Origin of the sequence: Histophilus somni (assembly GCF_014202395.1) — a bacterium.
Classification (GTDB): Bacteria; Pseudomonadota; Gammaproteobacteria; order Enterobacterales; family Pasteurellaceae; genus Histophilus; species Histophilus somni.
In genome coordinates this window covers 1-115,343 of sequence record NZ_JACHGQ010000001.1, presented here as the reverse complement: position 1 = coordinate 115,343, position 115,343 = coordinate 1, and the positions used below count along the sequence as shown (strand labels likewise).

The 115,343-nt window shown below is 36.8% G+C and carries 104 protein-coding genes, 1 other RNA gene and 1 pseudogene (1 of these 106 running past the window's edge); 41 read left to right on the top strand and 65 right to left on the bottom strand.

Annotated elements, in window-relative coordinates; all coding sequences use genetic code 11:
- Positions 1-119, top strand: partial view of a response regulator gene (locus tag HNR69_RS00530; RefSeq protein ID WP_075293891.1) — the 3' portion only. 472 nt of this gene lie to the left of the window's left edge; only the last 119 of its 591 coding nucleotides appear in the window; its start codon lies off the left edge, out of view; it ends in the stop codon at positions 117-119.
- Positions 120-158: 39 nt separating this feature from the next.
- Here HNR69_RS00530 and thiI read toward each other — a convergent pair whose 3' ends face one another.
- A complete protein-coding gene (gene thiI / locus HNR69_RS00525) occupies positions 159-1,613 on the bottom strand; it encodes a tRNA uracil 4-sulfurtransferase ThiI (protein ID WP_075293892.1) in 1,455 nt (484 codons plus the stop codon).
- Between the two features lie 189 nt (positions 1,614-1,802).
- On the opposite strand from thiI, the gene xseB reads away from it, so the two are divergent.
- The 5 genes from xseB (at position 1,803) to fabA (ending at position 6,716) form a co-directional block, all read left to right on the top strand.
- Positions 1,803-2,054, top strand: coding sequence for an exodeoxyribonuclease VII small subunit (xseB, locus tag HNR69_RS00520; RefSeq protein WP_012340532.1), 252 nt, complete (start codon positions 1,803-1,805; stop codon positions 2,052-2,054).
- Positions 2,055-2,069: 15 nt separating this feature from the next.
- Positions 2,070-2,960 carry a (2E,6E)-farnesyl diphosphate synthase gene (ispA, locus tag HNR69_RS00515; RefSeq protein ID WP_012340533.1) on the top strand — a complete coding sequence of 297 codons (891 nt, stop codon included), beginning with the start codon at positions 2,070-2,072 and terminating at the stop codon, positions 2,958-2,960.
- Between the two features lie 32 nt (positions 2,961-2,992).
- Positions 2,993-4,846, top strand: a complete 1,854-nt coding sequence (gene dxs / locus HNR69_RS00510) for a 1-deoxy-D-xylulose-5-phosphate synthase (RefSeq protein ID WP_075293893.1) — start codon at positions 2,993-2,995, stop codon at positions 4,844-4,846.
- A gap of 257 nt (positions 4,847-5,103) precedes the next feature.
- Positions 5,104-6,012 (top strand): LysO family transporter, encoded by a 909-nt coding sequence (locus HNR69_RS00505; RefSeq protein ID WP_075293894.1) that lies wholly within the window; start codon positions 5,104-5,106, stop codon positions 6,010-6,012.
- Between the two features lie 185 nt (positions 6,013-6,197).
- Positions 6,198-6,716, top strand: coding sequence for a bifunctional 3-hydroxydecanoyl-ACP dehydratase/trans-2-decenoyl-ACP isomerase (gene fabA, locus HNR69_RS00500; protein WP_075290622.1), 519 nt, complete (start codon positions 6,198-6,200; stop codon positions 6,714-6,716).
- Positions 6,717-6,830: 114 nt separating this feature from the next.
- On the opposite strand, the gene sppA is transcribed toward fabA, so the two are convergent.
- Positions 6,831-8,696 carry a signal peptide peptidase SppA gene (gene sppA / locus HNR69_RS00495; protein WP_012340536.1) on the bottom strand — a complete coding sequence of 622 codons (1,866 nt, stop codon included), beginning with the start codon at positions 8,694-8,696 and terminating at the stop codon, positions 6,831-6,833.
- A gap of 127 nt (positions 8,697-8,823) precedes the next feature.
- On the opposite strand from sppA, the gene HNR69_RS00490 reads away from it, so the two are divergent.
- Complete coding sequence (locus HNR69_RS00490) at positions 8,824-9,378, top strand: NAD(P)H nitroreductase (protein ID WP_075293895.1); 555 nt, start codon at positions 8,824-8,826, stop codon at positions 9,376-9,378.
- Positions 9,379-9,443: 65 nt separating this feature from the next.
- Here HNR69_RS00490 and folE read toward each other — a convergent pair whose 3' ends face one another.
- On the bottom strand, positions 9,444-10,100 hold the full coding sequence (gene folE, locus HNR69_RS00485) for a GTP cyclohydrolase I FolE (RefSeq protein WP_075293896.1): 657 nt from the start codon (positions 10,098-10,100) through the stop codon (positions 9,444-9,446).
- 145 nt (positions 10,101-10,245) lie between these two features.
- On the opposite strand from folE, the gene moeA reads away from it, so the two are divergent.
- Both moeA and moeB read left to right on the top strand, forming a co-directional pair.
- Positions 10,246-11,460, top strand: a complete 1,215-nt coding sequence (moeA, locus tag HNR69_RS00480; protein WP_075293897.1) for a molybdopterin molybdotransferase MoeA — start codon at positions 10,246-10,248, stop codon at positions 11,458-11,460.
- A 7-nt stretch (positions 11,461-11,467) separates the two neighbouring features.
- Entirely contained in the window at positions 11,468-12,196 is a 729-nt protein-coding gene (gene moeB / locus HNR69_RS00475; protein ID WP_011609065.1) for a molybdopterin-synthase adenylyltransferase MoeB, read from the top strand.
- A gap of 72 nt (positions 12,197-12,268) precedes the next feature.
- Here moeB and purN read toward each other — a convergent pair whose 3' ends face one another.
- The 6 genes from purN to rnpB form a co-directional block, all read right to left on the bottom strand.
- Entirely contained in the window at positions 12,269-12,901 is a 633-nt protein-coding gene (gene purN / locus HNR69_RS00470) for a phosphoribosylglycinamide formyltransferase (protein ID WP_075293898.1), read from the bottom strand.
- A gap of 198 nt (positions 12,902-13,099) precedes the next feature.
- Positions 13,100-15,706: a type I DNA topoisomerase gene (topA, locus tag HNR69_RS00465; RefSeq protein ID WP_075293899.1), complete on the bottom strand. Its 2,607-nt coding sequence runs from the start codon at positions 15,704-15,706 to the stop codon at positions 13,100-13,102.
- A 280-nt stretch (positions 15,707-15,986) separates the two neighbouring features.
- Positions 15,987-16,574, bottom strand: a complete 588-nt coding sequence (locus HNR69_RS00460; RefSeq protein WP_041604193.1) for a UbiX family flavin prenyltransferase — start codon at positions 16,572-16,574, stop codon at positions 15,987-15,989.
- Complete coding sequence (gene purF, locus HNR69_RS00455; RefSeq protein ID WP_011609069.1) at positions 16,564-18,078, bottom strand: amidophosphoribosyltransferase; 1,515 nt, start codon at positions 18,076-18,078, stop codon at positions 16,564-16,566. Before purF ends, HNR69_RS00460 begins: the two co-directional genes overlap by 11 nt.
- 12 nt (positions 18,079-18,090) lie before the next feature.
- The gene (locus tag HNR69_RS00450; RefSeq protein WP_012340543.1) at positions 18,091-18,591 is read right to left on the bottom strand and encodes a CvpA family protein; all 501 of its coding nucleotides are present in this window, start codon (positions 18,589-18,591) and stop codon (positions 18,091-18,093) included.
- Between the two features lie 216 nt (positions 18,592-18,807).
- An RNA gene (gene rnpB / locus HNR69_RS00445) (RNase P RNA component class A) lies at positions 18,808-19,195 on the bottom strand.
- A gap of 90 nt (positions 19,196-19,285) precedes the next feature.
- On the opposite strand from rnpB, the gene HNR69_RS00440 reads away from it, so the two are divergent.
- From HNR69_RS00440 to ftnA (HNR69_RS00425), 4 genes are all read left to right on the top strand, one after another.
- Positions 19,286-20,221, top strand: a complete 936-nt coding sequence (locus HNR69_RS00440; RefSeq protein WP_041604195.1) for a KpsF/GutQ family sugar isomerase — start codon at positions 19,286-19,288, stop codon at positions 20,219-20,221.
- A 4-nt stretch (positions 20,222-20,225) separates the two neighbouring features.
- On the top strand, positions 20,226-20,777 hold the full coding sequence (locus HNR69_RS00435; RefSeq protein ID WP_075293900.1) for a KdsC family phosphatase: 552 nt from the start codon (positions 20,226-20,228) through the stop codon (positions 20,775-20,777).
- 336 nt (positions 20,778-21,113) lie between these two features.
- A complete protein-coding gene (gene ftnA / locus HNR69_RS00430; RefSeq protein ID WP_011609074.1) occupies positions 21,114-21,599 on the top strand; it encodes a non-heme ferritin in 486 nt (161 codons plus the stop codon).
- 16 nt (positions 21,600-21,615) lie between these two features.
- Positions 21,616-22,113, top strand: a complete 498-nt coding sequence (gene ftnA / locus HNR69_RS00425; RefSeq protein ID WP_012340546.1) for a non-heme ferritin — start codon at positions 21,616-21,618, stop codon at positions 22,111-22,113.
- Positions 22,114-22,342: 229 nt separating this feature from the next.
- Here the strand turns inward: ftnA (HNR69_RS00425) and HNR69_RS00420 are convergent, their stop codons facing one another.
- Both HNR69_RS00420 and HNR69_RS00415 read right to left on the bottom strand, forming a co-directional pair.
- Positions 22,343-23,098, bottom strand: a complete 756-nt coding sequence (locus tag HNR69_RS00420) for a DeoR/GlpR family DNA-binding transcription regulator (protein ID WP_132994454.1) — start codon at positions 23,096-23,098, stop codon at positions 22,343-22,345.
- A gap of 103 nt (positions 23,099-23,201) precedes the next feature.
- Positions 23,202-23,966 carry a nucleotide-binding domain containing protein gene (locus tag HNR69_RS00415; RefSeq protein ID WP_232451469.1) on the bottom strand — a complete coding sequence of 255 codons (765 nt, stop codon included), beginning with the start codon at positions 23,964-23,966 and terminating at the stop codon, positions 23,202-23,204.
- Between the two features lie 340 nt (positions 23,967-24,306).
- Between HNR69_RS00415 and HNR69_RS00410 the strand changes: the two genes are divergently transcribed.
- Both HNR69_RS00410 and ddc read left to right on the top strand, forming a co-directional pair.
- A complete protein-coding gene (locus tag HNR69_RS00410) occupies positions 24,307-25,671 on the top strand; it encodes a diaminobutyrate--2-oxoglutarate transaminase (RefSeq protein WP_075293902.1) in 1,365 nt (454 codons plus the stop codon).
- A gap of 89 nt (positions 25,672-25,760) precedes the next feature.
- The gene (ddc, locus tag HNR69_RS00405) at positions 25,761-27,296 is read left to right on the top strand and encodes an L-2,4-diaminobutyrate decarboxylase (RefSeq protein WP_012340553.1); all 1,536 of its coding nucleotides are present in this window, start codon (positions 25,761-25,763) and stop codon (positions 27,294-27,296) included.
- Positions 27,297-27,411: 115 nt separating this feature from the next.
- On the opposite strand, the gene recD is transcribed toward ddc, so the two are convergent.
- From recD to dinB, 4 genes are all read right to left on the bottom strand, one after another.
- Positions 27,412-29,436, bottom strand: a complete 2,025-nt coding sequence (recD, locus tag HNR69_RS00400; protein ID WP_075293903.1) for an exodeoxyribonuclease V subunit alpha — start codon at positions 29,434-29,436, stop codon at positions 27,412-27,414.
- Positions 29,436-33,086: an exodeoxyribonuclease V subunit beta gene (gene recB, locus HNR69_RS00395; protein WP_075293904.1), complete on the bottom strand. Its 3,651-nt coding sequence runs from the start codon at positions 33,084-33,086 to the stop codon at positions 29,436-29,438. Before recB ends, recD begins: the two co-directional genes overlap by 1 nt.
- 110 nt (positions 33,087-33,196) lie before the next feature.
- On the bottom strand, positions 33,197-34,063 hold the full coding sequence (gene htpX, locus HNR69_RS00390) for a protease HtpX (protein WP_012340556.1): 867 nt from the start codon (positions 34,061-34,063) through the stop codon (positions 33,197-33,199).
- Between the two features lie 82 nt (positions 34,064-34,145).
- Positions 34,146-35,210: a DNA polymerase IV gene (gene dinB / locus HNR69_RS00385; RefSeq protein WP_075293905.1), complete on the bottom strand. Its 1,065-nt coding sequence runs from the start codon at positions 35,208-35,210 to the stop codon at positions 34,146-34,148.
- Positions 35,211-35,532: 322 nt separating this feature from the next.
- Between dinB and accA the strand changes: the two genes are divergently transcribed.
- From accA to tilS, 3 genes are all read left to right on the top strand, one after another.
- Positions 35,533-36,486, top strand: coding sequence for an acetyl-CoA carboxylase carboxyl transferase subunit alpha (gene accA, locus HNR69_RS00380; protein ID WP_075293906.1), 954 nt, complete (start codon positions 35,533-35,535; stop codon positions 36,484-36,486).
- 68 nt (positions 36,487-36,554) lie between these two features.
- Complete coding sequence (pdxY, locus tag HNR69_RS00375) at positions 36,555-37,415, top strand: pyridoxal kinase PdxY (RefSeq protein WP_075293907.1); 861 nt, start codon at positions 36,555-36,557, stop codon at positions 37,413-37,415.
- 74 nt (positions 37,416-37,489) lie between these two features.
- Positions 37,490-38,773 carry a tRNA lysidine(34) synthetase TilS gene (gene tilS / locus HNR69_RS00370; RefSeq protein WP_075293908.1) on the top strand — a complete coding sequence of 428 codons (1,284 nt, stop codon included), beginning with the start codon at positions 37,490-37,492 and terminating at the stop codon, positions 38,771-38,773.
- Positions 38,774-38,820: 47 nt separating this feature from the next.
- Here the strand turns inward: tilS and pgi are convergent, their stop codons facing one another.
- The 17 genes from pgi to HNR69_RS00285 form a co-directional block, all read right to left on the bottom strand.
- Complete coding sequence (gene pgi / locus HNR69_RS00365; protein WP_075293909.1) at positions 38,821-40,470, bottom strand: glucose-6-phosphate isomerase; 1,650 nt, start codon at positions 40,468-40,470, stop codon at positions 38,821-38,823.
- 27 nt (positions 40,471-40,497) lie between these two features.
- Entirely contained in the window at positions 40,498-41,577 is a 1,080-nt protein-coding gene (alr, locus tag HNR69_RS00360; protein ID WP_075293910.1) for an alanine racemase, read from the bottom strand.
- A gap of 16 nt (positions 41,578-41,593) precedes the next feature.
- Entirely contained in the window at positions 41,594-43,012 is a 1,419-nt protein-coding gene (locus HNR69_RS00355; protein ID WP_075293911.1) for a replicative DNA helicase, read from the bottom strand.
- Positions 43,013-43,163: 151 nt separating this feature from the next.
- The gene (gene aroG / locus HNR69_RS00350) at positions 43,164-44,243 is read right to left on the bottom strand and encodes a 3-deoxy-7-phosphoheptulonate synthase AroG (RefSeq protein WP_011609095.1); all 1,080 of its coding nucleotides are present in this window, start codon (positions 44,241-44,243) and stop codon (positions 43,164-43,166) included.
- A 106-nt stretch (positions 44,244-44,349) separates the two neighbouring features.
- Positions 44,350-45,600, bottom strand: coding sequence for a lipoprotein-releasing ABC transporter permease subunit LolE (gene lolE, locus HNR69_RS00345; protein ID WP_075293912.1), 1,251 nt, complete (start codon positions 45,598-45,600; stop codon positions 44,350-44,352).
- Entirely contained in the window at positions 45,597-46,280 is a 684-nt protein-coding gene (gene lolD / locus HNR69_RS00340) for a lipoprotein-releasing ABC transporter ATP-binding protein LolD (protein WP_011609097.1), read from the bottom strand. The genes lolE and lolD overlap by 4 nt, the downstream gene beginning before the upstream one ends.
- A gap of 20 nt (positions 46,281-46,300) precedes the next feature.
- Positions 46,301-47,491, bottom strand: coding sequence for a lipoprotein-releasing ABC transporter permease subunit (locus HNR69_RS00335; protein WP_075293913.1), 1,191 nt, complete (start codon positions 47,489-47,491; stop codon positions 46,301-46,303).
- Positions 47,492-47,661: 170 nt separating this feature from the next.
- Positions 47,662-48,606 (bottom strand): 2-hydroxyacid dehydrogenase, encoded by a 945-nt coding sequence (locus HNR69_RS00330; RefSeq protein WP_178384293.1) that lies wholly within the window; start codon positions 48,604-48,606, stop codon positions 47,662-47,664.
- A gap of 108 nt (positions 48,607-48,714) precedes the next feature.
- Complete coding sequence (kdsA, locus tag HNR69_RS00325; protein WP_012340566.1) at positions 48,715-49,569, bottom strand: 3-deoxy-8-phosphooctulonate synthase; 855 nt, start codon at positions 49,567-49,569, stop codon at positions 48,715-48,717.
- Between the two features lie 13 nt (positions 49,570-49,582).
- Positions 49,583-50,377, bottom strand: a complete 795-nt coding sequence (locus tag HNR69_RS00320; protein ID WP_011609101.1) for a SirB1 family protein — start codon at positions 50,375-50,377, stop codon at positions 49,583-49,585.
- A complete protein-coding gene (gene prmC, locus HNR69_RS00315; protein WP_012340568.1) occupies positions 50,361-51,266 on the bottom strand; it encodes a peptide chain release factor N(5)-glutamine methyltransferase in 906 nt (301 codons plus the stop codon). Before prmC ends, HNR69_RS00320 begins: the two co-directional genes overlap by 17 nt.
- A 14-nt stretch (positions 51,267-51,280) precedes the next feature.
- On the bottom strand, positions 51,281-51,772 hold the full coding sequence (locus HNR69_RS00310) for an RDD family protein (protein WP_135026434.1): 492 nt from the start codon (positions 51,770-51,772) through the stop codon (positions 51,281-51,283).
- Between the two features lie 51 nt (positions 51,773-51,823).
- Positions 51,824-52,906 carry a peptide chain release factor 1 gene (prfA, locus tag HNR69_RS00305; protein WP_136122219.1) on the bottom strand — a complete coding sequence of 361 codons (1,083 nt, stop codon included), beginning with the start codon at positions 52,904-52,906 and terminating at the stop codon, positions 51,824-51,826.
- A gap of 37 nt (positions 52,907-52,943) precedes the next feature.
- Positions 52,944-53,834, bottom strand: coding sequence for a glycosyltransferase family 52 (locus tag HNR69_RS00300; protein ID WP_183405636.1), 891 nt, complete (start codon positions 53,832-53,834; stop codon positions 52,944-52,946).
- A 135-nt stretch (positions 53,835-53,969) separates the two neighbouring features.
- A complete protein-coding gene (locus HNR69_RS00295) occupies positions 53,970-54,431 on the bottom strand; it encodes an outer membrane lipoprotein (RefSeq protein WP_136122218.1) in 462 nt (153 codons plus the stop codon).
- Between the two features lie 23 nt (positions 54,432-54,454).
- A complete protein-coding gene (locus HNR69_RS00290) occupies positions 54,455-54,778 on the bottom strand; it encodes a hypothetical protein (protein WP_136122217.1) in 324 nt (107 codons plus the stop codon).
- Positions 54,779-54,783: 5 nt separating this feature from the next.
- On the bottom strand, positions 54,784-55,371 hold the full coding sequence (locus HNR69_RS00285) for a VOC family protein (RefSeq protein ID WP_011609108.1): 588 nt from the start codon (positions 55,369-55,371) through the stop codon (positions 54,784-54,786).
- 83 nt (positions 55,372-55,454) lie between these two features.
- Between HNR69_RS00285 and argS the strand changes: the two genes are divergently transcribed.
- Positions 55,455-57,188, top strand: coding sequence for an arginine--tRNA ligase (gene argS, locus HNR69_RS00280; RefSeq protein WP_136122216.1), 1,734 nt, complete (start codon positions 55,455-55,457; stop codon positions 57,186-57,188).
- 73 nt (positions 57,189-57,261) lie between these two features.
- Here argS and sucD read toward each other — a convergent pair whose 3' ends face one another.
- The 4 genes from sucD to sucA form a co-directional block, all read right to left on the bottom strand.
- Positions 57,262-58,134, bottom strand: a complete 873-nt coding sequence (sucD, locus tag HNR69_RS00275; RefSeq protein WP_012340576.1) for a succinate--CoA ligase subunit alpha — start codon at positions 58,132-58,134, stop codon at positions 57,262-57,264.
- A complete protein-coding gene (sucC, locus tag HNR69_RS00270; RefSeq protein WP_075293919.1) occupies positions 58,134-59,303 on the bottom strand; it encodes an ADP-forming succinate--CoA ligase subunit beta in 1,170 nt (389 codons plus the stop codon). Before sucC ends, sucD begins: the two co-directional genes overlap by 1 nt.
- A gap of 53 nt (positions 59,304-59,356) precedes the next feature.
- Positions 59,357-60,580 carry a 2-oxoglutarate dehydrogenase complex dihydrolipoyllysine-residue succinyltransferase gene (odhB, locus tag HNR69_RS00265; protein ID WP_011609112.1) on the bottom strand — a complete coding sequence of 408 codons (1,224 nt, stop codon included), beginning with the start codon at positions 60,578-60,580 and terminating at the stop codon, positions 59,357-59,359.
- Between the two features lie 88 nt (positions 60,581-60,668).
- Entirely contained in the window at positions 60,669-63,464 is a 2,796-nt protein-coding gene (gene sucA / locus HNR69_RS00260) for a 2-oxoglutarate dehydrogenase E1 component (protein ID WP_132994435.1), read from the bottom strand.
- A 345-nt stretch (positions 63,465-63,809) separates the two neighbouring features.
- Here sucA and HNR69_RS00255 point away from each other — a divergent pair, with 345 nt between their 5' ends.
- The 3 genes from HNR69_RS00255 (at position 63,810) to yfaE (ending at position 66,684) form a co-directional block, all read left to right on the top strand.
- On the top strand, positions 63,810-65,093 hold the full coding sequence (locus HNR69_RS00255) for a citrate synthase (protein ID WP_136122215.1): 1,284 nt from the start codon (positions 63,810-63,812) through the stop codon (positions 65,091-65,093).
- Positions 65,094-65,230: 137 nt separating this feature from the next.
- Positions 65,231-66,361, top strand: coding sequence for a class Ia ribonucleoside-diphosphate reductase subunit beta (nrdB, locus tag HNR69_RS00250; protein WP_011609115.1), 1,131 nt, complete (start codon positions 65,231-65,233; stop codon positions 66,359-66,361).
- A gap of 65 nt (positions 66,362-66,426) precedes the next feature.
- Positions 66,427-66,684: a class I ribonucleotide reductase maintenance protein YfaE gene (gene yfaE / locus HNR69_RS00245; protein WP_011609116.1), complete on the top strand. Its 258-nt coding sequence runs from the start codon at positions 66,427-66,429 to the stop codon at positions 66,682-66,684.
- Positions 66,685-66,737: 53 nt separating this feature from the next.
- On the opposite strand, the gene nhaA is transcribed toward yfaE, so the two are convergent.
- The 4 genes from nhaA to HNR69_RS00225 form a co-directional block, all read right to left on the bottom strand.
- Positions 66,738-67,925: a Na+/H+ antiporter NhaA gene (nhaA, locus tag HNR69_RS00240; RefSeq protein ID WP_011609117.1), complete on the bottom strand. Its 1,188-nt coding sequence runs from the start codon at positions 67,923-67,925 to the stop codon at positions 66,738-66,740.
- A 186-nt stretch (positions 67,926-68,111) separates the two neighbouring features.
- On the bottom strand, positions 68,112-69,464 hold the full coding sequence (locus HNR69_RS00235) for an anti-phage deoxyguanosine triphosphatase (protein ID WP_136122214.1): 1,353 nt from the start codon (positions 69,462-69,464) through the stop codon (positions 68,112-68,114).
- A 2-nt stretch (positions 69,465-69,466) separates the two neighbouring features.
- The gene (locus HNR69_RS00230; RefSeq protein WP_075293923.1) at positions 69,467-70,156 is read right to left on the bottom strand and encodes a CidB/LrgB family autolysis modulator; all 690 of its coding nucleotides are present in this window, start codon (positions 70,154-70,156) and stop codon (positions 69,467-69,469) included.
- The gene (locus tag HNR69_RS00225) at positions 70,153-70,569 is read right to left on the bottom strand and encodes a CidA/LrgA family protein (RefSeq protein ID WP_075293924.1); all 417 of its coding nucleotides are present in this window, start codon (positions 70,567-70,569) and stop codon (positions 70,153-70,155) included. Before HNR69_RS00225 ends, HNR69_RS00230 begins: the two co-directional genes overlap by 4 nt.
- A gap of 125 nt (positions 70,570-70,694) precedes the next feature.
- Between HNR69_RS00225 and HNR69_RS00220 the strand changes: the two genes are divergently transcribed.
- The 3 genes from HNR69_RS00220 to HNR69_RS00210 are packed head-to-tail and all read left to right on the top strand — an operon-like array spanning position 70,695 to position 72,764.
- Positions 70,695-71,198: a thermonuclease family protein gene (locus HNR69_RS00220; protein ID WP_041604213.1), complete on the top strand. Its 504-nt coding sequence runs from the start codon at positions 70,695-70,697 to the stop codon at positions 71,196-71,198.
- Positions 71,188-72,387 (top strand): cysteine desulfurase, encoded by a 1,200-nt coding sequence (locus HNR69_RS00215; protein ID WP_075293925.1) that lies wholly within the window; start codon positions 71,188-71,190, stop codon positions 72,385-72,387. The genes HNR69_RS00220 and HNR69_RS00215 overlap by 11 nt, the downstream gene beginning before the upstream one ends.
- Positions 72,384-72,764, top strand: a complete 381-nt coding sequence (locus tag HNR69_RS00210; RefSeq protein ID WP_075293926.1) for a SufE family protein — start codon at positions 72,384-72,386, stop codon at positions 72,762-72,764. The genes HNR69_RS00215 and HNR69_RS00210 overlap by 4 nt, the downstream gene beginning before the upstream one ends.
- A 210-nt stretch (positions 72,765-72,974) precedes the next feature.
- Here HNR69_RS00210 and HNR69_RS09525 read toward each other — a convergent pair whose 3' ends face one another.
- Positions 72,975-73,100 carry a hypothetical protein gene (locus HNR69_RS09525; RefSeq protein ID WP_256692932.1) on the bottom strand — a complete coding sequence of 42 codons (126 nt, stop codon included), beginning with the start codon at positions 73,098-73,100 and terminating at the stop codon, positions 72,975-72,977.
- Between the two features lie 122 nt (positions 73,101-73,222).
- On the opposite strand from HNR69_RS09525, the gene HNR69_RS00200 reads away from it, so the two are divergent.
- Positions 73,223-73,516, top strand: coding sequence for a type II toxin-antitoxin system RelB/DinJ family antitoxin (locus HNR69_RS00200; RefSeq protein WP_136122213.1), 294 nt, complete (start codon positions 73,223-73,225; stop codon positions 73,514-73,516).
- Positions 73,509-73,781, top strand: coding sequence for a type II toxin-antitoxin system YafQ family toxin (locus HNR69_RS00195; protein WP_012340589.1), 273 nt, complete (start codon positions 73,509-73,511; stop codon positions 73,779-73,781). Before HNR69_RS00200 ends, HNR69_RS00195 begins: the two co-directional genes overlap by 8 nt.
- Positions 73,782-73,865: 84 nt before the next feature.
- Here HNR69_RS00195 and HNR69_RS00190 read toward each other — a convergent pair whose 3' ends face one another.
- The gene (locus HNR69_RS00190) at positions 73,866-75,008 is read right to left on the bottom strand and encodes a porin (RefSeq protein ID WP_136122127.1); all 1,143 of its coding nucleotides are present in this window, start codon (positions 75,006-75,008) and stop codon (positions 73,866-73,868) included.
- A gap of 437 nt (positions 75,009-75,445) precedes the next feature.
- Here HNR69_RS00190 and HNR69_RS00185 point away from each other — a divergent pair, with 437 nt between their 5' ends.
- The 3 genes from HNR69_RS00185 (at position 75,446) to HNR69_RS00175 (ending at position 76,720) form a co-directional block, all read left to right on the top strand.
- Positions 75,446-75,727: a virulence factor gene (locus tag HNR69_RS00185; RefSeq protein WP_012340591.1), complete on the top strand. Its 282-nt coding sequence runs from the start codon at positions 75,446-75,448 to the stop codon at positions 75,725-75,727.
- A gap of 197 nt (positions 75,728-75,924) precedes the next feature.
- Positions 75,925-76,224: a type II toxin-antitoxin system TacA family antitoxin gene (locus HNR69_RS00180; protein WP_012340592.1), complete on the top strand. Its 300-nt coding sequence runs from the start codon at positions 75,925-75,927 to the stop codon at positions 76,222-76,224.
- On the top strand, positions 76,214-76,720 hold the full coding sequence (locus HNR69_RS00175; RefSeq protein ID WP_075293929.1) for a GNAT family N-acetyltransferase: 507 nt from the start codon (positions 76,214-76,216) through the stop codon (positions 76,718-76,720). The genes HNR69_RS00180 and HNR69_RS00175 overlap by 11 nt, the downstream gene beginning before the upstream one ends.
- A gap of 23 nt (positions 76,721-76,743) precedes the next feature.
- Here HNR69_RS00175 and lapB read toward each other — a convergent pair whose 3' ends face one another.
- The 16 genes from lapB to HNR69_RS00095 all read right to left on the bottom strand — a co-directional run bounded on the left by lapB (position 76,744) and on the right by HNR69_RS00095 (position 92,027).
- On the bottom strand, positions 76,744-77,940 hold the full coding sequence (gene lapB, locus HNR69_RS00170; protein WP_075293930.1) for a lipopolysaccharide assembly protein LapB: 1,197 nt from the start codon (positions 77,938-77,940) through the stop codon (positions 76,744-76,746).
- Between the two features lie 9 nt (positions 77,941-77,949).
- Complete coding sequence (locus HNR69_RS00165) at positions 77,950-78,234, bottom strand: lipopolysaccharide assembly protein LapA domain-containing protein (protein ID WP_075293931.1); 285 nt, start codon at positions 78,232-78,234, stop codon at positions 77,950-77,952.
- Positions 78,235-78,353: 119 nt separating this feature from the next.
- Complete coding sequence (locus HNR69_RS00160; protein ID WP_011609129.1) at positions 78,354-78,638, bottom strand: integration host factor subunit beta; 285 nt, start codon at positions 78,636-78,638, stop codon at positions 78,354-78,356.
- 63 nt (positions 78,639-78,701) lie between these two features.
- Positions 78,702-80,345 (bottom strand): 30S ribosomal protein S1, encoded by a 1,644-nt coding sequence (rpsA, locus tag HNR69_RS00155; RefSeq protein ID WP_012340597.1) that lies wholly within the window; start codon positions 80,343-80,345, stop codon positions 78,702-78,704.
- Between the two features lie 72 nt (positions 80,346-80,417).
- Positions 80,418-81,131, bottom strand: a complete 714-nt coding sequence (cmk, locus tag HNR69_RS00150) for a (d)CMP kinase (protein WP_075293932.1) — start codon at positions 81,129-81,131, stop codon at positions 80,418-80,420.
- Positions 81,132-81,184: 53 nt separating this feature from the next.
- Positions 81,185-82,210, bottom strand: coding sequence for a UDP-3-O-(3-hydroxymyristoyl)glucosamine N-acyltransferase (lpxD, locus tag HNR69_RS00145; protein ID WP_075293933.1), 1,026 nt, complete (start codon positions 82,208-82,210; stop codon positions 81,185-81,187).
- Positions 82,210-82,794, bottom strand: a complete 585-nt coding sequence (locus HNR69_RS00140) for an OmpH/Skp family outer membrane protein (RefSeq protein ID WP_012340600.1) — start codon at positions 82,792-82,794, stop codon at positions 82,210-82,212. The genes lpxD and HNR69_RS00140 overlap by 1 nt, the downstream gene beginning before the upstream one ends.
- Before the next feature lie 96 nt (positions 82,795-82,890).
- Positions 82,891-85,314, bottom strand: a complete 2,424-nt coding sequence (bamA, locus tag HNR69_RS00135; RefSeq protein ID WP_075293934.1) for an outer membrane protein assembly factor BamA — start codon at positions 85,312-85,314, stop codon at positions 82,891-82,893.
- Positions 85,315-85,382: 68 nt separating this feature from the next.
- Positions 85,383-86,714, bottom strand: a complete 1,332-nt coding sequence (gene rseP, locus HNR69_RS00130) for a sigma E protease regulator RseP (protein WP_075293935.1) — start codon at positions 86,712-86,714, stop codon at positions 85,383-85,385.
- Between the two features lie 8 nt (positions 86,715-86,722).
- Positions 86,723-87,586 carry a phosphatidate cytidylyltransferase gene (locus HNR69_RS00125; RefSeq protein ID WP_075293936.1) on the bottom strand — a complete coding sequence of 288 codons (864 nt, stop codon included), beginning with the start codon at positions 87,584-87,586 and terminating at the stop codon, positions 86,723-86,725.
- A gap of 12 nt (positions 87,587-87,598) precedes the next feature.
- Positions 87,599-88,324, bottom strand: a complete 726-nt coding sequence (gene uppS / locus HNR69_RS00120; RefSeq protein WP_011609137.1) for a polyprenyl diphosphate synthase — start codon at positions 88,322-88,324, stop codon at positions 87,599-87,601.
- Between the two features lie 181 nt (positions 88,325-88,505).
- Positions 88,506-89,012 carry a DUF2301 domain-containing membrane protein gene (locus tag HNR69_RS00115; RefSeq protein ID WP_075293937.1) on the bottom strand — a complete coding sequence of 169 codons (507 nt, stop codon included), beginning with the start codon at positions 89,010-89,012 and terminating at the stop codon, positions 88,506-88,508.
- A gap of 1 nt (position 89,013) precedes the next feature.
- Positions 89,014-90,222 (bottom strand): 1-deoxy-D-xylulose-5-phosphate reductoisomerase, encoded by a 1,209-nt coding sequence (gene ispC, locus HNR69_RS00110; protein ID WP_075293938.1) that lies wholly within the window; start codon positions 90,220-90,222, stop codon positions 89,014-89,016.
- 70 nt (positions 90,223-90,292) lie between these two features.
- On the bottom strand, positions 90,293-90,850 hold the full coding sequence (gene frr / locus HNR69_RS00105) for a ribosome recycling factor (RefSeq protein WP_075293939.1): 558 nt from the start codon (positions 90,848-90,850) through the stop codon (positions 90,293-90,295).
- A gap of 53 nt (positions 90,851-90,903) precedes the next feature.
- Positions 90,904-91,620 (bottom strand): UMP kinase, encoded by a 717-nt coding sequence (gene pyrH, locus HNR69_RS00100; RefSeq protein WP_075293940.1) that lies wholly within the window; start codon positions 91,618-91,620, stop codon positions 90,904-90,906.
- Between the two features lie 98 nt (positions 91,621-91,718).
- Positions 91,719-92,027, bottom strand: coding sequence for a DciA family protein (locus HNR69_RS00095; protein WP_075293941.1), 309 nt, complete (start codon positions 92,025-92,027; stop codon positions 91,719-91,721).
- Positions 92,028-92,127: 100 nt separating this feature from the next.
- Here HNR69_RS00095 and secM point away from each other — a divergent pair, with 100 nt between their 5' ends.
- The 3 genes from secM to mutT all read left to right on the top strand — a co-directional run bounded on the left by secM (position 92,128) and on the right by mutT (position 95,641).
- Positions 92,128-92,427 carry a secA translation cis-regulator SecM gene (gene secM, locus HNR69_RS00090; protein WP_075293942.1) on the top strand — a complete coding sequence of 100 codons (300 nt, stop codon included), beginning with the start codon at positions 92,128-92,130 and terminating at the stop codon, positions 92,425-92,427.
- 72 nt (positions 92,428-92,499) lie between these two features.
- On the top strand, positions 92,500-95,196 hold the full coding sequence (gene secA / locus HNR69_RS00085) for a preprotein translocase subunit SecA (RefSeq protein ID WP_075293943.1): 2,697 nt from the start codon (positions 92,500-92,502) through the stop codon (positions 95,194-95,196).
- A gap of 46 nt (positions 95,197-95,242) precedes the next feature.
- Positions 95,243-95,641: an 8-oxo-dGTP diphosphatase MutT gene (gene mutT / locus HNR69_RS00080; protein ID WP_011609145.1), complete on the top strand. Its 399-nt coding sequence runs from the start codon at positions 95,243-95,245 to the stop codon at positions 95,639-95,641.
- Between the two features lie 67 nt (positions 95,642-95,708).
- On the opposite strand, the gene hrpA is transcribed toward mutT, so the two are convergent.
- Together hrpA and HNR69_RS00070 are read right to left on the bottom strand one after the other, a co-directional pair.
- Positions 95,709-99,620, bottom strand: a complete 3,912-nt coding sequence (gene hrpA / locus HNR69_RS00075) for an ATP-dependent RNA helicase HrpA (protein WP_221265052.1) — start codon at positions 99,618-99,620, stop codon at positions 95,709-95,711.
- A 46-nt stretch (positions 99,621-99,666) separates the two neighbouring features.
- On the bottom strand, positions 99,667-100,122 hold the full coding sequence (locus tag HNR69_RS00070; RefSeq protein ID WP_011609147.1) for a DUF441 domain-containing protein: 456 nt from the start codon (positions 100,120-100,122) through the stop codon (positions 99,667-99,669).
- Between the two features lie 312 nt (positions 100,123-100,434).
- Here HNR69_RS00070 and ppc point away from each other — a divergent pair, with 312 nt between their 5' ends.
- Together ppc and HNR69_RS00060 are read left to right on the top strand one after the other, a co-directional pair.
- Entirely contained in the window at positions 100,435-103,074 is a 2,640-nt protein-coding gene (gene ppc / locus HNR69_RS00065) for a phosphoenolpyruvate carboxylase (RefSeq protein ID WP_087437267.1), read from the top strand.
- Between the two features lie 102 nt (positions 103,075-103,176).
- A complete protein-coding gene (locus tag HNR69_RS00060; RefSeq protein ID WP_075293945.1) occupies positions 103,177-103,500 on the top strand; it encodes an HI1450 family dsDNA-mimic protein in 324 nt (107 codons plus the stop codon).
- A gap of 156 nt (positions 103,501-103,656) precedes the next feature.
- Here the strand turns inward: HNR69_RS00060 and HNR69_RS00055 are convergent, their stop codons facing one another.
- From HNR69_RS00055 to lolB, 3 genes are read right to left on the bottom strand one after another with little or no spacing between them, the layout of a single operon-like run.
- Positions 103,657-104,604 (bottom strand): ribose-phosphate pyrophosphokinase, encoded by a 948-nt coding sequence (locus HNR69_RS00055; protein WP_011609150.1) that lies wholly within the window; start codon positions 104,602-104,604, stop codon positions 103,657-103,659.
- A 7-nt stretch (positions 104,605-104,611) separates the two neighbouring features.
- Positions 104,612-105,553 (bottom strand): 4-(cytidine 5'-diphospho)-2-C-methyl-D-erythritol kinase, encoded by a 942-nt coding sequence (gene ispE, locus HNR69_RS00050; RefSeq protein WP_075293946.1) that lies wholly within the window; start codon positions 105,551-105,553, stop codon positions 104,612-104,614.
- Positions 105,553-106,182, bottom strand: a complete 630-nt coding sequence (gene lolB, locus HNR69_RS00045) for a lipoprotein insertase outer membrane protein LolB (protein ID WP_075293947.1) — start codon at positions 106,180-106,182, stop codon at positions 105,553-105,555. The genes ispE and lolB overlap by 1 nt, the downstream gene beginning before the upstream one ends.
- 535 nt (positions 106,183-106,717) lie before the next feature.
- Here lolB and greA point away from each other — a divergent pair.
- On the top strand, positions 106,718-107,194 hold the full coding sequence (greA, locus tag HNR69_RS00040) for a transcription elongation factor GreA (protein WP_011609154.1): 477 nt from the start codon (positions 106,718-106,720) through the stop codon (positions 107,192-107,194).
- A gap of 55 nt (positions 107,195-107,249) precedes the next feature.
- On the opposite strand, the gene yhbY is transcribed toward greA, so the two are convergent.
- Both yhbY and arsC read right to left on the bottom strand, forming a co-directional pair.
- A complete protein-coding gene (gene yhbY, locus HNR69_RS00035) occupies positions 107,250-107,546 on the bottom strand; it encodes a ribosome assembly RNA-binding protein YhbY (protein WP_075293948.1) in 297 nt (98 codons plus the stop codon).
- Between the two features lie 126 nt (positions 107,547-107,672).
- A complete protein-coding gene (gene arsC, locus HNR69_RS00030) occupies positions 107,673-108,023 on the bottom strand; it encodes an arsenate reductase (glutaredoxin) (RefSeq protein WP_075293949.1) in 351 nt (116 codons plus the stop codon).
- Between the two features lie 85 nt (positions 108,024-108,108).
- On the opposite strand from arsC, the gene HNR69_RS00025 reads away from it, so the two are divergent.
- The 5 genes and pseudogenes from HNR69_RS00025 to HNR69_RS00005 all read left to right on the top strand — a co-directional run.
- Entirely contained in the window at positions 108,109-109,161 is a 1,053-nt protein-coding gene (locus HNR69_RS00025; protein ID WP_011609157.1) for an AI-2E family transporter, read from the top strand.
- Positions 109,162-109,180: 19 nt separating this feature from the next.
- Entirely contained in the window at positions 109,181-110,629 is a 1,449-nt protein-coding gene (mltF, locus tag HNR69_RS00020; RefSeq protein ID WP_075293950.1) for a membrane-bound lytic murein transglycosylase MltF, read from the top strand.
- Complete coding sequence (locus tag HNR69_RS00015; protein WP_167591110.1) at positions 110,626-110,778, top strand: hypothetical protein; 153 nt, start codon at positions 110,626-110,628, stop codon at positions 110,776-110,778. The genes mltF and HNR69_RS00015 overlap by 4 nt, the downstream gene beginning before the upstream one ends.
- Before the next feature lie 620 nt (positions 110,779-111,398).
- Positions 111,399-112,460: an ESPR-type extended signal peptide-containing protein gene (locus HNR69_RS00010; protein ID WP_136122212.1), complete on the top strand. Its 1,062-nt coding sequence runs from the start codon at positions 111,399-111,401 to the stop codon at positions 112,458-112,460.
- A pseudogene (locus HNR69_RS00005) lies at positions 112,417-115,343 on the top strand (hypothetical protein); the annotation flags it as partial. The gene HNR69_RS00010 and the pseudogene HNR69_RS00005, both read left to right, overlap by 44 nt.

Here is a 115,343-nt window from a genome sequence, read left to right as displayed (position 1 = left end):
CTCTAAATATATCCGTCAGAACAGTTGAAGTACATCGTTCACATATTATGGAAAAAATGCAAGCACAAACAGTGGCGGAATTAATCTACAAGATCACTCTTATTAAAAAGGACGAATAATATTCGCCCTACCGATCTGGTTTAGCTCAATTAACGCTTTTAACTGATTTTATTCAATACTTTCACATTATCAAACCCTTTCTCTCGAAGATATAGAGCCTGTAACTTACTCATCACCCCTCGTTCACAATAAAGAACATAATTTTTACTTTGATCTAATTCAGCGAAATGTGAAGATAATTTATAAAAAGGCATTAAAATAATATTCTGTCCTGAGATTTCCAGCGGTTTATCATCGACTTCCTCCGGACTGCGAATATCTAAAATCACGTCATTAGCCGATAAAACCGTTATTTCATCAACTTCAAATACTTCTTTTTTTGTTTGTTCGGCAATTTGACGAATATCTAAATATTGTGCATTTTTCACCGCACTTTCCAGCACGGAAAAATCAAAATAACTTTCTTCCTGTTCGATTTTTTCTTTTACAGCTTTTATTGTCGGACTTTTAGAAATGACACCGCAAAATTCAGGCATAGATTTAGCAATGTCCTCTGTACCAATTTCTTTTGCCTTAGCAATAATTTGTTCTTTGTCATGCGTAATTAACGGGCGTAAAACTAAACTTTCAGCCACCTCATCAATTAAGCGTAAATTAGTTAATGTTTGACTCGACACTTGTCCCAGTGCTTCCCCCGTTACAATCGCTTGAATGCCGAAACGTTGTGCAACTTTACTTGCCGCACGCACCATCATACGTTTTAACACAACACCCATTTGTCCGTTATCTACTTTTTCTAAAATTTCCGCAACAACCTGTTCAAAATTAATAGCAACAAATCGCACTTTATGCGAACCGCTAAAACGCTTCCAAATATGATACGCCATTTGTTTCACGCCAATTTCATGAGTTGCTCCGCCTAAATTGAAAAAGCAATAATGTACTCTCGAGCCACGACGAATTAACATGTAGCTGGATACACCGGAATCAAATCCACCGGAAATAAGCGATAAAACATCTTCTTGTGTACCGATAGGATAACCACCAATCCCCTGATGACGAGCTTTAATCAACATCATTTTGTCATTTTCAATATCAATTCTGACGGTAACATCCGGTTTGCTCAACTGCACTTTTGCACTTGCAACGGCTTGATTTAAACCTCCGCCAATATAACGTTCAGCATCCAATGAACTAAAATCATGTTTTCCTTTGCGTTTTACTCGTACACAAAATGTTTTATTCTCAATCTGAGTTGCTACATCACTCAAAGTTTGCTCAAAAATATCGTGCAATGTGACAAAAGGTTTTTCTTCCACTTCTAAGAAATGATGTATTCCGGGAATACGTCCGAGTAATTCAACCAATAGTGTCCGGTTTTCTATATTCTTCGACCGCACTTCGATGTAATCCCAATGTTTAACTACTGCAACAGTATCATCATATTTATTTAATACATTGCGAATATTACCGGTTAGAATTTTCACGAAACGTTTACGTACGCTTTCGCTTTTAATCATAATTTCAGGAAAAAGTTTAATAATAAATTTCATAATGAGTTTACATAGCTTTAATTTGATGATTTTCAGCACACGTTTCGCATACTGAATTGCCTTAAGTTTCGTGACATATTAGCATTCATGCCAAATGATATAAATTAATTTTTCATTTGCTATATAATTTTATTCATAAAATACAGTACAATGGACACCCTGATTTAAGATGAAGCAAGGATGATTAATATGGCACAGACACTTGACAAAAATGCAACTGATGAACTCAACTTTGAAACAACCCTCGCTCAACTTGAGTCTGTTGTTCATGTACTGGAAAATGGCGATCTTGCTCTTGAAGACGCATTGAAAGAGTTTGAGCGGGGTATTCAGTTGGCTCAAGCCGGTCAACAGCGTTTACAACAAGCTGAACAACGCATTCAAATTTTATTGCAAAAAAGTGAAAATGCAGAATTAAGCGATTATCAACCAAGTGAATAAAATAGTTAGTTTCTAATGTATCAATTTGCTCAAGATCTCCAAGAATCCAAACAACGAATTAATTTTTTTTTAGAAAAACAATTCGAGTGCATTGATAGTTCTCCATCTCCTTTAGCTGAGGCGATGAAATATGGATTATTGTTAGGTGGAAAACGTATTCGCCCCTTTTTAGTTTATGCAACAGGAAAAATGCTCGGAGCGAATTTAATTCAATTAGATTATGCAGCAGCGGCTATTGAAGCTATTCATGCTTACTCACTCATTCATGATGATCTTCCGGCTATGGATAATGATTCACTCCGTCGTGGACACCCAACTTGCCATATTGCCTTTGATCATGCTACCGCTATTCTTGCCGGCGATGCTTTACAACCTTTTGCTTTTGAGCTGTTAACTCAAACACCCGATTTGTCTGCCGAACAAAAATTAGCTTTAGTTCAAACTTTAGCCAATGCTTCCGGTGTTAAAGGTATGTGTTTAGGGCAAAGTTTAGATTTAATCTCAGAGAATCAACAAATTAATTTATCCGCACTTGAAAAGATACATCGCAATAAAACAGGTGCCTTGTTGTCAGCTGCAGTGAAGATGGGGTTTATTTGTTCTCCGCACTTTGCAAATATAAAATTAGAAGAACAATTAATGCACTACTCCTCTGCTGTGGGTTTAGCTTTTCAGGTACAAGATGATATTTTAGATATTGAAGGTGAAAGTATAGTGATTGGAAAAACTGCCGGATCTGATCTCCTTGCCGATAAAAGTACTTATCCAAAACTTATAGGTTTAGATGGTGCAAAACAGAAGGCACAAGAACTTTATCATCAAGCACTACAAGAATTGGATGCTTTGCCTTTTGACACTTCAGCATTACATGCACTCGCTGAGTTTGTCGTAAATCGACAAAGCTAAGTTCGGTTAAAATAAAAATGGAATAACGAATAATGAATAAATATCCACTTCTCTCTCTAATTAATTCACCTGATGATCTGCGATTATTAAGTAAAGACAAATTACCGCAACTTTGTCAAGAGTTACGTAGTTATTTATTGGAAAGTGTAAGCCAAAGCAGTGGGCATTTAGCCTCAGGTCTTGGCACGGTTGAATTAACTGTAGCTTTACATTATGTATTCAAAACACCTTTCGATCAGTTACTTTGGGATGTAGGGCATCAAGCCTATCCACATAAAATCCTTACCGGCCGTCGAGATAAAATGTCAACCATTCGTCAAAAAGGCGGATTACATCCATTTCCTTGGCGTGAAGAAAGTGAATTTGATGTGTTAAGTGTTGGACATTCATCCACATCTATCAGTGCAGGTCTCGGCATTGCGATTGGCGCACAGAAAGAAAATCTCGGACGTAAAACAATTTGTGTAATCGGTGATGGTGCAATTACTGCAGGTATGGCATTTGAAGCATTAAATCATGCAGGCTCCGTACATACGGATATGTTAGTTATTTTAAATGATAATGAAATGTCAATTTCAGAAAATGTGGGGGCATTAAATAATCATCTGGCTCGCTTATTAAGCGGTTCAATTTATTCTACTTTGCGTGAAAGCGGTAAAAAAATTCTTTCAGGACTTCCGCCGATTAAAGAGTTTGTCAAAAAAACCGAAGAACATGTCAAAGGTTTCGTTTCCCCAGTGGGAACCCTGTTTGAACAACTCGGTTTTAATTATATTGGACCTATTGATGGGCATAATATCCATGAACTCATATCGACTTTAAAAAACATGCAATCATTGAGCGGTCCGCAATTCTTACATATCAAAACGAAAAAAGGGAAAGGCTATGCTCCGGCAGAAAAAGATCCTATTGGCTTTCATGGAGTACCTAAATTTGATCATAAATTAGGGGAATTACCTAAATCCTCAACGACACCAACTTACTCACAGATTTTTGGCAGTTGGTTATGTGAAATTGCAGCACAAGATGAAAAACTGATCGGTATTACGCCAGCTATGCGTGAAGGCTCCGGCATGGTTGAGTTTTCGCAACAATTTCCACAGCAATATTTTGATGTGGCAATCGCAGAACAACATGCGGTAACTTTTGCCGCCGGTTTGGCAATTGCAGGCTACAAACCTGTTGTAGCCATTTATTCAACGTTCTTACAACGAGCCTATGATCAACTTATTCACGATGTTGCCATTCAAAACCTACCCGTGCTATTTGCTATTGATCGTGCCGGCATAGTAGGTGCAGATGGACAGACTCATCAAGGTGCATTCGATTTAAGTTTTATGCGTTGTATTCCTAACTTGGTGATTATGACACCAAGCAATGAAAATGAATGTCGTCAAATGCTCTATACCGGTTATAAATGTGGAAAACCTGCTGCTGTACGTTATCCACGAGGCAATGCAATCGGTGTTAAGTTAGAACCGCTTGCAGAACTACCATTGGGTAAATCAAAGCTGATTAGACAAGGTAAAAATATTGCTATTTTAAACTTTGGTACTTTATTGTCAGAAGCAACAAAAGTCGCTGAAGATCTTGATGCAACCGTTGTTGATATGCGTTTTGTTAAACCTTTGGATACTCAACGTATTCAAGAAATTGCACAAACTCATTCTTTGATTGTTACCTTAGAGGAGAATGCAATTCAGGGTGGAGCCGGAAGTGCGGTAGCTGAAACTTTATATCAGCAGCAACAAAAAGTTTCATTATTGCAATTGGGGCTACCGGATAACTTTATCCCTCAAGGTACACAAAAAGAAATGCTAGCTGAGTTAAAATTAAATGCTGAAGGAATTTTTGAACAAATAAAACAATTTTTGCAAAAAATTTAATATTTTTATGAACTATTTTTTATGTTGGTAGTCTTATAGATCGCTAGTGCACTGCAATTGCAGTTGTCTTTTTAATGTTAAAGTTTCTTATATTAAGACCTCCCCGCTATTCAATCTTTGAATAGCGGTTTTTTCTTTTTTAACACTCAACAGCTATAAAAGAGCGGTGATTTTTACAAGTAATCTGTAATTGGACTTGACTGATAACCTTAATGTGGTAAAACAACGCTTTCAAGTATTTTGGAAGGAAGATGAATATGTATGAAGGACTGCTTATTGTATTGGTTCCAATGTTCATTGGATATTTAATCAAAACAAAAAATGCCGCACTTTTAACACGCATAAATCATATTATGATGATATTGTTATATATGATCTTATTCGTGATGGGATTTTCTCTAGGTCAATTGGATGATTTAGCGAAACAACTACCGATAATTGGTATCTCCGCCTTTACTTTTGCGTTAACTATTCAAAGTTGCAATATTATGGGGCTGTTAATTTACGATAAATTAAATCCCAGTCCATTACCCCATCTCGCCAAAGAAATGCCTTCTCGTTGGAAATTACTTCTTGACAGTGCGAAACTTTGTGCAATGGTGTTATTAGGCTTTGTGATCGGTTTATCGGTAAAAAGTTGGTTTATGTTAAAATTTGGTGCAAGCACTTATATTCTAATAACTTTAATTTTTTTCGTCGGATTACAATTGCGTAATAATGGTATCTCCTTAAAAGAAGTCTTCTTTAATAAACGTGGACTTTATACAGGTATTATCTTCGTTTTTACTTCGTTGTTAGGCGGAATTCTTTCTGCTTATATTCTCGACTTGCCTATTACACAAGGACTTGCCATTTCTTCGGGATTTGGTTGGTATTCTTTATCTAGCGTAATCATTAATAATGCTTGGGGACCTGTTTTTAGTAGCATCGCTTTTTTAAATGATCTATCAAGAGAAATAACCAGCTTATTTATTATTCCTTTATTGATGCTAAACTACCGCTCTACCGCAGTAGGTATTTCCGGAGCAACATCGCTGGATTGTACTCTTCCTATTATCCAACGTTCCGGAGGAATTGAAGTTGTACCGTTAGCGATTAGTTTTGGTTTTATCACTAATATTCTTCCCCCTATTTTATTGGTCTTTTTTTCCTCCATCCCAATTTAGCTAAAACGAGAGTAAGACGATAAAAGTCTCACTCTCGTTTTATAAGATAAAATCATTTTTCATATAATTACTCGACTGCTCCGATAAGTTAGGAAAATAATTGTTGGCTATTTATATTTATATTCATCTTGATAGAATAAACGAGTTAACAGTAACTTTGATATCTTATGTGGGGATTAGTTAATATGATGAATAAAAAAAATAGTTATAGTTACGAAGATTTGTTAGCTTCTGGAAGAGGTGAATTATTTGGTGAAAAAGGACCTCAGCTACCAGCCCCCAGTATGTTAATGATGGATCGTGTTGTAGAAATGAATGAAGAAGGAGGGTTGTTCAATAAAGGCTATGTTGAAGCTGAATTGGATATTAACCCGAATTTGTCTTTCTTTGGTTGTCATTTTATCGGTGATCCGGTCATGCCTGGCTGCTTAGGTTTGGACGCTATGTGGCAATTAGTTGGATTTTATCTTGGTTGGATAGGCGGTCAAGGAAAGGGACGTGCCTTGGGTGTAGGAGAAGTAAAATTTACCGGTCAAATTTTACCTACGGCTAAAAAAGTTATTTATCGTATTAATATGAAACGTGTAATCAATCGTAAATTAGTCATGGGAATGGCGGACGGTGAAGTTGAAGTTGACGGTAAAGTCATTTACACGGCAACTGATTTAAAAGTAGGATTATTTCAAGACACCTCAACGTTTTGATTAAATAATTGCTATTGTGTTAAAAAATTTGTAGTTTCTGCGAATTTTACATTTATAGAGTTATCTAGTTTAAAAAAGTGCGGTTATTTTTATTAAATAACCGCACTTTTCTTATTACTTCAATTCACCACAATTCAAACAATATAAGTATTGCCCTTTGGGATCATTAAATTTATTTAAAATACCTAATTGCTCAGTCATTTTCTGCATTGATGTAGAAAAGCCGAATAAATGGGCAATATACTGACGAAGATTATGTTCTGAATGTTGTTTAGCATTTTTCATCAACTCCCCCAATAATGACGGTTCTTTTTCCGTTAGCCAAACAACAGAAAAATCTTTTATTTCTTCTGAAGATTTCTGTATCACTAATTCTCTAGCTTTTTCGACTGCATCATCAAAACTGCCCAGTTGATCTACCAGTTTATACGTATAAGCATCAAAACCTGACCAAACTTGACCTTGAGCAATTTTATCAACTTGTGTTTTTGATAAATTACGCCCACGGCTAACAACATCCAAAAATTGATCATAACCATGCTCTATTTCTAATTGAATAATCTCACTGCTGATTTTAGATAACGGGCTGAAATGTGATTTCATCACCACATCAGTTGTCGCAACACCATCGGCATTCACACCAATTTTTTGCATAGATTTTTCAAACGTTGGAAACATGGCAAAAATACCGATAGACCCTGTAATTGTATTAGGGTCAGCAACAATATAATCTGCCGTTGAGGAAATCCAATAACCGCCGGAAGCCGCCATTGCCCCCATTGAAACAACGACTGGCTTTCCTGATTTTTGTAAATTATCTACTTCTTGGCGAATAATTTCTGAAGCGAACGCACTTCCACCCGGACTATTTACTCGCAATACAACCGCTTTTATATTTGGATCATCATTCGCCTCACGTAATAATTGTGCTATGCTATCTCCGCCCACATTTTGTTCATCACTTTCACCATCGACAATAGCCCCTTCAACATTTACCACGGCAATAGCAGGTTGTGTAGGTTGTGCAAATCGATTTTTCAATATTGCCAAATAATCCTCAAATTCAACAAAATCCAACTTATCATCAGAATTAACTATCCAACGTTTAATGATTTTTTCTCGTTCTTGCGTTACCGCTAATTCTGTTATTAAACCACGCTTTTTCGCATATTCAGTTTGATTTCCGTTCAGTGCTTTTAATTCGCTAAGGTATGTTTTACTATCCGGTAACACCTGTGCTAATGGAATATCACGATTTTCAGCCACAATTTGCTGATAACTTTTCCATAATTGGTTAAGCCAACGGCTTGTATTTTCACGACTTTTTTCTGACATTTTATCGAGCATAAACGGTTCTACCGCAGATTTATAAGTACCTACACGAAAAATATGCGGTGTAATTTCCAATTTATTAAATAGCGATTTAAAATACAAATTCTCTGCAACCATACCTTCTATCGCCACTTCACCTTGTGGATTTAACAAAATAACATCCGCATAACTTGCCAATAAATATTGACTTTGCGTATAGTTATCCGCATAAGCAATCACTGGTTTCTTGCTGGCTTTAAAGGCTTGAATAGCTTTCCCAATGTAAGTTAACGCAGGAATATCTTTCCCATCAAAATAATTGAGATCAAGAACAAGTGCGGTAATTTTTGGATCTTTTTTAGCCGCTTGAATGGCATTAACAACATCAAACGTTGAGATTTTTCTCGGTACATGTTGATTACCTAATTCCAAAAGAAGCTCTTGCCATGCCGTATCATCGCTACGATTATCTGCCAAATAGCCGTCCAAATTTAATAGCAACGCCCCTTTAAAATGAGTTAAATCTACTTTATTCGACATACTCGAATTAACCGAAAACACTGCTACAATCAATAAAACGAAAAAAAGAAATACTATATTCATTACAACACGACGAGCAAAATTGAGCATTTGCCAGCACAATTTGAGAAAGGTCAACATCACTTTCATATTATCCTTTACTAAGTTAAAACAAATGTCGTACCTTACCACAATTTCCTTTTACTTCATATCGATCAAGGTAAAAATATGCTAGAATCCACCGCACTTTTAAGATGAAAAACAAGATGGAACTAAAATGGACGCTCTACAACTTCTTACCACTCGTCATTCAGAAAAAAAATTAATTTCACCTGCTCCAACTCGGCAACAACTTGAACAAATTTTTCACGCTGCACTGCATACACCGGATCATGGAAAATTACACCCCTATCGTTTTGTTGTTATAGAAAAGGAAGGGTTGAATAAATTTACAGAGTTACTAAAAGAAGCTGTTTTGGAATTAGATCTTGGACAAGAGCGGTTAAAAAAAGCCGAGAATTTATCCCAAAGAGCACCTATGATCATCGGTGTAATTGCCAAAATAAATCCTGATATTGAAAAAATACCGGCATGGGAACAAATGATTACCGCAGGTTGTGCTGCTTACGCTATGCAATTAGCCGCAAATGCACAAGGGTTTGATAATGTTTGGATCAGCGGTCCTTGGGTTAAAGGCTCTGCTTTGCGTCAAGCCTTTGATTGTGAAAAAAATGATAAAATCATTGCATTATTGATGCTTGGTACAGCAGAACAAAAAAGTGATCGAGGAAATCGAGAATTGAATTTAGATAAGTTTGTGCGTTATTTATAGATTTTATGTAGCCCAAATTTTCACTGGGCTAAAATCTCCCCTTATAATTAAAAAATAAATATAACTCATTTTTTTAACAAGGTTAAAAACTCTTTTCTGGTTTCTCTGTCGTCCAAAAATACTCCGCCTAAAGCCGATGTCACAGTGTAACTATTGGTATCTTTAATTCCACGGCATTTTACGCAAAAATGCGTAGCTTTAACATAAACGGCTACATCTTCCGTTTCTAAAATGGTTTGGAATGCCAACAAAATTTGTTGCGTTAGACGTTCCTGAACTTGAGGACGTTGTGCAAAAAAAGCAACAACACGATTAATTTTAGATAAACCGATCACCCATTTTTGCGGGTAATAAGCTACTGATACTTTACCATCAATAGTTACAAAATGATGTTCACAAGTACTGGTTAAAGTCACATCATCAACTAGCACCATTTCACTTACTTTCATGCGGTTTTCAATATTAGTAATTTTAGGGAAATTAGCGTAATCTAAACCACTAAAAATCTCATCAATAAACATTTTTGATAAACGTGCCGGTGTTTCCTCCAAACTGTCATCAGATAAATCTAAACCAATCAGTTTTATAACCTCACGCATATGTTGTTCAATACCTTGACGACGTTGATCTTTATCTTGCATAAGATCAATCATTGGTGTTTCAATTCCTTTTTCAACCAAAGCATTACGAACCTTAATCGCTTCCGGAGATAAATTGCTCATGACTACTTCCCGTAAAATCGTTATATCCTTTAAAATGCCTGACATTCTAGCAAATAAAAGCTGAAATCTCTATTTATTAGGTATAACAATTACTGAATTTAAAGTAAAATGTGAGCTGTTTTTTCACATTATTACAAGGATTTCTATGCTATCTCTTGAACAAGCTTTACAGCAAATGCTTTCGCAATTAGCAACTATAAATAAAACTGAAACGCTAACATTGGAACAAGCAGTGGCTCGCATTTGTGCAGAGGATATTATTTCACCGATTAATGTACCGTCTTTTGATAATTCTGCAATGGACGGTTATGCAGTACGTTTGGCAGATTTGAAACATTCAACAACGCTATCTATATGCGGGAAATCTTTCGCCGGTAATCCATTCAACGAGCAATGGCAAGAAAAAAGTGTTATTCGAATTATGACCGGAGCAATGCTTCCTGAAGGTACTGATGCCGTTGTAATGCAAGAAAATGTTACAATAAACGAAGACGGCACAGTTACTATCAATGAAATACCTAAATTGCACCAAAACATTCGTCGTTTAGGAGAAGATATAAAAGTGGGTGATATTGCATTAAAAATGGGCTCAAAATTGACCGCACTTTCACTCCCGCTTTTAGCCTCTTTAGGCATCTCTCACGTAAAAGTTTATAAGAAACCCAAAGTTGCTCTATTTTCAACGGGCGATGAGCTTGTATCCGTTGGACAGCCTTTAGTACAAGGAAAAATTTACGATAGCAATCGCTTTACAATTCGATTAATGCTGGAAAAATTTCCTTGTGACATCTTAGATTTTGGTATTCTTCCCGATGATGAACAACTTTTCGAGCAAACTTTTTTTAAGGCTCAAAAACAGGCTGATTTAGTGATAAGTAGCGGTGGAGTTTCTGTTGGAGAGGCTGACTTTACCAAAGCTGTCTTAGAAAAGTGCGGTGAAATTAATTTCTGGAAAATTGCAATGAAACCGGGCAAGCCTTTTGCTTTCGGTAAATTAAATAACGCTTGGTTTTGCGGACTGCCCGGCAATCCGGTTTCAGCTTTAGTGACGTTCTATCAACTTGTGCAGCCCGTAATAGCAAAATTAAGTGGCTATACACAATGGAAAATGCCACAACAATTAAAAGCAATCAGTGCTACAAAATTGAAAAAATCTGTTGGTCGGATTGATTTTCAGCGTGGTTTTTACCAACTCAATACACAAGGGCAAATTGAAGTTTATCCTGTCGGACAACAAGGTTCTCATCTTTTTAGTGCCTTTGTGAACAGTAACTGTTTTATTCGTTTGGAACAAGAACGTGGAAATGTCGAAGCCGGTAGCATCGTTACTATAGAACCTTTTAGTGATATTTTAAACTAGGATCTTTATGCAAATCGAACTCTCAACAATAGAAGAATTACGCTATAACCGTCAAATTATCATGAAACAAATTGATTTTGATGGTCAAGAAAAGTTAAAAGGCACAAAAATGCTTATTGTCGGCTTGGGAGGATTGGGTTGTGCTGCTGCTCAGTATCTTGCTTGCACAGGTGTAGGGCATTTAACTCTCCTTGATTTTGATACTGTTTCTCTCTCTAATTTACAACGCCAAGTACTGCATAATGATGAGCGTTTAAATATGCTGAAAGTACAATCTGCTAAAATCGCCCTGCAACAACTGAATCCTCATATTGAAATTCAATGTATTGCAGAAAAATTGAACGAAGAAAAACTTGCTGAAATTGTACCGCACTTTGATGCAGTCTTAGACTGTACTGATAATGTAGAAATTCGTAATCAGCTGGATCGCTGTTGTTTGGCTACAAAAACGCCTTTAGTATCAGGTGCGGCAATTCGTATGGAAGGGCAAGTTTCGGTGTTTACTTATGAAGAAAATACACCAACTTACCAACATTTAAGCCGTCTATTCGGTGAAAATACGCTAAGTTGTGTGGAAGCAGGTGTTTTATCTCCAATAGTCGGCATTGTAGGGGCAATTCAAGCCTTGGAAGCAATAAAAGTGCGGTTAAATATAGGCAAAATTTTATCAGGACGTTTATTGATGATTGATGGTTTAAATATGAAGATACGTGAAATTAACATTCCGTCTGAATAAAAACTCAATATCCTTACAATCTCTAAGATAATGCTGGATTGCCTAAAACACAGGTTTATCAATCAACTGTTTTCAAAGTAGCAAAGATTCAGGTAGCACGCCATCATCTCCACGATGTACCCGCATACCTTCAACCCGCACACGTCCCGTCACACAATCAGCTATGGCTTTTGGTAACAAACGGTGTTCTGCAGCTAAAACTCGTGCCGCCAATGTTTCCGGTGAATCATCATCGGCCACAGGCACAGCCGCCTGTGCGATAATCGGTCCGCAATCCATCTCTGCCGTTACAAAATGCACCGTACACCCAACTACACGACATCCTGCTTCCAATGCCCGACGATGCGTATCCAACCCAGTGAATGCGGGCAATAACGATGGGTGAATATTAATCAGCCTCCCAGCATAATGCGTGCAAAATTCTGGCGTAAGTATCCTCATAAAGCCTGCTAAAACAACCCAATCAGGCTGATATTCATCGATTTTTCTCATCAAAGCCGCATCAAAATCGCTACGTTCAGGATAATCTTTGTGACTGACCACACCGGTAGCAATACCTTGTTCTTCCGCCCATGCCAAACCAGCAGCATCAGCTTTATTAGCCAATACTGCCACCACATTTGCACCCTCAATTCGAGCTTCAACTACAGCCTGCATATTACTGCCACGCCCTGAAATTAGAATTACAATGTTTTGAGTGTTCATTTTTTTCCTTCAATTTTTCCTTCAATCAACCCAGCCGGGATTAATTGCTTTGTTGAGATGGCACAAACATCGTTTTAATCACTGCAACTTCAGATTCCCCCTACATTTTATCAACCCGTTCGATTCGAAAAAGATTCGAAGTACGAACAACAAAGATAGTGAAGAATATGGATTGGGGTAGCCCTTAAAAGGCTATGGCTATTTGCTATTCTCCACCCATTTACCATCAACAAAATAGGCACTCCATTTTGTTGTTTTACCATTTTTCTCTGAGGTAACATATTGACGTTTTTCTTTACGACTAAAGCGAATAATTGCCTCATTACCTTCAGGATCTTTAACTGGCGCATCAGCTAAATAGCGTAATTTTTCTGGCAGGCGATCTTGATATTGAACCAATTCAGCCACTTTTGCAGGACGACTTTCTCGTGATTTTGGAAAATTATGTGCTGACATAAACACACCACTCGCCCCATCACGCAATACAAAATAAGCATCCGATTTTTCACATTTTAATTCAGGAAAATGTACAGGATCCTCTTTTGGCGGTGCCACTTCCCCACTTTTCAAAATCTTCCGAGTATTATCACAATTTGTGCAACCCATATATTTACCGAAACGCCCTAATTTTAAGTGCATTTCGGCACCGCACTTATCACATTCAACTACAGGACCTTCATAGCCTTTAATTTTATATTCACCTTGCTCGACCAAATAGCCATCGCAATTTGGATTATTCCCACAAATATGCAATTTTCTTGTCGTATCAATCAAATAACTGTCCATTGCAGTATCACATTTCGAACAACGCTTACGTTCCATTAAGGCTTTTGTTTCAGAGCTTTCATCTAAAACATTTAATAATTCCGCTTCCGGAATTAAATTTATTGTGGTTTTGCACCGCTCTTTGGGCGGTAAGGCATAACCGGAACAGCCCAAAAAAACACCGGTACTGGCAGTACGAATAGCCATTTGGCGGTTACAAGTTGGGCAACCTATATCTGTTGCAACCAAACTATTTGGTTTCATTCCTCCGTCCAATTCATCCAATTCAGCTTGTGTTAATTGTTGGCTAAAATCTTTAAAAAATTGATTTAATTCTTCTTTCCAATTTTTCTTACCGTCTGCAATTTGGTCAAGTATATTTTCCATATTAGCAGTAAAATCATAACTCATTAAATCAGCAAACGATTGATTCAATCGATCTGTGACAATTTCCCCCATTTTTTCTGCATAAAAACGGCGATTTTCAACTCGAACATAGCCCCTTTCTTGAATTGTGGAAATAATTGCTGCATAAGTAGAAGGACGACCAATCCCTCGTTTTTCCAATTCTTTAACTAAGGCAGCTTCACTAAAACGTGCTGGTGGTTTGGTGAAATATTGTTGAGGTTCAACCTTAGTTAAACTTAATTTCTCTCCAACTTTCACTATCGGCAACTCTTGATCTTCAGGGTTTCTATTCGATTGAGGTAATACTTTTGTCCAACCATCAAAGCGTAAAACACGTCCTTTGGACTTTAACTCATAATCTCCTGATTGTACGGTTACGGTTGTACTGTCATATTTAGCGGCTGGCATTTGACAAGCAACGAATTGTCGCCAAATCAGATCATATAAACGCACTGCATCTCTTTCCATTCCCTCTAAACTATCTGCCAATTGTCTTACATCAGAAGGACGAATTGCTTCATGTGCCTCTTGTGCATTTTCGTTACTGGAATAGAAATTCGGTTTGTCCGGTAAATAGGCTTGTCCAAATTCTTGCACAATATAATTACGCACCATTTCTAAGGCATCTTTACTTAAATTTGTGCTATCTGTACGCATATAAGTAATGTAACCCGCTTCATATAAACGTTGTGCTAACATCATCGTTTTCTTTACGCCAAAACCTAATTTTGTGCTGGCACTTTGCTGTAAAGTTGAAGTAATAAAAGGTGCTTTTGGTTTTGACGTCGTTGGTTTTATTTCAAGATCTTTGACGAAATAATCGGAAATTTGTAAAAAATCTACCGCACTTCTCGCCTGTTCGATATTTTTAGGTTCAAATTTTTTCCCTTGAAATTGTACTACATCTAAACGAATAGGTCGTTTTTGACTGTTTTTACTATCAACAGAAATTTCCCAATATTCTTGAGGTTGAAAAGCCTTAATTTCACGCTCACGCTCAACGACTAATTTTACTGCCACAGATTGAACTCGACCGGCAGATAGACCTCGTGCCACTTTTTTCCAAAGTAATGGTGATACCATAAAACCTACTACACGATCTAAAAAGCGACGAGTCTGTTGTGCATTAACACGATCCAAATTTAACTGTTCAGGTTTCTCAAAAGCTTGTTTAATCGCATTTTTAGTAATCTCATTAAATACTACTCGACTAAAACGACTGTCTTCGCCGCCAATAACTTCGCGTAAATGCCAAGCTATCGCCTCTCCTTCTCTATCCAAATCGGTAGCGAGATAAATATGATCAACTTTTTTTGCTAAAGATTTGAGTTCAGAAACCACTTTCTCTTTACCGGGTAAAATTTGATACTTAGCTTCCCAATTATGATAAGGATCAATCCCCATTCTTTTTACCAACGCATTTTGCTCTTTTTCCGTTTTTATGCGTTGTTTTTCTTCCGCACTTAATCCCTTCGTTGAAATAGGTTTCGCTTTTTCACCGCTACTTTCACCTACCGTAGGCAGATCACGAATATGCCCTACACTGGACTTAACTACATATTGATTACCCAAATACTTATTAATAGTTTTCGCTTTTGCCGGCGACTCAACAATTACTAAGGATTTACTCATATTTTTATTTACCTAATTCGCTGTATTTTTGTAAAATTGCCCGCTATATTGCTTACTATCTTTTGCAAGGTCAACAGTTTTTTATAAAAATGGGTATAAATGAATAAACTAAATGCAGTTTCAATCATCTGTAAAGTTATTAAAATATACAGAACTTTTAAAGCTACAACGTAACAAAGCATTTACCCCATCATGTTTACGCTAAACTAAAAGCATTGATTCATTTTGTTATCAGCTTATATTTGTACTAAACGACACGCTAAAAATAAGGTAAGTTACCTTATTTTCCCTCACTTCCCCAGCGAAGAAATAAATCTTGTTCTAATTCAATACCAAATTGATCACATACACGATTGACGCTTTGGTTAATAATATCATCTAAGTTACTGGGTTTATGGTAAAAAGCGGGCATTAGAGGGGTAATCTGTGCACCTATTTCTGCCGCCTGAGTCATCAAACGTAAATGTCCTAAGTGTAAAGGTGTTTCACGTACACATAATACCAACGGTTTACGTTCTTTTAAGCATACATCAGCAGCTCTTGTCATTAAATCATCGGTATAGCTATGTGCAATACCTGACAGGGTTTTTATTGAACAAGGCAAAATTACCATGCCTAAAGTGCGGTAAGATCCGGAAGAAATTGCCGCACTAATGTCACGAATATCATAAACTTTATCGGACAATTCTCGGACTTGTTGTACCGTAAATTGTGTTTCAAGTGCAATAGTCTGTTTCGCCGCTTGGCTAATAATAAGGTGCGTTTCAATTTCCGGAAGGGATTTTAAAATTTGCAACAGCCGAATAGCATAAATGGCACCAGATGCACCGGTGATGCCAATAATTAAACAGTCTTTTTTAAGCTTCATTGTGCATTTCGAGATTCGTGGCATCTTTTTCACGCTTTTTCTTTGCTTTGTCATTACGTAAATCGGCAACTTGATCCAAATACGCTGAGGTAATATCTCCAGTAACATAAACACCGGTAAAGACAGAACAATCAAAATCTTTAATTGCTGGATTTTCTTGCTGAACAGCTCTAGTTAAAGCATCAAGATCTTGGAATATAAGTTTATCCACACCAATAAGTTTAGCAATTTCATGAACATCTCGTCCATAAGCAATTAATTCATTTTTAGTAGGCATATCAATACCATACACATTTGGATAACGAATTTCTGGTGCTGCTGAGGCAAAATAGATCTTATTTGCTCCTGCTGCTCTTGCCATATCGACAATCTGTTTCGAAGTCGTCCCTCGCACAATAGAGTCGTCAACCAACAACACATTCTTACCTTTAAATTCAGAAGAGATAGTATTGAGCTTACGACGTACCGCACTTACACGCTGAGTTTGCCCCGGCATAATAAAGGTTCTTCCCACATAGCGATTTTTCACAAAACCTTGTCGATAAGGTTTATTTAAAATATGTGCAATTTGTAACGCAATATCATTGGACGTTTCAGGAATGGGAATCACAACATCAATATCTAAATCTTTCCACTCTTTTGCAATTTTTTGTCCTAAGTTTTCTCCCATGTGAACACGAGCCGCATAAACGGAGACACCATCAATATAAGAATCCGGACGAGCAAAATAAACATATTCAAAGATACAAGGTGTTAACTTAGGACTTTCAGCACATTGTTGTGCATATAACTGACCATCAAAAGTAACATAAACGGCTTCTCCCGGTGCTACATCACGAACAAATTCAAAGTCAGCAATATCTAACGCGATACTTTCAGAAGCAAACATATACTCTGTTTTACCGCTTACCTCATCTTCACGTTTTCCTAATACTAACGGACGAATACCATTTGGATCACGAAATGCAACTATGCCATAACCAATCATCATTGCAACACAAGCATAAGCACCACGAATATCTTTGTGAGTAGCTCTAACTGCCTCAAAAATATCCTGCGTAGATAAAGGGTGTGTTGTTTGATCCAAATGATGAGCCAAAATATTTAACAAAATTTCCGAATCCGAATTGGTATTGACATGACGGCGAGCAAAGGTAAAGAGTTTTTGTTTTAACTCTTCTGAATTTGTTAAATTTCCGTTATGCACCAAAGTTAAACCGTAAGGTGAATTTACATAAAATGGTTGAGCTTCAGAGACACTGGAACTTCCTGCAGTAGGATAACGCACATGACCAACTCCCGCATTCCCTTGTAAACGTAGCATGTGAACTTGCTGAAAGACATCACTTACCAATCCATTTGCTTTTCGTAAGCGAAAACGATTTTCTTCATCTACTGTGATAATCCCTGCCGCATCTTGCCCCCGATGTTGCAATACCGTCAAGGCATTATAAATAGACTGATTTACAGGGCTATGGCTAACAATACCCACAATTCCGCACATATTTCACGTTCCTTATTTATTCAATGTTGAATTTATTAAATTTGAATTTGCTTGTATTTGTTCAAAAAACCATTCCACAATAAAGCCAAAGTGCGGTATTAATTTTGATGTTTTCCACCAATCACTCTGTGCAAAGTTTGTGAAAGAATCAATAAAAAATAGCAATGCCGCCACGATTAATATACCTCGTAGCAACCCAAAGCAAGCACCTAATACCCTATCTGTTCCGGTTAAACCTGTTTTATCAACTAACTGACTGATAATGTAGTTAAGCATTGCACCAACAATCAAAGTTGCTACAAATAAGATTGCAATAGCAACCGCATTACGAACATAAGGTGCTTCTATTTGAGTTAAATAAGTTGCTAAATAGGGATAAAAATTATTTGCCACCAAAAAAGCAACAATCCAGCTGGCAAGCGACATAACTTCACGCACAAACCCTCGCAATAAACTGACAATTATAGAGAATAAAATTATTCCGATAATCATTAAATCAAGATAATTGTTCATTAGGTAACCTCTAAAATCCCATCAATTTAAGACCGCACTTATTCTAGCAAAAAAGGAAAACGTTTGCGTAGTCTAAATTCACGCTTTATGCAAATTTAATCGAAATAAAAAAGAAGAAATCAGAATTGTCGTCTAAAAATATAGATGGAAATATCAGGAAATGTATCCTTTCAGTTTAAAATCCATCTGTCTATTCACTAAAACACTAGATGAGAGATGTTGAGTTAGTCGATAAGCCGGGTTCTGTCTTGGACAATCATTCATCTAGGCGTATATTTACACATACGCTCAAGCAACCTACCCGAACTCTGAGCGGGCAACTCATTGAGTTCCTATTTGGTCTTGCTACGAGTGGAGTTTACCATGCCATAAAATGTTACCATTCATGCGGTGTGCTCTTACCACACCCTTTCACCCTTACCTGATCTCTTACGAGCCATTGGCGGTCTGCTCTCTGTTGCACTGGTCGTAGGCTCACGCCTCCCGGACGTTATCCGGCACTCTGCCCTATGTAGCCCGGACTTTCCTCTCGTTTACTTATGCCTCTAAGTCGTTTAAAAACGGTTAAAGATTTCAACAAACCAGCGATTGCCTGACTAACTCGATGCGGAGTATAGCGTAAAATTCAGATAAAATATAGAGTTCACCCAAAACTTGCGGTAAAATAACCGCACTTTTCAATGAGGAAATGACGATGAATTACTTACAAATCGCTCGAAATTCGTTAGCTGCCGAGCAAAATGCTTTAGCCAAACTTAGTCAAAATTTAAATCAACAGTTTAATCAGGTTGTTGAGCTTATTTTAAATTGTGAAGGGCGATTAGTTGTTGGCGGAATCGGGAAATCCGGACTTATTGGTAAAAAAATGGTTGCTACATTTGCCTCAACAGGAACACCAAGTTTTTTTCTACATCCAACAGAGGCTTTTCATGGTGATTTAGGTATGTTAAAGCCTATTGACATTGTGATGTTAATCTCTTACAGCGGTGAAAGTGACGATGTTAATAAATTGATTCCCAGCTTAAAAAATTTTGGCAATAAAATCATTGCATTAACAGGTAACCTAAATTCTACTTTAGCAAAACATGCCGACTATATCCTTGATATTAGTGTTGAGCGTGAAGCTTGTCCCAATAATCTGGCTCCAACAACTTCGGCTTTAGTAACGTTAGCTTTAGGCGACGCTCTTGCGGTTTCTTTAATTACAGCCAGAAACTTTCAACCGGCTGATTTTGCCAAATTTCATCCAGGCGGTAGTCTTGGTCGTCGTTTGTTATGTAGAGTGAAAGATCAAATGCAAGTTCGTTTACCAAAAGTAACAGAAAACACAAACTTTACTGATTGTTTAACCGTTATGAATGAAGGTCGTATGGGGGTTGCTCTTGTCATGGAAAATGAAAATTTAAAAGGTATTATTACCGATGGTGATATTCGCCGTGCATTAAGTGCAAACGGAACTAATACACTTAACAAAACAGCCAAAGATCTTATGACTTCCAATCCTAAAACTATTAACTATAATACTTATCTGTCTGAAGCGGAAAACTTTATGAAAGAGAAAAAAATTCATTCATTAGTCGTTGTAGATGATCAGAATAAAGTGATAGGTTTAGTTGAATTTTCGAGTTAATCCCATGATGTTATTAAATGAAAAATTACAAAAAATTAAGCTGGTTATTACCGATATTGATGGTGTACTAACAGACGGCTTATTGCATTATGATGCCAACGGGGAAGTAATGAAAAGTTTCCATGTGCGTGATGGACTGGGTATCTGTATGTTAATCAAAAATGGCATTCAAGTTGCAGTCTTATCTGGTCGAGACTCCCCTATCTTACGTAAACGCATTGCAGACTTAGGCATCAATTTATTTTTCTTAGGTAAATTAGAAAAAGAGAGTGCTTGTTTTGAATTAATCAAAAAAGCAGGTGTAACACCCGAAGAAACTGCGTACATTGGTGATGATAGCGTTGATTTACCCGCATTTTCCGTTTGCGGATTGTCTTTTGCCGTAAATGATGCGATGGACTATGTGAAAGATTGTGCTGATCATATTTTGAGTTTACCCGGAGGGAAAGGTGCCTTTCGAGAAGTGTCTGATATGATTTTAAAAGCTCAAGGAAAAGCAAGTGTCTATTCCACAGCACAAGGTATTCTCAAAGCAGTTAACAAGATGGTGCAATAAAATAGATAATGAAAATAACAGTCCACATACAAAATAAGCGGGCTGTTACTTGTCTGTAAAATATCTCTAAACACAACTAAAATCCCCGCAAGCAACGTAAAAAATACTTTTCACATTCTACCCATTCATTCATTAATTTAATAACCACACTATCGATCACCGCACTTACATAAGCTAAACCTTACATCATAATTACCTATTCGTATTCTAAATAACAATAGTTATTATTAAAAATACCCTTTTAAATTAATAACTTATAAAAAATAAAAGTTGCATTCCATGAAAAACTGATTAAAATAAAACCTGTTTTATTCATCAATAAAAAAGGAACTCGCTATGCTAAATCAAGCTATTATTACTAAGTTAAATGAACAAATTAACTTAGAGTTTTATTCATCTAATGTATATTTACAGATGAGTTCATGGTGTGCTCATAACGGCTATGAAGGTGCAGCTGCATTTTTACTTCGACATGCAGATGAAGAAATGCAACATATGCATAAATTATTTACTTATGTAAGTGAAACAAGTGGTATGCCTCTGTTAGGTAAAATTGAAGCACCCAAAAATGATTACAAATCTTTAAAAGAAATTTTTGAAATAATCTTAGAACACGAAAAATTTGTAACTAGTAAAATCAATGAATTAGTTGAAATTACTTTTGCAACCAAAGACTATTCAACATTTAACTTCTTACAATGGTATGTTGCGGAACAACATGAAGAAGAAAAATTATTTACCGGCATTATTGATAAATTCAATTTGATGGGCGAAGACGGTCGTTCTCTTTACTTTATCGATCGTGATTTACTTACTTTATAATAGATAGGACAAAAATATGTTATCAGCAAATGTTATCAAATTATTAAATGATCAAATGAATTTAGAATTTTATTCTTCTAACCTGTATTTACAAATGAGTGCTTGGTGTGAGCAAAACGGTTTTGACGGAACAGCTAAATTTTTAGCCGCACATGCAGTAGAAGAAATGCAACATATGCGTAAGTTATTCACTTATTTGAATGAAACAGGTGCTTCGGCAATCATTACGGCTATTGATGAACCGCCACATGAATTTGATTCATTAAAACAAGTAATTGAACTAACATACGAACATGAAAAACTCATTACCTGCAAAATCAATGAATTAGTCGGAAAAACCTTTGAAGAGAAAGATTATTCAGCTTTCAATTTCTTACAATGGTATGTAGCAGAGCAACATGAAGAAGAGAAGTTATTTAGTGGTATTTTAGATAAAATTAATCTTCTTGGTGAAGATGGTAAATGTTTATATCTAATAGATAAAGACCTTGGTGATTTGACAAGTAAAGTATAATCTATAGAAGATCAAATCTAATCTGGCAGTCCCTGTTTAAAATTATCATATCTGTCAGATTAGTTTGAGCTTAAGTTTTTTCTATCTAAGTACATTTTCCATCAATGTGATGTTGCTATTAATCTCTCACTTAAGCACGTTTTTTGTGGGATTATAATAAAATAAAGCTCTCTTTTTGAATTTACTATGCCTTTTACCAAAATGAGTAAAAAAATAATCATTTGTAGAATCATACTAATGACAGTTTAAAGATATCACTTGATAGTAATTGACAATATTCAGTAGACAGTCCTTTATCTGTGATAATTTGTGTAAAGTTATTAAGTTGAGTTGCACAAAATAAGGAATATTTTCCATATTTACTGCTATCGGCAACTAATACTTTTTGTTTGGCATTTTGTTGGAGCATTCTTTTTAAATGAGCTTTCTCTTCTGTAGGTGCGGTAACACCTTTTTCCAAACTCCAAGAATTACAACTTACAAAAGCAATATCAGGATTAATGTTATTCAATAAAGTCAGGCTATGGTTACCGATACAGGATTGGCTACTATTATCCACTCTTCCCCCGGTTATGGTCAATTCTATTTGTTTATATTCGGAAAGTAATAAAGCGATATGCAGATCAGTCGTAATCACTCGAAGTGGCATATGAGCGATTTTTTTTGCAATGCACAAAGTTGTAGTACCTGCATCTAATACAATAGAGTCTCCCGGAGAAATGAGAGAAACGGCATATTCGGCTATCCGCTCTTTTTCAGTAATTTGCTTAAGTTGCTTTTCATTTGTGGTTGGTTGGAATGGAATAAAGTGGTTTAAACTTACTCCTCCGTGTGTACGAATTACAACACCTTCTTCATCTAATTTTATTAAATCACGGCGGATAGTTGCAGGAGAAGCCTCAGTAACCTTTACCAGCTGTTCTACGGTAGCAATATTATGACTTTTTAGAAATAGTAAAATCTGCTCTAGACGATTTTTAGACATATAAACTCTCTTATTTGTAATTATTTTACTATAAATAATTTTTTGAAAATAAGATAGTGAAAATTAAAGAACCTAAAACATTATTGCTTTAGGTTCTTTAGTATTATTTCTCCATTATGTGGCTTAAAAGTACTTCGCTTCCAAATCCACCGGATTTGGTCATTACAACGATGTCTGAATAGTTACCTTCTTCAATTAAGCATAAAGGCACTCCCGGTACTACTGCATATAATACGTTCATTTCAGTTACATTCATTTGATCCAATAATGCTGCAGCCCCATCTCCACCGAATAGTATAAGACTATCAAATTTTTCATTATCAAGGCAGAATTTACTTAAATCAGCTAAGTGTTGAGAAATTTCTTTAGCGGTTTCAGTAATATTTGCCGATTTTGCATTTACGACTTTTGCTGGGTTTGCTCGAATAATCACATTATCCTTACTAAAACGTATTAGAGCGTTTAATTGTAGTTTTAGTGAATGTTCTGACTGCGAATAGTTCATCAACTGCGAAGGTGAAGGATGAAATACAATCGATTTTCCACCTAAAGTTGAAACATATTCATCAACTTGAAGCTGGCTTGTTTCGTGAATTGATGTTACTACAATTAATGTTCTACCTAATGTAATCTCTCGCTTTGGTCTCGGTTTATTTTGAATATTTTTCAATTTCTGTGCTAATCCAGCTGAGCCAACAGGAATAATTTTATTTCCTATATGGTTTATAACTTTTGCAATAATTGCAAGATCTTCGTGCGTTTTAGCATCAATAACGATCTGTTTATATTCACTATTTTCAATAGATGCCTGCAAATTATCGACCGTATCACACGGAATTACTTGAGCATCAGGCAATAATTCTTTCAAAAATGATCTTTTTTAATCATATAGATTTTATTTAATCTAATGGTAAGGATTATAAAGCAGATTAGAAAAGTAAAATGTTATTTAATTTGAATAAACACTTCCCTTTTTAGCAAAAAACGGTATCATTACGCCTCTTAAATGTAACCCTACATTTAAGTTTGTTTCCAACCTATCCTATCTTGGGACAAATAGGGTAAAAACAAAAAAGCTGGAACGCTTTTTTTAATAAGTAGCGAGTCAAATGCCCCATGGCGTCTAGTCTCTCGGGATTTGAGAGCTTAGGCTTCCTCCGCAAGGCACCCGACTTATTTTTTTCACCTCTTTTAGAAGGTTTATTTCAATGACAATTAAAACCCCTGTTCAAGCAACTCTTGCTTCAAATCAATACTTTTTAGATCGCCAAGATATAATGGAATCAAACGTGCGTAGTTACCCGCGTAAACTGCCGTTTGCTTATCAAAAAGCACAGGGCGTTTGGGTAACTGATGTTGAAGGTAATGAATACCTCGATTTCTTAGCTGGTGCAGGAACGCTTGCATTAGGTCATAATCACCCTAAATTAATTCAAGCAATTAAAGATGTTTTAGACAGCGGTTTGCCGTTACATTCTTTAGATATTACCACTCCATTAAAAGATGCTTTTACCGAAGAATTACTCTCTTTCTTCCCTAAGGATAAATACATCTTACAATTTACCGGTCCATCTGGGGCAGATGCCAACGAAGCGGCAATAAAATTAGCGAAAACTTATACCGGTCGTAGCAATGTAATTGCATTCTCTGGAGGTTTCCATGGTATGACACACGGTGCATTATCTTTAACCGGTAACTTAGGTGCAAAAAATGCTGTGCAAGGTTTAATGCCTGGTGTGCAATTCATGCCTTATCCACACGAATACCGTTGCCCATTTGGTATTGGCGGTGAGGCTGGTGTGAAAGCGGTTGAACATTATTTTGAAAACTTTATTGAAGACGTGGAAAGTGGTGTGGTAAAACCGGCAGCAGTAATTTTGGAAGCTATTCAAGGTGAGGGCGGTGTTGTTCCGGCTCCAATCAGCTTCTTACAAAAAGTACGTGAAGTAACCCAAAAACACGGCATTTTAATGATTGTGGATGAAGTACAAGCCGGTTTCTGTCGTTCAGGAAAAATGTTTGCCTTTGAACATGCAAATATTGAACCCGACATTGTAGTAATGTCAAAAGCAATTGGTGGTAGCCTTCCTTTAGCAGTTTTAGCTATCAAAAAAGAATTTGATGCATGGCAACCGGCAGGACATACAGGCACATTCCGTGGCAACCAATTAGCGATGGCAACAGGCTATGTTTCTCTCAAAATTATGCGTGAAGAAAACTTGGCTCAGAACGCAAAAGAGCGGGGTGAATACTTAACTAAAGCCTTAACTGAATTAAGCAAAGAGTTTCCTTGTATCGGGAATGTGCGAGGTAAAGGTTTAATGATGGGTATTGACATTGTGGACGAACACCAAGCCAAAGATGCAACAGGTGCTTACCCACGTGATTGCGATTTAGCGGTAGCTATTCAAAAATATTGTTTTAAAAACAAATTGTTACTAGAGCGTGGTGGTCGTGGCGGTAATGTGGTACGTATTTTATGTGCGGTAAACATTACTCAAGCAGAGTGTGAAGAGTTTATTAAACGCTTCAAACAATCTGTAGCCGAAGCTGTGAAAGCGGTACGTGGTTAATTTTTGATAAAACAAGCGGTCATATTTTGCAAAAAATTTGCGAATTTTGACCGCTTGAATTGTATATAGCATTGAATGAGATAACAAAAATGACAGATATTTCCAAACACAGACAATCGCTATTTTGTAGCGATCCACAATCTATTGCGGATTATGAAACCGCAATGAACAATGCGGTACAAGCGGTATCAAATTGGCTAAAAAATGAAAAAATGTACACCGGCGGTTCGATCAAGCAAATGCGAGCCTTGATTGACGGCTTCAAGCCGACCAAAGAGGGAGTGGGAGTGCAAAAATCTCTTGAGCATTTGGTAGAGATTTTCCTCAACCCAAGCCTTAAAGTTCACCATCCACACTCTTTAGCTCACTTACATTGCCCGACAATGGTGACCAGCCAAATTGCAGAAGTGTTAATTAATGCGACTAACCAATCTATGGACTCTTGGGATCAAAGCCCTGCGGGATCTATTATGGAAGAGCATTTAATCGACTGGTTACGCCAAAAAGTCGGCTATGGTGAAGGTACAGCTGGGGTGTTTACTTCAGGTGGTACACAGTCGAATTTAATGGGCGTATTGTTAGCTCGTGACTGGGCGATTGCGAACCGTTGGAAAAATGAAGACGGCTCTGAATGGTCGGTGCAAGCGAATGGTATTCCTGCTGAGGCAATGAAAAACGTGAAAGTGGTTTGCTCGGAAAATGCCCACTTTTCGGTACAAAAAAATATGGCGATGATGGGAATGGGCTTCCAATCGGTAGTCACTGTGCCGTCAAATGCCAATGCTCAAATGGACTTAGAAGCGTTAGCCAAAACCTTAGCAGACTTAAAAGCTGATGGTAAAATCGTAGCTTGTATTGTAGCAACTGCAGGCACAACCGATGCCGGTGCGATTGATGATTTAAAAGCAATCCGCAAATTGGCGGACGAATACCAAGCGTGGTTACACGTTGATGCTGCTTGGGGAGGTGCTTTATTATTATCGAAAGATTTCCGTCATTTCTTAGATGGAATTGAATTAACCGACTCGATTACACTCGACTTCCACAAACATTTCTTCCAATCCATTTCTTGTGGGGCATTCTTGTTAAAAGACGAGGCGAATTATCGTTTCATTGATTACAAGGCAGATTACCTCAACTCAGAATATGACGAAGAACATGGTGTACCAAACTTAGTAGCAAAATCACTGCAAACAACTCGTCGTTTTGATGCGTTAAAATTATGGTTTACGGTAGAAGCCTTGGGTGAAAATCTGTATGCTTCAATGATTGATCACGGTGTGTATTTATCAAAAGAGGTTGAGGCTTACATTACTGCTACCGAAGGCTTGGAAATGTTAGTACCTGCACAATTTGCCTCAGTGCTGTTCCGTGTTGTGCCGAAAGGCTATCCGGCAGAATTTGTGGATACATTGAACCAAAACGTGGCTGATGAGCTGTTTGCTCGTGGTGAAGCGAATATTGGTGTCACGAAAGTCGGTAACAAGCAATCACTAAAAATGACAACCTTAAGCCCGATTGCTACTCTTGAAAATGTGAAAGCCTTATTAGCACAAGTGTTGGCAGAATCAGAACGCATCAAAGATTCTATTGTAAACGGCACCTATATCCCGCCTATTGATTAAACGATTGGCAAAATTATACCTAAATCAGGCCGCTTATCAGCCTTGAATTGGTTAATGAGCGGTCAATTTTTTGACTTTTTATAAAATCTATTGAGATTTTTGCTGTCATCACAAGTTAATTAATCGCTAATTTCCTCAATACTTCACCCAACCCACTTTGACGCTCAGTCGCTTTACTCACCGCCATATTCCATACTTTGCGGTCAGAAAAAACAGTAACTTGATTGATTGCTCTTGTTACTCCTGTATAAACCAATTCTTTACATAAAACAGGATTGGCTTCACAAGGCAAAACCACAAAGGTATGAGAAAATTCTGAACCTTGGGATTTATGAATAGTCATGGCAAATGCCGGACTATGCTCAGGAATACGACTTGCTAATTCAGCCTTACCATTTTCAAACCAAAAATGCCCTTTTAAGCTACCATCAGGTTGTTTTTCTGCTAAATACAACGCAATATCACCATTAGCCAATCCGAGACGGCTATTATTTTCAGTAATAATGATTGGTTTTCCAATATAGAAATCACGACTATGATTAAATTGCACAAGTCCTTTTTTCTTTAATTGTTCTGCAATAAGTTGATTGAGATTTTCGCTCCCCAATTCTCCTACCCTAAGTGCGGTCAAAAATCTCACTTTATTGAATGCGGCAAAAATAGCCGCAATATGCAGTTTAATCGGTAAGTTATTTTCAGTAATTTTGTGAATAAGTTGCAAATATTCTTCATAATTTTGCACCGCACTTTGCACGACCAATTGACTGCAATATTGAGAATAATGGTGTGCTAATGGCTGTTCATCAATATTAGTTTGTTCATATTGTGTAGAATAATCCACTAAATTGATTTCTCCCGTGTCGTTTGTGTTATTTTCTTGTTGATATTGATGAAATAATTGCCAACTTTCAGCAATTTTTTGTTGGTTAATTAATTGAGCTAATTTACCAATATAAGGATGTTTACCGAAACGACGACTGCCTTCTAAGTTGCATAAACAATCACGAATAAGATTTTCATCTGCATGATGTTCTAAGTTTTCCCCTGTTGTTTGCTGTAAATAATCTGCTAACTTTGAACTAATTGAATATTGTCTAAAAGTACCTAATTCAGCCAAAATCGCTCCTGCTTCAACAGAAGATAACTGATCCTTATCGCCAAGCAAAATCAGCTTACAACTCGGTTTCAAGGCTTGTAATAATTTCGCCATTAGAAACAAATCCACCATAGATGCTTCATCTACCACCAAGAGATCTATCGGTAGTGGATTACGTTTATTATATTTCGTCTTTTCTTCAAAAAATCGCACACCAATTAAACTATGAATAGTTTCAGCATTAAAAGGAATAGCATTTTTTATATGTTCACTAACTTTAATTAACTCCTTTTTTGTCAATAAATTAAAGGAATTTTTCATACTAATTTTTAAGCGTTCTGAAGCTTTTCCGGTTGGGGCAACCAGGCGAATAACTAATTTTCCCTCTGCCAACTCCTGTAATGCCAATAATAATCGAGTAACTGTTGTCGTTTTACCTGTTCCGGGTCCACCTGTAATCATGCAAAAAGGTTGATGAATTGCCGTTGCTACAGCAATTTTCTGCCAATTATGCTTTTGTTTTAAACTATTATCTTCATGCTCTACCGGGAAGTATTTTTGTAAGATGCCTTGAATTTTTTCTATCGGATATGGTTGATTTTCTTTCTGTTTTATTGTTCGAATTAAAAATTCGGCAATTCGATGCTCATCTTGCCATGTGCGATAAAAATATAGGCGATTATTTTGTAGCACCAAGGGCTTTACCTCATTAATAGGATCTTGAGTAAATGCGATATGATTAATGAGTAAATTTTGCCATTCAGATTGTGTAATATTCCCTATTTTCTCTTTAATATCAATAAGGTAACTTTTTTCCGCATAAGGTAAATTAAACAGATTTCTAAAAGAAAAATTTTCTAATTTTAAGCACGTATGTCCTTGTTGGTTATGAAAATTACAAAGTACGGCAAGTAAAATAGCTAAATTTTTAACTTGTAATGAATAATCTAATTCCCGTTGTTTATCTGCAATCAACTTTGCAAAATAATAATCACCGGCTTGAATAAATTTCCTTTCCTTAAGTTGATACAAAATATTTAGCATTAAAATAAACTCTCCAATTCAGAAATCAAACGCCAATCCGGTTTATCAAAAAACACTCCGGAATTATCTTTTCCATTCATTCCACGTAAAAAAGTATAAATCACACCGCCGAAATCACGCTGATAATCATACTTTCTATCCCGCTCTTTTAAATAACGATGTAATGCAATGGTATAAATTAAATATTGCCAATCATAATGACTATTACACATTGCTTGGATTAAATTTTCTTGCTGATAGTCTTGGGGGGAATAGCCTAATAAATTAGACTTATAATCTAATAAGTAATACTTGCCTTCAAAACGAACGACCAAATCAATAAAACCTCTCACCATACCTTTAATTCTATCCATCAGTATCGGTGATGACGGTAAATGATGATACTTACTTAACAGCCGATTAAAGACATTTTCATTAAATGATTGATTTAATTTCAAATAAAATTGCATTTCTTTTAAACAATCTTGCGACTTGATATTGCCTAAAGTAAAGCCTGCAATATCCTGTTTTAAAGGCGTATTAAAAATCGCATTTATCCATTTTTTCAATGGATTTTGCCATTCATCACTTAATTGTAACGCCTGACAAAGTTTAGATAATTGCTCATCATTCAATGCCTGCATCATATTATATTTCTCAAAATAACGATGGAATTCGCTACCAACATGGACACCATGAGGAAAATCAAACGGTGAAAAACCTACAGGATAATCAGAGTCTGCACTCAACTTCATATCAAAAGACGCTGACATATCATGACCATTTTCTTTCACATCATAATCTCTTGCTTGATCAAAAACTCCGGATATTTCAATCTGCAGTGCTTTTTGTCGAGAACTTAAAGATCTGTTACGTTGATGACGGTAGGTCATTTCAGTAAAACTTGTTACAGTCCAATTACGCTCAATCTTGCCATGAAATTCTTCCGCTTCAACCGGCGACAATGCCTGTTGCACTGTAATATACTCATTTCTCCTTACTAATAATTTTTTATCTTCCTCTATTTCAACACATTGTTCACCTAATTCCTCAATTATTGGACTTAACAATTTTTTTGCATCATATTCATCATCAATTCTTTTATTTACACCAATTTGTCCCTTAGTTAATACATAAAGTAACGCATTCCATTTTTTCTCAAAAACGCGAGGAAGATTAATAACAATCTGATATTTCGCTCGAGTAAGTGCAACATAGAGTAAACGGATATCTTCCGCCATACGCTCTTTTTCAATTTCATCGGAATGTTGCTTATCCATATCCCATAACACTTGTTCTTGATTTTCATCATAATAAGTATTAATGGCATTATCTCGGAATAGGGACGGCTTACAAATAAAAGGAATCCAAACTAAATCATAAGCAAGCCCTTTGGATTTATGTAATGTAACAATCTTGACTAATTCTCGATCACTTTCTAACCGAATTTGTTCTTCCAAACGTTCTTCGCCTTGAATCTGTTTCTCAAACCAACGAACTAAGGAGGACTCGGTATCATTTAAACGGGTAGCCTGTTGCAATAACTCACTTAAATGCCACAAATCAGTCATTTTTCTCTCACCTTGTTCCATCATTTGTAAATTTTCATTAATTTTTTCAACTGCAAATAAATGATGCAACATAGGTAAAATACCCTGCCTGTGCCATTGTTGTTGGTAGGCAATAAATCGCTCAACACAGTTTTCCCATAAGTTCTCATCTTGCTTAATTTGGAATATTTCTGCACCGGTTTTAGCAAAAAGAGCGGTACTCAACGCATTTAAAATATTATTTTCATTTAACGGATTTAAACAAGCTCGTAAAATATGCAACAGTTCTTTTGCAGTGATACTATCAAAAACGTTACTACGATCTGAAAGATAAACTGATGCAATACCTTTATCCCTTAAGGCTTTTTGTATTTTCTCCGCTTGAGTAAAACTACTGACTAAAACTGCAATATTTTTTGCTTTTAGTGGTTTGTTATCTAAAATAGCTTGATTTTGTACCGCACTTTGTAGCCATTGCTCAATAGATAAAGCACAATTTTCAGCAAGTTGTGTGTCATTGTTGTCAGTCAAATAACCTCTTAATGCAGGTTCAATTCTCCCATTTAAGCAAAATCGGTTGGGAAGAAGATTTCCTTGAGTGTCATAATATAATCCTTTAGCAACCTGTTGAAATGGAATTTTTTCATGTAAAAAAGGAGGATTTTCTTGAAAATCAAAAAGATAATTTATCGTCTGAATAAGAGGTTGTGTAGAACGCCAATTTTCGCCCAAACTAAATCGATATTGTGCTTGTTCCGTTGCTTTCAGATAGGTAAAAATATCCGCACCACGAAATTTATAAATAGATTGTTTAGGATCCCCAATCATAATAAAGCCCGTATTTTTCACCGCACTTTTAATATAAATTTGATAAAAAATATCATATTGCTGTTGATCTGTATCCTGAAACTCATCAATCATAGCAAAAGGATATTGATGGCGAATAAGTTGTGCTAATTTATCTCCTTGTGGTTGATATAAAGCATTGCGTACCAGACGTAAAAGATCATCAAACCCCTTTTGTTGATGCGTAAGTTTATAATCCATTATTTTACGATTTAATTCATGAACACAATGGTATAAAAGTACAGAAAAATTATTTGAAATTTGAGTAACTTCATTGGTCACTAAGTTTTCCAATTCGGAAAATAAATCATGCGATACTAAAGGTTCTTTTTTATCTAATTCCAATTGATAAAAATATTTTGCCGCCTCAGGTTGCTGAATATCCTCGTTTTCTGCCCATACTCGCATTTTATTAAAACGACTTTCAAACCAATCTTTACGCCATTTTTTTAAAGCGACAAGCTCTCTTAACGCTTTTTCATTTTCTAACCAACGTTGTTTAAATTGATGAATTTTACTAAGTTGAGGCTCAACTTGAGTATGTAAAAATTGCTGCAGAGAAATCTCCAATAAGTGCGGTTTTTGGGTATTTACTTTTGGCGGCTGAGAAAGATATTTATAAACGTAAGATACCAGTTGCCTCGGCGATCCTAATTTTTTGAAAATGAAGTTTGCGACTGACAAAGGCTGATGATAAAAATTTTCACGCCATAGCTCATTTGCCAAACGTTGAATTAGTTCAGATTCATCACTCACCAGTTCCATATTAAAATGTACCCCCGAATTAAAGGCATATTGCATTAATACTCGGCGACAAAAACTATGAATAGTCGAAACGGCGGAAATATCCAAATTTCGTTCTGCTAAAGTTAAACGATAGACTGCAAGATCGATGTCTTTAATATAAGGCAGTAATTCTTGCAGAAATTGATCTTCAAGTAATGTTTTATTTTGATGTTGCTGATATTGAATTAACGCTTGTTTTGTTTGATAAATACGTTCCCGAATACGTTGCTTTAACTCTTGTGTTGCCATTTCTGTATAAGTTACTACCAAAATTTGATCAACTTCCAATGCCTGAGAAAAATTATTTTCTCCCGCTTGTAATAACAAGCGAATATAAAGAGAAACGATGGAATGAGTTTTTCCTGTACCGGCAGATGCCTCAATTAAACTGACCGCACTTAACGGAGTAGAAATAGGATTAAAAGGTTGAAAGACGGATATGTGTAAGGAAGAATATTGATCTTGTAAGCTGGTCATGAAATTAAGCATCTTCGATAGAACATAGAATATTGACTAATTTACCTAACCTAAACTCTTTTTGCAAACCTTCAAACCGATGTAAAAATAAAACGGAGCAGATCTTCCGCTCCGTTCTCATGTTATTTGCCATTCAAACTATCTAAATTACGTAATGCTTCAATACGTTTTTCCAATGGAGGATGACTTAAGAATAAAGAAGCAAGTCCCCCACGTTTTCCATTGATGGCAAACGCAGCTAGCTGCCCCTCCATTTCTTGTGGCTCATGCAACGTTTTCAAACGTTGTAACGCTGCAATCATTTTATGTTTACCCACTAATTCCGCTGAACCGGCATCAGCTTTAAATTCACGATAGCGAGAAAACCACATTGCAATCATACTTGCTAATACACCAAACACAAGCTCAAGAACCATTGAAATCATAAAATATATACCTTGACTGGTATTTCCATCACGATCTGTAGCAACAACTTTTGCCAGCATTCGAGAAATAAAAATGACGAACGTATTTAATACGCCTTGCAACAAAGTCATCGTTACCATATCACCGCTTTTAATATGGCTTACTTCGTGAGCTAAAACCGCTTCCGCCTCATCTCTTGTCATAGCATTTAGTAATCCTGTACTCACGGCAACAAGTGAATTCTTTTTTGTCGCACCTGTTGCAAAGGCATTTACATCCGCTGAATGATAAATGGCAACTGTCGGCATAGGTAATCCTGCTCTTTCTGCCTGTGAATGCACCGTTTGAAGCAACCAATGTTCCGTTTCATTACGAGGTTGTTCAATAACTTGACCATTTACCGAACGTAATGCCATTGATTTTGACATCAGTAAAGAAATAATAGATCCCGTAAAACCAAATAAAGTAGCAAAAATCAACAATCCCACCGCATCTTGGCGTTGAATACCGGTCAACGTCAAAATAATGTTAAAAACAAATAAAACGGCAAAGTTAGTTGCTAAAAATAGCAAAATTCTCATCATAATAAAGTTCCTTTACATTAAAAATTCCCTGCCTATGATAAGGACAAAATATTGAAACTCAAGGGTAAAATAAAAAAATTTGTTACCATAAACTCATTTGTTTTTGCTCAATTATTGTAGGAATACTGACATATAATCCAACTAAACGCACAGAACGATTTTGATGTCGTTGCCAAATTTGAGTTAATAGTTTTACAAAATTTTCTTGCGAACATTTCACCGCACTTTTTTCTAATGTTGTTATTTGGAAGTCATAAAATTTTAATTTCACACCTATTTTACAAAAACATTCTAAGGGAATAGCAGGACAAGTCTTTTTAATTCGTTTCAATAAAAGAGGATAAAGGCTATTAATAACCTCAATACCTTGTTCAACCTGCAAAATATTTTTCATTAAAGTTCGTTCCAGCCCGATAGATTTAGGTTCACGATGAGACTGCACAGGGCGTTCATCTATGCCTTGACTAAATTGCCAAATACGATGTCCTATTTTACCAAATCGATCGATTAAAACATGATAGTCAAATTGTTGAATATCCGAACAAGTTTCCAATCCCATTTGCTGTAATCGTTGCGTTGTCACTTTTCCCACTCCCGGAATTTTTTTCAGTGGAAGTTGCCTAATAAACGTTGCAACTTCTTCAGGCTTAATAACAAACTGTCCATTGGGCTTATTCTGATCTGAAGCAATTTTAGCCAAAAATTTTAACGGAGCAATACCGGCAGATGCCGTTAATCCCGTTTCCTGAGTAATGATTTGTCTAATTTCTTCTGCAATCCACGTTGCTGAGCCTGAACATTTTTGACAATCCGTTACATCCAAATAAGCCTCATCTAAAGATAAAGGTTCAATTAAATCCGTATAACGCAAAAAAATGTGTTGGATTTGTTGCGAAACCTGCTTATATAAAGGCATATTTACAGCTAATAATACCAAATCGGGACAAAGTTTCAGTGCTTGCGATGTTGGCATTGCACTATGTAAGCCAAACTGACGAGCAACATAATTACAAGTACTTAATACCCCACGCTGATTAGCCAATCCGCCCACAGCAACAGGTCTATCATACAATTCCGGTTTATCTCTTATTTCAATAGATGCATAAAAGCAATCCATATCAATATGAATAATTTTACGAAACATCATTGTTAAAAGTGCGATTAAAATGTTCAAATTTGACCGTATTCTAACATTTTTACTGTATAAATAAACAGTTTTTTGTTGTTTTTCTTATTTAACATCATTTATACCTATTTTTCTCCAAGTAATGTCTTTTTAGCTATGCTTTTTTGAAAGCTGTACATTTTATTCTCCTTCTTTCCTATACGGTCCTACCAGCTAAAATTTTTGACAAAATCACTGATTTTTTTGCAAAAAAGGCATAGAATACAGGACGCATTTGCACCTTAATAGAAATGTTATTAAAATGCGGTGTTATTTTGTGCTAAACCATTTTTAGGAAAATCAGATGAGCCAAGAATTTTTGGATTTTGAACTGCCTATCGCTGAATTAGAAGCGAAAATTGAGGCTTTACGTTCAGTTTCACAACAAGATCAACAGATTAATTTAGATGATGAAATTACTCGTTTACAAAAGAAAAGTGCGGAGCTAACGCAAAAAACTTTTGCTAATTTAGATGCTTGGCAGGTATCTCAAATGGCTCGCCACCCTAATCGTCCTTATACTTTAGACTATATTGAACATATTTTTACAGATTTTCAAACACTGGCAGGCGATCGTGCTTTTGCTGATGATCAAGCAATTATCGGTGGATTGGCTCGTCTAGAGGAACGTCCCGTTATGATTATCGGTCATCAAAAAGGACGTAGCATTAAAGAAAAAGTAAAACGTAACTTTGGTATGCCCGCACCTGAAGGTTATCGCAAAGCATTACGTTTAATGCAAATGGCGGAACGATTCAAGTTGCCAATCATTACTTTCATCGACACGCCTGGAGCTTATCCAGGGGTCGGTGCAGAAGAAAGAGGTCAATCTGAAGCTATTGCACGTAATTTACGTGAAATGTCTATGTTAAAAGTACCGATCATTTGTACAGTAATTGGTGAGGGCGGCTCGGGAGGTGCGCTTGCTATCGGTGTTGGTGATAAAATCAATATGCTGCAATACAGTACTTACTCCGTTATTTCTCCGGAAGGCTGTGCCTCGATTTTATGGAAAAGTGCAGAAAAAGCCTCTACAGCAGCAGAAGTAATGGGCTTAACAGCTTCTCGTTTGCACGAATTAAAACTAATTGATAGCATAATTGAAGAACCCTTAGGAGGTGCACATCGCAACTATGACACTATGTCAAATAATCTGAAAAAACGTTTGTTAGCCGATCTTGCCGACTTGGATAAATTAGATCAAGAGACTTTATTAGATCGCCGTTACAAACGATTAATGAGCTATGGTTATTGCTAATTTTATAAAAATAGGGCGGTCTTATACCGCTCTTTTCTATTTATAGATATGTTATATAGGAAGAAAAAATGAAAAATATTCTCTCAATTCAATCTCACGTTGTTTATGGCTATGCAGGCAATAAATCAGCAACATTTCCGATGCAGTTGCTAGGCATTGATGTTTGGGCGTTAAATACAGTGCAATTTTCTAACCATACACAATATGGAAAATGGACCGGCATGGTCATTCCCAAAGAACAAATTGGTGAAATTGTACAAGGTATTGATAATATTGGAGAACTTCATCAATGTGATGCTGTCCTGTCCGGTTATATCGGCTCAGCAGAACAAGTAGAAGAAATTATAAAAGCCTTTCATAAAGTAAAAGAACGTAATCCAAAAGCAATTTATTTGTGCGATCCGGTGATGGGACATCCTGATAAAGGCTGTGTTGTTGCAGATGGTGTTAAAGAAGGACTGATTAAAATTGCGATGGCTCAGGCAGATATTATTACCCCAAATTTAGTTGAACTAAGAGAATTAAGCGGATTAGCGGTTGAAAATTTTGAACAGGCTATTGAAGCAGTAAAAGTGATTCTAAGTAAAGGTCCGAAAAAAGTATTGGTTAAACATTTAAGTCGTGTTGGTAAGAATGCTGCACAATTTGAAATGTTATTGGCAAATAATGATGGTATTTGGCATATCAGTCGCCCATTACATAATTTCAATAAAGAACCTGTTGGCGTAGGTGATTTAACCGCTGGATTATTCCTTGCAAACCTACTGAATGGAAAATCGGATGTTGAAGCATTTGAACATACTGCAAATACAGTAAATGACGTAATGGAAACAACACATAATGCAGGCGTCTATGAACTTCAAACTATTGCTGCTCGTGAATGGATTGTTAATCCGAAAAGCCAATATAAAGCAGTAAAAATAGGTTAATCTTATTAAATTGTAGGGGTTATTACTCCTACTTTTAATATTTCCAAGCTCAATAGATTTCGATCGGAATCCCTATGGATTTATTACAACAGTTACAAAATCAGTTAAATCAGTTTCCCTCTCATACTAAACTTCTACTAGGATTTAGTGGCGGACTGGACTCAACGGTTTTGTTATCTTTATTGGCAAAACTCAGAAAAAAACAACCGCACTTATCCTTACGGGCAATCCATATTCATCACGGATTAAGTCAAAATGCAGATAACTGGGCTATTCATTGCCGACAAATTTGTCAGCAACTGGATATTTCTTTTCTGTGTGAAAAGGTGACGATTAATCCTCGTAAAGGGATTGAGGCTGATGCTCGTGAAGCCCGTTATCAAGCGATTGCTAATCATCTACAAGACAACGAAATTCTTGTTACCGCTCATCATCAACAAGATCAAACAGAAACCTTTTTGTTAGCTTTAAAACGTGGCAGTGGCTTACAGGGATTGGGGGCAATGCAAATACAGAGTGTTGTTTTTAATCTGCCTATTTTTCGCCCGCTTTTACATTGCACAAGACAACAACTTGAGCAATATGCTAAAACAGAAAAACTTAGCTGGATTGAAGATGAAAGTAATGCTGATAATCGTTATGAACGTAACTTTTTACGTAATGATATTTTGCCTAAACTTCGTCAGCGTTGGCAATCTATTGATAATGCGGTACAACGTAGTGCTCAACATTGCTTTGAACAGCAGCAACTGATTAATGAATTGCTTAATGATGAATTTAATAAAATTTACGATAAATTCGACCGCACTTTATCCATTGCCAATTTCGCTACTTACTCAATTTTAAAGCAAAAAGCCTTACTACGAACTTGGTTACAACATCTCCATATTTTGATGCCTTCAACAATACAGTTGGATAATATTATGAGAAATATGATTCAAGCACAAGAGGATCGTAATCCGACATGTAGACTTGGAAATCAGGTCTTACGCCGTTATCAAAAACGTCTTTATGCTACGCCGATATTACAAGATTTAAGTCATATTCGCCTAGATATTCAAGCTAACGAATGCATTAATTTACCGGATAATTTAGGTGAAATTTGTTTACTAACCAAAAATGAGCATTTGCAGGTTACATGGCAAGATAAACAGATTTTATTACCCCTGACACAGGAAAAAATAGAAATTCGCTTTCGTTATTCCGGTAAAGTTAAACTCCCGCAAGGATTTCATCAAGAAATGAAAAAATGCTGGCAAGATCATAATGTTCCTGTATGGCAACGCACCCGTATTCCCTTGATTTTTTATGGCAATAAATTTAAAAGTGCGGTAGGTTTTTTTAATAATTGTGAGTAAAAAAATAACCCCATCTTGATGGGGCTATTTTAAGAACCAATCCTATCTTAACGCCAACCTTTAAACTGATTAATTAAACCATTGGTTGAACTGTCGTGACTATTGATTTGCTCATCTCCAACCAGTTCCGGCAAAATGCGGTTAGCAAGTTGTTTACCTAATTCAACTCCCCATTGATCAAAACTGTAAATATTAAAAATTACCCCTTGTACAAAAATTTTATGTTCGTACATAGCAATTAATGCACCTAACGTGAATGGCGTAATTTTTTGCACTAAAATGCTGTTTGTCGGTTTATTACCGGTAAAAATTTTAAACGGTACAATATTTTTCACTTCATCTAAGGACTTCCCTGCTTGAATAAATTCAGCTTCAACTTCTTGTTTTGTTTTACCAAAAGCGAGTGCTTCTGTTTGTGCAAAGAAATTTGAAAGCAATTTATTATGATGATCTGACAACACATTATGGGTTTGTGCTGGGGCAATAAAATCACAAGGAATAATCTTCGTCCCTTGATGAATTAATTGATAGAATGCGTGCTGACCGTTAGTGCCAGGTTCTCCCCAAATAATAGGACCAGTTTGATAATTATTAATCACTTGACCACTGCGATCTACATATTTACCGTTAGATTCCATATTACCCTGTTGGAAATAAGCTGCAAAACGATGTAAATATTGGTCATAAGGTAACATCGCTTCAGTTTCAGCACCTAAGAAATTACAGTTCCAAATACCAATTAACGCTAACGTAATCGGAATATTTTGTTCCATTGGTGCGGTGCGGAAATGTTTATCCATTTCATGTGCACCAGCTAATAGTTGCTCAAAATTGTCAAACCCAATAGAAAGTGCAATAGAAAGTCCGATTGCAGACCATAAAGAATAACGACCGCCTACCCAATCCCAAAATTCAAACATATTGTGAGTATCTATACCAAACTTCTCCACTTCTTTTACATTGGTTGAAAGTGCAGCGAAATGCTTAGCTACTTGGCTTTCATCTTGTGCAGCTGCTAAAAACCATTTACGTGCAGAAATCGCATTAGTCATAGTTTCCTGTGTTGTGAAAGTTTTTGAAGCAACTAAAAATAAGGTTGTTTCCGGATTTACTTTTTTCAACGTCTCCGCTATATGCGTTCCATCAACATTGGAAACAAAGTGCATGGTTAAATGATTTTTATAGGGACGTAATGCTTCCGTTACCATATAAGGGCCTAAATCCGAGCCACCGATACCGATATTCACCACATCGGTAATCGCTTTACCGGTGTAACCTTTCCAATCACCGGAAATAACACGTTGACAAAAAGATTTCATTTTCGCCAACACTGCATTTACTTCCGGCATAACATCTTTACCATCTACATAAACCGGTGTATTTGCACAATTACGAAGTGCGGTATGTAATACAGCACGATTTTCTGTACGATTAATTTTTTCACCATTAAACATTGATTCAGTTGCTTCATTCAAAGCACATTCTTTAGCTAACTGACGTAATAAAGATAATGTTTGTTGATTAATATTATTTTTTGAATAATCCACTAAAATTTGTTCGGCAAATTTTAACGAATAGTCATTAAATCGAGTCGGTTCTTGCTCAAAAAGTTGTTGAATAGTAACTTGATCTAAGTCTTTTTGATGTTGCTCTAAAGCTTTCCACGCATTAGTTTGAGTTGGATTAATATTTTGCATCATTTTTCCTCTCTATGGTTTAAAAATTTAATCAATATATTCGATCAATACTCTAGGTGTTAATTTAGTGATAAGTTCATAGCTTATCATCCCGCTAATTGCAGAAATTTCCTCAATAGGTAATTCCTTTCCCCATAAAATAACTTCATCACCCACCTTATCTTGACTTTCAATACCAAGATCTACCGTTAACATATCCATCGATACACGCCCAACAATTGGTACTTTTCTGCCATTAATATAGACCGGTGTACCTTGAGGCATATCCCGAGGATAACCATCTCCATACCCAATAGCTACAACGCCTATTTTGGTATCTCTCTCACTAATCCAACTTCCACCATACCCCACAGGTTCACCTTTTTTATGATTTCTAATAGTAATTAATGAAGAAGTTAACGTCATAGCCGGAATGAATCCATAAACCTCAGCAGGCGTATTATTCGGCGAGATACCATACATAATAATACCTGGACGAATCCAATCTAAATAGGCTTGCTGCCAAAACAAAATACCTGATGAGGCAACAATAGATCGCTCACCTTGTTTACCCTCGGTAACTTGTAAAAAACGCTCTAACTGAATTTCCGTATAACCACACATCAATTCATCTGCCCGGCTAAAATGACTCAAAAACCCGATTTCTTTTACATTTGAACATTGAACAAGTTGCTGATAAAAGTCTTCTACCTGTTCAAGATCTACACCTAAACGATGCATTCCTGTGTCAATTTTCAACCATACTTTAATTTTATTCGGCAACTTGGCTTTCTTAAGCTCATAAAGCTGTTCTTGATTATGGATAACTGTTTGAATGTTATTAACAGCAATAATTGGCAAATCATCCTCGGAAAAAAAACCCTCTAACAATAAAATAGGTTTAGTAATACCTTCAGCACATAGACGTAATGCTTCCGATAATCTAGCCACACCAAAACAGTCAACCAGATGATGTAGAGTAGAGGAAACGAACTCCAAACCATGTCCATAAGCATTTGCCTTAACAATTGCAATGACTTTACTGTTTTTGGCTTTTTGCTTAATAACTTGAATATTATGTTTTAATGCAACAGAACTAATCCTGGCTGTTGGAGGTATGACATTCATTGATTCGACTCTAATCTTATTTTGTATAATACTGCGGTATATTTGCTAAATTATCAAAACGTGAATATTGCCCCTGAAAGGCTAATTTCACTGTTCCAATAGGTCCATTACGTTGCTTACCGATAATAATTTCCGCAATGCCCTTATTATCTTCCGTTGTTTCGTTATAAACTTCATCTCGATAAATAAACATAATCAAATCCGCATCTTGTTCAATGGATCCCGATTCACGCAAATCCGAGTTTATAGGTCGCCTATCCCCTCTGTTCTCCAATGTACGATTTAACTGAGAAAGTGCAACTACAGGAACTTTTAATTCTTTCGCTAATGCTTTTAAGGAACGAGAAATTTCTGCAATTTCTAAAGTGCGGTTATTTTCAAATCCTGGAGCTCGCATTAATTGCAAATAGTCAACCATGATTAAACTTAACCCGCCATTTTCTCGATACACTCGTCTTGCTCTGGAGCGTAATTCCGTTGGCGTTAATCCCGAAGAATCATCAATATACAAGTTAGGTTTTTGCTTAAACATCCCAAAGGTTCCGGAAATTTTAGCAAAATCTTGCTGTGTTAAATTACCTGTACGGATTTTAACCTGATCCACTCGAGAAAGTGAAGCTAACATACGCATCAAAATCTGTTCAGCCGGCATCTCCAAGCTAAAAACCAAAACCGGTTTTTCCGATAACATCGCAGCATTCTCACATAAATTCATAGCAAATGTTGTCTTACCCATCGAAGGACGAGCTGCAACAATAATTAAATCGGATTTCTGTAATCCAGATGTTTTTTGATCCAATGCAGTAAAACCGGTTGAAACACCGGTCACACCGTTATTTGTTGGTGTAGCCGCCAGATTTTCAATTTTATCAATAGTGTTAAAAAGAAGATTTATTACATTTTGCGGTCCTTCATTAGCTGATGTTCGTTTTTCCGCAATAGAAAATATATCACGCTCCGCATTATCCAAAATGTCTTTTATTGCTTGCCCATTTGGTTTATACGCATTTTTTACAATATTATTTCCCACTGAAATTAACTCACGTAAAATTGCTTTTTCACGCACAATTTCAGCATAAGTCAAAATATTGGCCGCACTCGGCGTATTGTTGGACAACTCTGCTAAATAAGCAAAACCACCGACCTCTTCACTTTTTCCTTTTGCCTTTAACACCTCATCAAGAACTAATAAATCAACAGGGGTATTTTGTGCAAATAATAATGCTATTTCTTGAAAAATAATCCGATGCTCAAAAGTATAAAAATCTTCGGCAATGATCTGATCCGCTACGCTATCCCAATAACGATTATCTAATAGAATCCCACCTAAAACAGCTTGCTCCGCTTCAATGGAATGAGGAGGAATGAGGGTTTGCTCAAATTTTTTATCTTTGATCCGTGCAGATTGATTTGAACCGGTAGTTGCTTTAGTCATTAAAAGAAAAATTACCTAATTAGAAATTGAAAACTGTGCTATATGATATACCAAATCTAAGCGAGAATTAAGAGAGAGGGAAAAATTAATCAAAACAATATAAGTGATGAAAAGCAACCGCACCTTAAAGTGCGGTTATTTTTGAGAAATTTTACTTCTTACGTCGTTCAATTAATGCCTCAGACAATTGTTGTAATACGATTTCTGTATCTGACCAACCAATACAAGCATCGGTAATACTTTGTCCATAGGTAAGTGCTTTTGCTTCAACTAAATCTTGACGACCTTCAACTAAATGGCTTTCAACCATGACACCAAAAATTTGTTTTGAACCATTAGCAATTTGAGTACAGACATCAGTGCAAACATCTAACTGTTTTTTAAATTGTTTACTACTATTCGCATGACTAAAATCCACCATAACATGCGGAATGCGACCGGTTTTTTCTATATCCGCACAAACTGTCCGAACATCTTCCGCACTATAATTAGGACCTTTCTCACCTCCACGCAAAATAATATGACAATCCTCATTTCCTTTTGTAGACACAATTGCTGAATGACCGAATTTTGTGACAGATAGAAAATAATGTGGTGCTTCTGCCGTACCTATTGCATCAAGAGCAATGCGAACTCCACCGTTAGTTCCATTCTTAAAGCCCACCGCACATGACAAACCGGATGCCAATTCACGATGAACTTGCGATTCCGTTGTTCTTGCTCCAATAGCCCCCCAACTCATAAAGTCCGCAAGGTATTGCGGTGAAATCATATCTAAAAATTCACCGGCAGTAGGCATTTCCATATCGTTAATATCAGATAATAATTTACGTGCAATACGCAAACCATCATTTAAAGCATAGCTACCATCTAAATGAGGATCATTCACTAATCCTTTCCAACCCACAGTTGTACGTGGTTTTTCAAAATACACACGCATTATAATTTCCAACGTATCATGATATTTTATACGCATTTCTTTAATGCGTTTAGCATATTCCAACGCAGAAGCAGGATCATGAATAGAACAAGGTCCAATAATAACGAGTAAACGATCATCTTTTTGATGAATAATGTTATGTGCTGCCAAGCGGGCTTTTTTTACTGTTTTAATGGCTACATCACTTGCAGGAAATTTTTCTAATAATGCAATAGGGGGCAAAACTTGCTCAACTTTTGCAATTCTGGTGTCATCATTTGCAATACGAATATTATTTTTATTCTTAGCCATATACTACTCTCTCTTACTACATAAAATTTACAATCATAGAATTAACAATTTATATTTAATGGTATTAAACGTAACATTTATTTTTGTACTAGTAAACTAATTTTTCCTAGTACGCACTTAAGACTTGTGCAGGTTGTAATTTAGCCGCTCGGCTTGCTGGATATAAACTTGCCAATAAACTCAACATCAAAGCGACCACTAGTACCATAAGTACATCTTGCCAATGTAATTCGCTCGGTAAAAAATCAATAAAATAAATTCCATCTGATAATAACTTTTTATCCAGTAAAAATTCAATAAATTGAATCAGATCGGTTAAATTTAAACTCAGTATTACCCCCAATGCTATTCCAACTAAACAGCCTTTCATACCTGATTGCAACCCGTACCAAACAAAAATTTGTTTAATAAAACGATTATTAGCCCCCAATGTACGCATAATAGCAATATCAGCCTGTTTATCTTTTACTGCCATAATCAAAGTTGACACAATATTAAAACAGGCAACACCTATCACCAACACCATCGCAATATACATTACTGTTCTAATTAACTGAATATCGTTATACATATAACCAAACTTGCCAATCCAATCTTGAACTTGTAGGCGTTGCGGATAATCATATAAATATTCATACGTCATCTTTCTAACCGCAAAAGGATCTTGAACTTTTAGCTCAACCCCAGTAATTTCATCGGGCGTATAATCCAATAATACTTGTGCTTGCGATAAGCTCATCAACGCATAGCTATGATCCAATTGCCCATCTAAACGCAAAATACCTGTTACTTGAATGCGATAACGGAGAGGCTGAGATAATTGATTATCGCTATTAGCAAAAGAAATTAATAACGTTACCCAATCATTTTCGGATACACCTAATTCTTTCGCAATGCCATAGCCTAAAACCAAACCGCCATTTTTCTGAAATTGTTGCCAGCCATCATTTAACACAAATTTACTCAAATTACTCACTTGATCTTGTGTAACTTGTTCTATTCCCCTCACTTGAGCTACTTTCAGTTTTGTGCCGTTTTCAATTAATGCCGTAAATTCAACAAAAGGGGATTGTGCTAAAACATTTGGATCCTGCTGTAAAAGTGCGGTAATTTTTTGTCGACTTTCAATCTTGACATTTCCTTGCTCTTGATACGATATAATTTCACTATGTGGAACAACAGATAAAATACGCTGATTAAGTTCTCGCTCAAAACCGTTCATCGCACTTAATCCTACAATCAACACTGCCACACCTAATGCAATTCCAATAGTTGAAAATAAAGCAATTAATGATACCAACTTATTTTTAGAACGACTGTATTGATAACGCCAGCTAATAAAAAATGGAGTATTCATGAGTTACTTTCCCTCAAGATACCGTCTTGCATCACTAAACGGCGACCCAACTTTTCCGCTAATTGCAAATCATGAGTTACTAATAAAAATGCAATTTTTTGTTCCTGATTAAGTTTTTGGATAAGTTCAAAAATACTTTCTGTTGTCTTATGATCCAAATTTCCCGTAGGTTCATCAGCCAACACGAGTTTTGGATTATTCACCAACGATCTAGCAATTGCAACACGTTGACGCTCTCCGCCAGAAAGTGCGGACGGTTTATGCAAAATTCTCTTAGCCAATCCCACCGCACTTAGTATATTCTCAGCTCGATCTTTCGCCTCTGTTTTATTTTTGTGACTAATTAACATCGGCATCATCACATTTTCAAGTGCGGTAAAATCCGCCATTAAATGATGAAATTGATACACAAATCCTAAATACTGATTACGCAGTTTAGCTAATTCGTCCTGTGTTGCCCTTTGTAGTGATTGCCCATGAATAAAAACTTCACCGCTTGTTGGCTGATCTAATCCGCCTAACATATGTAAAAGAGTACTTTTGCCGGATCCGGAACTTCCTACAATAGCAATTAATTCTCCTTCCTGCATGGAAAAAGACACCTCTTTTAAGACTTGAGTTTGAAGACTTCCTTCCTGATAATGCTTTGTAATATTTTGACAGATTAATAATCTATTCATCGTTTGCTCCAGTTCTCTTATTATTCATAACGTAATGCTTGTGCCGGCTCAATTTTACTCGCTCGGTAAGCTGGATAAATTGTTGATATTAAAGATAATGTTAACGAGAAAAATAAAATTAACGCAATTTGATAAACGTTAATTTCTGTCGGTAAAAAAATACCCTGAGGATTAATCCACTGAATAATCTTCGCTAAATTCATTGCTACAACAACCCCTAAACCGCCACCTAACACAGCACCGCTTGCCCCTACAAAAAAACCTTGCAAAATAAAAATATTACGCACTTGTCCTTTTCTCAATCCCTGTGTTTGTAAAATAGCAATTTCACCTTGTTTATCCACCACCATCAAACTTAATGAAGTAACAATATTAGAAACAGCCACCACAATAATTAAACTAATTAGCAAGCTCATCATATTCTTTTCCATGCGAACTGCTTGGAAAAACTCCCCTTTTTGACTACGCCAATCTACAATTTTCCATTGCTCAGTAGGGAAAAACTTAGGCAATTCACTAATGAAAAAAGGATCTTGCAAAAATAAGCGATAACCTTGAACTTGTTCAGGTTTAATCCGCATTAAGCGTCCAATATCCGCTAAATTGGCAAAAACTGCATAGCTTGCCTGTTCAGAAAAGGAAGAGTAAATATCACTGATGGTAAATAAACGTTGTACCGGAACTCGACCAAAGGGAGTATATTGGCTATTTTCCGTCACCATCACTCGAACTTTATCACCAATCTGTACGTTTAATTTTTGTGCCAATTTCCAACCGATAATTAATTTAAACTCACCGATTGGAAGAAGTTGCGAAAAATGATTTTCTGAAAACTCACTCAATAAAGGATCATCAGAAAATTTTTGCACCCCAAGAATTTGCCCAGCACTGACACCTTGTGCAGTTTGAAACACGACAGAAGTTGTATTAATCGGCACAACTTTTTGCACAAAATCGGGCATGTCCGGTTGCGAGGTGGTCAAATATATAGAATTATTTTTAGGCATTAAAATACTGTGCGGAATATTGGAAAGAACCTGTTGTTTTTGATATTTTTCCAAGCCGTTCATCACAGACAAAACAATAATTAACGCCATAACACCTAAAATAATACCAACGGTAGCAAGCGTCGTAACTAATTGCCCGAAGTGATCCGCACTTTTAGCCCGCCAATAGCGTAATGCAATAAAAAGAGAAATTGGAAAGGTCATCTTATAATCTATAAAATTACAAATCTATGAATTCACGTTGCGACTACATCAAGAAAATAAAAACAATAAAATTGGATTTATTAAACCAGTGTTTTCTTTGTTACTGAAAATTAATCTAACAAACCCAATTTAGTCATTTTTTACTGAGTAAATAAAATCAGCTTAACTAATTATTTACCTGTTTTGACAAACTCTCCAATATTTTGTGCAACTTTGTTCACCAAAGTGGTCACCGCACTATCTGATGCCCATGCAATATGTGGAGTAACAATCAAGTTTGGTAAACGAGTAGCTGCCTGAATAAGCGGATTCTCTTTCTCAGGCGGTTCTTTAACCAGTACATCAATAGCCGCTGCGGCAATCACTTTATTTTCCAATGCTTCAACCAGTGCCTGTTCATCAACTAAAGGGCCTCGTCCGGTATTAATTAAGTAAGCCGTCGGTTTCATTAACTTTAACGTTTCTGCATTAATCAAATTTTGTGTTTGCTCCGTTAAAGGACAATGCAAAGTCACAATATCCGCTTGCTTTAAAACCTGTTCAAAAGGTAAATATCCCGAACGAATTTCTGTTGCACCACGATGTTCAGCGTAAATCACATTCATACCAAGTGCGGTCGCTAATCGACCAATTTCCGAACCTAAACAGCCTTTACCTATCACGCCTAAAGTTGATCCTTTAACATCGGTAATCGGATAATCAAAATAGCAAAATTGTTTACAGTCTGCCCATTTTGCACTTAGCTGATCTCTGTACCAATTCATTAAACTATGTTTTAAGGCAAAAATTAAACCTAAGACATGCTCAGGTACGGTTACCGAAGAATAGCCGGTTACATTTTTTACTGTAATACCCAATTCTTTAGCTGCTATTAAATCAACATTATTCGTTCCCGTTGCCGTAATAGCGATTAATTTTAACTTAGGTAATTGCAACATCACCTCACGACTGAAAATAACCTTACTGGTAATAACAATATCAGCCTCTTTTGCACGATCTATCAACTGATCAGCATCGGTATATTCATATTCAATCCATTGATGCTCAAAACTTGGGCGAGGAATAGTAATATGTTTTGGAATTGCCGTACTGTCTAAAAATACAATTTGCATCATTTTCTCCTTAGTTAATTGGAATAGGCCGTGTCAATATACCAAAGTAATAAACATAAATATAGAAAAAATCCGTATTCACTAAAAATACGGATTTTTCATTATGCTCATTTAATTTGACGTATCTATTTCCTCAAAAGATTTAACTAGATCATCAATAGCTTTCATTTGTGCAACAAAAGGTTCAAGTTTTGATAAAGGTAATGCCGATGGTCCATCACACTTTGCTTGGTTTGGATTAGGATGAGATTCTAAGAATAATCCGGCTAATCCAATCGCCATACCGGAACGAGCCAATTCGGTTACCTGATCACGACGACCACCGGAAGCTGCCCCAAAAGGATCACGACATTGTAAAGAATGAGTTACGTCAAAAATAACAGGGCAACCTTGTGACACTTTTTTCATAATATTGAAACCGAGCATGTCCACTACTAAGTTGTCATAACCAAAATTAGTACCTCGATCACACAAAATCACCTTATTATTTCCACATTCTGCGATTTTTTCCACAATATTGCCTATTTGACCTGGGCTTAAAAATTGTGGTTTTTTCACATTAATCACCGCACCTGTACGAGCCATCGCTTCAACTAAATCAGTTTGACGAGCTAAAAAAGCCGGTAGTTGAATAATATCAACGACTTCCGCTACAGGTCGGCATTGATAAATTTCATGTACATCAGTAATCACTTTTACACCAAAAGTCTCTTTTAATTCTTGGAAAATTTTTAATCCTTCTTCCATTCCAGGACCACGATAAGAATGAATAGAAGATCGATTAGCTTTGTCAAATGAGGCTTTAAATATATAGGGTACGCCTAATTTTTGCGTAACTTCTACATATTTTTCACAAACTTGCATCGCCATATCACGACTTTCCAACACATTCATACCACCGAATAAAACAAAAGGCTTATTATTGCCGATTTCAATATTGCCTAACTGAATAACTTGATTTTGCATAATCATTTCCTTACTAATGAATAGATTCAATTTCTAATTGTAAATATTCCAATTGAGGTAATAATAAAAGTGCGGTCGGATCTTCCGGACATTTTTCTAAAAAATATTCAAAGTCATTCAATGCCGCTTGCATACACCCCATTTGAGTTAATACCACCCCACGATCACGAATTTCATAAGGATCATCAGGATTTCTGGACAAGAGCATATCAATATATTGATATGCCTCATTATTTCTAAATTCACGAATTAACGCATGCTTTGCTAATTGACAAAACCGATTCGTTAATTCTTGCACATCTGCAACTTCTAATATCTCCAAGCTTAATTCAGTACCAAAACCAAATGCTCCTTCATATAACTTTTTTAGCTGAGAATATGTCATATATTGACCATTCCAAGGATCAATAAAGGCGACCTCTTCATCAACATCAGCACGCAAAATTAATTGCGTAGGAAAATTGACCGGATAAATGGGCAAATTCAAACTTTCAGCCAAGTATAAAACTATTGCTCCCAGTGTTACCGGCATTCCTCTTCGTTGCGTTAACACTTGATCCAAATATAAGTTCTCCAACGCAAAATACCGTTCGGGATCACAAAAAAATCCCCATTCTCCATACATCAACTGCAATAAATGATGAATTTTTCTTTTAGTTTCCCAATTAGAATCAATTTTTTTACGAGCTTCACGAACCAAACCGCCAATCATGCCTCGAATACGCCGTATTTCTTTACTACTATTGTCATGCGTAATAAGATAAAAAGAGGTCATTTCATCATATAATGCTTTATGATAATACTTCATTTTTTCCTCTTAATTGAGCTAATGTTATTCGCTCATTACCGCCATAATCGTTAATTGTTTCAACTTGTTTCCACAGTTTCTCGGCAAAAAAAGACCGCACTTTTTGCCCTTGCTGCCAGCCATGCTCTACTAATAAAAAACCTTGTTTTTTTAAATAATTAGGAGCTTGCTCAATAATATATTGTAAATCGGCATATCCTTTTTTTTCTGCCACCAACGCCGTCAAAGGCTCAAAACGTACATCACCCTGATTTAAATGCTGATCTTCCGCATCAATATAAGGGGGATTACTGACAATTAAATCAAATTGTCCAGTTACTTGCTCAAACCAATTACTTTGCAAAAACTGTACTTCGGTCAAATGATTACGCACTGCATTAGTTTTTGCTAATTTAACAGCGTCGGCAATAACATCCAGACCAAATATCTCAAAATGTTGACCGCTCTTTTTCAGTTCATCAGCCAACGCCAAAGCTATAGCACCTGTCCCTGTTCCTAAATCTAAAATACGAATGGGGGATTGAGTAAAGTCTTTTGATTTCTTAAGCAATTGAATGCAAACCAGTGCTTGTTCAACCAAAATCTCAGTATCTGGACGTGGAATTAAAGTATAGGGAGCCACCTGTAAATTTAATGTCCAAAATTCCGTTTCACCCAGCACATACGCCATTGGTTCACCTTTAGCACGGCGAACCAATAATTCTGTGAGTTGTTTCAATTCATCCTCTGTCAATAAGGTTTCTGAAAAAGCTAAAATCGCTGATTTTGAACGTTTAGTGACGGTCTGCAATAACAAATTTGCATCAACTTTAGCATCTAAGAAAGGATCTTTAGCAACATTCTCAAATAAACGTTTTTCGGCAAGTTCCAGCCATTGTTGATAATTCATTTCTTTAGTGAAACTTAAGTTTTCTTCACAACGATAGTCGACATAACTATATCCACTAACGAACGTCTTTCCTCATTTGCAAAAGCAACAATTGCACTAACTGAAGTTAAGATACCTGTTAATGCAAAAAGCTGTTCAATAAATTCACGCAATACATAACGACCAAATGTTAAGGGGTGATTTGTTCTATAGTCTATCACTTGTAAATTTAGCCATTTCTTTGCTAATGTTTGCTTAGCGTTATACATGAGGAATAATTGATATCCGATATAGAGGAAAATAAAAATGAGACCTGCAATCTGGTTCAAGACAATAGATCCAAACAAAATAGCCACATAGAACAATAATGCATTTATGAGGGAAGCCAACCAACGCTTAAATCGACTGGCATAAACAATATCTGATACGTTATTGGAATTTGCTTGTAATTTATGATCTTCTTCAACAATAAATTTACGATTTTCATCATTAGAATTGTTTTTTTCATTTAATTTTTCAACAATCATCGTATCTCCTTCTCATAATCTTAAGAGGAATTTTCTCTTCGTCAGAATAGATTAATGTTGTTCGGACAACATTGCCAACTGATCTGCTTGATATTCCGTAATAATTGGTTGAATTAGCTCGTCAATCTTGCCATTCATCACTTCATCAAGGCGATATACCGTTAAATTGATACGATGATCCGTTACACGACCTTGCGGGTAATTGTAAGTACGAATTTTATCTGATCGATCGCCTGAACCTAATAAATTACGACGAGTATCCGCTTGGGCTTGAGCTTGACGTTCCTGTTCAGCTTGTGCAATACGAGAAGCTAAAACGGAAAGTGCCTTCGCCTTATTTTTATGTTGTGAACGCTCATCTTGACATTCCACTACAATACCCGTCGGAATATGCGTAATACGTACCGCAGAATCCGTTGTATTAACATGCTGACCACCTGCTCCCGAAGAGCGGTAGGTATCAATACGCAAATCCGACGGATTAATCTCCGGCATTTCATTTTCCGGTAATTCAGGCATAACAGCTACGGTACACGCAGACGTATGAATTCTGCCCTGAGATTCTGTTTTTGGTACACGTTGCACACGATGCCCGCCGGACTCAAACTTCAGTTGACCATACACGCCTTCGCCATTCACTTTGACAATAATTTCTTTATATCCGCCTTGCTCACTTTCATTTGCATTCAATACTTCCACACGCCAACGTTTACTTTCTGCATAACGACTGTACATGCGAAATAAATCACCGGCAAAAATACCAGCTTCATCACCGCCGGTTCCAGCACGAATTTCTAAATAAGCATTGTATTCATCATTTGGATCTTTAGGTAATAACAGGATTTGTAATTGTTGCTCCGCATTTTCAATTTCAGCTTTTGACTCTTCTATTTCCAATTCAGCCATTTCTTTCATATCAGGATCATCAAGCAATAGTTGTGTTTCTTCAATATTGTTATTCAACCAATTCCAACGTGCGAAACATTTTACAACATCTTCTAATTGAGCATATTCTTTTGAATAAGCACGGAATTTATCTTGATCGTTAATGACAGAAGACTCCCCAAGCAACGCTTCAAGTTCTTCATGTCTCTCTTTTAAGCTCTCTAATTTACTAATAATACTGGCTTTCATTCTCTGACCTTACAAAATAATAATGTAAATTTAAATTTCAAAACTTAATATCACCGAACCATTGGTATATTTTATCGTGTATTCGAGTACCATAAAAATCAACAATATTTCTATCATATTTGAAAACAGCGGTGGAAAATAAGGTAATCACTCTTTCAAAATTCACATCAAGCAATTCAAATAGTTCACTCGGCACAACATCTTGATATACAAATACATTCTCAAAATACTTTTGATAATCTGTTGTTTCTCTAGGGTGTGGTTTTATCACTAGCAAACGCTCGTCATAATTTTTTATGATATGTTGATAAATGGCTATTTTCTCTTGCTCTGATATTACACGATCTTCCGATAAACACTGCGTAAATAATATATATTTCTTCATTTTTAACGATATAAGTGAATCTAAATTAAAAGCAAAGAAATCCAATATGTTATGTTGTTCTTGAGCTGTTCTTGTTTTCCATAAATGCTCTAATGAAATCAGTTCAACTTTATGCCTAATGTCACTTGGTACATTTTCTAAAGAGGTCAAATAAATTTTCTTTACCGTCTTATGAAAACCAAAAACAGGAATATCCCTTGTTAAATTAATTTCATATCTTTTAGGACTAAAATTCGCTATGCCATCCTCGATTAAATAAAAATCAAAATATTTAAGAAAATAATCTGTCCAACCTAAATGATCAGAACCATAAACAGGAATACGGTCAATCTTAAATCGATAAAAATAAAGTTTATAATAGAGACGCCAAAATTTTGTTATTTTCTTTTTAATGGCAACATAGTGCTTGATTTTATACTTTTTATGTAATTCAAAATCTTCATTAAAAACAAATAACACTTCATCTAAATGATATTTATTTAACATCAGAAAAATCAACAACATTCTTAAACTACTGACAATAACAATTGCTTTGATTTTCATATTACACTTCATGATATTCAACTATTTTGGCTCTAAATCTTGGATTATTACCCAACTCCGAAAACAGAAAATTCAATTCGAGGCTGCCTTAGAATTACCTAAAACAGCCTCTATATAATAACCATAATAGCAGAGCTACATTACAGAAACATTTAAAGTGGAGCCACCAACAATACGAACTCGAGCTCCCGGCACTAAAGTTGCATCATACTTTTGCACAACAACAATTTCTTGTCCATTGTCTTTTCTGATAACAAGTTCCAACGCATTAATCTGACTTGCTTTTTCTTCTACTTTACTACCAATTACCGCTCCGGCAATAGCACCAACTGCTGCAGCGACTGCCTGTCCGGTACCACCGCCTATACTAGATCCCACTATTCCACCTAAAGCACCACCACCAACAGTCCCAATCACACCTTGGTTATCGCCTTGAATTTTAACCGGACGGATTGATTCGATGATACCATAACTGATTGAACGAGCTGATTTAGCTTGTGTGCCACTATAGACATTACCACTGTATATATCTTCATTGACACAACCAGCTAATCCCAAACTAAGTAAAATAGCTAATGATAAAGTCATTTTTTTCATAATAGTTAACCTCTCTTTTTTGATTAATTTTTAGATGTTCTAGAAAGCCAAGAACTTGATCTTTTACGAGAAATATTTGTTACTGTTATACCATCGTCATTGTGAGAGACTTCTACACAAGAGCCTACAACTAAATGAGAATCGTAAGAATGACCTAATACGATCTCCTTAATTCCTCCCTCTTGCTGTTTGCAATCATTTTTACGAATAGTTAATTTTAAATTATTTCCTTTTTGAGCAGCGAACAAAATTTCGCCCCTATACACATTATCATTTTTTGTAGATGAGCAAGCTGCTAATCCTAAAAAACCTAATAATAAAGTGAATGCTAATGTTACTTTTTTCATCGAATCTAACCCTCAATTATCTTTTTGATATGATACGGGTGAACTTTTATGCAAGTATGATTTTCTAGTTGATTAACAAAACTCACTGCAATAGACGGGTTAGGTAATTGCTCGCCATCCGCCTTAGGTTCACTTACTTTAACTTTCAAATTAGCCAATTCGTCCCATAAAAATTGTTGTCTTATACGTGTAACCCATTCATCAACAGTTTCATTCACTTCAAATGGAATTATAACTTCAATATGCTCCCAGTTTTCCACTGGATACACTTTATCTTTAGGGAACGGTAATTCAATAATATCAATAAACTGATCCGAAAAACGTATCGGATTATCAAGTTGAATTAAATAAATAACTCTCCCGTTTACAATATTACCGCTCAGAATTGTACCGCACTTTAACAGCAAAGTCAGCCAATCCTCCGCAGATTTACGTTTATTTACTCTCAAGGCAATATGGTCAATTTCAACACGATCTAACCGTAATTGCATGGAATGGGCTAATTCAATAATTTTTCTTTCAAATTGTTCAAACTCATCTAATGAGATATTAGATTGCCGAAACAAAGAATGATTTTGGTTAAAAATCTGCATTTTTTATTGCTTTATCTTTTCTGAATAAGGAAAGAGCGGTATCATAACGCATTATTTTCACAAATCAATTATTAGGTATATCAGTGAATATTCAGTCTATTTTATCTAACAAAATCAAACAAGCGATGCGTCAAGCCGGTGCAGATGAACAATGTGATGCTTTAGTGAAACCATCCGGTAAACCTCAGTTTGGCGATTATCAAGCTAATGGAATTATGGCAACAGCTAAAAAACTGGGTTTAAATCCCCGTGATTTTGCTCAAAAAGTACTCGATCTCATTGATTTAAAAAATATTGCCGAAAAAATGGAAATTGCAGGTCCCGGATTTATTAATATCTTCTTAGATAAAAATTGGTTGGCAGAAAATATTCAAGTTACCTTGCAAGATAAAAAATTAGGTATTAAAACCGAAGAAATTCAAACCGTCGTTGTAGATTATTCCTCACCGAATGTAGCAAAAGAAATGCACGTTGGACATTTACGTTCAACCATTATTGGCGATGCGGTCGTTCGTACACTGGAATTTTTAGGGCATAACGTTATTCGAGCGAACCATGTCGGAGACTGGGGTACACAATTCGGTATGCTTATTGCCTATTTGGAAAAAATGGAAAATGAACATGCTTCAGCAATGGAACTGGCAGATTTGGAAGCCTTCTATCGTGCTGCTAAAGAACATTATGATAATGATGAAACCTTTGCAGAAAAAGCACGTAATTACGTGGTAAAGCTACAAAATGGTGATGCTTATTGTCGCACAATGTGGAAGAAACTTGTTGATATTACTATGCAACAAAATCAACGTAATTATGATCGCTTGAATGTGACCTTAACCCAAAATGATGTAATGGGGGAAAGTCTGTATAATCCAATGCTACCTGAAATAGTTGCGGATCTAAAAGCACAAGGTTTAGCCGTTGAAGATGAAGGTGCACAAGTTGTTTACCTCGAAGAATTTAAAAATAAAGACGGTGATCCGATGGGGGTTATCGTGCAGAAAAAAGATGGCGGTTTCCTCTACACAACAACAGATATTGCGGCGGCTAAATATCGTTATCATACATTAAAAGCAGATCGTGCTTTGGTGTTTTCCGACACACGTCAAAGCCAACATATGCAACAAGCATGGTTGATTACTAGAAAAGCCGGTTATGTGCCGGACAGTTTCCAGCTGGAACATAAAAATTTCGGTATGATGTTAGGTAAAGACGGAAAACCGTTTAAAACTCGCTCCGGTGGAACGGTTAAACTGACAGATTTATTAGATGAAGCGATTGAACGTGCAGATCAATTAATTTCAGCAAAAAACACCGCACTTTCAAATGAAGAAAAAGTAGCAGTGGTAGAGGCAGTGGGTATCGGTTCAGTCAAGTATGCGGATCTTTCTAAAAATCGGACAACCGACTATGTATTCGATTGGGACAACATGTTGAGTTTTGAAGGAAATACTGCACCTTATATGCAATATGCTTATACTCGTATTCGTTCTATTTTCAACAAAACCGATATTAGCGAAGAACAGCTTTACCCTGCCAAGATCCAATTAGCAGATGAGAAAGAACGTTTACTTGCAATTAAATTGCTACAATTTGAAGAAACAGTACAAATTGTAGGCAAAGAAGGAACGCCGCATATTCTATGTGCCTACTTGTATGAGTTAGCCGGTTTATTCTCTAGTTTCTACGAGCATTGTCCTATCTTGAATAATGATGATGAAAACGTAAAATTAAGCCGTTTAAAACTCGCCTTACTCACCGAAAAAACCTTAAAACAAGGTTTGGATTTACTCGGTATAAAAACAGTGGAAAAAATGTAGTTCAGATATTTCCATTATTGGTTCGTATAAAAAAGGCAACATCCGTTGCCTTTTCTGTAGGTTATTAATTTACTCATGGTGTCAACAAAGTTCTTAAAACTTTACCAATATCAGCCAAACTTCTTACCGTTTTCACGCCGGCTTTTTCCAAAGCGACAATTTTTTCCTCTGCCGTTCCTTTTCCGCCACTAATAATTGCTCCTGCATGTCCCATTCGTTTTCCTTTCGGAGCGGTTACTCCGGCAATATAAGCCACAACAGGTTTAGTTACATGTTTATGGATAAAATCGGCTGCTTCTTCCTCCGCACTTCCACCAATTTCACCAATCATCACTATCGCATCAGTTTCAGGATCTGCTTGGAATAATTTCAAAATATCAATAAAACTGGAACCGGGGATAGGATCTCCTCCAATCCCTACACAAGTGGATTGTCCAAACCCCTCATCCGTTGTTTGTTTTACTGCCTCATAAGTTAACGTGCCGGAACGAGAAACAATTCCGATACGCCCTTTTTTATGAATATTTCCTGGCATAATCCCCATTTTGCATTCCTCTGGTGTAATAACACCGGGACAATTTGGACCAATCATCACGACATCACTTTGCTGTAATTTTTTTTTCACCTCCAACATATCCAACGTTGGAATACCTTCTGTGATGCAAACAATAAACTTAATGCCCCCATCAATTGCTTCTAAAATAGCATCTTTACAAAAAGGTGCCGGAACATAAATCATGGTTGCGGTAGCACCAGTTTTCTCCACTGCCTCACGAACAGTATTAAAAACAGGCAATCCTAAATGCAACGAACCACTTTTTCCTGGGGAAACCCCTCCAACTAATTGAGTGCCATAAGCTAAGGCTTGTTCACAATGAAACGTGCCTTGTTTACCAGTAAAACCTTGACAAATCACTTTGGTATTTTTGTTAATTAAAATTGCCATTATTCACTCTCCTTTGCTGCATTAACTGCTTGTTCCGCTGCTTCAGTTAAGCTGTTTACAGCAATTAAATTCAAGTTACTTTGTGCTAAAATTTCACGTCCTAAGTCCGCATTTGTTCCTTCCAAACGCACAACAACTGGAACACTCACACCAATTTCATTGATTGCGGAAACAATTCCTTTAGCAATTAAATCACAACGCACAATACCGCCAAAAATATTCACTAATACGGCTTTAACCGCACTGTCCGTTAAAATAATTTTGAATGCTTCCATAACACGTTCTTTTGTTGCTCCACCACCGACATCAAGGAAATTTGCTGGTCGTCCGCCATGTAATTTAATAATATCCATCGTTCCCATGGCTAAACCGGCACCATTGACCATACAACCAATATTCCCATTTAACGCAACGTAATTTAAATTCCACTTTTCAGCCTCAGCCTCACGAGGATCTTCTTGCGTTAAATCACGCATAGAAAACAAGTCAGGATGACGATACAACGCATTATCATCAACCACAACTTTTGCGTCTAAGCAAAATAATTCATCGTTTTTTAAAATAACCAATGGGTTGATTTCCAGTAGGGATAAATCTTTTTCAACAAATAATTTGGCAAGTTGGCAAAAAATTTGGCTGAATTGCTGAATTTGTTTCCCTGATAATCCTAATTTAAATGCCAATTCTCGCCCTTGATATGGCATCGCTCCAACCAAAGGATCGATAGTTACCCTATGCAATAAGTGCGGTGTTTTTTCTGCTACTTCTTCTATATCCATACCGCCTTCACTTGATGCCATAAAGACAATACGTTGAGAGCTACGGTCAATAATTGCACTCAAGTACAATTCTTTTTGAATTTCCGCACAGGGTTCAAGATAAATTTGATGAATCGGTTGTCCCTGTTCATTTGTTTGAACGGTAACTAAACGCTGTCCTAAAAACTTAGTAAAAAACGACCGCACTTCTTGTGCTGATTTAACCACTTTTACTCCACCAGCTTTACCACGTCCACCGGCATGGATTTGACATTTTGCAATCCATTGAGAACCTGATAATTTCTCAATCGCACTTAACGCCTGTTCAACATTTTCACAAACATAACCTTTAGTTACAGGTAAACCATAATCTGCAAAAAGTTTTTTACTCTGATACTCATGTAAATTCATATCGTCCCCTTATTGATACGTTTCAATACCGCACTTTTAGATTATCGGTACTTCTAAATTTCCAGTAGCAAGCGAGTCGGATCTTCCAGCAAGTCCTTCACTGTCACCAAGAAACCGACGCTTTCACGTCCATCGATTAAACGGTGATCATAGCTTAGTGCCAAATACATCATTGGGCGAATAACCACTTCACCATTAACCGCAACGGGACGATCTTTAATCGCATGCATACCCAAAATCGCACTTTGTGGCGGATTTATAATAGGTGTTGACATTAAAGAACCAAAAACGCCACCGTTAGTAATAGTAAAATTCCCCCCCGTTAAATCTTCAACGGTCAATTTTCCATCACGACCTTTTTCCGCCAACAATTTAATTTCTTTTTCAATATCTGCCATACTTAATTTATCGCAATTACGTACAACCGGCGTTACCAAACCACGAGGTGTGGAAACAGCAATACTAATATCAAAATAATTGTGGTAAACAATATCATCACCATCAATAGATGCGTTAATCTCCGGATAGCGTTTTAGTGCTTCAACCACCGCTTTGATATAAAAAGACATAAATCCTAAGCGTGCACCATGTTGTTTCTCAAATTTTTCTGCATAACGCTTGCGTAAATTCATAATCGGCTGCATATCCACTTCATTAAATGTTGTCAGCATTGCAGTAGTATTTTTTGCTTCCAGTAAACGCTCTGCGATACGCTTACGTAAACGTGTCATTGGTACACGTTTTTCATTGCGATGATCAATTTTCAACCCAGTTGCAATAGACTGAGATGCTTGTGCCGTTTCTGTTTGTTGTGCTTTTTGCTTAACCACTAACGCTATATCTTCACGAGTAATTCGACCACCTACACCTGTACCTTTAATTTCATCAGCATTTAATTCATGCTCCGCTAACAAACGACGAACAGCCGGACTCAGTACATCGCTACTTGCATCAGTATTCAAATTAGCCGAATGACGATCTGCCGGTGTTTTTTCCACATTCTGTACAGTTGATTTTGTAACTTCTCCAATACCTGCCGAAGCGGATACTTTACCCAACAATTGTTTACTCACGACAGTTGAACCTTCCGGTTGTAAAATAGTTTCAAGCACCCCATCACTAAGTGCGGGAATTTCCAACACAATTTTATCAGTTTCAATTTCCACTAAAACTTCATCACATTTTACCGCATCACCCACGTTCTTATGCCACGTTACAACGGTTGCATCCGCCACAGATTCAGGGAGATCCGGAGTAATAATATCGAAATTGCTCATATTTTTTCCTCCTATTCATATTTCGCTTAAAATTAGATATATATCCGTTAATTATTGAAAATTTTTCCAATACTTTAACCTAGCAAAATTACGCTAATGCCTCAGTTACCAAAGCTCGTTGTTGCTCATTATGTAGAGATAAATAGCCCACTGCCGGTGAAGCTGAAGCTGGACGACCAACATAACGCAACTTACCATGTGGGGGTAATGATGTCCAAAAATTATGCTGACAGCAATACCAAGCACCTTGGTTTAACGGTTCTTCCTGACACCAAACATAATCAGTTACGTGAGAGTAAGGAGCTAAAACCTCTTTCATTTCTTCATGAGGATACGGATAAAGTTGCTCAATACGAATAATTGCCACATCTGTCTGATTATTTGCTCGACGTTGTTCCAATAAATCATAATAAACTTTTCCGGAACACATCACGACACGACGAACTTTTTGAGGATCAATAGCATCAATTTCCGCAATCACATTTTGATATTTTCCATTCACTAACTCCTCCATAGTAGATACCACAAGCGGACGACGTAACAATGATTTTGGTGTAATAACAATTAATGGACGACGTACTTTACGCAACATTTGACGACGTAATAAATGATAAATTTGTGCCGGAGTAGAAGGTACACATACTTGCATGTTTTGCTGTGCACAGAGTTGCAAATAACGCTCCAAGCGAGCAGAAGAATGTTCTGGACCTTGCCCTTCATATCCATGTGGCAACAACATCACTAAACCACACATACGTCCCCATTTTTGCTCGCCGGAACTAATAAATTGATCGATCACAACTTGTGCAACATTCGCAAAATCACCAAATTGTGCCTCCCAAATAGTTAATGTCCGTGGTGCCGCTGTTGCGTAACCATATTCATAAGCTAAAACAGCTTCTTCTGATAATACAGAATCCCAAACTTCAAAACGCCCTTGTTGAGCATGTAATTGAGTTAATGGAATATACAACGTCGCATCTTTTTGATTGTGTAATACTGAATGGCGATGAAAGAAAGTACCACGTCCCACATCCTCACCAGATAAACGAACATTATATCCCTCATCAAGCAAGGTCGCATAAGCCATTGTTTCAGCCATACCCCAATCAAATAATTTATCGCCTTGTGCCATTGATAAACGATCATCGTAAAGTTTTTTCACTCGAGGATGTAATGAATGCGAACTTGGATAATCACATACTTTCTTAGCTAATCCGACAAAACGCTCAGAATCAAAGGAACCATCATACTCAGTCCATTCTTGCGTTAAGTACTTAGTCCAATCTTTCGTTTCAATATCCGCTTCACGCCATTCCGGTACAACACAACCTCCATTATCCAAAGCATCTCGATATTTATTTGCTAATTCAATTGCATATGCTTCATCAATAATACCTTCAGTAACTAGACGGTTCGTATAAACTTTCGGAGGTGTTGGATGCTTACGGATACGTTCATACATAAGCGGTTGAGTAACAGCAGGTTCATCTGCTTCATTATGCCCATGTCGACGATATGACACCAAATCAATAAAAATATCACGCTTAAATTTTGCTCTAAATTCAACCGCCATTCGTGCAGCATAAGCAACAGCTTCCGGATCATCACCATTTACATGGATAACCGGTGCCTCAATCATCTTCGCTATATCAGTACAATATTCTGTTGAACGTGTATCCTGTAGATTTGAAGTGGTAAAACCAATTTGATTATTAATCACCACACGAATTGTCCCACCAACTGTATAGCCTCTCACTTCTGACATATTCAGTGTCTCTTGAACAATGCCCTGCCCTGCAACCGCACTATCTCCATGCACCGTAATTGGTAACACTTGAGAATGTTCAACGTCCTGAATACGATTTTGTCTTGCTCGCACAGAACCTAAAACAACAGGATTAACAATCTCTAAATGAGAAGGATTAAATGCCAATGCTAAATGTACAATACCATTGTCCGTCATAAAATCAGATGAAAATCCCTGATGATATTTAACATCCCCCGTCCCACTGCCACTATGCTTACCGGCAAACTCATCGAATAATTCTGAAGGCTTTTTACCCAACACATTAACCAATAGATTCAAGCGACCTCTATGTGCCATGCCCATCACAATTTCTTTCACACCATTTCTGCTACTATGACGAATCATTTCTTTCATTAACAGTATAAAAGCATCGCTACCTTCTAAAGAAAAGCGTTTCGCTCCGGGAAATTTCGCCCCTAAATAACGTTCTAATCCATCTGCTGCAATTAATTCTTCTAAAAATTTCAGTTGCTCTTCTCGGGTGAACAGCGGTTTATCTAATAACCTCTCAACTTTGCGTTGCAACCACGTACGAGCGTCAAGATCGTTAACATGCATAAATTCTAAACCAATCGTACTGCAATAAGTCTTTTTCAACGAATCGGCTAAATCACGTAACGAAATTTGTTCCTTGTTATAAACATAACCGCCAATATCAAAAACTTCATCTAAATCATTATCAGAAAAACCATAAAACTTATAATCAAGCGTTGGTGCCTCCATACGTTGCCACATTTTTAACGGATCCAAATCCGCATGTAGATGCCCTCGGTTACGATGCCCATTTATCCATTTAAGCACATTAACCAATCTCGCACTAACATTAGGATCTATCACCCCCACTCCATTTTGAGAAGTATCACGTGCTAAACGTTTAAAATAATCACGAACTTTTGAATGAGGCTGCTCAAGTGCGTTCTGTTTTGGAAGAGAATTGAAAACTTGTTGCCAACTTTCGTCAACAGCTTGAGGGTTATCAAGATAATCTTCATAAAGATCCTCGACATAAGACTGGTTCGCACCACCTAAAGCACTGGATGCCAACCATTCACTGATAGGGCTATTTTTTTTCATTATGACCACCTAACTTGATTATTGATAGCAATTTACAGTGTAATTTTTTCCATTATACATAGATTTAGCCATAAACAATCTATTTATTTGATAAGCTATATCAATTTCAGCTGGAAATTAAAAATCAAATTACCTATCTAAGCAATAAAAAAGTTAAAAAGTTGTTAATAATTTTTTATTTTTTTGATCTACATCTCATTTTTAAACATCCAACACCTTATTTGTAAAAATAATGTAAAATTTATGCAGACAGTAACAAAATTAAACGTTATATTGAAAACATACACAAATATTCAACATCTTACTTTCTTTATAAACTTTTAAACTCTCAAGGGGGAATGTCTTATGTCTAAATTAACAGCAAAACTTACACTTAGTGACGGACGTGAATTTGATTTAAATGTTCAACAAGGAACGCTTGGATACGATGCTGTTGACGTTCAACCGTTAGTTAAAAATAAATTATTTACTTTTGACCCCGGATTTATGTCAACTGCCTCTTGCGTTTCCGAAATCACCTATATAGATGGTGATAACGGCGTACTGTTACATCGTGGTTATCCTATTGCGGATCTTGCTAAAAATGCGGATTATTTAGAAGTTGCTCATCTACTGTTATTTGGAGAACGCCCGAATAAAGAAGAATATGCCAACTTTATAAAGTTGGTCAAAAATCATACTTTAGTACATGAGCAAATTTCTCGCTTCTTCCATGGATTCCGTAGAGACTCTCACCCTATGGCGATTATGTGCGGGGTAAGCGGTGCCTTAGCAGCTTTCTATCATGATTCCTTGGATATTAATGATATTGAACACCGAGAATTAACAGCAATTCGTTTATTAGCGAAAATGCCAACGCTTGCGGCGATGTGTTATAAATATTCTATTGGACAACCTTTTATGTTCCCATTAAACAAACTTTCTTATGCAGGAAATTTTTTATATATGATGTTCGCAACGCCTTGTGAACCTTATGAAGTTAACCCTGTATTAGAAAAAGCGATGGATAGAATTTTCATTTTGCATGCAGATCATGAACAAAATGCCTCAACATCTACAGTGCGTACCGCTGCTTCGTCCGGAGCAAACCCTTTTGCTTGTATCGCTGCAGGAATTGCCTCTCTTTGGGGACCGGCTCATGGGGGAGCAAATGAAGCTTGTATTAACATGCTAGAAGAAATCGGTTCTGTTGATCGTATTCCTGAATACATTGCACGAGCAAAAGATAAAAACGATCCTTTCAGATTAATGGGATTCGGACATCGAGTTTATAAAAATTACGATCCTCGAGCTAAAGTGATGCGTCAAACTTGCCATGAAGTATTAAAAGAATTAAACATTCAGACACCGCTCTTTGACGTTGCTATGGAATTAGAACGTATTGCGTTAAATGATCCTTACTTTATCGATCATAAACTGTATCCAAATGTCGATTTTTATTCAGGAATTATCTTGAAAGCAATAGGTATTCCGACATCAATGTTTACTGTTATTTTCGCTTTAGCTAGAACAGTAGGTTGGATTGCTCATTGGAAAGAAATGTTTAAACCTGGCAATATGAAGATTGTACGCCCTCGTCAATTATACAAAGGACATACAGAACGTAACTTTGATGCCATTGAAAAATAATTTCTGTCAGAGTTAAAGTGAAGCTCGTCTCTTTTTGAATGGCGAGCTTGATTTTTTGTACCTTATTCTATTTTTATCAAAATTTACAATAAATCGTGGTAAAATTAGACTAATTAATCATAATCGGGAATTTTTCTATGGCATACACTACCTTTTCACAAACTAAAAATAATCAATTATTGGAACCTATGTTTTTTGGTCAAAACGTCAATGTTGCCCGTTATGACCAACAAAAATATGAAACCTTTGAGAAATTAATTGAAAAGCAACTCTCTTTCTTCTGGCGACCGGAAGAAGTCGATGTATCACAAGACCGCATTGATTATCAAGCACTACCTGAACATGAGAAACACATCTTTATTAGTAATCTAAAATATCAGACATTATTAGATTCTATCCAAGGTCGTAGCCCCAATGTTGCCTTACTGCCATTAGTTTCCATTCCGGAATTGGAAACATGGATCGAAACTTGGACATTCTCAGAAACGATTCATTCCCGTTCTTATACACATATTATTCGTAATATCGTAAATGATCCGTCAATCGTTTTTGACGATATTGTCACAAACGAAGAAATTATCAAACGTGCAAGAGATATTTCTTCTTACTATGATGATCTAATCCGTGACAGTCAACTTTACGGATTATATGGCGAGGGTACTTATACAGTGGATGGTAAAGCCTGTAAAGTCACTTTACGCAACTTAAAACGCCAACTTTATCTCTGTTTAATGAGTGTAAATGCGTTAGAAGCAATCCGCTTTTATGTTTCCTTTGCTTGCTCTTTCGCTTTTGCTGAACGCAAATTAATGGAAGGTAATGCAAAAATTATTAAATTTATTGCCCGTGATGAAGCACTGCATTTGACAGGCACTCAGCATATCCTCAACATCATGGCGGCGGGACAAGATGATCCTGAAATGGCTGAAATCGCTGAAGAATGTAAACAAGAGGCTTATGAGTTATTCGTTGCAGCGGCGGAACAAGAAAAGGAATGGGCTGATTATCTCTTTAAAGATGGCTCAATGATCGGATTAAATAAAGATATTCTTGTGCAATATGTGGAATATATCACAAACATTCGTATGCAAGCTGTGGGCTTGCCATTGCCCTTCCAAGCACGTTCAAACCCAATTCCTTGGATAAACGCTTGGTTAGTATCGGATAATGTTCAAGTTGCTCCACAAGAAGTTGAAGTCAGTTCTTATCTTGTCGGACAAATTGATGCCAAAGTAGATACAAATGACTTCGGCGATTTCGATCTATAAAACACCTATAAAATCAACCGCACTTTGACCTAGGTTAAAAGTGCGGTTGATTTTTACTAAAAATAATGAAGATTTATCAAGTTTATATCAGCAATTACCGGCAAACGCTTACCCATGCCAACGAAATGCCTTTATTGGAAAAATTAGAAAAAAACGGCATTATACATGAATATCAATGTCGCTCAGGTTATTGTGGTTCATGTCGGGTAAAACTACAAAAAGGCAAAGTGTCTTATAAAGAACAGCCCCTTGCCTTTCTTAATCCAAATGAAATATTACTTTGTTGTTGCCAATTGGAAGATGATATAGAAATCGAACTCTAATCTATACACATGCAAAAATGCGACTTCCAATTCACTTATCTCTTAAAAAATATTTACTGGTTAGCGTTTTCCTTCGTTGTTACAAACAATAGCCAATATCCTACTACAGCCGATACACTAGAACCAAACAAGATACCTAATCGTGCATAAGCGGTTAAGTGTCCATCTCCCCCACCAAAAGCAAGACTGGCTAAAAACATCGACATGGTAAACCCTATACCACAAAGTACCGAAACTGCAAATATCTGTTTAAAATTAATACCTTCAGGTAGTTTTGCTATATGCAGTTTCACTGATAAGTAGCTAAATAAAAACACACCAATCGGCTTACCTAACAATAACCCCAACGTAACACCCAGTGTTAATGGTGAAGTTAATGCTTCCATACCCAAACCGGACAAAGGAATACCGGCATTACAAAAAGCAAAGAGCGGTAAAATTAAAAATGAGCTCCAAGGTGCAATAGCATGTTCCATTTCAACCAAAGGTTCGCTGTTATTTTTACCTTTCAGCGGTACACAAAAACCTATAATGACACCAGCTAATGTCGCATGTACACCTGATTTCAATACAGATACCCAAAGGATAATCCCAACGACAACATAAGCGATTAAATTTGATACTTTGAAACGATTTAACAAAATTAAGCCAACAATAGCAATACTTGCTAAAATCAACGCTTTTGTACTTAAATCATGTGAGAAAAATAAAGCAATCACAATAATTGCACCTAAATCATCAATAATAGCCAATGCTAATAAAAATACTTTTAAAGCAAGAGGTACTCGAGTACCTAGCAACACTAATACACCAATAGCAAAAGCAATATCGGTCGCCATTGGAATGGCCCAACCGCCGTGATAATCAGGAACACCTTGATTTACAAGCCAATATACTAAAGCCGGTACAATCATTCCGCCACAAGCCGCAATTGCCGGAAAAATAGCCTTCTGATAGCTGGAAATCGCACCAATCAACATCTCACGTTTCACTTCCAAGCCGACAAGAACAAAGAAAATCGCCATAAATCCGTCATTTACCCACATTAATAACGGTTTATTAAGTTCAACGATAGATCCGAATTGAATAATCACCGGAGCATTCAGAAAACTAAAGTAATGATCTCTTAACGGAGAATTGGCAAATATCACCGCCCCTACAGAAAAAACCAATAACAGGATTCCTCCGGCGGCCTCCATTTGTAAAAATTGGCGAATACATTCCCGAATTTTTTCAGTCATTATTTTCATTATTACTTCCTTTGCATAACTAAAAACGCATATAACAAGTTTTTATCACGAACTTTTATTTAGGGTCAAGGCAAATCAAACAATTTTTTCTATTGATAAAAAAAACACAACAAAGTTCACAATAATATTCAACAAATTTAACAAAACTTTATACAAAAACAAATTTACTCAACACATTTAAAGCTGTTGATACACTCTCAACGCATACGCATCGGACATTCCCGCAATATAATCGCAAATAATTCGCTTACGATCTGTTTCTGTTGCTTTTTGCCAACGCATTGCTGTATTACGAGGCAGTAAACGCAACGGATCACTGTCAAAAATTTGAAACATTTCAGTAAGCATTCTTTGCCCTTTATATTCGACACGTTGTGTATCAACATGTTTAATCACATACTCCCATACGAAGTGTTTAAAAATAGTTAAAACTTCAATAACTTCATCAGGTAATTCGGCGTTATAACGTAATAAAGGCTCGGAAAAACCATTATTTATTTTCCAACGTACATGGGTAATAAAATAATTCACCAATGCACCGATGGCATTTTTACGCTCATAGTGTAATTCCGAAAAAAGTTTTTGACTGAGCGAGGATATAGTCTGAACAATCCATTCAGAACGACATTTTGTTAATTTTTCCACCGCACTTTGCCATTGCTGAAACGTTACCACGCCAACAACAATCGCATCTTCTAAATCATGTACCGCATAAGCAATATCATCTGCAAGTTCCATAATACTGCAATCCAAAGATTTATAACGGGTTTTCAAAACCTCATCAGGACGAGTACGCTCTTTTTTATATTGCCCGAATAAAGTGCGGTCATTTTCCGATAAGGGTTCAAGTAACCATTCAAACATTTTCAAATCATCACGAAAAATCCCTTTTCCCGGTTTCCACGCTGAAATCTTCACATATTTAGAATCAACATTATCGACAATTACCCCTTGATGATATTGTGGGGAAGAACGATCTAAAATCGTAGGATATTTAACAACGCCCAATAACGTTCGACGAGTTAAATTCATTCCTGCATTAGGCGTATAAGGCTCAAGCTTAGTTAATAAACGAAACGTTTGTGCATTTCCCTCAAATCCCCCATGATGACGCATCATATAATTCAAGGCGACTTCTCCGCCATGTCCAAAGGGCGGATGACCGATATCATGAGCAAAACAAAGGCTTTCAATGAGGTCATTAGACGGCAGTATTAATTTAAGTTGTTTTTGCAAATCTGCTCGATCTTCCTTGAGCTGTTGAGCTAAATAAATAAAACTATCAATAAGTTTCATTTGTGCAACGATACTGCTACCAATTTGAGCAACCTCAAGCGAATGGGTTAAACGAGTGCGGTAAAAATCATTTTCGCCTATAGCGTGAATTTGTGTTTTTGCTTGTAAACAACGGAAAGCCGCACTATGCAATATTCTCCCACGATCACGACGAAAAGGCGGACGATGATCTTTCTCTCTCGGCGGATCGGCAAGAAAGCGTTCTTGCCAAGATGAATTAATTTGCAACTTCATATTTATCCTTGAATGAAAAACATACACAGCCAAAATACTAACGGTGCTAATAACGAACTTATAATGCCACATAATACCAAAGCAATAGAACTATAACTACCTGCTTTGGGATCCGTATTCATACAGCTCACTGTCCCTAAAACATGCGAAACGGCACCAATCGCTAATCCGTGGCTTTCTAAATGCTTAATACCTATTTTTTGCAAAATAATACGACCTAAAACAGCACCTTGCAAACCGGCGATAAGTACACCCACCGCCGTAACAGAAGGAATCCCACCTAAATTTTCCGCCATAACCGTTGCAATAGCGGTAGTTACCGACTTAGGTATAATTGACGCAACGATTTCAGGTGTGGCACCGAATAAAATTGCTAACAATGCACCTGACAACATAGCAAATAATGAAGCAAAAGACGTAACCAATAAAATTATTTGCCAATGCCGACGAATTTGTGGCAATTGCTCATAAAGCGGCAATGCCAACGCAATAATACTAAGTCCTAACAAATGATTAAGCGGTTTATTTCCTTGATAATAACGTTCAAAAGGAATATCAAAAATCAAGAAAATCACAATCAAAATGAGCAATGTAAGCACAAATGAATTAAATACAACGGATTTCCAACGTTTATTAATTAACAAAGCAAGTGCAAAAATTGCCACTGTTAATAAACTATAAAAATACATCATATTATTTTTTTTCCTTGACGTTTTTGATACATTCTTTGACGTAAATAAACAAAAGAGCGGCGTGAAAATAAATATTCTGCCAAAATACCTATTAATACCAAAGTTAATATAGTACTAATAATATTCGGTAATAAAAATGACGTTGCTTGAGTAACTAATATATCTGCATATTCCACAATTCCCATACTAACCGGAACAAACAACACGGACATATAACGAATTAACAGACTTGCACCAAAATTTACCCACTCTGTTTTGATAACCTTTGTCAACAATCCTAAAAATAATACTAGCAATCCCCAAATACTTGCCGGCACACTCAGCGGAACAATAAACCCAATCACATTACCCAAATATAAAGCGATATACAAAACGGCGAAAGAACGAGCAAACTCAAAAACACGTCTTAACATAATGATAACAACTTAAAATTCAACAAAAATAATAAAATTTATAAATTGATTTTACTCTTATTTTATTCGTTTTGTTACGTTTTTTCGGTAGAATAAGCGAAATTACCTTGAATAAAATGATCAATATGTGGAAAAAAATCTTTTTTATTTTATTTTTTTGTGCCATTTCTAGTGTTTCAGCCAAAAATCCCCGCATTCTTCCTTGTTATGTAGTGAAAATTAGTGATGGCGATACATTTACCTGCTCACTTCGCAATAACAAAAAGGTAAAAGTGCGTTTACAAGAAATTGACGCACCGGAAAAAGGACAGCCGTTTGGTAAAAAAGCCCAACACTATCTTACAAAGTTAATTTATAAAAAAAACGTAAAATTGCATGTGTCAAGCTATGACCGTTATCAACGCATGCTCGCAACGGTTTATAACTCACAAGGAAAAAATATTAATTTAGCGATGGTAAATGCAGGTTTTGCTTGGGCATATCAACAATATTTAAAAGATCCGCAGTATCTACAAGCACAAAAATACGCACAACGTAAACGTCTTGGCTTATGGCAAGATCCTCATCCTGTATATCCACATCAATGGCGTAAACAAAAAAAGCAAAAGATAAAAAAATATGATTTTTGATCCAACATTATTTCGCCAGCAATTTCCTTTTTTTCACCAAAAAAATGGTATCACTTATCTAGACAGTGCGGCGACCACCTTAAAACCGCAAGTTCTCCTGGACGCAACGCAGCATTTTTATGCTTCTGCCGGCTCCGTACATCGAAGCCAATATGATGCAAAACAGACCGCACTTTTTGAACAAGCGAGAAAGCAGGTCAAAAAACTGATCAACGCTGAAAGTGAAGAAACCGTTATTTGGACATCCGGCACCACACAAAGCATCAACATTGTCGCCTACGGCTTAATGGCACAACTTTCCCCAAACGATGAAATTATCATTAGCGAAGCGGAACATCATGCAAATTTTGTTACTTGGCAACAAATTGCTAAAAAGTGCGGTGCAACATTAATTATTTTACCGTTGCAAGATAATTTACTCATTGATCAACAAATTCTACAAAAATCCTTAAACAAAAAAACGAAATTAGTCGCCTTAAATGTGATCTCCAATGTAACAGGAACACAACAACCGCTGACACAGCTTATCCCCATCATACGAGAAAAAAGCAGTGCCTTGATTTTATTAGATTGTGCACAAGCCATTAACCATCAAACCATTGATCTTCAAAGGCTTGATGCAGATTTTATCGTTTTTTCCGCACATAAAATTTACGGACCGACAGGGTTGGGTGTATTAAGTGGAAAACGTTCTGCTTTAGAACGATTACAACCCAGTTTTTTCGGCGGAAAAATGGTTGAACAGGTTTCAAAACAAGAAACTGTTTTTGCCTCTTTACCTTATCGCCTCGAAAGCGGCACACCCAATATTGCTGGCGTAATCGGTTTCGGTGCGGTATTAAATTGGCTGGAACAATGGAATATCATACAAGGGGAACAATTTGCCGTGCAACTGGCGGAAAAAACAAAAGAGCGGTTAAAAAATTATCCTCATTGTCGCCTATTTAATTCGCCACACCCAAGCACATTTGTTTGCTTTACATTCACCACAATCGCCACATCGGATATTGCGACCCTACTTGCAGAACAACATATTGCCTTGCGTAGTGGCGAACATTGTGCAACCCCCTATTTACAGCGTCTAGGACAAAAAAGCACCCTACGCCTCTCTTTCGCCCCTTACAATAACCAAGAAGATATTGAACTGTTTTTTAGTGCATTGGATAAAAGTTTGGAGTTATTGGCATGATTGAACAAATCAAACAAGCGAAAAATTGGGAAGAACGTTATCGCTTAATCATTTTGGCAGGAAAAAATCTCCGCCAACCGACAGAACAACAATTGGCTGAAATGGAAATCATTCAAGGTTGCGAAGTCAAAGTATGGTTTAAATGCTTACTTAAAACAGACCGCACTTTTGAATGCCACGCTTATAGCGAAGCAAGAATTATGAATGGCTTATTATGGATGTTATTGCAAGAAATGAACGGCAAACAAGCGACTCAATTGGCAGAATTTGATTTAATCCAATATTTCGATGAACTCGGCATTGCCCAACGTTTAACCGATACAAGACTTAACGGCTTAAAACAAATTGAACAAAAAATAAAGCAAGCAACAAGATAACCTTATCAGACATGTTGTTTTCGTCTTATTTCTTTTGACGTTTTTTTACGCATCTTTCAGCTCCAAAAGTTCGTCCAGCGTACTCACGGTGTAAATTCCGCTTTCCAGCTCGTGAATGGCTCGTAGCGTAATATCATTCAGTTCATAATCAGCTTGGGATGGAGAAATGCCATAGCTGTCCAAAATCACCTTTGCTACAGTAGGGGCGAATCACATTCGCCCCATGACATCCACCCGAACGGAGAATAAAATACATAAAAAGGCGGATATAATCTGCCCCTCCCCTTGTTTCTTTAAATTGCCATCAATGCGGATATTTAAGTTTGAAGTTGTCATAATTTAGGCTCACATTATAGATAAAAAGCAAATTACATTACATTTACATTTCATTATAATTTAAATATAATTAGAACCCACTTTAAATAGCGTTTAAATGTCATTAACTTTGGAGGTTTATTATGGATTATACAAATTTTAATATGCGACTTGATAACGACTTGCGTGGACGGGCTTATCCTATTTTGGAGCAGTATGGATTGACGCCAAGTCAAGCGGTAAGAATGTTTTTTAATCAGATTGCACAAACCGGTAAAATACCCTTGTCGTTTGATTGGGCGGAAAATCAAACTTTAACCCCAAAAGCAGCCGCACGGTTACGCCAAACTGAGCAGGAATTCGCCAATGGCGAATTTGAACGCTTTTATAGCCTAGATGAACTCAATCAAGCGATAAAGGAGAGCTCGCATGGCTAAACGCAAATTTGATATGGCAAAATCTTTTAAACGTGATTTGAGAAAACATTACTTGGCTTTAGTCGGCGAAGCATGGGCAGAGATTTCAAACTGTCTTTTGAATGACTTGCCAATTCCTGAAAAGTATCAAGATCACCCGCTTAAAGGCGATAAATCAGGCTTTCGAGACTGCCATGTCAAACCGGATTTAGTGTTGATATACAAAATCGTTGATGATGTTGTGGAGTTACATTACCTTGATAGCCATAGCGAAATTTTTGGCTAGCCTACCGCTCTTTGTTGCAAAAATGTCAAAAAAAACCGCTCCGAAGAGCGGTTAAATTTTTGAGGTTTTATTATATATTATATATTAGAAGTAAACACGTAAGCCTGCTGCGTAGAAACTTTCTCTCACGTTTTTATCTTTTGTAGCTGCTTTAACACGGCTATTAGCAAATTCTGCATAGGCTAATAAATTTTTGTTAAAGGCATAGTCAGCACCGACGATAAATACGTTTTGTACTGCTTTTTCATGTTCTTTTAAATTTAAGTCAGCTACTTTTACATAAGAAAGTGCAAAAGGCTGTTCAAATTTTTTAGCCTCAGTACCGCTAGCACTTCTTAAACTATTACGTTGCCATTGTGTATAAACATTTAAGACATCCGGTAATACTGCATATTTTGCACCGACTTCAACAAAGCGAGCAGAACCTTGAAATTCGTGTTGAACTTTAGATTGATACACTGTTTGACCGTATTCAATACCGAAAGATGCCGGTCCGAATTCCACTTGCGTTGCTAAACGCCAAGCTTGTTGTTGATTATCAGTTTTAGAAGCAATAACACCAACTTTGGTATTTTCGTTACGAACTGTATAACCCGCATTGGCATTTACCTTAACATCACCAAAATTACCTGTATAGAACGCAGACAATCCGTAAGTATTTTTTAATTTAACATGTTTTTTGTCTGAATCCTTTCCTTGAATATCTTTTTTATGTGCTTCACCGAAGCCATAATCAGCACCAAAACCTAAAGTTTGCCCTTCCGCTAATTGGATATCTGCTGTACGGAAAGACACCACTTTATCACCGGAAGTAACCAAGTTGTTGTTACCGCCAAAGATATAGGTATGATCATTTAATTGCACATCATCCGCAGTGGTATTTTGTTTACCGAAAGTTACTTTACCGATATCGTTATGTTTTAAGCCTAACCATAATTTAGAAAGTTTGATGTCGTTAAAAGATGTATCTTCTTTTTCAGCATCACCTAACCCGAAACGAACCGCACCGATTGCTTTTAAGCCGTTTTGTACTTCATGCTCCGCTTTAAACTCCACACGAGAGCTGTTATTACGTAAATCGGTACGTTGAGCATCACCGAATTTACCTAACATTACATCAATACGACCGCCAACATCTACTTTGGTACCGTTTTGATTATAAACAGTTGTTGCGTTTGCTGATGCCGCAACTGCCGCTACCGCTAATGCTACTAATGTCTTTTTCATAATAAAATTCCTTTCAAATTTAAATTATTTTACTACTGAATTGAACCTTTCCATATATGAAAAGTCCAAGCCAACTTTTAAAAAAAAGCGAGCCTATATTGGCAAAGAAACCGTTTACAGTCAACTAAATTTAATAAAAAAATGCTAAATTTAGTGATCTAAATCACACTTTTTGAATAATTTTTGAACTTTTTTGCGGTACTTTTATTTATTTTAATGATTCGCTTAATATCGTTTATTTTCCAGCAAATACGCTACTTTTGCGTTCTTCTTTCTCTATACAGCTATCAACCGTATGATCAGGGGTTATCTTGACCACTAAAGGGTAAAAATTTCATTCTGGCGTTAATCATCTCAATACTTTTGAATACGCTTGATTGTTTTTCATTTTTCTATTTTGTATAATCGGAACTCAACGTTTAATTAAAGGGGGAAATATGTACGCCATTGCTTTTGATCTCGATACTTCTATGTTAAAAGAGCTATACTCCACCGAGAGTTGGCAAAATGCCTATGGTGATATTAAAAAGACGCTTGAATCTTTAGGTTTTGATCATCAACAAGGTAGCGTATATTTTGGTAACGAGGATATGACTGCGGTTAAATGTGTTTTAGCTACACAAACACTATCTAAGACTTACTCTTGGTTTAAGCCGTCAGTTTCAGATATTAGAATGCTTAGAATTGAAGAGCTTAATGATTTATCCCCTGCCTTATAAGCGTTATTCTTTTACTTTATAACCTCTATACTTGTTAGAGGTTTTTTTGTATCTGTTGAAATTTACCTCGCTCATCGCTTAAATATTGACTTTTTTCAAACAAATACTATGTTTTTGCTTTATTCTTTTTCTTGAACTATACGGCTGTTAACCGTATAATTTAGGACTATTTTAACAATTAAAGAGGGCGTATAGAAATGAGAACACAAGTAACAAAAGCAAGATTGGAAGCTAAAGTAAACCTTGATATATACGAATTATTAAAACAAGCCGCCGCAATTACAGGGCGAACCTTAACCGACTTTGTGGTAAGTGTAGCTTATGAAGAAGCCAAAAAAACTATTTCAGAACATCAAATTTTACGTTTGACATTAAGCGATCAGGCTTTACTCATTGACAATCTCAGTAAACCGTTTGAGCCTACTCAGTCAATGAAAAATGCACTTGATGTGTATGAAGAATATCTTTCCGTTGCGGGGAAAAATAATGATAAATGAAAATTTACCTTATTTAAGCGTATTGCCTTTAGAAGATTTGACAATTGATAGGAATTCATTTTCCTGCTCGGTTGAGCCTTTAGAAACCTATTTTTATAAGTATGCTTCTCAAGATGTAAAAAAAGGAATTACAAAGTGTTTCGTGCTTATAAATAAACAACAATTCGGAATTATCGGCTATTACACTTTATCGGCACTATCAATCCCTATTACCGATATACCTCAAGAACGAATAAGTAAAGGTATTCCATATTCTAACATTCCTGCGGTTTTAGTAGGACGATTGGCTATTGATACGAATTTCCAAAATCAGGGGTATGGCAAATTTCTTATTGCAGACGCTATTTATAAGATAAAAAATGCTACGGTAGGGGCTGCAATTTTAGTCGTTGAAGCAAAAAATGATCATGCTGTCTCATTTTATAAGCGACTTGGGTTTATTGAGTTTAAAAATTTGAAAAAAACACACAGAAAATTATTTTATCCGCTAACTTGAAATTTTCTTGAACAGTTGCTTTTTTAGTGGTGTTCAGTTCCGACAATCGGTTTGATTTTTTCCCATTTCCGACAAGATGGGCAATTCCATGATAGTTTGTGTGTTTGGTAACCGCAATGACTGCAACGATAATCAAAGCCTCGTGCAATTCTATCTCCCACGATTTTGTGCAATAAAATCAAACTTTCTTTTGCTTTGCCGTTTTCAGCAGCATCAATTTGGTATTGAATAAAACGATGTAAAATAAATGTACTTGGGTTTTGTTCCAGTTGTTGGTGTAATTTAGTTTGTGCCGCAACAATGCCGTCTTTTTCTGCGATAAGATCCGATAAAGCTAAATCAACCGCACTATTATTGCCGGTTTGGCTTGCCCGAATAAGAAAAAGTTCAAAGTTGTCTAACCGATTTAATTCTTGGTAGCAATATTTTAATGCCGGTAAAATTTCGCTCATGTAATCCGCATTTTGTGTTAGCACATTTTCTAGATGTTGCACCGCACGTTGATATTCTAAATTCACAATATAACGTTCAGCAATGAGGATAGAGGCTCTAACACTCGTTTTTGAAACATTCAATGCTTGTTGCAAAATATGGATTGCTTGAGCTTGTTGTTGCTCATCACTTCCTAAAGTCAGGGAATATTCGCAGTAGTAATGTGCTAATGCAATGTTATCTTCCGTAGGCGAAATTTTGGCAAGTTTCTCGGCAACATTGATCGCTTTTTTCCATTCTTTTGTTTTTTGATAAATGACGGCTAGTTGTTGTAAAGCGTTTTCAGCGTAGTTCGGTTCGTCAATCAATAAAATATAAAGATTTTCAGCTCGATCATAAAAGCCTATCGTCAAAAAATCTTTTGCTAATTGTTGTTTAGCAAGAAGTTTTTGTTCGAATGTATAATTTGGACTGCTATCCAATGCTTGATGAATACGCAAAGCTCTATCAACTTCACCTCGAGAACGATATAAATTTCCTAAGGTCAATTCAGCCTCAAATTGTGAACCTGTTTCAATGTTATTTTCTTGTTCCTGCTTTTGTAGAATATCAAGGAAGAGATCAGCCGCTTTTTCGTGTTGATTAGATAATAATAAATTAATACCTGTTACATAATCACGAGAAAATTTATTGCTAATCGTATCTTGATCTTTTCTTGCACTACGATGCCCCATATACCAGCCGTAAGCTGCTGCAATCGGTAAAAGCAGGAAAAGTAATTCGAGCATTATACAACCTTACTCTCGATTTTTGTTTAATTCATCAATTAACGCTAATTGATGCTTTACTTGGCGAGATAAAAAAAGATTTCTAAATTTTAATTTGATATAAAAGAAAGCGGTAATTAACCAACCTAAAAGCAGACCTAGCCCAAACAAGATAGCCACTAAAGTTGATAAACGTATTTCATTTTGTGCAACTACATAATTAAAGGTAATAATTTGATCATTGTTAGCACCAATAGTTACAGCAACTAAAACAACCGCAATCAATAAAACAAGACCTATAATATATTTGATCATCTCTATCTCCTATAACTTTCTATTTATGGTTAAACTGATTGGAATCGCTAAAAGCTCGGTCATTATGCCAAAAAAATAAAAAAAACGACACTTTACGCGTCGTTTTTTTATATTTTATATTACGAGTAAATATTAACACGCTCTTTCAGTTCTTTACCGGCTTTAAAATGAGGTACATATTTAGCACTTAAATCTACCTTTTCTCCGGTTTTTGGATTACGTCCTATTCTAGATTGACGAAAATGCAATGAAAAACTACCAAATCCTCGAATTTCAATTCTTTCACCGTTTTCTAATGCTTGTGATAATTGTTCTAGAATGTCTTTTACTGCATTTTCTATATCTTTCAAAGGAACGTTAGGATTGGTTGATGCTAAATTTTCGATAAGTTCTGACTTTGTCATAATATACTCCTAGTGCCGGTTGGCATAAATCCTATAATTCATGCCAACCAAAAAGTGAATAAATTATTCACCTTTTGCCGCTTTAAATGCTTCAGCCATTGCATTTGGAATAACAATTTCTTCTTTATTCACATTTGCAACTGCCGCCGCTTCTTCTGCTTGGTCTTTTGCTTTAACAGATAGATGAACGATACGAGATTTACGGTCAACACCGGTATATTTCGCTTCAACAACATCACCAACAACAACTTCATTGCTCAAATCAGCTGTACGAATATAACCTTCAACGCCACTTACTAATTCAACTTTAGCACCTTTTGCGTCAACTTCAACCACTTTAGCACTGACCACAGCACCTTTTTTGTTTACCGCAATGAAATTATTAAACGGATCTTCTTCCAGCTGTTTGATACCTAAAGAAATACGCTCTTTTGCAGAATCAACTTGTAATACAACTGCTTCTACTTCGTCACCTTTTTTATAGTTACGAACAGCTTCTTCACCCGGAATATTCCAAGAAATATCAGATAAATGTACTAAACCATCAATTCCGCCTTCAAGACCGATGAAAATACCGAAATCTGTAATAGACTTAATCTTACCGGAAACTTTATCACCTTTGTTGTGAGTTTCAGCAAACTGTAACCATGGGTTAGGTTTGCATTGTTTTAAACCTAAAGAAATACGACGACGTTCTTCATCGATTTCCAATACCATTACTTCAACAACATCACCTAAATGAACAACTTTAGATGGGTGAATATTTTTATTTGTCCAATCCATTTCTGACACATGAACCAAACCTTCAACACCTTCTAAAATTTCAACAAAGCAACCATAGTCAGTTAAGTTAGTTACTTTACCTGTTAATTTGCTGTTCACCGGATGGTTTTCTGCGATGGCTACCCAAGGATCTTGACCCAATTGTTTTAAGCCTAAAGATACACGCGTTTTATCTTTGTCAAATTTGAGGACTTTAACTGTAATTTCATCGCCGACACTCACAATCTCACCCGGATGTTTAACACGTTTCCACGCCATATCGGTGATATGCAATAAACCGTCAACACCACCTAAATCAACAAATGCACCGTAATCGGTTAAGTTTTTAACAGTACCTTTAACTTCTGAACCTTCAGCTAAGTTAGCTAAAATTTCTTCACGTTCTTGACTATTTTCCGATTCGATGACTGCACGACGAGATACCACAACATTGTTGCGTTTTTGATCTAATTTAATGACTTTAAATTCTTGTTCTTTACCTAATAGGTGATCCGCTTCACGAGTTGGGCGAGTATCTACCAATGAACCCGGTAAGAACGCACGAACACCGTTTAACTCAACTGTGAAACCGCCTTTCACTTTACCGTTGATTAAACCGATAACAGTTGCTTGTTCTTCGTATGCTTTTTCTAAATCAATCCAAGATTCTTGACGTACCGCTTTTTCACGTGAAAGTTTAGTTTCACCGAAACCGTCTTCAACAGCGTCCAAAGCAACGTTTACAACGTCACCCACTTTAACGTCCAATTCACCTTGAGCATTTTGGAATTCTTCCGCCGGAATACGAGCTTCTGATTTCAAACCTGCATCTACGTACACGAAGCCTTTTTCGATAGCAACAACAGTAGCGTTAACGATTGAACCTACACGAGTTTCAAGGTCTTTTAATGATTCTTCAAATAGTTGAGCAAAAGATTCTGACATAATTAATCTTCTAAATTTAAGTTAATAACGACCACTTTAATTTCCATAAAAAGTGGGGCTGATAATAAATGTTTATTCAATCCTTGAATAAACGAGTTCAGATTCCAACGGAGAGTTCATCACACGACTGATATGCTCTAATGCTTGTTTGATCACATCATCAATTGTTAATTCCGTGCTATCAAGTAATAAAGCATCTTCTGCGGGTTTCAAGGGAGCGACTGGACGATTTCTATCACGAAAATCACGCTCTTTTATCTCGGTCAAAATCTGTGCAAAGTTACCATTAATTCCTTTATTTTGCAACTGTTTATGACGTCTTTTTGCTCTTTCTTCCGCACTAGCATCTAAAAAAATTTTTACTTGAGCATGCGGAAATACCACTGTCCCCATATCACGCCCATCTGCAATAAGCCCTTCCCCGTTTGCAAAATCTCGTTGTAATTGCAATAACGCTGTTCTAACTTGTGGAAACACCGCAATTTGAGACGCGGCTTCAGCCACTTCTTGTGTACGAATTTTTGTACTGACATTCTCATTTTGCAAAATGATATTCACTTCGCCATGTTGTGGAATAAATTGAATGTCGAGACTACGGGCTAATTCAGTCAGTGCCGTTTCATCATCAAGTGCCACACCTTTTTTTAACGCTGCCAATGCTGTCACACGATAAATTGCTCCGCTATCTAATAATCGAAATCCAAGTTTCTCGGCTAAGGCATAACATAGCGTACCTTTGCCCGCTCCACTTGGTCCGTCAACAGTAATAATCAGATTTTTATTCATAAATTGAACCTTGATACAAAAATGCGTCATATAATCATGACGCACTTTATTTTTTATTCGGCTAATTTCTTCTCAACAGCCTTCAATCGCTTGTTTATTTTATCAATATCTAAAGTTAATGCGGCAGTTTTACGCCATACCTTATTTGGCTGTAACGGAATTCCGGAAGAATATATTCCCGGTTCTGTGATTGGTCGCATCACCATACCCATTCCAGTAATTGTTACTTTATCACAAATTTCCATATGCCCATTAATAACACTTGCTCCGCCAATTAAGCAATAGCGACCAACTTTCAAACTACCCGCCATAATAACACCGCCGGCAACAGCAGTACCTGTTCCAATATGAACATTATGTGCAATTTGGCAAAGATTATCTATGATTACATTATCCTCAATCACAGTCGCATCAAGTGCACCTCGGTCAATACAAGTGCAGGCACCGATTTCAACATGATTGCCTATAATGACAGTTCCCGTTTGTGGAATTTTAATCCAGCGACCACGATCATTTGCATAACCAAATCCATCACTACCAATTACCGCACCTGATTGAATGAGACAATCTGAGCCGATTTTAACGTTATGATAAATATTGACATTTGCCCAAAGCTGGGTATTTTCACCAATCTGCACATGTTTACCGATAAAGCAACCTGCACCAATCACCACATTGTCACCAAGTATAACTCCGTCTTCAATCACCGCATTAGCCCCAATGGAAACATGTTGACCTAACGTTGCCGTGTCGGAAACGACCGCACTTTGGTGAATGCCTTGAGCCGCTTTGGGTGTGCTGTCCATGTATTGTGCCAAAATAGCGTATGCAACATAAGGATCTTTTACTACGAGCAAATTACTTTGTGCAGAACAGAATTCGATATCACTTTCGGTTACGATTAATGCACCGGCTTGTGATTGAAGCAAATGTTCTCGAAATTTAGGATTGGAAATAAAGGTCAGTTGGTTGTTATCCGCTTTATCTAAAGGTGCTATGTCCGTTACAATAACATCGGCGTTACCACGAATGGTAGCGCCGATTTGTTGAGCCAATTCCAGTAAAGAATATCCTTGCATTACTTAGCCTTTGCAGGAGCTGGAGCCGGAATAGCTTTTAGAACTTCCTCGGTAATATTTTTACCGTCAGCAACATAAATTGCCGTTTTTTCATCCAATACAATTGTAAAGTTTTTGGCTTTAGCTACATTCGTTGTAGCTGTTTGAACCTCTTTTAATAAACGTTGAGTAATTTCGGCATCACGTTTTTGTGCTTCAGCTTGAAACGCTGCAACATTTTTTTGGTGTTCCGCTACCAGCTTGTTAAACTCGTCATTACGTTTTGTTACCAATTTAGCAATTTCATCTTGACGTTTTTTGATATCAGCTTGACGTAATTTCGGTGCATCTTTTTCCAATGCTTTACTTTTTGTTTCAATTTCTTTTTCAAAATTGGCACGTTTTTCAACTAATGCTTTATCTGCTGCTTCCAGTTTTTCTGCTGGTGCTTTAAATTCCTCATTTAATTTTTGAAACTCAAGCAAGCGAGCAGGGTGATTTAAAAACAAGTACTCTGTATTAACAACAGCGATATTATCACTTGCCATTGCAATTGATGAGCCTAATGCGATAGAAAGAGCGGTCAGTTTTACTGCATTTTTCATTGTTTGAATATCCTTAATAAATTAATTTTAATTGAGTTCCGTACAATTTAATTATACGGGTTTCATATCAGACTATTAATTATAGCCGAAAGTTCCCTAAAAAGAACCACCAATACTAAATTGGAATTGTTCAATTTGGTCACCTTGATATTTTTTCAGCGGTTTAGCATAAGAGAATACTAAAGGTCCAATCGGAGAATACCATTGGAACGCAATCCCTGCTGAAGCTCTTATACGAGCTGGGTTCCCGTAGTCAGGTATATTTTTATTTCCAGCAAATGGTTTACCATCTGATTTCCATTTAGTATTCCATACAGAACCGGCATCGGCAAAGATAGAGGTTCTCACTGATCGTTGGTTTTTCTCTGCTACAAACGGCGTCGGAACAATAAGTTCAATACTTGCCAATGTCATGGCATTTCCGCCAACAATATCTTTGCTATGGCATGTATATGTGTTTTGGTTTCGGTTTTGGCTTGTACTTTGCATTGAATTTCCATTACAACCTCTATTCCCTTGATAAATCGCTTTTGGTCCTATTGCACCATATTCAAAACCACGTACAGTTCCTATGCCTCCAGCAGAATAAGTTTGATAAAACGGTAAACGTTTACCGCCAAAACCGTTTGCATATGATCCTGACAATCTACCTGTCAGTACCCAATAATGATCACGATCCAATGGATAAAAACCCTGCACTTCAGCACTCACTTTATAGTATCTGTTATCTGAACCTGGGATTGTTACTTTACCGCCAACATTCGCTCTTACTCCGGAGGTAGGCAAATAGCCACGGTTTAAGCTGTTATAGTTCCAGCCGAATGAAAATTCAAAGTCATGCGATTTAAAATTCCATCTAGCACTATCAGGATACCCCATTGATTTGCGATATAAATCACGATTATATTCTTTCGTCACATTTTTTAATTGGCTATAAATATGCCCTAAACTTAAATAATAGGAGTTATTTTCATTGACCGGAAAACTTAAATTTCCACTTAGACCGTAAGTTGTACGTCCATAGGCGGCTGCTGTATCACTTTTTGAGTTATCGTGTTTTTCAAAAAATGCGTTTCCACCTAAACTTACGCCATCTTTAGTAAAGTACGGTTCGTTATAACCTAAATTAAGACTTGTGCCATAATTGTTGCGTGAACCGGCTAAACTAATCGAGGAACCCATGCCCAAGAAATTATCCTGTTTAATACTTGCCTGATAACTTATACCACTTTCAGTACCATAACCAATACCGAAGTTCAGACTCCCTGTATTGCGTTCTTTGACTCGATAAATGACATCAACTTGGTCGTTAATTTGTTGATTGGTTTGAGTTTCCGTTTCCACTGACTCAAAAAATCCGGTACGCTCTAGACGAATTTTCCCTAACTCAACTAATTGAGATGATAACCAAGCACCCTCTTGTTGACGCATTTCTTGACGTAATGTGCTATCGGCAGTAATCGTATTCCCCTCAAAGCGGATTTGACGAACAGAATAACGATGTCCCGCATCAACAACAAACGTTAAATCAATCGTTTTGTTCTCTTCATTAAAGACTGAACTAACATCTACTTTTGCCGTTGCATAGCCTTGCTCGCTTAATTTTGCTTTTATCAATTGTTCAACACTGCTAACTTCACTACGACGGAAAGTTTCTCCGACATAAATTTTTTTAAGTAACGGTGCTAACTCTTCTGACATACCGCCTACATCACCAACGATTCGGACACTATTTACAGAATACTTATCACCTTCGTTAACTTGAATTCTAACTCTAACCTCAGTTTTTTCGTCATTTAGCTGAACATCAGTACCAACGATTTGAAATTTTGCATAACCATGTTCTAAATAAAAATCACGAATAAGATCCAAATCTTGGTTAAATTGATTGGTATCAAATTTATTCCCAAATAACTTCCACCAAGCATCCGGCTGTAATTCCATCCGCTCTTGTAATTGGCTACTGCTAAATGCTTCATTGCCCTCAAAACGCACTTCTTTCAGTTTTGCCACATCACTTTCTTTTATTTTAAGTTTTACTTCTGCCCGATCATTTGATAATGGATTAACAATTGCCTCTACAGTCGTATTATAACGACCGACAGACTGATAATGATCAACTAAACTTCCACGAAACGCTTCCAATTTTTCCCGATTTAAAATATCACCGCTAGCAAATCCGTTCGCTTTCAAGTTTTCTCGTATTGCTTCACTAGGAATAGATTCATTTCCCTCCACTTTCACTTCCGCAATCACTAAGCGTGGTAATACAGAAATGACTAAGGTATTTCCTTCACGAACAGCTTGCACATTATCATAGCCACGCAAAAATAATAGTCTTACGACATTTGAAATATCACTCTCCGTTGCTTTTTGTCCAATTCGAACCGGCAATCCGGATAACACCGCACTTTCCTTACCTGCTTGAATACCGTTTATACGAATATCTTGCACGACAAACGGTGCGGCAACCAGACCAGTCGAGCCAAATAATAGGCTTGCAATTAACAGTTTTTTCATTGTTAGTTCTATCCTCTAATAAAGAAATATCTAAGAGTCTGTTTATCGATTAAACAAAATCCTGACGATTATAAACGTAAAAAATCATTAAACAATACAAATATTGTTAATATCAATAATAATCCCGCACCAATTTTATACGCAATATTTTGCATTTGCTCAGATAAGGGCTTACCTTTGAGTGCTTCTATGGCTAAAAAAAGTAAATGCCCTCCATCCAATACCGGCAATGGGAATAAGTTCATAATACCTAAATTCACACTAATCAACGCCATAAAGCTGAGATAGTACACAAAACCTATTTCCGAAGATGCCCCAGCACCTTTAGCAATGGAAATCGGACCACTTAAATTTTTAGCTGAAAACACTCCTGTAAACAGCTTACCGATAATTTGAATAGTTAATTTGCTCAATTGATAAGTTTTCTCAATACCTTTTATAAACGCCTCAAAAAAACCATATTTTAATTCTGTACGATATTCATCACTTATAGGATAAATAGTCGGTGCAACACCAACGAACCATTTCCCTTTTTCATTTAAGTGCGGTGTAATCACCTTATCCAGCCATTCTCCATGACGTAATACTTGAACATTGAAACTATCCCCTTTATCAACAAAACTGATAAAATCACGCCATTTCATTGGTTCATTTTGATAATAGATTTGATCACCAATTAATAACCCTGCCCGTTGTGCTGGAGAATTTTCAACGACCTTAGACAGTATCATCTCAATTTTAGTTCTTACCGGAACAATCCCTAATGCACCAAAGGCCGTTTCTTTTTCAGGATCAAAGTTCCATTCAGATAAATCCAATACTTTTCTTTGCTCGATATTTGTTGTTGAGGACTTCAAAAGTGTTAGCGTAACGCTTTCCTCCCCCATTTTTGTAGCAAGAACCATATTGATACTTTCCCAATCCGGTGTCGATGTCCCGTCAATTGCCATAATTTGTGAGTAAGGTTCAAGCCCTGCCTTCTCTGCCAAAGATTGAGGAACCACATTTTCAATAACAGGTTTAATACTGGGGATACCGATAGAATAAACCGTCAAATAGGCTAAAATCGCAAACAGAAAATTTGCTATAGGACCTGCCGCAATAACAAAAGCACGTTGCAAAATGGATTTATTGTTAAAGGCTTGTGATTTTAAGTTGTCAGGAACTTGTTCATTACGTTCATCCAACATTTTTACATATCCGCCTAAAGGGATTGCGGACACGGCAAATTCCGTGCCTTGTTTATCCACTTTAGACCACAAGACTTTACCAAAGCCAATAGAAAAACGATGAACTTTAATACCGCACTTTCGTGCTGCCCAAAAATGGCCATATTCATGTACTGAAACCAATACACCGATAACAATGATAAAAGAACCTAAAGACCAAAGAAATGACATAATAATCTCTACAAGAAATAAAAATAGAAATAAGCAAAAAACGGAACTGCCGCCGTTAAACTGTCGATACGATCCAATATTCCACCATGTCCCGGAATAAGTTGACTGCTGTCTTTAATACCGCACTCACGTTTGAACATACTTTCCGTCAAATCTCCCACTATGGAAATCGCTACTGTAGCAACAGATAAGGAAATAAAAGACAGACGTTCTAACACAAAAAGATCTGCCGGCACAAGATTAATGAAAAGTGCGGCGAAAATACCCGCAGTAATCAAGCCTCCAAATGCCCCCTGCCACGTTTTCCCCGGTGAAACTTTCGGTGCTAATTTATGTTTACCCAATGCTCGACCTGCAAAATATGCACCTGAATCGGCTGCCCAAACTAAAATAAATACATAAAGCAATAGCATTAAACCATCGTAAGGACTAGAAACGTAATTGTCCAAACGTAAACGTAATACAGCGATGAAAAAAGGGATCAAAGTGCAGAAAGCAAAAATAAATTGTAAGAAAGAGGATTTAGCCCAAATTTTTGCCGAAGCAGGATAACGAATAACAAAAAATAAGGCGATGAACCACCAAATTACCGCCATCAATAATACAGGTTCAGCATAGTTTTCAAACACTCTGCCAACTGTTAAAAAATGTGCCTCACCAAAAATCCATAAAAAAATAAAAGCCCCAAACAGCCCAGTAATCATTAAACGCCAAAAAAATTGTTTAACGCCACCAAACTGTGTCCACTCCCAAATACCTAAAGCAACAACGACACCAAGAGATAAAGCAAAATAGAAAGGGGAAAACCATAATAACGCAATCAAAACAACCGCAATTAATACGATAGCTGATAATATTCGTTCTTTAAGCACTACTCTTCTCCATCATTCCGAACTGCCAAAACGACGTTCACGTTGCTGATAAGCCAATATCGCTTGATTAAATTCCTGTTCATTAAAATCAGGCCACAATGTATCGGTAAAATACAGTTCCGCATAAGCAATTTGCCATAATAAAAAATTACTAATTCGTTGCTCACCACTTGTTCTAATTAATAAATCTACTGGAGGTTGTGAACCTGTTGTTAGATGATGTTGAAAAATTTGTTCATCAATCTCATCAATATGCAATTTATTTTCTTTTACCAATTGTACCAATTGACATGTCGCCTGAACAATATCCCAACAACCACCATAATTCGCAGCAATATTTAAAGTAAGTGCGGTATTATTTTCCGTTAATTTTTCTGCTCTTTTGATTTTTTCTTGCAAACGCTCATTAAATTGAGAAACATCACCAATAATTTGTAATTTAATGTTATTTTTATGTAATTTTTTAACTTCAATATCCAGTGTTTGCATAAATAAGGACATCAAAGCACTTACTTCACTTTCAGGACGGCTCCAATTTTCACTGCTAAAGGCATACAACGTTAAAACTTTAATTCCGATTTTTCTAGCATAAGAAACCGACTCTCGGACAGCCTTAATCCCATTTTTATGCCCCCAAATACGCATTTTTCCCTGTTGTTTCGCCCAGCGTCCATTGCCATCCATGATAATCGCAACATGCTGAGGAATATTGTTTAAATTTAATGCTGTTTTCGTCATTATTTAATCGATTTTTATCGAAGTGAAATTCGGTTGCGACTATACCATAAGTTGATACGGCTTGCTATGAAAAGGCAAATAAACAGAAAAAAATCCTCTTTTAATCGGTAAAAAACATAAGTTTAGTCGTTTAGTTTTCAGGCTTAACAAATAAAATCTCAATGTTTTCATCATTAATGCTTTAAAGCTGATATTTTCTTTTATCACCAATATCAAAATGTAAAGGCATTCTCCATTTTTGAAAAGAAACTATAAGAAAAAGTACCGCACTTACGACCGATAAAATATACACCATATAAGTCAAATTAAATTGTAGGCTTAACCAAAGTATCGCAACAAAAAATGGTTGTAAATTTAATGCAAACACACGGAAACAAAAATATTCTTTGAATGCTAATCCCCCTAAAGTCAACAATGCTCCGCCCAGTGCAAACTCCGGTAAATTAAATAGTTGGCAAATTAATGCAGCCCAAGTTGCCATTTGTAATAACAAGCGGATATTTTTTAAATAAATATGCAAAGAAGAGGCACATAACGTTGCTGCAATAAGTATACCGTAATGTGCAATTTCCGGCTTATAAGGTAAAAGTGCGGTCATGATTGCGGCTAAAGTGAAACCGCAACGATATAAAATAACTGTTAGATAATCCCAATGATCCATAGGGGATTTAATTTGAGGATCTGCCATATTATGTTCCTGATGTACGTAAAACAAAGCTATTAGCCAATTCTCTTGCCTGCTTATCTACCAGCAATACATCTTCTATACTGGTAATTACTTGGCTTTCAATTTTTTCTAATACCGCTGTGTTAATTTTTGCTATATCCGTAAATTTTATTCTCTTATTTAAAAATGCTTCAACAGCCATTTCATTTGCCGCATTCAAAGCTGTTGTTGCATATTGTCCTGCTGAGAAAGCCTCTATAGCTAATTTTAAACAAGGATAACGTTGGTAATCCGGTTTTAAGAAAGTCAACCCACTTAATTGATAAAAATCCAATGGTTCAACCCCCGCAAAAGTGCGGTGAGGATATGCCATAGTTTCTGCAATCGGTGTACGCATATCAGGGTTACCCATTTGTGCGATAACCGAACCGTCAATATAACGCACCATAGAATGAATAATAGATTGCGGATGAATAATTACTTCCATTTCATCAGCACTGGCATTAAATAACCAGCGTGCCTCAATATATTCCAACCCTTTATTCATCATCGTTGCACTATCCACCGAAATTTTTTTGCCCATAGACCAATTTGGGTGTGCCACTGCTTGCTCGGGCGTAATATGTTCAAATTCTTTCAAATCTGTATAACGAAAAGGTCCTCCTGATCCTGTCAGTACAATTTTACTGATGCCCAACTGCTTTAATGGACAAAAACCAATTTTTTGTTGAGCTTGAGGAGGTAAAGATTGGAAAATAGCGTTATGCTCGCTATCTACCGGCAAAAGTTGAGCCTTATTCTTTCGTACTTCATCAATAAAAATCTTGCCACAGGTTACCAATGTTTCTTTATTTGCCAATAGGATACGTTTACCTGCTTGTACAGCGGATAACGTCGGCAATAACCCCGCCGCACCGACAATAGCCGCCATTACTTGATCTGCCTCAGGATGAGCAGCAAGTTCGCAAATCGCTTTTTGTCCGCTCAACACTTCAGTTTTACTCTCCAAGAATGCCAACTTTTCTCGCAATTTTTTCGCCGCACTTTCATCATTCATTGCCACAAAGTGCGGTTGGAATTTTATAATTTGCTGTAGCATAAGTTCGACATTTTTACCGCCAACTAATGCAAGAGCTTGATATTGCTCCGGATTCTTTGCAATAACGGAAAGCGTACTGGTACCGATTGAGCCGGTAGAACCGAGAATGACAAGTTTTTGTTTATTATTCATACTATTACAAATTTATCAAATAGATAACAAAAAACGCAGTAAAAACTGCGTTTTCGCTAAATTAATCATATTAGAAATCAAGCAATTCTTTTTCTTTGTCAGCCAAAATTTCATCTACTTTTTTCACGAAAGTATCCGTGATCTTCTGGATTTCATCTTGTGCTTTACGCTCTTCATCTTCACTGATTTCTTTATCTTTTAGTAAGGCTTTAATTTGATCATTTGCATCACGACGCACATTACGGATCGCAATTTTACCTTGCTCACCTTCGCCTTTCACGATTTTAATTAAATCACGACGACGCTCCTCCGTTAATGGCGGAAGAGGAACTCGGATAGTTGTTCCAGCAGAAGACGGGTTTAAACCTAAATCAGATGTTAAAATCGCTTTTTCTACCGCACTAATCAAAGAACGGTCAAATACTGTTACTGCCAAAGTACGTGCATCTTCAGCCACTACGTTTGCAAGCTGACGTAAAGGTGTCGGTGAACCGTAATATTCCACTTGAATACCATCTAACAAACTAGGCTGTGCACGACCTGTACGAATTTTAGCAATATGTGCTCTTAATGTTTCAAGGCTTTTTTCCATACGCTGTTGCGTATCTTTTTTAATTTCGTTAATCACAATAATTCCTTTAAAAATAATAAGATAAGTTTAAAATCTTTGTTAATTTACTACTAATCGCAAATTAACGTCCCTTCTGTTTTACCTAAAATGACATTGTGTAATGCACCCGTTTTGCTCATGTTGAATACACGAATTGGCATATTATGGTCACGAGCAAGTGTAAATGCGGCTAAATCCATAACTTGTAATTCTTTTTCTATCACTTCAGCATAAGATAATTTGTGGTAAAGCACTGCGTTGGGATTTTTCACGGGATCGCAATCATAAACACCGTCAACTTTGGTCGCTTTCAACACAACATCAGCCTCAATTTCAATTCCTCGCAAACAAGCTGCTGAATCTGTAGTAAAAAATGGACTGCCGGTTCCGGCAGAGAAAATGACTACCCGTTTTTCACATAACATTTTTATGGCTTCCGACCAGTTGTATGTATCACAAATCCCATTCAGTTGGAAAGCTGACATTAATTTGGCATTTACATTGGCACGGTGCAACGCATCACGCATTGCCAAACCGTTCATCACTGTTGCAAGCATTCCCATGTGATCACCAACAACCCGATTCATACCTGCTTTAGCTAACTTGGCACCACGAAATAAGTTGCCTCCGCCAAGAACAACTCCAACCTCGACACCCAACCCCAATAACCCTTTGATTTCCAGTGCCATTCTATCCAAGATAGACGGATCAATACCAAAACCCTCGTCGCCTTGCAACGCTTCTCCACTTAGTTTAAGTAGAATGCGTTTATAAATTGGTTGGCTCATTTCCTTACCCCTTTCAATAACCCAGAGACAAAATCTCGCTTATTATAGTTCAACCTGACTAGCGTGCAAGTATTCATTGAAAAATACCCCTAATTATTTTAAACCGGTTTTAAGTCAGGATTAATCTTGAACGCTAATTTATTTACACTTGGATACTGACGTTGGATCAATTGCAATAAAGGCGATTGCTGAAAGAGGAAAGCTTGTCGTACAGTTGCATTAACGACTTCAATCCACATAGTGTCAGATTCAAAATTGATAACACGATAAAACCCCTTGAACTCAATAGGAAATAAATGTTGTATTTGTTCATTTAATTCATCTAACAACGAGGCTTTATGAATCATTTTCATCAATGGAGAAAGTTCCAATAACTCATTGAAATTGATCGGTTTGCTGTATCTCATCTTGATTTTCCAAGTTTTAACCTAATATTTTATGTAGAATTATGACATTGTAACGAATTTCCGTTACAATACGCAGAAAATTTTGTGGTAATGTAAAACAATGATTTTAATTAAAGGGAAACAGTATTTTTGGTCGCAACTGCTATTAAGTGTCATAGCGTTCTTTACTTTACCCGTTGCACAGGATATAGCTCCACAAAAGATTACTAATGATTACCCAAAAACACAAAATGTAATACAGCAACTTTACTATACCGCATCAAATATTCAACAAGTGCAACAGCAACAATTACGACAAATTCGTCATGTTGTTACTGAATCATCAATTCCTTTTCAATTTGTACCGCTCTTTTTAGTTGGACAATTCAGTCATCTCCCCCCTATTCGTGCCGGTCCGTAAAGAAATTAAATTTATTTCAGTGCCAAATATTATTAGGCGAATTTGTTTATTCAATTATAAAAGAAAAATACTATGTTAAGAACTATTGTTACAAAAATCTTTGGCAGTCGTAATGACCGCATTTTACGTCGTTTAGCTAAACAAGTTAAAATTATCAATAAATTAGAGCCTGAATTTGAAGGCTTAACCGATGAAGAATTAAAATCCAAAACAACTGAATTTCGTGCAAGATTGAAAAATGGAGAAAAACTGGAAAATTTAATTCCAGAGGCATTTGCAACCGTGCGTGAAGCTAGTAAACGTATTTTAGGCATGCGTCCTTTCGATGTGCAATTAATTGGCGGTATGGTGTTAAACAATCGATGTATTGCAGAAATGCGTACAGGTGAAGGAAAAACCTTAACTGCAACCTTACCTTGTTACTTAAATGCCTTAACGGGAAAAGGTGTTCATGTTGTTACCGTAAATGATTACTTGGCTCGCCGTGATGCGGAAACCAATCGCCCCTTATTCGAATTTTTAGGTATGACTGTAGGCATTAATGTTCCGGGGTTATCACCGGAGGAAAAACGTGCCGCCTATGCAGCAGATATTACTTACGCAACAAATAGTGAATTAGGCTTTGATTATTTGCGGGATAATCTTGCACATTCAGCTCAAGATCGCTTTCAAAAACACTTACATTATGCTTTAGTAGATGAAGTGGATTCTATTTTAATTGATGAAGCCCGTACGCCGTTAATTATTTCCGGTCCGGCTGAAGACAGTTCCGAGTTGTATATGGCAATGGATAAACTGATTCCAATCCTTATCCAACAAGATAAAGAAGATACTGAAGAATATCAAGGTGATGGGGACTTTACACTGGATCTGAAAAATAAACAGGCTCATTTAACCGAACGTGGACAAGAAAAAATTGAGCAATGGTTAATGGAAAAAGGTTTTATTAATGAAAATGAAAGCCTCTACTCCCCTGCTCGTATTTCTTTATTGCATCATATTTACGCTGCCCTACGAGCACACAAACTATTTGAGCGTGACGTAGATTACATTGTAAAAAACGGTGAAATTGTTATTGTTGATGAACACACCGGTCGTACAATGGCTGGTCGTCGCTGGTCTGATGGCTTACATCAGGCAATTGAAGCAAAAGAAGGCGTTCAAATTCAAGGAGAAAACCAAACCGTTGCTTCCATCACTTATCAAAACTATTTCCGTCTGTATGAAAAATTGGCAGGTATGACAGGGACAGCGGATACTGAAGCATTTGAATTTCAACAAATTTATGGTTTGGAAACCATCGTTATCCCAACCAATAAACCAATGATTAGAGATGATCGCACTGATATTATGTTTGAGAACGAAAAATATAAATTTGATGCGATCATCGAGGATATTAAAGACTGTGTTGCACGCAATCAGCCGGTATTAGTAGGTACGATCTCTATCGAAAAATCAGAGTTACTTTCCAATGCACTAAACAAAGCAGGCATCAAACATAATGTCCTGAATGCCAAATTCCATGCTCAAGAAGCTGAAATTATCGCCAATGCGGGATATCCAAGTGCGGTCACTATTGCTACCAATATGGCAGGGCGAGGAACTGATATTGTACTGGGCGGTAACTGGAAAGCGGAAGTGGCTAAATTAAACGATCCAACAGAAGAGCAAATTGAGGAAATTAAAGCCGCATGGCAAATTCGTCATGATACAGTAAAACAAGCCGGTGGATTACATATTATTGGAACAGAACGTCATGAATCCCGCCGTATCGACAATCAATTGCGTGGTCGTTCGGGTCGTCAAGGTGATCCCGGTTCTTCTCGTTTCTACTTATCCTTAGATGATGCTTTAATGCGTATTTATTTAACAGAAGGTAAATTAAACTTCATGCGTAAAATGTTCACAGAAAAAGGTGAAGGCATGGAGTCAAAAATGCTAGCGAAAGTGATTGCTCAAGCACAAGCAAAAGTTGAAGCACATAACTTTGACGGACGTAAAAATCTGCTTGAATTTGATGATGTTGCAAATGATCAACGCCATGCAATTTACGAACAACGTAATGCTTTACTGGATAATGAAGATATTGCCGAAACTATTCAGGTCATTCGCCAAGATGTCTTCAATCATGTCATTGATGAATATGTCCCGCCGCACTCTTTGGAAGAACAATGGGATATTCCTGCATTAGAAACCCGTTTGAAGCAAGACTTTGCTCTTGATTTGCCGTTAAGTAAATGGCTGGAGGAAGACAATACTTTCAATGAAGATGTATTACGTGAACGTGTTTTAACAGTTGCTATTTCTGAATATAAACGCAAAGAAGAATTGGTAGGTCAGGAAACTATGCGTAATTTTGAGAAAGGCGTTATGTTACAAACTCTTGATGAACTATGGAAAGAGCATTTATCGGCTATGGATCATCTACGTCGAGGTATTCATTTACGTGGTTATGCACAAAAAGATCCGAAACAAGAGTACAAAAAAGAATCTTTCCAAATGTTTACTGACATGTTAGATACATTAAAACTAAGCGTCATTACTACATTAAGCCGAGTACAAATTCGTACTCAAGATGAAGTAGAAAAAGCGGAACAGGCTCGTCAAAAAATAGCTGAGCGTGAAAATGCCGCAATGCAATACCAAAATAATGAAGGAACATCATCACTTCACGAAAAATCAGAACATAAGATAGGACGCAACGAATCTTGCCCTTGTGGTTCCGGAAAAAAATATAAGCATTGCCATGGTAGCAAAGCAAAATATTAATTAATATGGCGGTGGAAATTTCCACCGCACTTTTTAGGATAAAACCATGATAAAACCAACAATCCAAGTTGCCGCTGGCATTATTCGTAACGAGTTTGGACAAATTTATCTAACTCAACGACTAGAGGGACAGGATTTTGCTCAATCATTAGAGTTCCCCGGTGGAAAAGTGGATCAACATGAAACACCTGAACAAGCACTGGCTCGTGAATTAGAAGAAGAAATCGGTATTCATGTTCTAAGTGCGGTGCTTTTTGAACGTTTTTCTTTTGAATATCCAACTAAGATTATTCAATTTCATTTTTATCTTGTCGAACAATGGATTGGAGAACCGTTTGGACGAGAAGGCCAAGAAGGTATGTGGGTCGATCAAAATGAGCTTGATGACAGTCAATTTCCTCCTGCCAATTTTAAACTTATTCAACGATTACTAGCAGAAAAATAGCGATAACAATTATCTTCTCGTTATATCAGCTTTATAATCGTATACAAACAAGAGGGCATTTACAAATTTAGCATTTTACGTCCGCAATAACATTCAAAATTCTTTTATCTGATATAGGATATTTAGTGCCTAGTTGTTGAGCAAATAAACTAACTCTTAATTCCTCGATCATATAAGGAATTTCTTTAACTTCACTCGAGTGCGGTTTAGATTTCGGCAGTTTTGCTAAAAGTTGTTGGTACGCATGACTAACCTGTTCTACTCTGAGCATTGCAGCACGATCACGATTAATATCTTGTGCTAATTTATCAATACGCTTATCAATTGCCTGTAAATAACGTTGAATATCAGACAAACGCCCATAACCTGTTTTCGTTACAAATTCCGGATAAATAAGTCCATTCATTTGTGTTTTTATATCAGCAAAAGCAAATGCCATTGTAAAATCCATTTTTCCTTTCAGGCGTTGATTGATTTCAAAAGTCAAGGTCAGGATTTTTTCAACTTGCTGTGCAATTTCCACTGTAACCTCATTCAGATTTTCTCGAATAAAATCACGCAATCTCTCAAAATCAGTTTCATTCCAAACCAAACCGCCAAAATCAGCAATAAGTTTATCCACGGCACAAGCAATGCAATCATCAATTAAATCTAAAACTCGTCCGAAAGGCGTAAAATACAAGCCTAACTTCGATTTGTTCGGCAATTTTTCATGTAAATATTTAATCGGCGAAGGCACATTTAATAGCAACAAACGACGTAATCCTTGCTGCATAGTAACTTGCTGTTCAAGCTCTGTTTCAAATAGTTTAATGCCGACTGAATCTTTTTCATCAACAATAGCAGGATAAGCCTTAATGCTAAAACCTTGTTTTTTCTGTTCATAAAATTGCGGTAGTCGAGCGAAATTCCAAACATGAATACCGCTTTGTTCAATACCACTATCTGCAACGCAGGAAATACTTTTTTGCACTTTATCTTTTAGGCTAAATTTCAATTGATCTAAATCAAGGCTTTCGGCAATTTTGCCTCCCTTTTCATCAATGACCCTAAAGGTCATTCTTAAGTGCGGTGGAATCTGTGCTAAATTCCATTCTTCAACTTCAATCTGAACTCCGCTCATACGACGCAATTCATGACTAAGCGTTTCTAGCAAAGGTTTGTCGGTTTGCGTTATTCGACCTAAGAAAGCACTGGCATAGTTAGGTGCGGGTACAAAATTACGGCGTAAAGATTTAGGTAAAGATTTAATTAAGGCAATAACTAATTCTTGGCGTAATCCCGGAATTTGCCAATCAAATCCTTTCATTTCAACCTGATTTAATAGTGGCAATGGAATATGCACCGTCACACCATCTGCCTCTATACCAGGTTCAAATTGATAAGTTAATTTTAATTTTAAATTGTCTTGATACCAAAAATTGGGGAAATCTAATGTGTTGATATTGGCATTGTCTTCGTTCATCAGAAAAGACTTTTCAAAATTCAACAATTCAGGTTCTTGTTGTGCTTTTTTCTTCCACCAACTATCAAAATGTTTTTGTGAAACAACATCGGTACCAATCCGTTGATCATAGAAATCAAATAAAGCACGCTCATCAACTAAAATATCCCGACGACGTGTTTTATGTTCCAATTCTTCAATTTCCTTAATTAATTTTTGATTGGCAAAAAAGAATTTGTGTCGGGTATTCCAATTTCCCTCTACTAAAGCGGATTGAATAAAAATTTCTCGGCTGGTAACAGCATCAATAGCACCATAATTAGCAAGCCTATTAGTTACAATGGGGATACCATAAAGACTGACTTTTTCATTTGCAATCACTTGTCCTCGAGACTTTGACCATCGAGGTTCTGAATAACTGGATTTAACCAAATGTTTCGCTAACGGTTCAATCCATTCCGGCTCAATATCTGCCATTATTCTTCCCCAAAGTTTAGAGGTTTCCACTAATTCGGCTGCTACAACCCATTTAGGTTGTTTTTTAAATAAAACGGAATTGGGGAAAATAGAAAAATGTGCATTTCTTGCCCCTAAATATTGCTGTTTTTCATTTTCTTTCAATCCAATATGGGATAGCAATCCACTTAAAAGTGCGGTGTGAATTTGTGCATATTCAGCCTCATGAGAATTTATGGGCAACCCCATTTCACGCACGGTTAAACGAATTTGATGATAAATATCTTGCCATTCACGAATACGTAAATAATTTAAATACTCTTTTCGACACAAGCGACGAAATTGATTTTTGCTTAAAATTTTCTGTTGCTCTTGAATGTAATTCCACAAATTTAAATAAGCTAAAAAATCTGATTTTTTATCAGCAAAACGACGATGTTTATCATCCGCAGATTGTTGTTTTTCTTGCGGTCTTTCTCGAGGATCTTGAATAGATAAGGCAGCAACAATAATCATGAGTTCATGTAAACAAGAAAATTGTACCGCACTTAATAACATTTTAGCCAAACGAGGATCAACGGGTAATTGTGCTAACTGCTTACCAATAGCGGTAAGCTGGCGTTTCTCTCCTTGCTTGTTTTTTTTCCATTCAAATGCCTGCAACTCCTCCAAGAGCTTCATACCATCTTGGATATGACGTTTATCCGGGGCATCAACAAAAGGAAAAGCTTCTATATCATCTAAACCTAAGGCGGTCATTTGCAAAATAACCGATGCCAAATTGGTACGAAGAATTTCAGGATCGGTAAATTCCGGACGATTATTAAAATCATCTTCCGAATACAAACGAATACAAATCCCTTCAGACACACGCCCGCAACGACCTTTACGCTGATTAGCGGAAGCTTGTGAAATTGGCTCAATCGGCAAACGTTGTACTTTAGTGCGGTAGCTGTAACGTGAGATTCTCGCCGTGCCGGGATCAATAACATATTTTATACCCGGTACAGTTAATGAAGTTTCCGCTACATTAGTTGCCAACACGATACGCTTTAAATTACTCGGGTGAAAAATTTTATTTTGTTCTTGTGCTGAAAGACGAGCAAAGAGCGGTAAGATTTCTGTATGTTTTAAATCTAATTTTTGTAATGCTTCTGCAGTATCTCTGATTTCCCGCTCCCCATTTAAGAAAATTAAAATATCACCGGAACTTTCAGCCTGTAGCTCATCTACCGCATTTAAAATACCTTGTAACTGATCTTGATCCTCTGCCTCCACAATTGGACGATAACGTACTTCTACAGGGTAAGTTCTACCGGAAACTTCTATAATCGGGGCATGATTAAAATGTTGAGAGAAGCGTTCTACATCAATCGTCGCTGAAGTAATAATTACTTTTAAATCAGGACGCTGAGGCAACAGCTGTTTTAAATAACCTAAAATAAAATCATTGTTTAAACTGCGTTCATGTGCTTCATCAATAATGAGCATATCATATTGATTTAAAAAACGATCAGATTGAATTTCTGCCAATAAAATTCCGTCTGTCATTAATTTAATTTGTGTTTCATCGCTGATTTGATCATGAAAACGAACTTTATAACCCACGACTCCACCGAGTTCCATATTTAATTCTTCCGCAATTCTTGCAGCTACGGAACGTGCAGCAATGCGACGAGGTTGAGTATGTCCTATCAATCCCTTCTGCCCAAAACCCAATTCTAAACACATCTTTGGTAATTGAGTGGTTTTTCCTGAACCGGTTTCTCCAGCAATAACGACTACTTGGTGTTCCCGAATAAGTTTCTGGATTTCAGCTTTTTTTTGATTGACCGGCAAGTTTTGTGGAAATTCCATTTTTTGTACCGCACTTTGTCGTTGTAAAAAACGAACTTGTGCCTGTTGAATTTGCTGTTCAATTTCCACTATCACCTTGTTGATATTCGTAGGATGTTTAAGTTGATTCATGCCCTTGATACGAGCAAACAAACGACGCCGGTCAATCGACATCATGTCGTTAAGCTGTACCAATAATGCCTGCTGTTGTGTGCTAAAAACATTTTTTTTATTATTCTTCATTATTCTTATTTTCAAATTTAGTCAATCATGTAACGCTAAAAATTATTTATCCAGTTTTTCCAATAAACAAAGACAAAATCCCCGCTGCAATTAACGGTCCAACAGGAACACCCCCTAAAAATGCGACACCCAAAATAGTCCCTACTAATAAACCTGTGAGTAGCGAAGGTTGCGTCCCCATTAAATTCACACCACGTCCTCCAAACCATGCAACAAGCACACCTACCGCCATGGCTAAAAACATTTTCCAATGAATAAGTGCGGTCCAATTCGGCAACTGAACCTTGCCTGAAACGATGGGACTAAGTACGCCAATGGTAAGAATAATAATACCAATATTAACTCCATACTTTTCCGTAAAAGGAATATATTTGGCTAAAAATGTTTGTTGCATTAAAAGTAAAATAGTTGCGGAAATGGTTATGGAGCTATTATTGCCTAGTACACCAAGCAAAATAAGGCTGACTAACAATAAAGCAATTGAGTTAAACTGTAACGACATTGAAATATTCCTAACGGATAATTAATTCTCATAAAACGGTGCTAATTATAGCAATTTTCTACATGCTTGCGACTTTTTCGTTATCAATAAAAAAGACATTACAGCAATTATTTAACAACATTTTAATAATTAAAAAACATCTCATTTACTTAAATAAAATTTAAAAAATAAACAATATATTAAATATAATTTCAATTTTTAGGGTAAATTTTATTTTTTTATATTTTAAAATAATTCTATTTGACCTTTCAATTATTTTTGGGTATATCTACCCCATCAAATAAATTTGTCATCTTTTTAAGTGAGGATCTTATGCCCCAAAAATACTCAACGCTAAAAAATAACATAAATATGTTAGGTCACTTTTTAGGCGAAACAATCAGCGATGCACAGGGTAGTGATATTCTTGATTTGATTGAAAATATTCGTGTATTATCTCGCGACTCTCGTTCCGGTGATGAAAAAGCACGGGAAAAATTATTAGATACGCTTTCGACTATTTCCAATGAAAATATTATTCCAGTAGCTCGTGCTTTTAGTCAATTTTTGAATTTAACCAATATAGCGGAACAATACCAAACAATCTCACGAAAACACATAGACCAAGTTGCCTCCGATCGTTCTTTAGAGGCACTCTTTGAACGCTTAAAAGCACAAAATGTACCGGCAGAAAAAGTCATCTCAACAGTAGAAAAATTATTAATTGAATTAGTTTTAACCGCCCATCCGACAGAAGTTACCCGCCGTTCTCTTTTACATAAATATGTAGAAATTAACCGCTGTTTAAGCCGTTTGGAACACGATGATCTTACTCAATCAGAAAGCACAAAATTAAAACGCCGTTTAATGCAATTAATTGCACTTGCTTGGCATACAAATGAAATCCGTACGCAACGCCCTACTCCTGTTGATGAAGCAAAATGGGGGATAGCGGTAATCGAAAACAGCTTATGGAAAGCCGTGCCTGATTTTTGTCGTCAATTGAATCTCTATTTAGAGAAAAATTTTGGTGTACAACATTCAGTAAACTTAGCACCTGTTAAATTTTCTTCTTGGATAGGGGGAGATCGTGATGGTAATCCATTTGTTACCGCAGAGACAACTCGCCAAGTTTTAATCATGAACCGCTGGAAAGCGGCAGAATTGTTTTTAGCGGATATTCAAGTTTTATCAGAGGAACTTTCTGTAGTTCATTGCACTGAGGAATTCCGTGCCAAATACGGTGATCATTTAGAACCCTATCGTGTAGTCGTTAAAAATTTGCGAGCAAAACTGGTAAAAACTGTCGCTTATTACGGTGAAATTTTAGAAAATAAACCTTCAACCATCAATACAAATGACATTTTGACCGATGATCAACAACTTTGGGAACCGCTTTACGATTGTTATCAATCTTTACATCAATGCGGTATGCGAATTATTGCTAACGGTATATTGCTGGATTGTTTACGTCGTATTCGTTGCTTTGGTCTCTCTTTGTCTCATTTGGATATTCGTCAAGAAAGCCTTCGTCATACTAAGGCTCTCTCTGAAATTACTCGTTATATTGGTTTAGGCGACTATTCACAATGGATGGAAGATGATAAACAAGCTTTTTTAATCCGTGAATTAAGCTCTCGTCGTCCTTTGCTACCTCGCAACTGGACGCCTTCTCCGGAAACGCAAGAAATTTTAGAAACTTGTCGAGTTATTGCACAACAACCTGAAGGCGTTATATCTTGCTATATTATTTCTATGGCTCGCACTGCCTCAGATGTGCTTGCAGTTCACTTATTATTAAAAGAAGCTGGCGTAACCTATTATTTACCAGTAGTTCCTCTTTTTGAAACCCTAGATGACCTCAATGCTTCTAAAGAAGTTATGACTCAATTATTTAATGTAGGCTGGTATCGTGGTGTGATCAACAATAAACAAATGGTCATGATTGGTTATTCCGATAGTGCGAAAGATGCAGGTATGATGGCTGCTTCTTGGGCACAGTATCGAGCACAAGAACAACTGGTAAATCTTTGCGAAAAAATGGGAGTAGAATTAACCTTGTTCCATGGTCGTGGTGGTACTATTGGACGTGGAGGTGCACCTGCTCATGCCGCACTTCTATCTCAGCCACCCCGCTCATTGAAAAATGGTCTACGTGTAACAGAACAGGGAGAAATGATCCGTTTTAAACTGGGTCTACCTGCAGTTGCAGTAAATAGCTTTGATCTTTATGCCAGTGCAATTTTAGAAGCCAACCTGCTTCCACCTCCGGAGCCTAAAGAAAGCTGGCGTGCAATTATGAATGAATTATCCGATTCATCATGTAATATATATCGTAGCGTTGTACGTGGAGATAAAGATTTTGTACCTTATTTCCGTTCCGCCACACCTGAACAAGAATTATCTAAGTTACCTCTAGGCTCTCGCCCATCCAAACGTAATCCGAACGGTGGGGTAGAAAGTTTACGTGCAATTCCTTGGATCTTCGCTTGGATGCAAAATCGCTTAATGTTACCGGCTTGGTTAGGTGCAAGTGCGTCTATTCGCCAATCAATTGAAAAAGGCAATAAAGAAACTATTGAAGAAATGTGTAAAAATTGGCCGTTTTTCTCTACCCGTATCGGTATGTTGGAAATGGTGTTCAGCAAAACTGATACGTGGTTATCTGAGCATTATGATCTGAACTTGGTTAAAAAAGAATTATGGTATTTAGGTCAATCTTTGCGTGAACAACTGCAAGCCGATATTAAAACTATTCTTTCTTTATCTCATGAAGATGAATTAATGTCTGATTTACCTTGGATTGCAGAATCCATTGCCTTACGTAATATCTATACCGATCCGCTCAACTTACTACAAGTAGAACTGTTGCGACGTTTACGTGAAAACCCTGAAAATCCAAATCCTGATGTGGAACAAGCATTAATGATTACGATTACAGGTATCGCTGCAGGTATGCGTAATACTGGTTAGTGATGAACTCATCATACAAAAGTGCGGTTAAAATCACCGCACTTTTTTCTACTTCTCACTTTTGTGCTATGATTATTTCACTTTTACTTATGAGAAAATACGATGACAGACCAAATTAATAAATTAGATCCTGATACAGCAATTGATATTGCTTATGATATTTTTCTCGAAATGGCGGGAGAAAATCTTGAGCCTGCCGATATTCTTTTATTTAACTTACAATTTGAAGATCATGGCGGAGTTGAATTTGTTGAAACTGCCGATAACTGGGAACAAGAGATTGGCGTTCTCATCGATCCTGATGAATACGCTGAAGTTTGGGTTGGCTTGGTCAATGAACAAGACGAAATGGATGATATTTTTGCTAAGTTTTTAATTTCCCACAAAGAGGAAGACCGAGAATATCACGTTGTGTGGAAAAAATAATCCAAGCTCAAAATTGAGGAAAATTTGCGATTCAATAGCCTCTTCGTATAGTTGCTGAACTTCCGATTTTGCTATTTAATACAAATCCTAGAATATTACTATTCCAAATAAGAAGAGCGGAGAATTCCGCTCTTTTAGCCTTCAAATGCGTTGTGATTAGTTGAACATGGCAGAAATAGATTCTTCATTACTAATACGGCGAATTGACTCTGCCAGCATACCTGATAATGTTAATACTCGGACTTTACCCAATGCCTTAATTTCCGGTGTAAATGGAATAGTATCAGTTACAACAATTTCATCTAATGCTTCATTCGCTAGATTTTTTGCCGCTGCTCCGGAGAATACGGCATGAGTTGCATAAGCAAATACACGTTTTGCTCCCCGCTCTTTTAATGCTTCCGCCGCTTTGCATAATGTTCCGCCCGTATCAATCATATCATCAACTAAAATACAATCACGTCCGGCGACATCTCCAATAATGTGCATGACTTGGGCTACATTGGCTTTTGGACGACGTTTGTCAATAATCGCCATATCTGTATCATTCAGCAATTTTGCGATAGCACGGGCACGAACGACACCGCCAATATCCGGAGAAACAACGATCGGATTTTCCAAATCTGTTTTCTTTAACATGTCATGAATAAGCACCGGTGAACCGAATACATTATCTACCGGTACATCAAAAAATCCTTGGATTTGTTCAGCGTGCAGATCACAAGTTAACACACGATCTACTCCTACGCTCGATAGGAAATCCGCTACCACTTTTGCAGTAATCGGTACACGAGCTGAGCGTACACGACGATCTTGACGAGCATATCCAAAATAAGGAATAACTGCGGTAATACGCCCCGCCGATGCACGTCTTAGTGCGTCAACCATAACGACTAATTCCATGAGATTATCATTTGTAGGTGCACAGGTAGATTGAATAATAAATACATCACAACCACGTACATTTTCATTAATTTGAACTTGAATTTCTCCGTCACTGAAACGACCAACAGTCGCATCACCTAAGGAAATATATAGGCGTTCGGAAATTTGTTTTGCCAGTTCAGGTGTTGCATTACCGGCGAAAAGTTTAATGTCAGGCATCGTAAATTTAACCTCTGGAATTTGTATTATTAGGAAGACAAAGTGTTTGTTTTTGTTGCGATAAATATTCAATCATTTGATGTAATGGTGAAATATTTGTTCCCTGAGCAACAAAACCAACGTATTTTTCAGGTTTATCAAGAAATGCAGATTGTGCCGCCTGTTCGTTAGCAAATTCAGCGAAAACACAAGCTCCAGTTCCTGTTAATCTTGCCGGTGCATATTGTAACAACCAGCCAAGGGCTTCTTCAACCTCTGAATAATGATTTAAAACAACTTTTTCGCAATCGTTTTCATATTTTGTTATTAATAATTCCGCTAAAGGTCGTTTTGGGGTATTGCGAGGTAAGTTAGGATCTTTAAATATAATAGCTGTAGAAATAGATGTTTCGGGTTTTAATACTAAAAACCATTTTTGTGGCGGTTGACAAAAAGTAAGTTTTTCACCAACACCTTCGGCAAAAGCGGCTTTTCCATATACAAAAACAGGCACATCAGCACCGAGCTGTAATCCTATTTCAGCAAGTGTTGAGAGTGAAAGTTGTGTATTCCATAAATAGTTGAGTGCAACGAGTGCTGTGGCTGCATTTGATGATCCTCCGCCAACCCCTCCGCCTATTGGCAAAATTTTATCCAAATGTAAATTTGCCCCTAATGTACACCCTGTTTTTTGTTGTAATAATTTAGCGGCTCGATAGATTAAATTATCCTCGTTTTTTAGATGAGGTATTTCGGGTGTTAAGATTATTTTTCCGTCAGTGCGTATCTCAATACTTAACCAATCGCCAAAATTTAAAAATTGAAATAAGGTTTGCAGTTCATGGTAACCGTCGGGGCGTTGAGAAGTTATATATAAAAACAAATTTATCTTTGCAGGGCAAGGAAAACGTAATTTTTTTCCTTGTATTTGCGATGATAAAAGTGCGGTCGAAAATTGATAGTTTTTCATTAATATTTCCAGTTATCTATCCTAACTTTTAAGGTCTGCTCACTACTTTTCAGAAGAATATCTTTGGGTAATGGAATGCTTTGATCTGTTCGATAGTTGAGATAGTCAGCACTCCAAACTTCACCCTCAACTGAATAAGTAAAGCTTGCTAATAAATGATTTATGCCGACCTGATAATCTGAATTTTCATCTGGTTGACCTTTTAGCCAGTTCCCTATTTGTTGTAATGGAATAGAGATACCAATCATTTCACGGAGCAAGTTGTTGATATCTTTTGTTGAACGCTGATTTCCTTTATGGTCTGAAACAGTAATACCGAAAGGTGAAACTTCAAATTTAAGTATTGAACTGCTGAAAGCTGATGAAAGTAGTAAAGAATAGGATTGCGGATTGTTATATTGCCAAGTAAAGCGAGTGGAAAAACGTTGTTTATTGTTAATATAACCCAATTGTCCTTGAGCTTGATATTGTTTTATTTGCTTAATTTTTTGTAGGTGTTGTTGCCATTTTTTATCATTTTTTTCTATATACTGAATACCTTGCGGGCGTTCGCCGGCAATATCTAAAGTACAAGCACTCAGCAATATCGTTAAAATAAGTATAAAAAAAGGTTTTTGAGATGTTTTCATGTGTCGGACTCGTAAAAATATCGAATATTTTAAGGTCTTACATAAGATTAGTAAAGATACAAAAACTTTTGATTTTTTGACCACACTTTGATCTGTTTATTAAAAGATGCTAATTTAAATTTATTTGAAGGGTGGCTTACTTCAATTTTTACAATGATCTCTTTTTAAGGAAACACAATGAAAAAATCATTTATCTCAATTGTGGCGTTAGACTTATTGGGAGCGGTTTGGGTTGGTACTTCTTGGTATACCGGTAAATTGTAGGTTGGCTGATTTTTATACTCTGCCAATTTTTTCTCAACAAAGGGGATTATGGAGAAATTTTAACCTTGAAACTAATTGCCCAAAGCAACTTGTTTGGAAATAACTTTATACATAATGGTGATTATAGTTGCTATTTTTTTGAAGACGAACAATAATAGTGTGCCGATAAGCAAGAACAAATGATTTTTGCGAGGATATTTTTTGATAAACTACGATATGGTTATTTTTCCGTATCGTAGTTTTGTTTTACTTAAAAAGGAAGTGTACAACAATGAAACAAATTCCAATGACTGTACGTGGTGCGGAACAATTAAGAGAAGAATTAGATTTTTTGAAAAATGTGCGTCGTCCGGAAATTATCAAGGCAATTTCAGAAGCACGTGAACATGGCGATTTAAAAGAAAATGCAGAATATCATGCGGCACGTGAACAGCAAGGCTTTTGCGAAGGGCGTATTCAAGAAATTGAAGGTAAATTAGCAAATTGCCAAATTATTGATGTAACAAAATTACCTAATAATGGTAAAGTGATTTTTGGTGCAACGGTCGTTTTGTTAAATATTGATACCGACGAAGAAGTCACTTACCGAATCGTTGGAGATGATGAGGCGGATATTAAATCGGGTTTAATTTCTGTTAATTCGCCTATTGCTCGCGGTTTAATCGGCAAGGACGTTGATGATACTGTTGTCATTACAACACCTGGCGGTAAAGTTGAATTTGAAATCGTTGAAGTAGAATATAAATAACATAACACTTTGATAGGAAAAAAATGGGCTTAAATGCCCATTTTATTTGTTTCAGTTATTGGCGAGGTAACTGAATTTTGGGTTCATTACTTGGACGATAAAGTACAAGAACATGCCCTATAGTTTGTACCGCACTGGCTTGCGTTTCACGTATAATTGCCTCAATAATCAGCTGTTTTGTTTCACGTTCAGCACCAGAAATTTTCACTTTGATCAATTCGTGGTGATTTAATGCGTTGTCAATTTCAGCTAAAACCCCTTCTGTTAAACCATTTGTGCCCAGCATAACCACCGGATTTAAATGATGTGCTAAACCTTTTAAAAATTGTTTTTGTTTTGTTGATAATGTCATTGGTTACCCATCCTACATAATTAAAAGTGCGGTCAATTTGTTTGATAACAATATTTCAATTTCAATTGCCTTTATCTCGAAGATTTTAACCATAAATCCAAAAAATAAAAAGAAGGAATAATTATTTTATAGAATAGTTAAAACACTTTCCGGCGGTCGTCCTATTTTAGCTTTATCTCCATTTACTACGATTGGACGTTCGAGCAATACGGAATTTTGCGAGAGTGCAATCAAAAGTTGTTGTTCCGTTAGCTCCTGACTATTCAATCCTAATTGTAAATAAAGATCGTCTTTCGTACGCATCATCTCCCTTACAGACGTAATTCCCAATTTTTGAGCTAACGTTTGCAACTCTTCAACGTTGTAAGTTTGCTGTAGATATAATTCAACGTCAAAAAGAATGGATTGTTGTTCCAATAAAGCCAATGTTTCACGACTTTTTGAACAACGTGGATTATGATAAATTTTAACCGTCATAAATGCTCCTTTGCTCTGATACAGTTCAAATATGCAAAATTTTACCTTATAATCACCCAAAATGCTCATTCGTTAAGGATAAATTATGATTGAAATGTTAAAAAATTGGTATCATCGTCGCTTTACCGATCCGCAGGCGATGGCACTTTTCGCTATTTTATTCTTTGGCTTTGTAGCAATTTATTTTTTCAATAGTTTATTGGCTCCCCTCCTGATTGCGATTGTTTTAGCTTATTTACTTGAATATCCCGTTCGCTTATTACATGAAAAACTGAAACTGCCCAGAATTTTGGCGACATCTCTTATACTCGGTGGCTTTATAGCAATCACATTTGTCATGACCTTTATTTTGATCCCGGTACTTTGGGCACAAACCATCAAACTGGTCAGCGACTTACCACACATGTTCAATCAACTTAACGAATGGTTACTTTCTTTACCGGAGAATTATCCTGAATTAGTAGATTATCAAATGATAGATGCGTTTTTTATTTCATTTAAAAATAAAATATTAGGCTTAGGTGAATCTGCACTTAAACTGTCCATTGCCTCCTTGTTAAATCTTGTTACCTTAGGAATTTACGCGTTTCTTGTGCCATTAATGGTATTTTTCCTCCTCAAAGATAAAACGGAATTAATTAACTATATTACAAACTTTCTGCCAAAGAACCGCACTCTTGCCTCAAAAGTTTGGCGAGAAATGCAACAACAAATTGCCAATTATATTCGCGGTAAATTACTTGAGATTTTAATCATAGCTTTAGTCAGTTATGCCATTTTTCTATTTTTTGGTTTGAATTATTCATTGTTACTGGCAGTTGCCGTGGGATTATCTGTTTTAGTGCCATACATTGGTGCAGTTCTGGTCACTATTCCTGTTGCTTTAGTTGCCATGTTCCAATTCGGTGCAACCCCAACTTTTTGGTATTTAATGGTTGCTTATGTGATAAGCCAAATCCTTGACGGAAATTTACTCGTGCCATTTTTATTTTCTGAAGCAGTGAATTTACACCCTCTCACTATTATTATCGCCGTTCTTATTTTTGGGGGATTATGGGGTTTCTGGGGAATTTTCTTTGCAATTCCATTGGCAACACTAGTCAAAGCCGTTGTTTCATCTTGGCCGTCAACAGAATAACCGATAAGGAAGAATTTCATTGAAAGGGCTATTTATTAGGATTGTTTTAGCCATCTGTTTATCGCTTTGGGCAATAGATATGGTTTTCCCTTGGCAACAAATAGTGAGATCAAAACAGAATTACCATACTACAATTCAAGAGCGACAAAAATTGATTGTAGGAACAATCAATAATCCGGTGTCTTATTTTATCGGTACAAACGGAGAAACAGGGCTAGAATATGAATTAAGCAAGGCTTTTGCAAATTACTTAAATGTTGATTTGGAAATGTTTCCTCTAAATAGTGCGGACGCATTATTTCAGGCTTTAGCACAAGGTAAAATAGACATTGCCGCTGCAAGTTTATTTTATCAACAAGATAGAAGTGAAAAATTCAAACTAGGTCCGGCATATCACGCTGCATCTTGGCAATTGACTTATCGCAAAGGTGAACGTCGTCCTATCACATTAGAAAATTTATCCGGCAAATTGGTTATTCCGGCTAATTCGGCACTGAATAATATTCTGCTGGCAAAAAAAGAAAAATACCCTTCTTTAACATGGGAAACCAGTGAACTAAGCCAAGAGGAACTCTTATTTCAAGTTGCTGAAGGAAAAATAGATTACACAATCGCTACCTCTACTGAAGTATCAGTTAATCAGCAAATTAAACCTCAAATTGCAATTGCCTTTAATGTGACTGATGAGTTTACAGTACATTGGTACTTATCTGATAAGGGGGCTTCAGAATTACAAGCCGCACTATTAGACTTCATGAACTCTGCCATTGAAAACGGCTTAATTGCTCGTATTGAAGAAAAATATTTCAATCACCTCAACCAATTTGACTATGTTGATACTCGCTCCTATTTGAATGCAATTGAAACAGTTTTGCCTAAATATGCTCCTTTGTTTGAAAAATATAAAGGTGATTTAGATTGGCATTTATTGGCAGCCATATCTTATCAAGAATCCCACTGGAATCCGGAAGCAACCTCACCAACCGGAGTACGCGGTATGATGATGTTGACAAAAGCAACTGCAGATAGAATGAATATTACTAATCGTCTCGATCCTGAACAAAGCATTAAAGCCGGTTCCGAATATTTACATCTTCTGCTCAAACAAATGCCGGATACTATTTTAAAAGAAGATCGTATTTGGTTTGCACTTGCCGCTTATAACATGGGATTGGGGCATTTATTAGACGTTAGACGCTTAACCAAACAGCTGGGAGGAAATCCGGATAATTGGTTAGAGGTGAAAAAAAATTTACCCTTATTAGCACAAAAACGTTATTTTACCCATCTTAAATATGGCTACGCTCGAGGCTACGAAGCGTTTCAATATGTGGAAAATATTAGAAGATATATGAACAGCATAATGAATTATTATCGGCTTCAACAAAACCAACAAGATCGACAAGATCGGTATGAAAATGAAAATAATGATGTCATTTCAATACAAACACAACAGGAACAACGATGAGAAGAAAAACCTTTTTAAAAAAAAGTAAAGTCACGCTATATCGTACCGCACATAACCGAGCATTAAGAATTAAACGCTTAAAAAAACGTAAAGCCCAACAAGCAGCACGACATACCCAGCAATTCGTCATACAAGAAATTTGTTGCTGATTTTTCGTGCTGTAAAATCATATTCTTTAGCATATGGATATAAGACCAATCAGATAAAAAAAGCGGAATTTCCACCGCCCTTTTTGCTTTACATAACACACCCTACCAAAACCGGATCGTTAAATTCTGTTTTACAGCAACCCTTAATTAACAAAACATTCAAGGCAAGCGAAAAGAAAAAAGAAAAAGAAAAAAGCGAAAAGAGAAAAGCGAAATAAAAAATGATTGCCTTATTAATAAATTTTGTAATAAAATCTCCGAAATTTATTACTATCTGCTTGACAAACAAAAATAACATGAATTTACAGCCTACAGCCTACAGCCTACAGCCTACAGCCTACAGCCTACAGCCTACAGCCTACAGCCTACAGCCTACAGCCTAGGCTAACGCCTTGTTGCAAATCTTGCAACCTATTTTTTACATTATTAACCTCTAAAAATATCCCAATTTTCCCTTTTCAACCTCTCGGCGAAAATATCATTCGTCTTTTTTTGCTTTGCCTTAAAAAGCAAGGCATTTCCGGTTTAGGTTTATAACCGCTCCCTAAAAAGTTTACTAAATAATCAATCAACGCAATAAATAATTAATTGAAAAAACCATTTTTAAAGAGAATAAAGCTATGAACAAAATCTTCAAAACCAAATACGATGTAACAACAGGTCAATGTAAAGCCGTGTCCGAGTTGGCGAGCAATCGCCAAATAGCAAGTAGCTCGGAGAAAAAGCCAAAGTGCGGTGCTAATTTGAAAAGAACGAGCTTATCAGAAAACTTACTGTTCAACATGCTGATCAGCGGTTTGGTGTTGTTTGCGTATCCCGCTTGGGCAGCAGCGGCTCAAACTAGCAACAATGATAAAGACATCAAAATAGATGGTAATACCATGATAAATGGTAATTCTGTTTCTAGTCCCAGTACTGGTAAAGGTCACAACGATATCATGATAGGGAATGAAGCTGAAGCGAAAAAAAATGACACTAGTAGTAGCAACGGTAATTCAGTCGCTCAACGAGTAGTGCTCGGTAATAAAGCCTATGCCATCGGTAACCAAGCGGTGGGGATTGGTGGTGATGTATTCGCCCAAGGCTATTCCTCCATCGCCATCGGGAGCGATGATATCGGCGAAACGGCTGATGAGAAACAAAAAGATAGTGGCGATAAATACTCCAAATACGCCGTCCCCCTGCCTAAAGCCATCTGGCAGTTGTTTGTTGATGAGGGAGATCATTTTAATTCAAAAACGAAAAATAGCTATGCGGTTTTGCAAAACAACGGTAACGGCGGTACCAACGGCAAAGCCAAAAAGAGTTCAGAGTTTTATAGCAATGGGAATGGTAGTGGAAAAATCGACAGAAATAAAGACCCTGCTAAATGGGAAGAAGAATATGCAAAATTTAATAAAGACGCATATGAAAAATACGTCAATGGTCAAAACGGTAGTACTGGCAATAACCCCAAAAACGTCTACTCCCACACTTGGGCGAAAGGGCGTGGGGCGATTGCCATCGGGGCAAGGTCTATCGCTTACGGCGACCATTCTAACGCCATAGGGACACTTGCTATTGCCAAGGGTAACTACTCTTCCGCCTTTGGGACGGGAACCATCGCCTTTGAAGATGGCGGTATCGCCGTGGGGAACAATGCGTACGTTTATCGCGAACATTCCATTGGGGGTGGGAAATAACGTCCAAGCAATACAAACAGGCTCGATGGTCTTCGGGGCCAATTCCTACGCTGGCGGTAGCGGTTCCTTAGCGTTAGGGGAATATACCTTTGCGAATGTGACTATGGGCGATGAGTTTGGGGAAACAATAGATGGCAAAAAGGGATTTGATATTAAACAATTTGATGAAGAACATAAAAAACTAAAAGGAGTGAATGGACGAGAAGTATATACGCCTAGTTTTGAGGACGAAAAAATGTCCGTGGAAACGTTATATACTCTTAAAGCTTATGATACACAAAGTATACAAGAGATAACTAAAAAATATTACAAAGCCAAAACAAACAAACAACAAGGTACAGGCGAAGAAAAAGCCGAACAATCCAAAGACAAAAACGGCACTTATAACCAAGGCGGGATAGCCATCGGGTCGTATTCTGTCGCATTGGGGGATAACGCCCTCACCCTCGGCAGACACGCCTACGCCAAAGAAGACAGCACGGTTGCCATCGGGAACTTCGCCTTTGCAAAAGATGAAAACGCCTTCGCCCTCGGCAAAGCCGCCCGATCCATGGGTAAAAACTCCTTGGCAATAGGTGTGGAAGCGGAGATTTGGAGCCCTAGTGCGGTAGCAATCGGCTATCAATCGAGGGTGTACCAAAATGCTGATGGCGGTGTCGCCATTGGACAAAGTGCGGTGGTTGAAGCCAACGCTGGTGATTCTATTGCGTTGGGTAAAGGTTCTAAGGCGGAAGCGAAGAAACAAGCCTTTAAAACACAAGAAATTAATGTAGGAACAAAAGGCTTGATGTTTAACTGGGGCAGTGCAGGCACCTCAGAAAGTGATCAAGAGGACAAGAAAAAAGCCGTCGTCAGCGTGGGAAATATTGGTAGCGAGCGGATTATCACCAACGTTGCCGCTGGTTCTGTTATGAACGGTTCCACTGATGCGATTAACGGCGGACAGTTGTATAGTGTGATTGAAACATTCGGCAAACTCGGCACGGATATTCTTGGTGCGGAAGTTGAAACAGATAAGAGTAAGTACGGATTTAAGGCTTCAACGTTTGAAAAAGTAAAATATCATCGAGGACAGGATCAAACACAACAACCAACCGAACCGAAAACATTTAAAGATGTAATTGATGAAACCATTAAAGCTGTAAATTCCGGAATGAAGTTCGGCGTTGAGGGAAATGGTAGCAATAATCCTATCACCAAACAACTTGGCGACACGTTAACATTCAAAGGCGATGACAAGTATATCAAGGCGAGTGTAGATGGTAGTGCTATTAAATACAGCGTAGAAGTGGCAAATAACATAGATGACAGTTCAACCCCATCTAGTCCAGGTGGAGCAGGAACAACTACAGATCCAAATGATAAATTAGTAACAGCAAGTGCGGTGAAAAGTTATGTCACGACAAAATTTGGTGCATTAAGTTCAACGTTGAATTTAGAAACCGATCAACCAACTGATGGCAGTAAAAATAAAGGTTCAATCAATTTAAAAAGTGATACCTTAAAAATTACTGGCGATAGTAATATCACGACTTCATTGGATGCAAATCAAAAGAACGTCAGTATAAAACTTAAAGAAAATTTAACGGGTATTAAATCTATAGGTGATAGTAATGGTACCAAAATCACATTTGATGATAACAAAAAAGAAATCAAACTTGGCTCTGTTTCTGTAAGTGTAAATAGTGAGCATAAAATAGTAATCGGTGAGGGTTCAAAATCAGATTCACAACATACACTTGCCATAGGGAATAAAGCCATAATAGGTAGTGGTGCAAAAGGCTCTATCTCTATAGCCAGTCTAACAAATGGTGAGCAGGGGAATATATCAAACGCCGAATGGGCGGTGTCTATCGGTAATAAAAACAGCATCACCGGCGGAAATGACATTGTCGCCTTGGGGTCGAATATTAATGTAAGCGGTTCTGATGGTAAGAGTAAGTCTGTAGTTGCAATAGGTAATGGGACACAAGTAACAAATGGGAAAGAATCAATAGCAATTGGCGTAGCAGGCAATACCAAAATAGAAAGTGCTGAATGGGCGGTCGCTATTGGTAATAACACCAAAGTATCTGGCGGAAACGACATACTAGCATTGGGTTCTAATATTTCAATAACTGGAAGTAATAATGGAAGTGTAGTCGTACTAGGTAATGGTGCAAAAGCTAGTGCCGCAGAAAACAGTGTGGTTATAGGTAAAGGAGCAGAATCAAAAGCCCAAAGTGCGGTGGTTATTGGGGAAGGTGCAACGGTTGAAGGTGATGCTGGCGATTCTGTTGCATTAGGTAAAAATTCTAAGGCGAAAACTAAAAAACTTGCTCCGAGTGGATTAGATGGTAATGTCGGAACTAATTCATTAAAAATCAGTTGGACTGCTGGGGTTTCTAGTGGCGACATGGATAAAAAATCAGTATTCAGCATTGGAGATGCAAATAGCGAAAGAATAATAACCAACGTCGCCGCAGGGACAGTAGATAATAGTTCAACTGATGCCATCAATGGCGGTCAATTAAAAAGCGTCATTGATGTGTTTGGTAAGTTAGCATTTGATGTTCTCGGAGCGGAAAAAGAAACAGAGAAAGAGGCAGATAAACAAACAGTTAAAGACGGATTTAAAAAATCAACATTTACTGCTGTTCAATATAAGAGAGACCCACAACCACAAGGACAACCACAGCAACAAGCAAAAGTACCAATGACATTCAGAGAAGCGATTAATGAAAGCATTGCTGCTATTAACAAGGGCTTGATATTCAAAGGCGATATGCCAAGTGCGGTAACAAATGGTACTCAAAACACACCGCACTATCTTGGTTCGACTATTCAGATTGTGCGTTTGGCAACGCCTGCGAACACTGGCACAACGACTACACAGCCAGCTAC

Bases quoted from the DNA above. Each gene is read 5' to 3' on its own strand.
- ftnA (WP_011609074.1), top strand. From the start codon at position 21,114: ATGCTAAATCAAGCTATTATTACTAAGTTAAATGAACAAATTAACTTA.
- dxs (WP_075293893.1), top strand. From the start codon at position 2,993: ATGAATAAATATCCACTTCTCTCTCTAATTAATTCACCTGATGATCTG.
- HNR69_RS00195 (WP_012340589.1), top strand. From the start codon at position 73,509: ATGGCTAAACGCAAATTTGATATGGCAAAATCTTTTAAACGTGATTTG.
- HNR69_RS00490 (WP_075293895.1), top strand. From the start codon at position 8,824: ATGGACGCTCTACAACTTCTTACCACTCGTCATTCAGAAAAAAAATTA.
- tilS (WP_075293908.1), top strand. From the start codon at position 37,490: ATGGATTTATTACAACAGTTACAAAATCAGTTAAATCAGTTTCCCTCT.
- HNR69_RS00060 (WP_075293945.1), top strand. From the start codon at position 103,177: ATGACAGACCAAATTAATAAATTAGATCCTGATACAGCAATTGATATT.
- alr (WP_075293910.1), bottom strand. From the start codon at position 41,577: ATGAATGTCATACCTCCAACAGCCAGGATTAGTTCTGTTGCATTAAAA.
- dinB (WP_075293905.1), bottom strand. From the start codon at position 35,210: ATGATGTTTCGTAAAATTATTCATATTGATATGGATTGCTTTTATGCA.
- HNR69_RS00320 (WP_011609101.1), bottom strand. From the start codon at position 50,377: ATGAAGTATTATCATAAAGCATTATATGATGAAATGACCTCTTTTTAT.
- HNR69_RS00440 (WP_041604195.1), top strand. From the start codon at position 19,286: ATGAATTACTTACAAATCGCTCGAAATTCGTTAGCTGCCGAGCAAAAT.
- purN (WP_075293898.1), bottom strand. From the start codon at position 12,901: ATGAACACTCAAAACATTGTAATTCTAATTTCAGGGCGTGGCAGTAAT.
- recB (WP_075293904.1), bottom strand. From the start codon at position 33,086: ATGCTTAATTTCATGACCAGCTTACAAGATCAATATTCTTCCTTACAC.
- lolB (WP_075293947.1), bottom strand. From the start codon at position 106,182: ATGAAAACATCTCAAAAACCTTTTTTTATACTTATTTTAACGATATTG.
- HNR69_RS00235 (WP_136122214.1), bottom strand. From the start codon at position 69,464: ATGAAGTTGCAAATTAATTCATCTTGGCAAGAACGCTTTCTTGCCGAT.
- prfA (WP_136122219.1), bottom strand. From the start codon at position 52,906: ATGAAAGCCAGTATTATTAGTAAATTAGAGAGCTTAAAAGAGAGACAT.
- pgi (WP_075293909.1), bottom strand. From the start codon at position 40,470: ATGCAAAATATTAATCCAACTCAAACTAATGCGTGGAAAGCTTTAGAG.
- prmC (WP_012340568.1), bottom strand. From the start codon at position 51,266: ATGAATTATCAACAATGGCTGGAACTTGCCGAAAAACGTTTATTTGAG.
- lpxD (WP_075293933.1), bottom strand. From the start codon at position 82,210: ATGCAAGGATATTCTTTACTGGAATTGGCTCAACAAATCGGCGCTACC.
- fabA (WP_075290622.1), top strand. From the start codon at position 6,198: ATGATGAATAAAAAAAATAGTTATAGTTACGAAGATTTGTTAGCTTCT.
- mutT (WP_011609145.1), top strand. From the start codon at position 95,243: ATGATAAAACCAACAATCCAAGTTGCCGCTGGCATTATTCGTAACGAG.
- yhbY (WP_075293948.1), bottom strand. From the start codon at position 107,546: ATGACATTATCAACAAAACAAAAACAATTTTTAAAAGGTTTAGCACAT.
- HNR69_RS00230 (WP_075293923.1), bottom strand. From the start codon at position 70,156: ATGATGTATTTTTATAGTTTATTAACAGTGGCAATTTTTGCACTTGCT.
- topA (WP_075293899.1), bottom strand. From the start codon at position 15,706: ATGAGTAAATCCTTAGTAATTGTTGAGTCGCCGGCAAAAGCGAAAACT.
- HNR69_RS00505 (WP_075293894.1), top strand. From the start codon at position 5,104: ATGTATGAAGGACTGCTTATTGTATTGGTTCCAATGTTCATTGGATAT.
- HNR69_RS00420 (WP_132994454.1), bottom strand. From the start codon at position 23,098: ATGTCTAAAAATCGTCTAGAGCAGATTTTACTATTTCTAAAAAGTCAT.
- HNR69_RS00165 (WP_075293931.1), bottom strand. From the start codon at position 78,234: ATGATCAAATATATTATAGGTCTTGTTTTATTGATTGCGGTTGTTTTA.
- HNR69_RS00190 (WP_136122127.1), bottom strand. From the start codon at position 75,008: ATGAAAAAGACATTAGTAGCATTAGCGGTAGCGGCAGTTGCGGCATCA.
- rpsA (WP_012340597.1), bottom strand. From the start codon at position 80,345: ATGTCAGAATCTTTTGCTCAACTATTTGAAGAATCATTAAAAGACCTT.
- HNR69_RS00215 (WP_075293925.1), top strand. From the start codon at position 71,188: ATGATTTTTGATCCAACATTATTTCGCCAGCAATTTCCTTTTTTTCAC.
- kdsA (WP_012340566.1), bottom strand. From the start codon at position 49,569: ATGCAAAATCAAGTTATTCAGTTAGGCAATATTGAAATCGGCAATAAT.
- accA (WP_075293906.1), top strand. From the start codon at position 35,533: ATGAGCCAAGAATTTTTGGATTTTGAACTGCCTATCGCTGAATTAGAA.
- sucA (WP_132994435.1), bottom strand. From the start codon at position 63,464: ATGAAAAAAAATAGCCCTATCAGTGAATGGTTGGCATCCAGTGCTTTA.
- HNR69_RS00070 (WP_011609147.1), bottom strand. From the start codon at position 100,122: ATGTCGTTACAGTTTAACTCAATTGCTTTATTGTTAGTCAGCCTTATT.
- HNR69_RS00210 (WP_075293926.1), top strand. From the start codon at position 72,384: ATGATTGAACAAATCAAACAAGCGAAAAATTGGGAAGAACGTTATCGC.
- HNR69_RS00330 (WP_178384293.1), bottom strand. From the start codon at position 48,606: ATGATGCAAATTGTATTTTTAGACAGTACGGCAATTCCAAAACATATT.
- HNR69_RS09525 (WP_256692932.1), bottom strand. From the start codon at position 73,100: ATGACAACTTCAAACTTAAATATCCGCATTGATGGCAATTTAAAGAAA.
- sucC (WP_075293919.1), bottom strand. From the start codon at position 59,303: ATGAATTTACATGAGTATCAGAGTAAAAAACTTTTTGCAGATTATGGT.
- HNR69_RS00460 (WP_041604193.1), bottom strand. From the start codon at position 16,574: ATGAAGCTTAAAAAAGACTGTTTAATTATTGGCATCACCGGTGCATCT.
- HNR69_RS00355 (WP_075293911.1), bottom strand. From the start codon at position 43,012: ATGACTAAAGCAACTACCGGTTCAAATCAATCTGCACGGATCAAAGAT.
- cmk (WP_075293932.1), bottom strand. From the start codon at position 81,131: ATGAATAAAAATCTGATTATTACTGTTGACGGACCAAGTGGAGCGGGC.
- lolE (WP_075293912.1), bottom strand. From the start codon at position 45,600: ATGAATACTCCATTTTTTATTAGCTGGCGTTATCAATACAGTCGTTCT.
- HNR69_RS00200 (WP_136122213.1), top strand. From the start codon at position 73,223: ATGGATTATACAAATTTTAATATGCGACTTGATAACGACTTGCGTGGA.
- odhB (WP_011609112.1), bottom strand. From the start codon at position 60,580: ATGAGCAATTTCGATATTATTACTCCGGATCTCCCTGAATCTGTGGCG.
- HNR69_RS00310 (WP_135026434.1), bottom strand. From the start codon at position 51,772: ATGATTGTTGAAAAATTAAATGAAAAAAACAATTCTAATGATGAAAAT.
- ddc (WP_012340553.1), top strand. From the start codon at position 25,761: ATGACAGATATTTCCAAACACAGACAATCGCTATTTTGTAGCGATCCA.
- ftnA (WP_012340546.1), top strand. From the start codon at position 21,616: ATGTTATCAGCAAATGTTATCAAATTATTAAATGATCAAATGAATTTA.
- HNR69_RS00410 (WP_075293902.1), top strand. From the start codon at position 24,307: ATGACAATTAAAACCCCTGTTCAAGCAACTCTTGCTTCAAATCAATAC.
- HNR69_RS00185 (WP_012340591.1), top strand. From the start codon at position 75,446: ATGTACGCCATTGCTTTTGATCTCGATACTTCTATGTTAAAAGAGCTA.
- moeB (WP_011609065.1), top strand. From the start codon at position 11,468: ATGCAAATCGAACTCTCAACAATAGAAGAATTACGCTATAACCGTCAA.
- nhaA (WP_011609117.1), bottom strand. From the start codon at position 67,925: ATGACTGAAAAAATTCGGGAATGTATTCGCCAATTTTTACAAATGGAG.
- lolD (WP_011609097.1), bottom strand. From the start codon at position 46,280: ATGAATAGATTATTAATCTGTCAAAATATTACAAAGCATTATCAGGAA.
- HNR69_RS00285 (WP_011609108.1), bottom strand. From the start codon at position 55,371: ATGCAGATTTTTAACCAAAATCATTCTTTGTTTCGGCAATCTAATATC.
- moeA (WP_075293897.1), top strand. From the start codon at position 10,246: ATGCTATCTCTTGAACAAGCTTTACAGCAAATGCTTTCGCAATTAGCA.
- nrdB (WP_011609115.1), top strand. From the start codon at position 65,231: ATGGCATACACTACCTTTTCACAAACTAAAAATAATCAATTATTGGAA.
- folE (WP_075293896.1), bottom strand. From the start codon at position 10,100: ATGAGCAATTTATCTCCGGAAGCGATTAAGGTTCGTAATGCTTTGGTT.
- HNR69_RS00225 (WP_075293924.1), bottom strand. From the start codon at position 70,569: ATGTTAAGACGTGTTTTTGAGTTTGCTCGTTCTTTCGCCGTTTTGTAT.
- uppS (WP_011609137.1), bottom strand. From the start codon at position 88,324: ATGACGAAAACAGCATTAAATTTAAACAATATTCCTCAGCATGTTGCG.
- hrpA (WP_221265052.1), bottom strand. From the start codon at position 99,620: ATGAAGAATAATAAAAAAAATGTTTTTAGCACACAACAGCAGGCATTA.
- arsC (WP_075293949.1), bottom strand. From the start codon at position 108,023: ATGACGGTTAAAATTTATCATAATCCACGTTGTTCAAAAAGTCGTGAA.
- HNR69_RS00095 (WP_075293941.1), bottom strand. From the start codon at position 92,027: ATGAGATACAGCAAACCGATCAATTTCAATGAGTTATTGGAACTTTCT.
- HNR69_RS00435 (WP_075293900.1), top strand. From the start codon at position 20,226: ATGATGTTATTAAATGAAAAATTACAAAAAATTAAGCTGGTTATTACC.
- HNR69_RS00295 (WP_136122218.1), bottom strand. From the start codon at position 54,431: ATGAAAAAAATGACTTTATCATTAGCTATTTTACTTAGTTTGGGATTA.
- htpX (WP_012340556.1), bottom strand. From the start codon at position 34,063: ATGATGAGAATTTTGCTATTTTTAGCAACTAACTTTGCCGTTTTATTT.
- greA (WP_011609154.1), top strand. From the start codon at position 106,718: ATGAAACAAATTCCAATGACTGTACGTGGTGCGGAACAATTAAGAGAA.
- HNR69_RS00175 (WP_075293929.1), top strand. From the start codon at position 76,214: ATGATAAATGAAAATTTACCTTATTTAAGCGTATTGCCTTTAGAAGAT.
- purF (WP_011609069.1), bottom strand. From the start codon at position 18,078: ATGTGCGGAATTGTGGGTATTGTTAGCCATAGCCCTGTAAATCAGTCT.
- rseP (WP_075293935.1), bottom strand. From the start codon at position 86,714: ATGTCATTTCTTTGGTCTTTAGGTTCTTTTATCATTGTTATCGGTGTA.
- HNR69_RS00290 (WP_136122217.1), bottom strand. From the start codon at position 54,778: ATGAAAAAAGTAACATTAGCATTCACTTTATTATTAGGTTTTTTAGGA.
- bamA (WP_075293934.1), bottom strand. From the start codon at position 85,314: ATGAAAAAACTGTTAATTGCAAGCCTATTATTTGGCTCGACTGGTCTG.
- ispE (WP_075293946.1), bottom strand. From the start codon at position 105,553: ATGAAAAACTATCAATTTTCGACCGCACTTTTATCATCGCAAATACAA.
- yfaE (WP_011609116.1), top strand. From the start codon at position 66,427: ATGAAGATTTATCAAGTTTATATCAGCAATTACCGGCAAACGCTTACC.
- HNR69_RS00335 (WP_075293913.1), bottom strand. From the start codon at position 47,491: ATGACCTTTCCAATTTCTCTTTTTATTGCATTACGCTATTGGCGGGCT.
- thiI (WP_075293892.1), bottom strand. From the start codon at position 1,613: ATGAAATTTATTATTAAACTTTTTCCTGAAATTATGATTAAAAGCGAA.
- HNR69_RS00140 (WP_012340600.1), bottom strand. From the start codon at position 82,794: ATGAAAAATGCAGTAAAACTGACCGCTCTTTCTATCGCATTAGGCTCA.
- pdxY (WP_075293907.1), top strand. From the start codon at position 36,555: ATGAAAAATATTCTCTCAATTCAATCTCACGTTGTTTATGGCTATGCA.
- HNR69_RS00025 (WP_011609157.1), top strand. From the start codon at position 108,109: ATGATTGAAATGTTAAAAAATTGGTATCATCGTCGCTTTACCGATCCG.
- secA (WP_075293943.1), top strand. From the start codon at position 92,500: ATGTTAAGAACTATTGTTACAAAAATCTTTGGCAGTCGTAATGACCGC.
- ispC (WP_075293938.1), bottom strand. From the start codon at position 90,222: ATGAATAATAAACAAAAACTTGTCATTCTCGGTTCTACCGGCTCAATC.
- HNR69_RS00180 (WP_012340592.1), top strand. From the start codon at position 75,925: ATGAGAACACAAGTAACAAAAGCAAGATTGGAAGCTAAAGTAAACCTT.
- HNR69_RS00220 (WP_041604213.1), top strand. From the start codon at position 70,695: ATGTGGAAAAAAATCTTTTTTATTTTATTTTTTTGTGCCATTTCTAGT.
- HNR69_RS00450 (WP_012340543.1), bottom strand. From the start codon at position 18,591: ATGAACAATTATCTTGATTTAATGATTATCGGAATAATTTTATTCTCT.
- recD (WP_075293903.1), bottom strand. From the start codon at position 29,436: ATGCTAAATATTTTGTATCAACTTAAGGAAAGGAAATTTATTCAAGCC.
- ispA (WP_012340533.1), top strand. From the start codon at position 2,070: ATGTATCAATTTGCTCAAGATCTCCAAGAATCCAAACAACGAATTAAT.
- ppc (WP_087437267.1), top strand. From the start codon at position 100,435: ATGCCCCAAAAATACTCAACGCTAAAAAATAACATAAATATGTTAGGT.
- HNR69_RS00055 (WP_011609150.1), bottom strand. From the start codon at position 104,604: ATGCCTGACATTAAACTTTTCGCCGGTAATGCAACACCTGAACTGGCA.
- HNR69_RS00010 (WP_136122212.1), top strand. From the start codon at position 111,399: ATGAACAAAATCTTCAAAACCAAATACGATGTAACAACAGGTCAATGT.
- HNR69_RS00255 (WP_136122215.1), top strand. From the start codon at position 63,810: ATGTCTAAATTAACAGCAAAACTTACACTTAGTGACGGACGTGAATTT.
- pyrH (WP_075293940.1), bottom strand. From the start codon at position 91,620: ATGAGCCAACCAATTTATAAACGCATTCTACTTAAACTAAGTGGAGAA.
- HNR69_RS00160 (WP_011609129.1), bottom strand. From the start codon at position 78,638: ATGACAAAGTCAGAACTTATCGAAAATTTAGCATCAACCAATCCTAAC.
- HNR69_RS00015 (WP_167591110.1), top strand. From the start codon at position 110,626: ATGAGAAGAAAAACCTTTTTAAAAAAAAGTAAAGTCACGCTATATCGT.
- lapB (WP_075293930.1), bottom strand. From the start codon at position 77,940: ATGCTCGAATTACTTTTCCTGCTTTTACCGATTGCAGCAGCTTACGGC.
- aroG (WP_011609095.1), bottom strand. From the start codon at position 44,243: ATGGCTAAGAATAAAAATAATATTCGTATTGCAAATGATGACACCAGA.
- HNR69_RS00300 (WP_183405636.1), bottom strand. From the start codon at position 53,834: ATGAAAATCAAAGCAATTGTTATTGTCAGTAGTTTAAGAATGTTGTTG.
- secM (WP_075293942.1), top strand. From the start codon at position 92,128: ATGATTTTAATTAAAGGGAAACAGTATTTTTGGTCGCAACTGCTATTA.
- sppA (WP_012340536.1), bottom strand. From the start codon at position 8,696: ATGAAAGTGATGTTGACCTTTCTCAAATTGTGCTGGCAAATGCTCAAT.
- xseB (WP_012340532.1), top strand. From the start codon at position 1,803: ATGGCACAGACACTTGACAAAAATGCAACTGATGAACTCAACTTTGAA.
- HNR69_RS00115 (WP_075293937.1), bottom strand. From the start codon at position 89,012: ATGGCAGATCCTCAAATTAAATCCCCTATGGATCATTGGGATTATCTA.
- sucD (WP_012340576.1), bottom strand. From the start codon at position 58,134: ATGGCAATTTTAATTAACAAAAATACCAAAGTGATTTGTCAAGGTTTT.